101 protein-coding genes, 1 tRNA gene and 1 pseudogene (2 of these 103 running past the window's edge) are annotated in these 114344 nt (G+C 67.7%); 53 read left to right on the top strand and 50 right to left on the bottom strand.

What is annotated here, in order from left to right:
• The 3 genes in view from MRBLWO13_RS11710 to MRBLWO13_RS11700 are tightly spaced (at most 31 nt apart) and all read right to left on the bottom strand, a layout consistent with a single transcriptional unit that may run on beyond the window.
• Positions 1 to 320: the start of an ATP-binding protein gene (locus MRBLWO13_RS11710; RefSeq protein WP_341974173.1), read on the bottom strand. It extends 916 nt beyond the left edge of the window; only the first 320 of its 1236 coding nucleotides appear in the window; it begins with the start codon at positions 318 to 320; its stop codon lies beyond the left edge, outside the window.
• Positions 310 to 972, bottom strand: coding sequence for a response regulator transcription factor (locus MRBLWO13_RS11705; protein WP_341974172.1), 663 nt, complete (start codon positions 970 to 972; stop codon positions 310 to 312). The genes MRBLWO13_RS11710 and MRBLWO13_RS11705 overlap by 11 nt, the downstream gene beginning before the upstream one ends.
• Positions 973 to 1003: 31 nt before the next feature.
• Complete coding sequence (locus tag MRBLWO13_RS11700) at positions 1004 to 2242, bottom strand: TRAM domain-containing protein (RefSeq protein ID WP_341974171.1); 1239 nt, start codon at positions 2240 to 2242, stop codon at positions 1004 to 1006.
• A gap of 23 nt (positions 2243 to 2265) precedes the next feature.
• On the opposite strand from MRBLWO13_RS11700, the gene MRBLWO13_RS11695 reads away from it, so the two are divergent.
• Entirely contained in the window at positions 2266 to 2940 is a 675-nt protein-coding gene (locus MRBLWO13_RS11695; protein WP_341978368.1) for a Maf family protein, read from the top strand.
• Between the two features lie 78 nt (positions 2941 to 3018).
• Complete coding sequence (locus MRBLWO13_RS11690; RefSeq protein WP_341974170.1) at positions 3019 to 4785, top strand: biotin carboxylase N-terminal domain-containing protein; 1767 nt, start codon at positions 3019 to 3021, stop codon at positions 4783 to 4785.
• A 46-nt stretch (positions 4786 to 4831) separates the two neighbouring features.
• Here the strand turns inward: MRBLWO13_RS11690 and MRBLWO13_RS11685 are convergent, their stop codons facing one another.
• Complete coding sequence (locus MRBLWO13_RS11685; RefSeq protein ID WP_341974169.1) at positions 4832 to 6271, bottom strand: NAD(P)H-quinone dehydrogenase; 1440 nt, start codon at positions 6269 to 6271, stop codon at positions 4832 to 4834.
• 57 nt (positions 6272 to 6328) lie between these two features.
• On the opposite strand from MRBLWO13_RS11685, the gene MRBLWO13_RS11680 reads away from it, so the two are divergent.
• From MRBLWO13_RS11680 to MRBLWO13_RS11670, 3 genes are read left to right on the top strand one after another with little or no spacing between them, the layout of a single operon-like run.
• The gene (locus tag MRBLWO13_RS11680; protein ID WP_341974168.1) at positions 6329 to 7162 is read left to right on the top strand and encodes a purine-nucleoside phosphorylase; all 834 of its coding nucleotides are present in this window, start codon (positions 6329 to 6331) and stop codon (positions 7160 to 7162) included.
• Positions 7159 to 8829, top strand: coding sequence for a phospho-sugar mutase (locus tag MRBLWO13_RS11675; RefSeq protein WP_341974167.1), 1671 nt, complete (start codon positions 7159 to 7161; stop codon positions 8827 to 8829). Before MRBLWO13_RS11680 ends, MRBLWO13_RS11675 begins: the two co-directional genes overlap by 4 nt.
• A 4-nt stretch (positions 8830 to 8833) precedes the next feature.
• Complete coding sequence (locus tag MRBLWO13_RS11670) at positions 8834 to 9097, top strand: HPr family phosphocarrier protein (protein WP_341974166.1); 264 nt, start codon at positions 8834 to 8836, stop codon at positions 9095 to 9097.
• Positions 9098 to 9102: 5 nt separating this feature from the next.
• Here the strand turns inward: MRBLWO13_RS11670 and MRBLWO13_RS11665 are convergent, their stop codons facing one another.
• A complete protein-coding gene (locus MRBLWO13_RS11665; RefSeq protein WP_341974165.1) occupies positions 9103 to 11025 on the bottom strand; it encodes a PTS sugar transporter subunit IIA in 1923 nt (640 codons plus the stop codon).
• Positions 11026 to 11075: 50 nt separating this feature from the next.
• Between MRBLWO13_RS11665 and MRBLWO13_RS11660 the strand changes: the two are divergent.
• From MRBLWO13_RS11660 to MRBLWO13_RS11630, 7 genes and pseudogenes are all read left to right on the top strand, one after another.
• Positions 11076 to 11402: pseudogene (locus MRBLWO13_RS11660) on the top strand (hypothetical protein); the annotation flags it as partial.
• 105 nt (positions 11403 to 11507) lie between these two features.
• Positions 11508 to 11789, top strand: a complete 282-nt coding sequence (locus MRBLWO13_RS11655) for an HPr family phosphocarrier protein (RefSeq protein ID WP_341978366.1) — start codon at positions 11508 to 11510, stop codon at positions 11787 to 11789.
• A complete protein-coding gene (ptsP, locus tag MRBLWO13_RS11650; RefSeq protein ID WP_341974164.1) occupies positions 11786 to 13483 on the top strand; it encodes a phosphoenolpyruvate--protein phosphotransferase in 1698 nt (565 codons plus the stop codon). Before MRBLWO13_RS11655 ends, ptsP begins: the two co-directional genes overlap by 4 nt.
• Positions 13480 to 15111 carry a PTS mannitol transporter subunit IICB gene (locus tag MRBLWO13_RS11645; RefSeq protein WP_341974163.1) on the top strand — a complete coding sequence of 544 codons (1632 nt, stop codon included), beginning with the start codon at positions 13480 to 13482 and terminating at the stop codon, positions 15109 to 15111. The genes ptsP and MRBLWO13_RS11645 overlap by 4 nt, the downstream gene beginning before the upstream one ends.
• Positions 15111 to 15542 (top strand): PTS sugar transporter subunit IIA, encoded by a 432-nt coding sequence (locus MRBLWO13_RS11640; RefSeq protein WP_341974162.1) that lies wholly within the window; start codon positions 15111 to 15113, stop codon positions 15540 to 15542. Before MRBLWO13_RS11645 ends, MRBLWO13_RS11640 begins: the two co-directional genes overlap by 1 nt.
• Complete coding sequence (locus MRBLWO13_RS11635) at positions 15542 to 16696, top strand: mannitol-1-phosphate 5-dehydrogenase (RefSeq protein WP_341978364.1); 1155 nt, start codon at positions 15542 to 15544, stop codon at positions 16694 to 16696. The genes MRBLWO13_RS11640 and MRBLWO13_RS11635 overlap by 1 nt, the downstream gene beginning before the upstream one ends.
• A 91-nt stretch (positions 16697 to 16787) precedes the next feature.
• Complete coding sequence (locus tag MRBLWO13_RS11630) at positions 16788 to 18077, top strand: NAD(P)/FAD-dependent oxidoreductase (protein WP_341974161.1); 1290 nt, start codon at positions 16788 to 16790, stop codon at positions 18075 to 18077.
• Positions 18078 to 18079: 2 nt separating this feature from the next.
• Here MRBLWO13_RS11630 and MRBLWO13_RS11625 read toward each other — a convergent pair whose 3' ends face one another.
• The 10 genes from MRBLWO13_RS11625 to MRBLWO13_RS11580 form a co-directional block, all read right to left on the bottom strand.
• Positions 18080 to 18940: a carbohydrate kinase family protein gene (locus MRBLWO13_RS11625; protein ID WP_341974160.1), complete on the bottom strand. Its 861-nt coding sequence runs from the start codon at positions 18938 to 18940 to the stop codon at positions 18080 to 18082.
• 35 nt (positions 18941 to 18975) lie between these two features.
• Entirely contained in the window at positions 18976 to 20097 is a 1122-nt protein-coding gene (locus tag MRBLWO13_RS11620) for a polysaccharide deacetylase family protein (RefSeq protein ID WP_341974159.1), read from the bottom strand.
• Positions 20097 to 21212, bottom strand: a complete 1116-nt coding sequence (locus tag MRBLWO13_RS11615; protein WP_341974158.1) for an adenosine deaminase — start codon at positions 21210 to 21212, stop codon at positions 20097 to 20099. Before MRBLWO13_RS11615 ends, MRBLWO13_RS11620 begins: the two co-directional genes overlap by 1 nt.
• 76 nt (positions 21213 to 21288) lie before the next feature.
• Complete coding sequence (locus tag MRBLWO13_RS11610) at positions 21289 to 22587, bottom strand: thymidine phosphorylase (protein ID WP_341974157.1); 1299 nt, start codon at positions 22585 to 22587, stop codon at positions 21289 to 21291.
• Positions 22584 to 22982 carry a cytidine deaminase gene (locus tag MRBLWO13_RS11605; RefSeq protein WP_341974156.1) on the bottom strand — a complete coding sequence of 133 codons (399 nt, stop codon included), beginning with the start codon at positions 22980 to 22982 and terminating at the stop codon, positions 22584 to 22586. Before MRBLWO13_RS11605 ends, MRBLWO13_RS11610 begins: the two co-directional genes overlap by 4 nt.
• A gap of 2 nt (positions 22983 to 22984) precedes the next feature.
• Positions 22985 to 24271 carry an ABC transporter permease gene (locus MRBLWO13_RS11600; RefSeq protein ID WP_341974155.1) on the bottom strand — a complete coding sequence of 429 codons (1287 nt, stop codon included), beginning with the start codon at positions 24269 to 24271 and terminating at the stop codon, positions 22985 to 22987.
• A complete protein-coding gene (locus tag MRBLWO13_RS11595) occupies positions 24268 to 25509 on the bottom strand; it encodes an ABC transporter permease (protein WP_341974154.1) in 1242 nt (413 codons plus the stop codon). The genes MRBLWO13_RS11600 and MRBLWO13_RS11595 overlap by 4 nt, the downstream gene beginning before the upstream one ends.
• Positions 25506 to 27035 carry an ABC transporter ATP-binding protein gene (locus MRBLWO13_RS11590; RefSeq protein ID WP_341974153.1) on the bottom strand — a complete coding sequence of 510 codons (1530 nt, stop codon included), beginning with the start codon at positions 27033 to 27035 and terminating at the stop codon, positions 25506 to 25508. The genes MRBLWO13_RS11595 and MRBLWO13_RS11590 overlap by 4 nt, the downstream gene beginning before the upstream one ends.
• Before the next feature lie 80 nt (positions 27036 to 27115).
• Positions 27116 to 28222: a BMP family ABC transporter substrate-binding protein gene (locus MRBLWO13_RS11585; RefSeq protein WP_341974152.1), complete on the bottom strand. Its 1107-nt coding sequence runs from the start codon at positions 28220 to 28222 to the stop codon at positions 27116 to 27118.
• A gap of 148 nt (positions 28223 to 28370) precedes the next feature.
• Positions 28371 to 29486 (bottom strand): mannose-1-phosphate guanylyltransferase, encoded by a 1116-nt coding sequence (locus tag MRBLWO13_RS11580; RefSeq protein WP_341974151.1) that lies wholly within the window; start codon positions 29484 to 29486, stop codon positions 28371 to 28373.
• A gap of 181 nt (positions 29487 to 29667) precedes the next feature.
• Here MRBLWO13_RS11580 and sdhC point away from each other — a divergent pair, with 181 nt between their 5' ends.
• Genes sdhC through MRBLWO13_RS11550 form a run of 6 tightly spaced genes read left to right on the top strand, consistent with a single transcriptional unit; the run spans position 29668 to position 35139 of the window.
• Complete coding sequence (gene sdhC / locus MRBLWO13_RS11575; RefSeq protein WP_341974150.1) at positions 29668 to 30102, top strand: succinate dehydrogenase, cytochrome b556 subunit; 435 nt, start codon at positions 29668 to 29670, stop codon at positions 30100 to 30102.
• Positions 30102 to 30545, top strand: coding sequence for a succinate dehydrogenase hydrophobic membrane anchor subunit (locus MRBLWO13_RS11570; protein WP_341974149.1), 444 nt, complete (start codon positions 30102 to 30104; stop codon positions 30543 to 30545). Before sdhC ends, MRBLWO13_RS11570 begins: the two co-directional genes overlap by 1 nt.
• Before the next feature lie 19 nt (positions 30546 to 30564).
• Positions 30565 to 32391, top strand: coding sequence for a succinate dehydrogenase flavoprotein subunit (sdhA, locus tag MRBLWO13_RS11565; RefSeq protein ID WP_341974148.1), 1827 nt, complete (start codon positions 30565 to 30567; stop codon positions 32389 to 32391).
• Between the two features lie 2 nt (positions 32392 to 32393).
• Entirely contained in the window at positions 32394 to 33152 is a 759-nt protein-coding gene (locus MRBLWO13_RS11560; RefSeq protein WP_341974147.1) for a succinate dehydrogenase iron-sulfur subunit, read from the top strand.
• Between the two features lie 10 nt (positions 33153 to 33162).
• Entirely contained in the window at positions 33163 to 34290 is a 1128-nt protein-coding gene (locus MRBLWO13_RS11555) for a YihY/virulence factor BrkB family protein (RefSeq protein WP_341974146.1), read from the top strand.
• A 9-nt stretch (positions 34291 to 34299) separates the two neighbouring features.
• On the top strand, positions 34300 to 35139 hold the full coding sequence (locus tag MRBLWO13_RS11550) for an exodeoxyribonuclease III (protein WP_341974145.1): 840 nt from the start codon (positions 34300 to 34302) through the stop codon (positions 35137 to 35139).
• Here the strand turns inward: MRBLWO13_RS11550 and MRBLWO13_RS11545 are convergent.
• The 4 genes from MRBLWO13_RS11545 to MRBLWO13_RS11530 are packed head-to-tail and all read right to left on the bottom strand — an operon-like array spanning position 35127 to position 37475.
• Positions 35127 to 35774 (bottom strand): DUF4166 domain-containing protein, encoded by a 648-nt coding sequence (locus MRBLWO13_RS11545; RefSeq protein WP_341974144.1) that lies wholly within the window; start codon positions 35772 to 35774, stop codon positions 35127 to 35129. The two genes, MRBLWO13_RS11550 and MRBLWO13_RS11545, sit on opposite strands and share 13 nt — an antisense overlap.
• Positions 35771 to 36457 (bottom strand): DUF4166 domain-containing protein, encoded by a 687-nt coding sequence (locus tag MRBLWO13_RS11540; protein WP_341974143.1) that lies wholly within the window; start codon positions 36455 to 36457, stop codon positions 35771 to 35773. The genes MRBLWO13_RS11545 and MRBLWO13_RS11540 overlap by 4 nt, the downstream gene beginning before the upstream one ends.
• Positions 36454 to 37116 (bottom strand): SRPBCC family protein, encoded by a 663-nt coding sequence (locus tag MRBLWO13_RS11535; protein ID WP_341974142.1) that lies wholly within the window; start codon positions 37114 to 37116, stop codon positions 36454 to 36456. Before MRBLWO13_RS11535 ends, MRBLWO13_RS11540 begins: the two co-directional genes overlap by 4 nt.
• A gap of 44 nt (positions 37117 to 37160) precedes the next feature.
• Entirely contained in the window at positions 37161 to 37475 is a 315-nt protein-coding gene (locus MRBLWO13_RS11530) for a hypothetical protein (protein WP_341974141.1), read from the bottom strand.
• A 55-nt stretch (positions 37476 to 37530) separates the two neighbouring features.
• Between MRBLWO13_RS11530 and trpS the strand changes: the two genes are divergently transcribed.
• Positions 37531 to 38538 (top strand): tryptophan--tRNA ligase, encoded by a 1008-nt coding sequence (gene trpS / locus MRBLWO13_RS11525; protein WP_341978362.1) that lies wholly within the window; start codon positions 37531 to 37533, stop codon positions 38536 to 38538.
• 22 nt (positions 38539 to 38560) lie between these two features.
• Entirely contained in the window at positions 38561 to 39187 is a 627-nt protein-coding gene (locus tag MRBLWO13_RS11520) for a hypothetical protein (protein WP_341974140.1), read from the top strand.
• Positions 39188 to 39202: 15 nt separating this feature from the next.
• Here the strand turns inward: MRBLWO13_RS11520 and pth are convergent, their stop codons facing one another.
• Together pth and MRBLWO13_RS11510 are read right to left on the bottom strand one after the other, a co-directional pair.
• Positions 39203 to 39784, bottom strand: a complete 582-nt coding sequence (pth, locus tag MRBLWO13_RS11515; protein WP_341974139.1) for an aminoacyl-tRNA hydrolase — start codon at positions 39782 to 39784, stop codon at positions 39203 to 39205.
• Between the two features lie 126 nt (positions 39785 to 39910).
• Positions 39911 to 40513: a 50S ribosomal protein L25/general stress protein Ctc gene (locus MRBLWO13_RS11510; RefSeq protein WP_341974138.1), complete on the bottom strand. Its 603-nt coding sequence runs from the start codon at positions 40511 to 40513 to the stop codon at positions 39911 to 39913.
• Positions 40514 to 40740: 227 nt separating this feature from the next.
• Between MRBLWO13_RS11510 and MRBLWO13_RS11505 the strand changes: the two genes are divergently transcribed.
• Positions 40741 to 40866, top strand: coding sequence for a hypothetical protein (locus MRBLWO13_RS11505; RefSeq protein ID WP_341974137.1), 126 nt, complete (start codon positions 40741 to 40743; stop codon positions 40864 to 40866).
• Here the strand turns inward: MRBLWO13_RS11505 and MRBLWO13_RS11500 are convergent.
• The 6 genes from MRBLWO13_RS11500 to MRBLWO13_RS11475 form a co-directional block, all read right to left on the bottom strand.
• Positions 40851 to 41921, bottom strand: a complete 1071-nt coding sequence (locus tag MRBLWO13_RS11500; RefSeq protein WP_341974136.1) for an alcohol dehydrogenase catalytic domain-containing protein — start codon at positions 41919 to 41921, stop codon at positions 40851 to 40853. The two genes, MRBLWO13_RS11505 and MRBLWO13_RS11500, sit on opposite strands and share 16 nt — an antisense overlap.
• 39 nt (positions 41922 to 41960) lie before the next feature.
• Positions 41961 to 42626, bottom strand: coding sequence for a fumarylacetoacetate hydrolase family protein (locus tag MRBLWO13_RS11495; protein ID WP_341974135.1), 666 nt, complete (start codon positions 42624 to 42626; stop codon positions 41961 to 41963).
• A 65-nt stretch (positions 42627 to 42691) separates the two neighbouring features.
• Positions 42692 to 43477: an SDR family NAD(P)-dependent oxidoreductase gene (locus MRBLWO13_RS11490; protein ID WP_341974134.1), complete on the bottom strand. Its 786-nt coding sequence runs from the start codon at positions 43475 to 43477 to the stop codon at positions 42692 to 42694.
• Positions 43474 to 44892: an MFS transporter gene (locus tag MRBLWO13_RS11485; RefSeq protein WP_341974133.1), complete on the bottom strand. Its 1419-nt coding sequence runs from the start codon at positions 44890 to 44892 to the stop codon at positions 43474 to 43476. Before MRBLWO13_RS11485 ends, MRBLWO13_RS11490 begins: the two co-directional genes overlap by 4 nt.
• A gap of 199 nt (positions 44893 to 45091) precedes the next feature.
• Positions 45092 to 45886 carry an IclR family transcriptional regulator gene (locus MRBLWO13_RS11480; RefSeq protein ID WP_341974132.1) on the bottom strand — a complete coding sequence of 265 codons (795 nt, stop codon included), beginning with the start codon at positions 45884 to 45886 and terminating at the stop codon, positions 45092 to 45094.
• A 20-nt stretch (positions 45887 to 45906) separates the two neighbouring features.
• Positions 45907 to 46965, bottom strand: a complete 1059-nt coding sequence (locus MRBLWO13_RS11475) for a D-2-hydroxyacid dehydrogenase (protein ID WP_341974131.1) — start codon at positions 46963 to 46965, stop codon at positions 45907 to 45909.
• 101 nt (positions 46966 to 47066) lie between these two features.
• On the opposite strand from MRBLWO13_RS11475, the gene MRBLWO13_RS11470 reads away from it, so the two are divergent.
• Positions 47067 to 47957: an NAD(P)-dependent oxidoreductase gene (locus tag MRBLWO13_RS11470; RefSeq protein ID WP_341974130.1), complete on the top strand. Its 891-nt coding sequence runs from the start codon at positions 47067 to 47069 to the stop codon at positions 47955 to 47957.
• Between the two features lie 60 nt (positions 47958 to 48017).
• The gene (gene gndA, locus MRBLWO13_RS11465; RefSeq protein WP_341974129.1) at positions 48018 to 49466 is read left to right on the top strand and encodes an NADP-dependent phosphogluconate dehydrogenase; all 1449 of its coding nucleotides are present in this window, start codon (positions 48018 to 48020) and stop codon (positions 49464 to 49466) included.
• Positions 49467 to 49542: 76 nt separating this feature from the next.
• Here the strand turns inward: gndA and MRBLWO13_RS11460 are convergent, their stop codons facing one another.
• Together MRBLWO13_RS11460 and MRBLWO13_RS11455 are read right to left on the bottom strand one after the other, a co-directional pair.
• Entirely contained in the window at positions 49543 to 50187 is a 645-nt protein-coding gene (locus MRBLWO13_RS11460) for a bifunctional 4-hydroxy-2-oxoglutarate aldolase/2-dehydro-3-deoxy-phosphogluconate aldolase (protein ID WP_341974128.1), read from the bottom strand.
• Entirely contained in the window at positions 50184 to 51062 is an 879-nt protein-coding gene (locus MRBLWO13_RS11455; RefSeq protein ID WP_341974127.1) for an SMP-30/gluconolactonase/LRE family protein, read from the bottom strand. The genes MRBLWO13_RS11460 and MRBLWO13_RS11455 overlap by 4 nt, the downstream gene beginning before the upstream one ends.
• 111 nt (positions 51063 to 51173) lie before the next feature.
• Between MRBLWO13_RS11455 and MRBLWO13_RS11450 the strand changes: the two genes are divergently transcribed.
• Together MRBLWO13_RS11450 and MRBLWO13_RS11445 are read left to right on the top strand one after the other, a co-directional pair.
• Entirely contained in the window at positions 51174 to 52091 is a 918-nt protein-coding gene (locus tag MRBLWO13_RS11450) for a dihydrodipicolinate synthase family protein (protein WP_341974126.1), read from the top strand.
• Entirely contained in the window at positions 52088 to 52807 is a 720-nt protein-coding gene (locus MRBLWO13_RS11445; protein ID WP_341974125.1) for an SDR family oxidoreductase, read from the top strand. The genes MRBLWO13_RS11450 and MRBLWO13_RS11445 overlap by 4 nt, the downstream gene beginning before the upstream one ends.
• A 190-nt stretch (positions 52808 to 52997) precedes the next feature.
• Here the strand turns inward: MRBLWO13_RS11445 and MRBLWO13_RS11440 are convergent, their stop codons facing one another.
• Genes MRBLWO13_RS11440 through MRBLWO13_RS11430 form a run of 3 tightly spaced genes read right to left on the bottom strand, consistent with a single transcriptional unit; the run spans position 52998 to position 56160 of the window.
• Positions 52998 to 54317, bottom strand: a complete 1320-nt coding sequence (locus tag MRBLWO13_RS11440) for a hypothetical protein (RefSeq protein ID WP_341974124.1) — start codon at positions 54315 to 54317, stop codon at positions 52998 to 53000.
• A 53-nt stretch (positions 54318 to 54370) separates the two neighbouring features.
• On the bottom strand, positions 54371 to 55228 hold the full coding sequence (locus MRBLWO13_RS11435) for a carbohydrate ABC transporter permease (protein ID WP_341974123.1): 858 nt from the start codon (positions 55226 to 55228) through the stop codon (positions 54371 to 54373).
• Positions 55228 to 56160: a sugar ABC transporter permease gene (locus MRBLWO13_RS11430; protein ID WP_341974122.1), complete on the bottom strand. Its 933-nt coding sequence runs from the start codon at positions 56158 to 56160 to the stop codon at positions 55228 to 55230. Before MRBLWO13_RS11430 ends, MRBLWO13_RS11435 begins: the two co-directional genes overlap by 1 nt.
• 229 nt (positions 56161 to 56389) lie before the next feature.
• On the opposite strand from MRBLWO13_RS11430, the gene MRBLWO13_RS11425 reads away from it, so the two are divergent.
• On the top strand, positions 56390 to 57193 hold the full coding sequence (locus tag MRBLWO13_RS11425) for an IclR family transcriptional regulator (protein ID WP_341974121.1): 804 nt from the start codon (positions 56390 to 56392) through the stop codon (positions 57191 to 57193).
• 94 nt (positions 57194 to 57287) lie between these two features.
• On the top strand, positions 57288 to 58448 hold the full coding sequence (locus MRBLWO13_RS11420; RefSeq protein ID WP_341974120.1) for a mandelate racemase/muconate lactonizing enzyme family protein: 1161 nt from the start codon (positions 57288 to 57290) through the stop codon (positions 58446 to 58448).
• 77 nt (positions 58449 to 58525) lie between these two features.
• Here the strand turns inward: MRBLWO13_RS11420 and MRBLWO13_RS11415 are convergent, their stop codons facing one another.
• Positions 58526 to 62536, bottom strand: coding sequence for a hypothetical protein (locus MRBLWO13_RS11415; protein ID WP_341974119.1), 4011 nt, complete (start codon positions 62534 to 62536; stop codon positions 58526 to 58528).
• A 105-nt stretch (positions 62537 to 62641) separates the two neighbouring features.
• Here MRBLWO13_RS11415 and MRBLWO13_RS11410 point away from each other — a divergent pair, with 105 nt between their 5' ends.
• The gene (locus tag MRBLWO13_RS11410; RefSeq protein ID WP_341974118.1) at positions 62642 to 63607 is read left to right on the top strand and encodes an acetylxylan esterase; all 966 of its coding nucleotides are present in this window, start codon (positions 62642 to 62644) and stop codon (positions 63605 to 63607) included.
• Between the two features lie 10 nt (positions 63608 to 63617).
• Here the strand turns inward: MRBLWO13_RS11410 and MRBLWO13_RS11405 are convergent, their stop codons facing one another.
• The gene (locus tag MRBLWO13_RS11405) at positions 63618 to 64859 is read right to left on the bottom strand and encodes an FAD-binding protein (RefSeq protein ID WP_341974116.1); all 1242 of its coding nucleotides are present in this window, start codon (positions 64857 to 64859) and stop codon (positions 63618 to 63620) included.
• Between the two features lie 112 nt (positions 64860 to 64971).
• Here MRBLWO13_RS11405 and MRBLWO13_RS11400 point away from each other — a divergent pair, with 112 nt between their 5' ends.
• The gene (locus tag MRBLWO13_RS11400) at positions 64972 to 65700 is read left to right on the top strand and encodes a response regulator transcription factor (protein ID WP_341974115.1); all 729 of its coding nucleotides are present in this window, start codon (positions 64972 to 64974) and stop codon (positions 65698 to 65700) included.
• On the top strand, positions 65697 to 67181 hold the full coding sequence (locus MRBLWO13_RS11395) for an ATP-binding protein (protein ID WP_341974113.1): 1485 nt from the start codon (positions 65697 to 65699) through the stop codon (positions 67179 to 67181). The genes MRBLWO13_RS11400 and MRBLWO13_RS11395 overlap by 4 nt, the downstream gene beginning before the upstream one ends.
• Before the next feature lie 138 nt (positions 67182 to 67319).
• On the opposite strand, the gene MRBLWO13_RS11390 is transcribed toward MRBLWO13_RS11395, so the two are convergent.
• The 7 genes from MRBLWO13_RS11390 to MRBLWO13_RS11360 form a co-directional block, all read right to left on the bottom strand.
• Positions 67320 to 68153, bottom strand: coding sequence for a type IV toxin-antitoxin system AbiEi family antitoxin domain-containing protein (locus MRBLWO13_RS11390; protein ID WP_341974112.1), 834 nt, complete (start codon positions 68151 to 68153; stop codon positions 67320 to 67322).
• 213 nt (positions 68154 to 68366) lie between these two features.
• Positions 68367 to 69917, bottom strand: a complete 1551-nt coding sequence (locus tag MRBLWO13_RS11385) for an FAD-dependent oxidoreductase (RefSeq protein WP_341974111.1) — start codon at positions 69915 to 69917, stop codon at positions 68367 to 68369.
• 15 nt (positions 69918 to 69932) lie between these two features.
• Entirely contained in the window at positions 69933 to 70814 is an 882-nt protein-coding gene (locus MRBLWO13_RS11380; protein WP_341974110.1) for an FAD:protein FMN transferase, read from the bottom strand.
• A 5-nt stretch (positions 70815 to 70819) separates the two neighbouring features.
• Positions 70820 to 71296, bottom strand: coding sequence for a hypothetical protein (locus MRBLWO13_RS11375; protein WP_341974109.1), 477 nt, complete (start codon positions 71294 to 71296; stop codon positions 70820 to 70822).
• Positions 71297 to 71388: 92 nt separating this feature from the next.
• Positions 71389 to 72423 (bottom strand): ribose-phosphate diphosphokinase, encoded by a 1035-nt coding sequence (locus tag MRBLWO13_RS11370; protein WP_341974108.1) that lies wholly within the window; start codon positions 72421 to 72423, stop codon positions 71389 to 71391.
• A gap of 7 nt (positions 72424 to 72430) precedes the next feature.
• The gene (gene glmU / locus MRBLWO13_RS11365) at positions 72431 to 73861 is read right to left on the bottom strand and encodes a bifunctional UDP-N-acetylglucosamine diphosphorylase/glucosamine-1-phosphate N-acetyltransferase GlmU (RefSeq protein ID WP_341974107.1); all 1431 of its coding nucleotides are present in this window, start codon (positions 73859 to 73861) and stop codon (positions 72431 to 72433) included.
• 1 nt (position 73862) lies between these two features.
• Positions 73863 to 73934: transfer RNA gene (locus tag MRBLWO13_RS11360), tRNA-Gln, on the bottom strand.
• Positions 73935 to 74057: 123 nt separating this feature from the next.
• Between MRBLWO13_RS11360 and MRBLWO13_RS11355 the strand changes: the two genes are divergently transcribed.
• Together MRBLWO13_RS11355 and MRBLWO13_RS11350 are read left to right on the top strand one after the other, a co-directional pair.
• Positions 74058 to 74558, top strand: a complete 501-nt coding sequence (locus MRBLWO13_RS11355; RefSeq protein WP_341974106.1) for a GNAT family N-acetyltransferase — start codon at positions 74058 to 74060, stop codon at positions 74556 to 74558.
• A gap of 7 nt (positions 74559 to 74565) precedes the next feature.
• Positions 74566 to 75060 carry a MarR family transcriptional regulator gene (locus MRBLWO13_RS11350; protein WP_341974105.1) on the top strand — a complete coding sequence of 165 codons (495 nt, stop codon included), beginning with the start codon at positions 74566 to 74568 and terminating at the stop codon, positions 75058 to 75060.
• Positions 75061 to 75102: 42 nt separating this feature from the next.
• On the opposite strand, the gene MRBLWO13_RS11345 is transcribed toward MRBLWO13_RS11350, so the two are convergent.
• On the bottom strand, positions 75103 to 76044 hold the full coding sequence (locus MRBLWO13_RS11345; protein ID WP_341974104.1) for an NADP-dependent oxidoreductase: 942 nt from the start codon (positions 76042 to 76044) through the stop codon (positions 75103 to 75105).
• A 108-nt stretch (positions 76045 to 76152) separates the two neighbouring features.
• On the opposite strand from MRBLWO13_RS11345, the gene MRBLWO13_RS11340 reads away from it, so the two are divergent.
• A complete protein-coding gene (locus MRBLWO13_RS11340; protein ID WP_341974103.1) occupies positions 76153 to 77088 on the top strand; it encodes a helix-turn-helix domain-containing protein in 936 nt (311 codons plus the stop codon).
• Between the two features lie 16 nt (positions 77089 to 77104).
• Entirely contained in the window at positions 77105 to 78022 is a 918-nt protein-coding gene (locus MRBLWO13_RS11335) for a pseudouridine synthase (protein WP_341978359.1), read from the top strand.
• A gap of 13 nt (positions 78023 to 78035) precedes the next feature.
• Here the strand turns inward: MRBLWO13_RS11335 and MRBLWO13_RS11330 are convergent, their stop codons facing one another.
• The 4 genes from MRBLWO13_RS11330 to MRBLWO13_RS11315 form a co-directional block, all read right to left on the bottom strand.
• Complete coding sequence (locus MRBLWO13_RS11330) at positions 78036 to 78698, bottom strand: methionine ABC transporter permease (RefSeq protein WP_341974102.1); 663 nt, start codon at positions 78696 to 78698, stop codon at positions 78036 to 78038.
• Entirely contained in the window at positions 78698 to 79747 is a 1050-nt protein-coding gene (locus tag MRBLWO13_RS11325; RefSeq protein WP_341974101.1) for a methionine ABC transporter ATP-binding protein, read from the bottom strand. The genes MRBLWO13_RS11330 and MRBLWO13_RS11325 overlap by 1 nt, the downstream gene beginning before the upstream one ends.
• Before the next feature lie 91 nt (positions 79748 to 79838).
• On the bottom strand, positions 79839 to 80753 hold the full coding sequence (locus MRBLWO13_RS11320) for a MetQ/NlpA family ABC transporter substrate-binding protein (RefSeq protein WP_341974100.1): 915 nt from the start codon (positions 80751 to 80753) through the stop codon (positions 79839 to 79841).
• A 99-nt stretch (positions 80754 to 80852) separates the two neighbouring features.
• On the bottom strand, positions 80853 to 82658 hold the full coding sequence (locus tag MRBLWO13_RS11315) for an ABC-F family ATP-binding cassette domain-containing protein (RefSeq protein ID WP_341974099.1): 1806 nt from the start codon (positions 82656 to 82658) through the stop codon (positions 80853 to 80855).
• 135 nt (positions 82659 to 82793) lie between these two features.
• Here MRBLWO13_RS11315 and MRBLWO13_RS11310 point away from each other — a divergent pair, with 135 nt between their 5' ends.
• The 4 genes from MRBLWO13_RS11310 (at position 82794) to MRBLWO13_RS11295 (ending at position 87556) form a co-directional block, all read left to right on the top strand.
• Entirely contained in the window at positions 82794 to 83825 is a 1032-nt protein-coding gene (locus MRBLWO13_RS11310; protein ID WP_341974098.1) for a hypothetical protein, read from the top strand.
• A complete protein-coding gene (locus tag MRBLWO13_RS11305; protein WP_341974097.1) occupies positions 83822 to 84193 on the top strand; it encodes a GntR family transcriptional regulator in 372 nt (123 codons plus the stop codon). The genes MRBLWO13_RS11310 and MRBLWO13_RS11305 overlap by 4 nt, the downstream gene beginning before the upstream one ends.
• 118 nt (positions 84194 to 84311) lie before the next feature.
• Positions 84312 to 85886 carry a serine hydrolase domain-containing protein gene (locus MRBLWO13_RS11300; RefSeq protein WP_341974096.1) on the top strand — a complete coding sequence of 525 codons (1575 nt, stop codon included), beginning with the start codon at positions 84312 to 84314 and terminating at the stop codon, positions 85884 to 85886.
• A gap of 77 nt (positions 85887 to 85963) precedes the next feature.
• The gene (locus tag MRBLWO13_RS11295) at positions 85964 to 87556 is read left to right on the top strand and encodes a helix-turn-helix domain-containing protein (RefSeq protein ID WP_341974095.1); all 1593 of its coding nucleotides are present in this window, start codon (positions 85964 to 85966) and stop codon (positions 87554 to 87556) included.
• A 59-nt stretch (positions 87557 to 87615) separates the two neighbouring features.
• Here MRBLWO13_RS11295 and MRBLWO13_RS11290 read toward each other — a convergent pair whose 3' ends face one another.
• From MRBLWO13_RS11290 to MRBLWO13_RS11275, 4 genes are all read right to left on the bottom strand, one after another.
• The gene (locus MRBLWO13_RS11290; protein WP_341974094.1) at positions 87616 to 88737 is read right to left on the bottom strand and encodes a sugar-binding protein; all 1122 of its coding nucleotides are present in this window, start codon (positions 88735 to 88737) and stop codon (positions 87616 to 87618) included.
• Between the two features lie 62 nt (positions 88738 to 88799).
• Positions 88800 to 90158: a multiple monosaccharide ABC transporter permease gene (gene mmsB / locus MRBLWO13_RS11285; RefSeq protein WP_341974093.1), complete on the bottom strand. Its 1359-nt coding sequence runs from the start codon at positions 90156 to 90158 to the stop codon at positions 88800 to 88802.
• Positions 90155 to 91675 carry a multiple monosaccharide ABC transporter ATP-binding protein gene (gene mmsA, locus MRBLWO13_RS11280; protein WP_341978357.1) on the bottom strand — a complete coding sequence of 507 codons (1521 nt, stop codon included), beginning with the start codon at positions 91673 to 91675 and terminating at the stop codon, positions 90155 to 90157. Before mmsA ends, mmsB begins: the two co-directional genes overlap by 4 nt.
• Before the next feature lie 155 nt (positions 91676 to 91830).
• The gene (locus MRBLWO13_RS11275) at positions 91831 to 92844 is read right to left on the bottom strand and encodes a LacI family DNA-binding transcriptional regulator (RefSeq protein WP_341974092.1); all 1014 of its coding nucleotides are present in this window, start codon (positions 92842 to 92844) and stop codon (positions 91831 to 91833) included.
• Between the two features lie 199 nt (positions 92845 to 93043).
• On the opposite strand from MRBLWO13_RS11275, the gene MRBLWO13_RS11270 reads away from it, so the two are divergent.
• The 15 genes from MRBLWO13_RS11270 to MRBLWO13_RS11200 all read left to right on the top strand — a co-directional run.
• The gene (locus tag MRBLWO13_RS11270) at positions 93044 to 94531 is read left to right on the top strand and encodes an amidohydrolase family protein (protein ID WP_341974091.1); all 1488 of its coding nucleotides are present in this window, start codon (positions 93044 to 93046) and stop codon (positions 94529 to 94531) included.
• The gene (locus MRBLWO13_RS11265; protein ID WP_341978355.1) at positions 94531 to 95859 is read left to right on the top strand and encodes a serine hydrolase domain-containing protein; all 1329 of its coding nucleotides are present in this window, start codon (positions 94531 to 94533) and stop codon (positions 95857 to 95859) included. Before MRBLWO13_RS11270 ends, MRBLWO13_RS11265 begins: the two co-directional genes overlap by 1 nt.
• 145 nt (positions 95860 to 96004) lie before the next feature.
• The gene (locus MRBLWO13_RS11260; RefSeq protein ID WP_341974090.1) at positions 96005 to 97393 is read left to right on the top strand and encodes a serine hydrolase domain-containing protein; all 1389 of its coding nucleotides are present in this window, start codon (positions 96005 to 96007) and stop codon (positions 97391 to 97393) included.
• A 38-nt stretch (positions 97394 to 97431) separates the two neighbouring features.
• A complete protein-coding gene (locus MRBLWO13_RS11255; protein ID WP_341974089.1) occupies positions 97432 to 99036 on the top strand; it encodes an ABC transporter substrate-binding protein in 1605 nt (534 codons plus the stop codon).
• 149 nt (positions 99037 to 99185) lie between these two features.
• Positions 99186 to 100574: a serine hydrolase domain-containing protein gene (locus MRBLWO13_RS11250; protein ID WP_341974088.1), complete on the top strand. Its 1389-nt coding sequence runs from the start codon at positions 99186 to 99188 to the stop codon at positions 100572 to 100574.
• Complete coding sequence (locus tag MRBLWO13_RS11245) at positions 100571 to 101476, top strand: serine hydrolase (RefSeq protein ID WP_341974087.1); 906 nt, start codon at positions 100571 to 100573, stop codon at positions 101474 to 101476. The genes MRBLWO13_RS11250 and MRBLWO13_RS11245 overlap by 4 nt, the downstream gene beginning before the upstream one ends.
• Before the next feature lie 65 nt (positions 101477 to 101541).
• Positions 101542 to 103137 (top strand): ABC transporter substrate-binding protein, encoded by a 1596-nt coding sequence (locus MRBLWO13_RS11240; protein ID WP_341974086.1) that lies wholly within the window; start codon positions 101542 to 101544, stop codon positions 103135 to 103137.
• A 16-nt stretch (positions 103138 to 103153) separates the two neighbouring features.
• Entirely contained in the window at positions 103154 to 104152 is a 999-nt protein-coding gene (locus tag MRBLWO13_RS11235; protein ID WP_341974085.1) for an ABC transporter permease, read from the top strand.
• Positions 104149 to 106101 (top strand): dipeptide/oligopeptide/nickel ABC transporter permease/ATP-binding protein, encoded by a 1953-nt coding sequence (locus MRBLWO13_RS11230; protein ID WP_341974084.1) that lies wholly within the window; start codon positions 104149 to 104151, stop codon positions 106099 to 106101. Before MRBLWO13_RS11235 ends, MRBLWO13_RS11230 begins: the two co-directional genes overlap by 4 nt.
• The gene (locus tag MRBLWO13_RS11225; RefSeq protein ID WP_341974083.1) at positions 106098 to 107141 is read left to right on the top strand and encodes an ABC transporter ATP-binding protein; all 1044 of its coding nucleotides are present in this window, start codon (positions 106098 to 106100) and stop codon (positions 107139 to 107141) included. The genes MRBLWO13_RS11230 and MRBLWO13_RS11225 overlap by 4 nt, the downstream gene beginning before the upstream one ends.
• A 19-nt stretch (positions 107142 to 107160) precedes the next feature.
• The gene (locus MRBLWO13_RS11220) at positions 107161 to 110496 is read left to right on the top strand and encodes a serine hydrolase (RefSeq protein ID WP_341974082.1); all 3336 of its coding nucleotides are present in this window, start codon (positions 107161 to 107163) and stop codon (positions 110494 to 110496) included.
• Complete coding sequence (locus MRBLWO13_RS11215; protein ID WP_341974081.1) at positions 110496 to 111611, top strand: M20 family metallopeptidase; 1116 nt, start codon at positions 110496 to 110498, stop codon at positions 111609 to 111611. The genes MRBLWO13_RS11220 and MRBLWO13_RS11215 overlap by 1 nt, the downstream gene beginning before the upstream one ends.
• Positions 111608 to 112474 (top strand): GNAT family N-acetyltransferase, encoded by an 867-nt coding sequence (locus MRBLWO13_RS11210; RefSeq protein WP_341974080.1) that lies wholly within the window; start codon positions 111608 to 111610, stop codon positions 112472 to 112474. The genes MRBLWO13_RS11215 and MRBLWO13_RS11210 overlap by 4 nt, the downstream gene beginning before the upstream one ends.
• Positions 112471 to 113577, top strand: coding sequence for an o-succinylbenzoate synthase (gene menC / locus MRBLWO13_RS11205; RefSeq protein ID WP_341974079.1), 1107 nt, complete (start codon positions 112471 to 112473; stop codon positions 113575 to 113577). The genes MRBLWO13_RS11210 and menC overlap by 4 nt, the downstream gene beginning before the upstream one ends.
• A gap of 130 nt (positions 113578 to 113707) precedes the next feature.
• Positions 113708 to 114344 carry the 5' portion of a helix-turn-helix domain-containing protein gene (locus MRBLWO13_RS11200; RefSeq protein ID WP_341974078.1) on the top strand. 1010 nt of this gene lie beyond the right edge of the window, so 637 of the gene's 1647 nt are visible here — the first part of the coding sequence; it begins with the start codon at positions 113708 to 113710; the stop codon falls past the right edge of the window.

Raw genomic sequence — 114344 nt, 5'->3', positions numbered from 1 at the left:
GCGAGTGCCGCGACGTAGGCGATCGCGAACGAACCGGACGCGATGCGCACACCCCGCCCGAGCACACAGGCGAGGAGCATCACCGCCAGTGGGACGAAGACCACCAGGAGCATGACGACGCGCGGGGCGTCGACACGCGAGATCGTGCTGATGGCTGAGATCAGCGCCTGCGCCCCGAGCACGGCGGAGCCGATCGCCACCACGATCGCGAGGATGCGCTCCATGCGCTTGCCGGTGAAGCGCTCGAACTCCGCCTCCGCAGCGCCAGGAGACGGAATCTGGTTCCACGCCTCGCGGATGCTCAGCGTGTCAGCTGACATGCGGCGACCTGTCGGCCGGCAGGATCCCGTCCTCCACGGCGCGCCGCACCAGGTCGAGCTTGGTCGGCGCCGGGCGTCCCACCACGACGTACTTCACTCGAATCCGGGAGAGGTTCTCCTTCGCCGTCGAATAGGCGACGCCCAGCCGCTCCGCCACGGCTTTCAGCGGCAGCCCGGTCGCGTAGAGGCGCAGCACGTCGCGCTCCCGACGGGAGAGTTGCGCGTCGGCGAAGTCGCGGTCGCCGTCGACTGCGCTCGCCCACTCGACGTTGTTCAGCGCCTCGCCGTTGGCGACGGTGCGGATCGCATCGAGCACGTCATCCAGCGGGGAGGACTTGCTGACAATGCCGACCGCGCCCGCCGCCAGCGCCTCGCGCACCGCGTCCGGGCGGTCGGCCACACTGTGGATGACGACGCTCGCTCCGTCGGCGACCAGAGCTGTCACGTTCTCGGTGACGGTCGTGCCATCGCCGAGCGTCAGATCGAGGGCGACCACGTCCGCCGGCGCGGAGCCGGTGGCTCCTCGCCAGTCCAGGTACGCGCGCACGGAACTGCCGGAGAAGACCACGGTCTGGCCTCCATCACGTGAGCACGCCGCCTCGAGTCCGAGACGAACGGACTCGTGATCATCGATCAGTGCGACCCTGCTCATGCGTTCAGCCTATTCCAGCGCTGACGCCTCGTCAGCGCTGGAGGAGCGCGACGACCTCGAAATGGTGCGAATGAGGGAAGAGATCGTACGCGCGCATCTCGGTCACCTGCCATCCGTGCCCGCGGAACGTCCCGAGATCGCGTGCGAGCGCGACCGGGTCGCAGGCGACGTAGGCGATGGCCGTCGGGGCGAGGGCGTTCACGGCGTCCACAACAGCTCGGCCAGCGCCGGCCCGCGGCGGATCGAGCACGACGGCACCGGCGGAAGTCCCCTCGGGCAGGGTGTCGAGGTACCGCTCGACTCGTGCGGTCACGGCTGTGACGTCCAGGGGCTCGAGGTTCTCCCGAGCCTGCATGGTCGCACGGCGGCTGGATTCCACGGTCACGATGTCCGTGGCGCCGAGGTCTGCGAGCGTCGCAGCGAAGAGTCCGACGCCGCCGTACAGGTCGAAGTGCGTGGCGGAGGGGTCGACCCGTCCGGCGAGGAGCTCACGCACTGCGCCGTCGAGCACGGGGGCCGCCTGCGAGTGCACCTGCCAGAACCCGCCTGCGTCGACCTGGAAGCTCCGTCCGCCGACGCGCTCGCGCACGATCTCCGGAGCCGCCCGCTTGTCGCTGCCCCGGGGTGGGCGCCGGCCGGTGTCGACCTTGCGGATCACGCGGACTTGGCCGTCCGCCGGCTCCACGAGGTCGATCCGACCGAACTTCGCATCGCGCAGGTCGAGGGCTGCGGCGGCCACGACAGGTCGCGCGAGCGGATACGAGGTCACCGGGATGACCCGGTGACTGCGCGCGGCGTACGGCCCGACGCGTCCCGCATCGTCGACGTGCAACGTCATCCTGGTGCGCCATCCGGTCCCGTCACCGGCGTCGACGGCTTCCACCTCTGGCGCTTCCAGACCGGAACCTGCGAACTTCTCGAGCGCCTCGCTGAGCACCTGACGCTTCAGGATGCGCTGGTGTGCCAGTTCGATGTGCCCCAGGTCCGCGCCACCAGGACGATCGGCGGGGTCCCGAGAGACATCTGCCTCTGCCCAGACGTGCGGGCGTCGGTGCGGGGATGCCTCGAGCACCTCGACCGTCTCCGCACGCCAGAAGCTCCGCTTGTCCTCGCCCCCCTCCTTGGGGTCGAGCAGGCGCGCGCGCACCCGCTCGCCCGGGATCGCGTCGGAGACGAACACCACGCGGCCTTCGTGGCGGGCGATGAACGTGCCGCCGTGTGCGATGCCGGTGATATCGAGGTCGAGCAGGCCGGCTGAGGGAGAAGTCATTATTCGAGGATACGGTGGAGAACATGCGCGTCTGCCTGGCATCCACCTCCCCTGCCCGACTCATGCTGCTGCGTCAGGCCGGGATCGAGCCGCTGACACTCGCCCCGGAGGTCGATGAGGATGCCGTTGCCGCCGCCGCGGCCGCTGAGCGCGGCGCCGAGCTTCCTCCCGGGGAGCTGGTTCTCCTGCTCGCGCGGGCGAAAGCGGCCGATGTCGCGAACCGCATCACGACGCTGGATCCGGCGTTCGACGGCATCGTGATCGGCGGCGACTCGATGTTCGAGCTCGGCGGCCGCGTCTACGGCAAGCCGTACACGCCGGAGGAGGCGACTCGGCGCTGGCAGGAGATGCGCGGCGCGACCGGCGTCCTGCACTCCGGGCACTCCGTGTTCCGCATCTCGCCGGGAGCCGGACACCGTGAAGCGACGGCGGTCGCCGATGCCGCGGTCACCTTCGCCGACGACATCGGCGACGAGGAGATCGCCGCCTACGTCGCCTCCGGCGAGCCGCTGCACGTGGCCGGCGCGTTCACGGTGGACAGCCTCGGCGGAGCGTTCATCACGCGGGTGGACGGGGACCCCTCGACGGTGGTCGGCATGTCGCTGTCGACGGTGCGCCTCCTCGCCGCCGAACTGGGCGTCGTGTGGACCGACCTGTGGTCCGCACGACCGGCTCAAGGACCGGAATCGGACTCGTAGACTCTCCTCCACGTTCTCGCCCCTTTCTTGTGGAGAGTCGTCAAAACGATCGCGTCCGTTCTCGCTAGGCTGGCAACCATGCCTGCTATCGCCAAGGTGCTCGTCGCCAACCGCGGCGAGATCGCCGTACGCATCATCCGCGCAGCCCGTGATTCCGGGATCGCCTCCGTCGCCGTTTACGCCGACCAGGACCGGGATGCACTGCACACCCGACTGGCCGACGAGGCATATGCCCTGGGCGGCGCGACGAGTGCCGAGACCTACCTGCAGATCGACAAGATCCTCTCGATCGCGCGTCGCGCCGGCGCCGATGCCGTGCACCCCGGCTACGGCTTCCTCGCCGAGAACGCCGAATTCGCGCGGGCGGTCATCGCCGCCGGCATGATCTGGATCGGCCCCTCTCCCGACGCGATCGAGTCGCTCGGCGACAAGGTCACCGCACGGCATGTCGCCGAGAAGGTCGGAGCCCCCCTCGCACCGGGCACCCCCGGCCCCGTCGAATCGGCCGACGAGGTCATCGCGTTCGCGAAGGAGTTCGGCCTGCCGATCGCGATCAAGGCTGCCTACGGCGGCGGCGGTCGCGGCCTGAAGGTCGCCCGCGAACTCGACGAGGTGGCTGAGATGTTCGACTCGGCGACGCGTGAGGCGATCACCGCGTTCGGACGCGGCGAGTGCTTCGTGGAGAAGTATCTCGACAAGCCGCGCCACGTCGAGACCCAGTGCCTGGCGGATGCCGAAGGCAACGTCGTCGTCATCTCGACGCGCGACTGCTCGCTGCAGCGCCGCCACCAGAAGCTCGTCGAGGAGGCGCCGGCGCCGTTCCTCACCGAGGAGCAGAACAGCCAGCTGTACGCGGCGTCCAAGGCCATCCTCAAGGAGGTCGGCTACGTCGGCGCCGGCACCTGTGAGTTCCTGATCGGTGCGGACGGCACCGTCTCGTTCCTCGAGGTGAACACCCGACTCCAGGTCGAGCACCCGGTCTCCGAAGAGGTCACCGGCATCGATCTGGTGCGCGAGCAGTTCCGCATCGCGAGCGGCGGCACCATCGATTACGACGACCCGACGCCGGTCGGGCACTCGATCGAGTTCCGTATCAACGGCGAGGACCCCGGTCGCGGCTTCCTCCCCCAGCCCGGACCGATCCACGTCTTCAAGACGTTCGGCGGCCCCGGCATCCGCCTCGACTCCGGCGTCACCGCCGGGGACTCCGTCTCGGGTGCGTTCGACTCGCTGCTCGCCAAGATCATCGTCACCGGAAAGGACCGGGAGGAAGCACTGGAGCGTGCCCGCCGCGCCCTCGACGAGTTCGAGGTCGCGGGCCTTCCCACGGTGCTCCCGTTCCACCGCAAGGTGGTCCGCGATCCCGCCTTCACCGCGGAAGACGGCCGCTTCGGCATCTTCACCCGCTGGATCGAGACCGAGTTCGTGAACGACATCCCCGCGTGGGACGGCGAGCTGGAGGCACCGTCCACCGGCCCCGGTCGCCACACCGTCGTCGTCGAGGTCGCTGGCAAGCGCCTCGAGGTGAGCCTGCCCGATCGGGTCGCCGCGGCCGCGGGCACCGCCGGGCGTCCGGCTGCCGTGCCGCCGTCGCGCCGCAGCCACGCGACGACCGTGAACGCCGGTGCCGCCGGCGATGCGGTCAAGTCGCCGATGCAGGCCACCGTCGTCAAGATCGCCGTCGAAGAGGGCCAGCAGGTCGTCAAGGGCGACCTGGTGGTCGTGCTCGAGGCGATGAAGATGGAGCAGCCGCTGCAGGCGCACAAGGACGGCACCATCGGCACCATCAACGCCGAGGCCGGCACGACGGTCGCCGCGGGGCACCAGCTTCTGACCATCAGCTGACATACGCGAAAGGCGCCCCACTTCGGTGGGGCGCCTTTCGCATGCTTCAACTGATGTTGACCAGGTGCATCGCCCTGGTGGCGTCCGTGATGCTCCCGGACAGCGAAGGGTACGCCGCGAACACGCGCGAGACCTGATCGACGTTGAGACGCCTTTCGACGGCCAACGCGATCGGGTAGATCAGTTCTGAGGCCTTCGGCGCCACGATCACGCCGCCGATCACCGTGCCCGATCCCTTCCGCGCGATGATCTTGACGAAGCCGTCCTTGATACCCATCATCTTCGCCCGCGGGTTCGCCGCCAGCGGCAGCTTGTAGACGATGCCGTCCGCTGCGCCGTCCTCGACGTCCTTCTCGGAGAAGCCGACCGTCGCGATCTCAGGGGCGGTGAAGATGTTCGAGGTGATCTTGCGCAGCTCGAGCGGAATGACGATGTCGCCGAGCGCGTGGAACACTGCTGTGCGCCCCTGCATCGCGGCCACCGAGGCCAGCGGGAAGAAGTTCGTGCAGTCACCGACCGAGTAGACGTTCGGCACCGAGGTGCGCGCGACCCGGTTGACGCGCACGTGGCCGGACTCGTCCAATTCAACGCCCGCCTCCTCGAGACCGATCCCCGCCGTGTTCGGAATCGATCCGACCGCCATCAGGCAGTGGCTGCCCTCAACGGTGCGCCCGTCGGACAGCGTCACAAGCACGCCCGTCGCGGTGGTCTCGACGCTGTCGGCACGGGATTTGGAGAGAACCTGCATCCCGCCGCGCTTGAAGACCTTCTCGAGCACGCGCGCAGCATCCTGGTCCTCACCGGGGAGAACCTGGTCGCGACTGGAGATCAGGGTGACCTTCGCGCCGAGGTTCATGTACGCGGACGCGAACTCGGCGCCGGTGACACCGGAGCCGACCACGATGAGGTGCTCGGGAAGCGCCTTCATGTCGTAGAGCTGCGTCCAGGTGAGGATGCGCTTGCCGTCGGGCTTGGCCGAGTCGAGTTCGCGCGGCGATGCGCCGACGGAGATCACGAGGGTGTCGGCCTCGACGCGATCGAAGTCCGTGCCGCCGGGGCCGGTCGAGACGACGAGCGCGTTCGGACCCTCCAGTCGTCCGTGGCCGGAGAGGATGCGGACGCCCGCCTCGAGCAGCGTGTTGCGCATATCCTCCGACTGCTGTCCGGCCAGAGCCAGGAGACGCTTGTTCACCGCCGCCAGATTGATGGCGATCTCGGGCTTGAGAGGCTTCCCGTTCTCGCCTTTCGCGAAGAACTGCACGCCCAGGTCGGTCGCCTCGGAGATGGCGACGGCCGCATCGGCCGTGGCGATCAGGCTCTTCGACGGCACGACGTCGGTCAGCACCGCGGATCCGCCGACGCCGACACGCTCCACCAGGGTCACCTCGGCTCCGAGCTGCGCGGCTGCAAGAGCCGCCTCGTAACCGCCGGGACCGCCGCCGAGGACGGCGACGCGCTGAGTGCGCTCGAATGTGGTGGAAGACATGATCTCTATTCTTCCGCAATCCTGGCCCGCAAGCCCGCAGGTTCCTAGAGTGGATCCATGCCCGAAACACACAGCAACCCTCTCGACGCCCCGAACGCGAACCCCTTCGAGGTCGCGGCCCTCGCCGCAGCCGACATCGCGCGGCTGAGCGGCGTCGAGAAGCACGACATCGCCCTCACGCTCGGCAGCGGCTGGGGCAAAGCAGCCGACATCATCGGCGAGACCATCGCGACGATCCCGGCGACCGAGGTCACCGGGTTCTCGAAGCCGGCCCTGGAAGGTCATGTCGGCACCCTGCGCAGCATCCGCACCCCCGACGGCAAGAACGTCCTCGTGATCGGCGCGCGCACGCACTACTACGAGAGCCACGGCGTGCGCCGGGTCGTGCACAGTGTGCGCACGGCCGCCGCCACGGGTGCTCGGATCATGGTGCTGACCAACGGCGCCGGCGGCATCCGCGAGACCTGGAAGCCCGGCCAGCCCGTCCTGATCAGCGACCACATCAACCTCACGGCCGATTCGCCGCTCGAGGGCGCCACCTTCATCGACCTCACCGACCTGTATTCGAAGCGCCTGCGCGATATTGCCCACACCGTCGATCCGTCGCTCGATGAGGGCGTGTACTGCCAGTTCCGCGGGCCGCACTACGAGACGCCGGCCGAAGTGCAGATGGCGAAGGCGATCGGCGGCGACATCGTCGGCATGTCGACGGCGCTCGAGGCGATCGCGGCCCGTGAGGCCGGGATGGAGATCCTCGGGTTCTCGCTCATCACGAACCTCGCGGCCGGCATCCAGCAGTCGCCGCTCAGCCATGCCGAGGTGATCGAGGCAGGGCGCGAGGCCGAACCGGTGATCTCGGCCCTCCTGGCCCGCGTCGTGGAGGCCCTGTGAACGAGCAGCGCATCGACGAGGCGCGCGCCTGGCTGCGCCAGGATCCCGACCACGAGACCCGCGACGAACTCGCCGCGCTCATCACGCGGGCGGCCGGCGGCGACGACATCGCCGCCGCCGACCTCGACGACCGCTTCAGCACCCGCCTCGCCTTCGGCACGGCTGGGCTCCGCGGTGAGCTGGGCGCCGGCAGCAACCGGATGAACCGCGTGCTCGTCGCACAGGCCGCCGCCGGATTCGCCGCGTATCTCCGCGCCCGCGCGCACGGCGGCACGCCGACCGTCGTGATCGGATACGACGGCCGGCGCAACTCGCGGATCTTCGCCGCGGACTCCGCCGAACTGTTCGCCGGTGCCGGGCTCCGTGCGATCCTGCTGCCGCGGCTGCTGCCCACCCCCGTGCTCGCGTTCGCCGTGCGCCACCTCGGTGCGGATGCCGGCGTGATGGTCACCGCGAGCCACAACCCGCCGAACGACAACGGGTACAAGGTCTATCTCGGCGGCGCGGACAACGGCTCGCAGATCGTCGCCCCCGCCGATGCCGATATCGCTGCGGCCATCCAGCGAGTCGCGGATGCCGGTGATGTGGGCGCACTCCCCCGTTCGACCGGGTACGAGACGGCCTCGGAGGACATCGTCGACGCGTACATCGCCGCGACCTCCGCCGTGGCCCCGGCACCCGCCGGGGCGGCCGGGATGTCGTGGGTGTACACAGCGCTGCACGGCGTGGGCTGGGAGACCTTCTCGCGGATCCTCGCACAGGCCGGATACCCGCAGCCCGCCATCGTGGACGAACAGCTGTCGCCGGACGCGACCTTCCGCACGGTCTCCTTCCCGAACCCGGAAGAACCCGGGGCTATGGATCTGGCGTTCGCCACGGCGCGTCGGGTGAACGCGGACTTCATTCTCGCGAACGACCCGGATGCGGATCGTCTGGCCGTCGCGATCCCGGACGAGTCCGCAGACGGCGGCTGGCGCCGCCTCACCGGCAATGAGGTCGGCCTGCTGCTCGGCGCCCGCGCCGCGCGGGACGCCGCCGGGACGCCCGGCGCCGCGTTGGCGTGCTCTCTGGTCTCCTCCCCTGGTCTCGCGGCCGTCGCCGCCCACCATGGCCTCGACTTCCACGAGACGCTCACCGGCTTCAAGTGGATCTCCCGCGCACCGGGCCTGGTCTTCGGCTTCGAGGAAGCCCTCGGCTACCTCGTGAACCCGGAGACGGTGCGCGATAAGGACGGCATCTCCGCCGCGATCGCGATCCTCGGACTCGCGGCCGAAGCCCGCGAGCGCGGCGCGACGCTGGCGACCCTGGTCGCCGAACTCGGAGACACCTACGGCCATTTCGCGAGCGGTCAGGTCTCGGTGCGGGTCGACGACCTCTCGGTCATCTCGAACGTCATGCTGTCGCTGCGGACGCTGCCACCGACGCACATCGGCGCGCACGCGATCGCGTCGGCAGAGGATCTGCTGCAAGCGGGCCCCGGCGAGGCGTCCGGTGACGTGCTGCGCTACCGGATGTCCGACGGGTCGCGGGTCATCGTGCGTCCGAGTGGCACCGAACCGAAGCTCAAGGTGTACCTCGACACCCGCGGTGAATCCGCCGAGCAGGCGTCGAGTGCTGTCGCCGACCTCGAGGCCGGCGTTCGCATCCTGCTGGAGGAGCGCTCCTAGCATCATGCTGAGCCGACAGGTGATCATCAGCGCGCACAACGGCGTGCACGCTCGACCCGTGGCCGAGCTCGTGCGCCTCGCGCAGGCTCACGATCGCCCGGTGACGCTGCGCACTGCGACGGGTGCGGTGGTCGATCTGAGCAGCGTGCTCGCCATGATGGACCTCGCGCTCGCTCCCGGCGACGTCGTGACCCTGGAGACCGCGGAGTCGACCGGTGCGGCCACGGTGCTCGACACCCTGGCCGCGGTGCTCGATCCGCGGAAGTAGTCGGCTCAGCCGTCGATCACGGCGACGAGCTCGTCGAGGAACGACTCGAAGCTCGTGCCTCGACGCACGATGCGCTGCACGCTCTCCTGTTCGCTGAAGACCTCGACGAGCTGCTCGAACACGGTCTGGAATGCGGCGCGATCGTCTTCGCTGAACGCGGCGAGCGCGACCACGCGCACGCGTCCCTCTCCCCACGCGACTGAGCCCTCGGCGACTCCGATCGCGATCGCCGTCCTCGTCGCCGTCATCTGCAGGGCGTGCGGCACCGCGAGCGCGTCGGTGAACGCGGTCGATGACATCTGCTCCCGCAGGATCGTGTTCTCGACGTAGTCGTCACCGATCAGTCCGGCCTCGATCAAGAGGCCGCCGAGTCGGCGGATGATCGCCTCCTCGCCGTCATCGGGAAGCGGATAGACGTATGCGTCGGCGTGGAAGTACCGGGCGAGTTCGCCGCGAAGTCTCGTCAGCCGGCGTCCTCTCCGCACGCGGCCGGCCGCCTGCTGGATGCGATCGACGTCCGCGTCGCTCAGGAAGGGCTGGATGCGCACGAAGCGATCGGCGGCGAGTCCCGGCTCGATCGTGCTGAGCACGAGGTCCGTGCCGAGCGCCGACCAGTCCGGGTCCACGTTCGTCACCACGCTCGTGACCTCGATGGCCGACCCCAGCGAGCGGTCGACGCTCGAGCGCAGCAGCTCCTGAAGCTCGTGATACCCGGGGCAGACGATCGTCGCCGTGAGAATCGACTCGCCCTTCCGGCTCCGTTCCAGCCGCCCGCCGACGTGCATGGCGACGTAGGCGATCTCATCGTCGTGAATCGGCGTGCCGAGCCGGTCGTGCAGACCGCTGGCGATCGAGACGGCGACCTCGAAGATCATCGGATACGACGTCTTGAGCGATCGCGTGAGCGGGTTGCGCGTCAACGCGCTCTCCTCCGCGCGTCGCAGCAGGTTCTGCACGTGCAGGGCGAGTCGCAGCACGAAGGCTTCATCGACGAGGTCCACCTGATAGTCCTCTGCCGCCCGCATGATCTCCGCCCGCACAGCGGCCTCCACAGCCGGATCCACTCCGCTGCGGGCGACTTCGCGCGTCGCATCCTCCCCGGGGGCCACGATGCGCGTGAGCACGAGCGAGGCCAGGTGATCGCTGTCGCCCTCCCCCAGCGCGACGCCGAAGTGCTCGCCTGCGAGGCGAGCGATGACCGCGCCGACCCTCGGGATCTCCTGCCTGACGCTGGTGGGGCCTGCTTCGAGCGCGTGCCCGGCGGCGACCCTGTCCGCAGCGATCGCGATGTGCAGCAGCACGTCCGAGATCGCGAGCTCGTTCACGTAGTAGCCGAGTTCGCCCAGTTCACGCACCAACGCGGATTTGAACGGTCCGACCGCATGCGCGGCGACGGCATTCCCTGCCAGAGCCCGGCGGAACGTCTCGGGATGGAATGACGCGGCATCCATCTCATCGTGTGCAAGCCTGCTGAGCAGGCGCCGCTGGGCCGCCTCGTTGCCACGCAGCCGCACGGTCTCCCGATCGCGCTCCAGGGTGAGGTCGGTGCCGTCGAGCAGGCCGCGCACCCTCGCGAGGTCCGCCTCGAGCGTCGCCTCACTGACATGGAGCTCTTCGGCCGTTTCGAAGACGTCGATGCCAGCCGGCAGATCGAGCAGCGTGCGCACCAGTGCATGCATCCGGTCCCGAGGCGCGGATTCCCGTGCCTGACGGCTGCGCAGAGCGTCCAGCGCACCGGGACCTGCGCGATATCCGGCAGGGCCGGATTCGACAGCGTCCGCGTCGCGGGTACGGCCGTTCAGCGCCGAGACGTAAGAGCGGATGCTGCGCGGAGTGACGCCCATCAGATCGGCGAGGCTTCCGGCCGTCGACCAGGTCTCCTGGCGCAGCAGCGAGGTCAGGAGCAGGTCCTGGCGCTGCCGCGACATCGTCCCTCCTCTTCCCTCACGTGCTGACCGCACTGTCCTGACGTGCCTCCATGATGACAGCAAGCCGCAGCCCCCGGGGCGGAGGCGGGGTTCCGCAGGGGCGGAAAGGAACCTGTTGGCGCACCATCGGCCTCGTTTCCCAGACTGTTCTCAGGAAGGTGGCATCGATGAAGATCCTCGTGGTGTGCGGCGCCGGCGCGTCGAGCACGTTCGTCGCTCAGCGACTCCGAAGGGCCGCAGTCGCGGCGGGTCTCGATTGGGACGCGTCCGCGGGCATGGAGCACACCGTTGCCCCCGGCGGCCACGACCTCGTCCTCGTCGGGCCTCACCTCGCCGACCGTCTGTCCGCAGTTCGCAACCGCGCTCAGGCACCGGTCGTCCTCCTTCCCGCCGATGTCTTCGCCGATCGCGACGGCGTGCGCACACTCGCACTCGCCCAGGCGGCCATCGCCGCTGCCAGGCACACCACGAAAGGAACAACCATGACCGCTGTACGCACCGTCAGGATCGGCTCCTCACATGGGCTGCACGCCCGCCCCGCGAAGCTCTTCGCGCAGGCCGCCAAGGACGCGGGGATTCCCGTGACGATCGCGAAGGACTCGGGGAAGGCCGTCAACGCCGCCAGCATCCTCGGCGTGATCTCCCTGGCCGTCGAACACGGCGACTACGTCACCCTGACGGCGGATGGCGACGGCGCGGAAGGCGTGCTGGACATCCTGACCGAGCTTCTCACGACGGACCACGACCAGGCCGCTGCCGAATGAGCGAGCTCCGCGGGGTCGGAATCGGTCTGGGCGTCGCGCAGGGTCCGGTGGTGCGGATGGCGGAGGCCCTGGCCGCACCGGAGAACGTGCCGAGCGGCGTCGGTGCGGAATCGGAGCGTGCGCGAGCGAGGGATGCCGTCGCGATCGTCGCACGAGAACTCAACGAGCGCGGCGAGACGGCAGGCGGCTCCGCCCAGGAGGTGCTCGAGGCTCAGGCGATGATCGCCGAGGACCCCACACTCCAGGACGAGGTCGACAGCCGGATCGATGCGGGGGCGACCGCGGAGTGGGCTGTGCACGACGCCTTTGCCGGCTTCCGAGCCACCCTCGAGGCCGTCGGCGGCTACCTCGGTGAGCGCGCCGCCGACCTCGACGACATCGCACAGCGGGTGCTCGCCCATCTGCGCGGTGTCGCAGCTCCCGGTGTCCCCGATCCCGGACATCCCTTCGTCCTGGTCGCCCGTGACCTGGCGCCCGCCGACACCGCCCTCCTGAAGCTGGATCAGGTTCTCGCTCTGGTGACCTCCGACGGGGGCCCGACCTCGCACACCGCGATCCTGGCGCGGGAGAAGGGCATCGTCGCGATCGTCGGCGCTGCGGACGCCGCGCACCTGCAGACGGGGAGCGTCGTGATCGTGGATGCTGCTGCCGGGGTGGTCACCGTCGATCCGACCGATGCGGAGCGGGCTCGCGCCGCCGAGCGGGCCAGTGAACGAGCATCTGCCGAGACGCTGCCCCCCACTCCCGGCATGCTGGCCGACGGCACGCCGGTCGCCCTGCTCGCGAATCTCGGCAAGCCGGCCGATGCGGCGGACGCCGTCGCCCGCGGGGCCGAGGGCGTCGGACTGTTCCGCACCGAGTTCCTGTTCCTGTCCGCCTCGCAGGCACCGACGATCGAACAGCAGCGGGGGTCCTATCGCGAGCTCCTGGCCGCTTTCCCCGGCAAGAAGGTCGTCGTGCGGATGCTGGATGCCGGCGCCGACAAGCCGCTGGCATTCCTCAACGACGCGCACGAGGAGAACCCCGCCCTCGGCCTGCGCGGACTTCGCGCCCTGCGCGCGAGTGAAGACATCCTGCGCGAACAGCTCACGGCTCTCGCCGAGGCCGACGCGCTGACCGACGCCGATCTGTGGGTGATGGCTCCGATGGTGACCACCGTCGAGGAGACCGAGTACTTCACGACGCTCGCCCGTGAATACGGGCTGAAGACGGCCGGCGTCATGGTCGAGGTCCCCGCGAGCGCTCTGCTCGCCGATCGCGTACTCGCCCATGCGGACTTCGCTTCGATCGGCACCAACGATCTGACGCAGTACACGATGGCCGCCGATCGGATGCTCGGCTCCGTGGCCGGCTTCCAGGACCCCTGGCACCCCGCAGTGCTCCGGCTCGTCCGTGAAGTCGGTGATGCCGGTGCCCGCGCCGGCAAACCGGTCGGCATCTGCGGCGAGGCGGCTGCCGATCCGCTGCTCGCCGTCGTCCTCATCGGGCTCGGCGCCACGAGCCTGTCGATGGCTCCCTCGGCGCTGGCGGACGTCCGCCAGGTGCTTTCCACACGCACCCTCGACGAGGCCAGGAGTCTCGCCGAGATCGCTCTGGCCGCAGATGACGCCGCCGGCGCCCGCAACGCCGTGGCCGCGGCTGCGACTGCCCTCCCTTCCCACCCGAACTCACACGAGAAAGAGACGACATCATGACGACGACGTCAGCAACCGCCACCAGAGCGAGTGGCCTCCGAACGGGAGTGCAGCGCTTCGGCACGTTCCTGTCCGGCATGATCATGCCCAACATCGCGGCGTTCATCGCCTGGGGCTTCATCACCATGCTGTTCATCCCCGCCGGATTCTTCGGTGCGAACAGTCCCTTCGGCTGGCACTGGGCCCCGATCGCCGAGATCATCGGCGGCGGCGGCGACTCCGCCACCATCGGCTGGCAGGGCGCCATGACGGCCGTGGCCGAGGGCGATGGGGGCAACTTCTTCGCGTACGTCGGACTGGTCGGCCCGATGGTCACCTACCTGCTGCCGCTCCTGATCGCCAACACCGCCGGTCGCATGGTCTACGGCGAACGGGGCGGCGTCGTCGCCACCATCGCGACGATGGGTGTGATCGTCGGAACGAACATCCCCATGTTCCTCGGTGCCATGATCATGGGACCGCTCGCGGCATGGATCACGAAGCAGATGGATCGGCTCTGGGACGGACGGATCCGCCCCGGCTTCGAGATGCTCGTGAACAACTTCTCCGCCGGAATCCTCGGTATGATCCTGGCGATCGTCGGCTTCTTCGCCTTCGGCCCGGTGATGCTCGGCATCAGCGCCGTTCTCGGTGCAGCGGTCGATTGGCTGGTCACGCTGCAGCTGCTGCCGCTGGTGTCGATCATCGTCGAACCGGCGAAGGTGCTGTTCCTGAACAACGCCATCAACCACGGCGTCTTCACGCCCCTGGGCATCGAGCAGGCCACGGAGACCGGCAAGTCGATCCTCTTCCTCATCGAGGCGAACCCCGGCCCCGGACTCGGCCTGCTGCTCGCCTTCACGTTCTTCGGAGTGGGCGTGGCCAAGGCCTCGGCACCGGGAGCGGCGATCATCCAGTTCTTCGGCGGCATCCACGAGATCTATTTCCCGTATGCGCTGAGCAAGCCGACCACGATCCTCGCACTGATCGCCGGCGGAGCGTCGGGTGTCACCACGAACATGCTCCTCGGAGGCGGCCTGGCGTTCCCCGCCGCACCGGGAAGCATCATCGCCGTGACGGCGGCCGCCGTCGGTCCCGGCGTCGGCAACCTCGTGGTCGTCTACCTGTCTGTCGCCATCGCCGCCACTGTGACGTTCCTGATCACCGCCGTGATCCTGCGGGGCTCTCGCAGACGCGACCTCGCTGCCGAGGGCGACACCTTCGGCGCCGCGATCGCGCAGACCGAAGCGAACAAGGGCAAGTCGTCGGCGGCGATGGACGCGCTGCGCGGCTCCGCGGCATCCGCTGCTCCCGCAGCAGCCGCGACCGGGGCACCCATCACGACGGCCACCGCTTCGATCTCGCACATCGTGTTCGCCTGCGATGCGGGCATGGGGTCCTCCGCGATGGGCGCGAGCGTGCTGCGCAACAAGTTCAAGAAGGCGGGCGTCGAGGGCGTCACGGTCACGAACCAGGCGATCGCGAATCTGGACGGCACCGCCGATGTGGTGATCACCCAGCAGCAGCTGACCGATCGCGCCAAGGCCCAGTCGCCGAACTCGACCCACGTCTCGGTCGACAACTTCATGAATGCCCCGCAATACGAAGAGGTCGTCGAAATGGTCCGCCGACAGCGAGAGGAAGCATGATGAGCGTTCTCACCATCGATCAGATCCGTATCCACACGGGAGGCGCCACGCAGGAGGCCGCCCTCCAGGAGGCGACCGACATCCTCGTCTCAGCGGGTGCTGTGGCGCCGGCGTATGTCGACGCGATGCGTCAGCGCGAAGACACCGTCTCCACGTATATGGGCAACGGACTCGCCATCCCGCACGGCACCAACGAGACCAAGGAACTGATCCTTGCGTCGGCACTGTCCGTCGTGCGCTACGACGGCGGCGTCGACTGGGCCGGCGATCCGGTGACGTTCGTCATCGGCATCGCCGGGCGCGGCGACGAACATCTGGAGATCCTGTCCCAGATCGCGATCATCTTCTCCGACGATGACGAGGTCGCCAAGCTCGCCGCGGCGCAGACTCCCGAGGAGCTCCATGCTCTGCTCGCGGATGTGAACGGGTGATGAAGGCGGTCCACTTCGGTGCGGGCAACATCGGCCGTGGGTTCGTCGGCCTGCTGCTGCACGAAGGCGGGTACGAGGTCGTCTTCTCCGACGTCGCCGACGCCCTGGTCGACGCGATCAACGACGTCGACAGCTATACCGTGCACGAGGCGGGACCCGGTGGGGTCGATCATGTCGTCACCGGGTTCCGTGCGGTGAACAGCCGGGTGCACCCGGACGCGACAGTCGAGGAGATCGCCACGGCGGACGTCGTCACCACCGCGGTCGGCCCGACCGTGCTGCGCTTCGTGGCACCGGCGATCGTCGCCGGACTCGCGAAGCGCTCCCCCGACTCCGCGCCGCTGCAGGTGATGGCGTGCGAGAACGCGATCGGCGCCACTGACACGCTGCGTGCCGAGATCGAGAAGGCGGCGGGAGCGGAGGCGCCGGCGCTCCTCGCCCGCGCGGTGTTCGCGAACACGGCGGTCGACCGGATCGTGCCGGCGCAGCCGGCCGGTTCCGGCGTGGACGTCACCGTCGAGCCGTACTTCGAATGGGCGATCGAGTCCGCACCGTTCGCCGGAGCGCTGCCGAGCATCCCTGGGGCGCATTTCGTCGATGAGCTCGGACCGTTCATCGAACGCAAGCTGTTCACCGTGAACACCGGGCATGCCGCCACCGCCTATTTCGGCGCTCGAGCCGGAATCGAGCGGATCTCAGATGCTCTCGCCGACCCGCAGATCGCCGCTCAGGTGTCGGCCGCGCTGGAGGAGACCTCGGCGGTGCTCGTCGCCGAACACGGACTGGATCCGGCCGAACTTGCTGGATATCGGACGAAGATCCTCGACCGGTTCCGCAATCCGGCGCTCGTCGACACCGTGCAGCGGGTCGGCCGCCAGCCGCTGCGCAAGCTGTCGCGTCACGAGCGGTTCATCGGTCCCGCATCGATGGCGGCGGAGCGCGAACTCCCGACCGTCGCGCTGGTGGCGGCGGTGGCCGCGGCACTCGACTTCGACGACGCCCAGGATGAGCAGTCCATGGAACTTCAGCAGAAGTTGCGGTCGCTCGATGCGATCGGGTTCGTGACCGATGTCACCGGACTCGATCCGGAGCATCCGCTGTTCCCCTCGATCCGGGACGCCGTCGCCGCGCGCCAGGAGGTTCTCCGCTCCTGAGCGCCCGCGCCCCGGTGCGGCTGCCGCTAGCATCGGTCACAAGCACGATCGAGCATTTCGAGGTCGAGCACAGCGTCGTGCGGGGAGCGGTATGAACAGATACGCCGTCATCGGTGCCGGGCCCTCGGGACTCGCCGCGGCCAGGGCGCTGCAGAAGCAGGGCATCGAGGTCGATGGCTACGAGGCGTCGCATGATGTCGGCGGCCTCTGGGACATCACGAATCCGCGCAGCACGATGTACGAATCCGCGCATCTGATCTCCTCCCGCACGACGACCGAGTTCGCCGAGTACCCGATGACGAGCACGGCGGACTATCCGAGCCATCGGGAGCTGCTCACCTACTTCCAGGACTACGCCTCCCACTTCGGACTCACGCCGCTCTTCCGATTCGACACCCGAGTGACGCGCCTGGAACCGCGGGACGACGGGTGGGATCTGACCGCCGAAGGTCCGGACGGCGCGAAGACCCGGTGGTACGCCGGCGTGATCCTCGCGAACGGCACCCTGGCCGAGCCGAGCGTTCCCGCGTTCCCCGGCCGCTTCTCCGGCGCGCTGATGCACACGAGCAACTACACGTCCGCGCTCCAGCTGACCGGCAAACGCGTACTCGTGGTGGGAGCGGGGAACTCGGGGTGCGACATCGCCGTGGATGCCGTGCACCACGCGACGTCCGTCGACATGAGCGTGCGCCGCGGCTACTACTTCGTGCCGCGCTACCTGTTCGGCCGCCCGAGCGACACACTCAATCGGGGCCGTCCGCTTCCCGCACGGCTCAAGCAGGCAGTCGATTCGCGAGTACTCCGGGCATTCACCGGCGATCCGGTGCGGTTCGGATTCCCGAAGCCGGACTACCGGATCTACGAGTCGCACCCGATCGTGAACACGCTGGTCCTGCATCATCTCGGTCAGGGCGATCTGCGCATCCGCCCGGATATCGACCGTCTCGAGGAGAAGACCGTGCACTTCCGCGACGGGAGCACAGGCGAGTACGATCTGGTGCTTCTGGCCACCGGTTACCGGCTCGATTACCCCTTCGTCGACCGGGAGCATCTGCATTGGCAGGGGGCTGCGCCTCGGCTGTTCCTGAACATGTTCCCCGCGTCATTCAACGGTCTCTACGTCGTGGGCATGATCGAGGCGTCCGGGATCGGTTGGCAGGGCCGCGCCGAACAGGCCGATCTCCTGGCCGGTTATCTCGCGGCGGTGGAGAGGGCGCCGGACCGAGCCCGTCGATTCCGGGAACGGGTCACCGGAGAGCCCTGGCCCGACCTCACCGGAGGCTACCGCTACCTCCGGCTCGATCGGATGGCTCACTACGTGAACAAGGACGCCTACCGTGCCGCGGTCCGACAGGAGAATCGGGGGTTGGACTCGCGCTGAGGTCAGCCCAGGATCGGGTCCAAGAGCGGGTGCAGGTGCCGGCTCCCCAGCACGACCGACGCCGATCGCGCCCCCGCCTCGAGCGACTCCGGCACCGAACACCCGGAAAGCCGCGCGTCCAGGACACCGGCGAAGAATGCGTCACCGGCGCCGTTCGTGTCGATGACCGGCACCGGGACGGCGCTGACGCGATGCACAGTGCCCTCGACATCCACCCCGACCGCGCCCTCAGCGCCGAGCGTGCACACCGCGAGCGTCGCACCGCCGTCGATGCAGGCGCGCAGGAATCCGACGGGATCGGCCAGTCGATCGGCATTGCAGAACACGGCATCCGCCGCATCGAGAAACGGCCGGTGGTACTCGGCCTCGCCGTCGTAGTCGTGCACGTCGACCCAGATCGGTCGCCCGGTCTGGCGCGCAGCGGGCAGCAGACGCAACGGTTCGGCTGCGAGATCGAGCACGATGGCGTCGGAATCCAACATCATCGGCGTCAGCGCCGCGTCGTTCGACCCGGTCTGAGCGGATGGAGTGGACAGGTACAGCGAGACGCGTCCGCCCGTCCTCGTCATCAGGTTGAGGTGGCGTTCGGTGATGTCGCTGTGTCCCCACTCCACCGGCACCCCTGCCGCCTGCAGCGCTTCGCGCACGTGCGTACCGGCAGCGTCGACGCCCGCGAAGGCGTACAGCAGGCTCGACCGACCAAGAGCGGTCAGGCTCAATGCCTTCCCGGCACTCGTGCCGCCGACCGTCTCCCACGTCTCCTCGGCGAACTGCATGTGCGGAACGGGTTCCGGCAGACGATCGAGTACGACGATCGAGTTCCACGAAGCGGGGCCGGCGATGAAGACGGAGGGCGAGGTCACCCCCTCATCTTCGCGCAGTCCCGCGCGCGTCGAGATCAGCCGATGCGGTTGATCAACGAGTCCAGGCCCATCCCGTAGTCGATGCGGACCACGGGCAACGCGAACTTGTCCGTGCCGATCCCTACGGTTCCCGGTTCGATCGTGCGCGCCATCTCGTAACCGGCCTGCGCGACCCCCTGCTTGGAGGTGTCGTTGTAATGGCCGAACGGGTAGGCGATGACCTCACGGACTCCGAGGATGTCGCCGGACGCGTTCAGATCCGCGGCGATCTCGTCGGCCGACCAGTTCACCATCCGCCCCTTGCCGTTGTCTCCGGCCTGATGCATGTCGTGCGTGTGCGAGCGGCGCAGCACATACGTGGACGGCGGCGGATCCTGACGGTACGCGGTGATCATGAACGAGGTGGTCAGCAATTTGTACTTGTCCACCACGGGCACCGCGAGGTCGAACCAGGTCTGATCCGCGTCGTCGTCCGTGATGATCACCGAACGGGCGGGCAGGAACAGTCGTCCGTCGATGAACGCGCTGAGCTCATCCCACGTCGGCAGGTAGAACCCGGTGGTCGCGATGTGGTTCATCTGCGCGTCGAAGTCGCCGATGTACGCGTAGTTGCCCCGGAGCCAGCCTTCCTCCCCTTCCGGATTGGTCGTGAACTGGTGATACATCAGGATCGGGACCTGAGCGTTCTCGGCGACGTTCTCGTCGGGGGTCTTCCACGCGGCGTGCAGCTCGATCTGCTGTTCGACGCAGGCGACGGGGTCGGCGCCGTTGATGCGACCGGCGACCGTGAACGCCGCGGCATCCTCCGGGGTCGCGTACCAGCCGGCGAAGACCCGACCATCCGCATCGGGGATCGGCAGTGCCTGGTACAGGCCGTTCTGCGACTGCAGCGCGGGTTCGAGCGCGATACCGTCTCCGGCGAAGCTGACAGCGCACGCCATCGGATCGTCGGCGTCGGCGAGCAACTGCTCGGCCGGTGACAGCGGCTTCTGGGTCGGCGTGGGCGGGGGCTTTGCGCCTTCGTCGGTCGCGGCCGGCGGCTGGTCCGCCGCACGGTTGAACCAGAGCGCGGCTGCGGTCGCGCCCCCACCGATCAGAACGACGGCCGCGACGATGAGCGTGATGGCTCGGCGTCGACGCTGAAGTCGCGACCTCATCAGACCTCGAACCCCTCCGCGATCATCTCGACGAGCTCTTCGCGCTCCTCGACGGGGAGGAACGTCGCCGCTGCGGCGTTGAACTGGAACGTCTCGAGGTCGTCGAGGTCGTACTCGAACGCCTCGACGAGCAGAGCGAGCTCTCGAGTCAGCGACGTGCCGCTCATGGTGCGGTTGTCGACATTGACCGTGACGGCGAAGCCCAGCTGGTACAGCAGATCGAAGGGGTGGTCGGCGAGCTCGGTACCCCAGGCCGCGATCGCGCCGGTCTGCAGGTTCGAAGACGGCGAGAGCTCCAGTGGGATCTCCCGATCGCGGACCCAGCGGGCGAGGTCGCCGAACTGCACCTGCACCTCGTCGCCCTCCTGCGTGATCACCTGCAGGTCTTCGGCGATGCGGACGCCGTGACCGAGGCGCAAGGCCCGTCCGTCGATCAGCGCGGAACGGATCGAGGCGAGACCGGCAGCCTCACCCGCGTGCACCGTCACCGGGAAGAAGTTCTCGGCGAGATAGTCGAAGGCAGCTCGGTGATTCGACGCCGGGAAGCCGTCTTCGGGGCCGGCGATGTCGAAGCCGACGGCGCCGCGTCCGCGGAAGGCGACCGCGAGCTCGGCGATCTCCCGTGCGCGATCGGTGTGCCGCATCGCGGTGATCAGCTGGCCGACGCGGATGCTGCTGCCGGCGCGGTCTGCGGCATCCTCGCCCTCCTCGATCCCTTGCTGCACCGCCTCGACCGTCTGCTCGAGCGAGAGCCCACCGGACAGGTGCTGCTCGGGGGCCCAGCGGACCTCCCCGTAGATCACGCCATCCGCGGCGAGATCCTGGACGAACTCGCGGGCGACCCGGGTCAGCCCCTCCTGCGTCTGCATGACGGCGGTCGTCAGGTCGAAGGTCTTCAGGTACTCGACGAGCGAGCCGGAATCGCTCTGCTTCGTGAACCACTTCCCCAGCGCCGCCGGCTTCGTCTCGGGGACGTCGATTCCCGCGGCATCCGCCAGCTCGATGATCGTCGCCGGACGCAGGGCGCCGTCGAGGTGGTCGTGCAGCGACACCTTGGGAAGGCTTCGCAGCGAGGTCCCCTGAATGGTGACGTCGCCGTTCGGATCGATCGACATGGAATGTACCCCTTCGTTTCCGGTCTTTGAGCGCACCGCAGGCAGACGGAATGCACCGTCGGACCTGAGATTCAGACTACGCGGTGATCCGCTCCCGAACGAGCGGCCCCGATGCCCTCACCGAGGCCTCGTCACCGATCTCCCAGGCACCCTCGACCGCCTCGAGAGCGCGCGGGAAGCGAGCCTCGTCTGCGGCGGAGAGAGTGAACAGCGGCTGACCTGCCACGACGCGCTCCCCAGGCTTCGCATGCAGGTCGATACCCGCCTCGAAGATCACCGGGTCCTCTGCGCGCGCACGGCCGGCGCCGAGACGCCATGCCGCGATCCCGAAGGGCAGTGCGTCCAGACGCGTCATCACGCCATCGGCCGAGGCTGTGACGACATGGGTCTCGCGCGCGGTCGGCAGCGGAGCATCCGGATCGCCGTCCTGCGCGCGGATCATCGCCTTCCAGCTGTCCATCGCGCGGCCGTCGTCGAGAGCCGCCTCGACGTCGGCATCCGGCTGACCTGCCAGGGCGAGCATCTCCCTGGCCAGCGCGAGCGTCAGCTCGCGGACGTCGGCCGGCCCGCCACCGGCGAGGATCTCCACCGACTCGCGGACCTCGTTCGCGTTGCCGATCGCGAGCCCGAGCGGCACGTTCATGTCTGTGAGGAGCGCCGTGGTGGCGACACCGGAGTCCGTGCCGAGCGCGACCATGGTGCGGGCCAATTCGCGGGCGCGGTCGATGTCCTGCATGAACGCGCCGGATCCGAATTTCACGTCGAGCACGAGAGCATCCGTGCCCTCTGCGATCTTCTTCGACATGATGCTCGACGCGATCAGCGGGATCGCCTCGACCGTGCCGGTCACGTCGCGCAGCGCGTAGAGCTTCTTGTCGGCCGGCGCGAGGCCGGAGCCGGCCGCGCAGATCACGGCGCCGACGTCGCCCTGCATCTGCGCGAACATCTCCTCGTTGGAAAGCGCCGCGCGCCAGCCGGGGATCGACTCCAGCTTGTCGAGCGTGCCACCGGTGTGACCGAGGCCACGACCGCTCAGCTGCGGCACCGCGACGCCGAACACGGCGACGAGCGGCGCGAGCGGCAGGGTGATCTTGTCGCCGACGCCACCGGTGGAGTGCTTGTCGACGGTCTTCTTGCCGAGGGATGCGAAGCTCATCCGCTCCCCCGAAGCGATCATCGCGTCGGTGAGCACCCGGATCTCGTCGCGCTCCATGCCGCGCTGGAAGACGGCCATCGCGAACGATGCCATCTGCGCGTCGGACACGTATCCGCGGGTGTAGGCGTCGACCATCCATCGCAGCGCCGGCTCGGCGACGACGCCGCCGTCGCGCTTGGCACGGATGACGTCCACCGCGTCGTAGGGCTCAACGCTCATCGTGCGTCCTCCAGGTCTCGGGGGCCGAACGCGTCCGGCAGCACCTCGTCGATCGTGCGGATGCCGGAGACGGTCTCCAGCAGCATCCCGGGCATCGCGTGCTCGAACAGCAGCTGACGGCAGCGGCCGCACGGCATGATCGTCTGCCCGTCGTTGTTGACGCACACGAAGGCGACCAGCTGGCCGCCGCCGGACATGTGCAGGTCGCCGACCAAGGCGCATTCCGCGCACAGGGTGACGCCGTAGGAGGCGTTCTCCACGTTGCAGCCGGCGACGATCCGTCCGTCGCCCACGAGCGCGGCGGCACCCACCTTGTAGCGCGAGTATGGCGCGTACGCCTTCTCCATCGCGTCGGTGGCGACCTGACGCAGCTCGTCCCAATCGATGTCTGTCATCACTATCCCTTGATGTACGGCTTGCCGTCGGCGGCGGGTGCGCGGACCTTGCCTGCGAATCCGACAACGGCGAGCACGGTCACCACGTACGGCAGCATCTTCATGAACTCACCGGGGATCGGGGATCCGAGATTGCTCAGCAGCGTCTCCAGGTTCATCGAGAACCCGAAGAGGATCGCCGCGAGCGTCGCCCTGATCGGATCCCAGCCGCCGAAGATCACCGCGGCGAGGGCGATGAAGCCGAGACCGTCCGTCATCTCCTTGTCGAAGGCTCCGACCGATCCGAGCGTGAAGTACGCACCGCCGATACCGGCGATGGAGCCGGCGAGCAGGAGGTTCCAGAAGCGCGTCGGGTTCACCTTGATGCCAACGGTGTCTGCCGCCTGCGGGTGCTCGCCGACCGCGCGGAGGCGGAGACCCCAGCGCGACCGGTAGAGCGCCCAGGCGACCAGCGGCACTGCGATGTACATGAGGTACACGATCAGCGTCTGGTTGAACAGCACCGGGCCGAGCACCGGAATCTCGTGGAGCAGCGGGATCGGGATCCTCGGCAGTCGCGGCGGCGTGTTGAACAGGGCCTCGTTCTGGCGCATCAGCGCACCGTGCAGGAAGCTCGTCAGTCCGGTGATGAGCACGTTGAGCACGACACCGACGATGACCTGATCGACGATGTAACGGATCGCGAAGAGGGCGAGCACGGCAGCCACGAGGGCGCCACCCACCATGGCCGCAATGATTCCGATGACGTAGCTCCCGGTCATCGACGCGACGAGTGCGGAACTGAAAGCCGCCAGCAGGAACTGCGCCTCGATCGCGACGTTCACGACACCGGCGCGCTCACCGATGACGCCGCCGAGGGCTCCGAAGATCAGCGGCACCGACAGCGAGACGGCGCCGAAGAGCAGTCCGGTGACGGGGACGAGACCGTCTGCGGCCGACCAGGTGAGGAACGCGAAGACGGCGACGAACGCGAACACGATCGGCAGCCAGAGGCCGACGCGCCGGTAGCCCATCACACGAACGGTCGCGTAGACGGCGAGGGCGACGAGGATGAGGGAGCTGACGAACACCGTCGGCCACGTCGGGACTCCGATGTCCGGCAATGCCAGCGAAGACGTGCGGTCCGCGAGGCGGAAGACGCTCGTGCCGCTTCGGCCCGCCGGGAGGGCGAGCAGAAGGAGAAGCACTGCGACGATGCCGAGCGAGATCGGCAGCTTGAAGCTGCGCTGGCGCACCGTCTCGCGAAGGATCGTGCCGTCGGCTGCGGTGGTGGCTGCGATGGCGCTCATGCGGCCACCTCCTTCTTCGCGCGACGCACGGGACGGGGCGATGCGCCCTCCTTCGGGAGGAAGAAGATCGCGCGGATCAGCGGGGGTGCCGCGATGAAGAGCACGATCAGCGCCTGCACGACGAGGACGATGTCGACCGGGATGTCCTGCGAGGTCTGCATCGTGAAACTGCCCGCCTTGAGCGCCCCGAACAGGATGCCGGCCCAGAGCACGCCCCACGCCCGGCTGCGGCCGAGGAGCGCGACGGTGATCGCGTCGAAGCCGATACCGGCATCGATTCCGGCCTCGAAACCGCTCGTGATCGTGCCCGACATCTGATTGACGCCGGCGAGTCCGGCCAGAGCGCCGGCGATGCCCATCGCGTAGACGATGGTGCGGCCGACGTTGACGCCGGCGGCCCGGGCGGCGTTGGGGTTCTCCCCCACCGCACGCATCCGGAACCCGAGGCTGGATCGCTCGATGAGCCACCACACGAAGACCACGGCGAGGATCGAGACCAGGAAGCCTGCGTTCACCGAGAGCGGTGCCGTGAACAGCAGCGGGAACTGCGCCGTCTCCGGCGTGGGCGGGGAGATCGGCTGCGATCCCCCTGGGCGCTGCAGCAGACCGGGCGTGGCCAGCAGCCAGGAGATGAAGTAGTACGCGATGAAGTTGAGCATGATCGTCAGGATCACCTCGTGCGCGCCCGTCTTCGCCTTGAGGAACCCGACGAGTCCACCCCAGACCATGCCGCCGAGAAGTCCGGCGATGATGGTCAGCGGGAGGTGGATGAAGATCGGGGCCTGCACGGTGAAAGCGACGACGGATGCCGCAGCGACGCCCATGAGCATCTGGCCCCGGCCACCGATGTTGAACAGGCCGACGCGGAACGCCAGCGCGACACCGAGGCCGGCCGCGATGAGCGGCGTGGCGAAGTTCAGGGTGTCGGTGATCGGCTTGATCGCGCGCAGGAAGTTCGGCGCGTTGTAGTTGTAGATCGCCCCGCGGAACAGTGCGGCGTAGGCGCCGGAGACCGCCTCCCAGATCGCGGCGAACGTGTCGCCCGGCTTCTGGAAGAAATACCCTGTCGCCCTCTGCACGTCCGGATTGGTCGCAGCGATGAGGACGCCGCCGATGAGCATCGCGAGGACGATCGCCAGCACGGCGCGAACGGCGCTTCCTCCGGCGATGTCGCGGATGACGGTGTTCTGCCGAGGCGCGGCCTCGACCTCTGTCTTCTTCTCGGCGACTCCACTCACGAGGCGACCTCCTTCTCCGCGGCGCCGGGCAACTCGCCGGCCATCATGAGTCCGAGCACCTCGCGCGGAGCATTACCCGGCACGATGCCGACGATGCCACCGCGGTACATGACCGCGATCCGGTCGGCGAGTGCCGATACCTCGTCGAGTTCCGTGGAGACCACGATGACCGGAACGCCGGAGTCCCTGGTCTCGACGATGCGCTCGTGCACGAATTCGATGGAACCGACGTCGATGCCCCTGGTCGGCTGCGATGCCACGAAGAGCTTCAGCTCGCGACTCAGTTCACGCGCGAGGACGACCTTCTGCTGGTTGCCGCCGGACAGACGCCCGGCGGCGGCATCCGGCCCCTGGGTGCGGATGTCGAACTCGTCGATCTGCTCTCTCGCGAAGGCGTCGAGAGCTTTGCGCTGGAGCGTGGCGACCCGGAAGAAGGGGGCGCCGTCGGAGGAGCGGTTGAGGATGAGGTTCTCGGCGACGCTGAACTCGCCGACCAGGCCGTCTTCCTTGCGGTCCTCGGGGACGAAGCCGACGCCCGCATCGATGACGCCCTGGACACTGCGGCCGAGCAGTTCTTCGCCGTCGAGGGTGATGCTGCCGGTGGCCTTGTGCTGCAGTCCGATGATCGCCTCGGTGAGCTCGGTCTGGCCGTTGCCCTGCACCCCGGCGATCGCGAGGATCTCGCCCGGTCGCACTTCGAAGCTCACGTCGTTGACGACGATCTGCCCCGCCTCGTCGATCACCCGAAGGCGATCGACCACGAGTCCGCCGCTGCGGAGGTTGGGCTCTCCCTTGCTCACGGTGAGCTCGACCGCGCGACCGACCATGAGCGCTGCCATCTCGGTGTTGGATGCGGTGGGGTCGGCCTCGCCGACGACCTTGCCGAGGCGGATGACCGTGATCTTGTCCGCCACTTCGCGGACCTCACGCAGTTTGTGGGTGATGAAGACGATCGCCGTGCCCTCATCGCGGAGCTGGCGCATGATGCCCATCAGCTCGTCGGTCTCCTGAGGGGTGAGTACCGCGGTCGGTTCGTCGAAGACCAGCACCTTGGCATCACGGGAGAGCGCCTTGATGATCTCGACGCGCTGCTGGACGCCGACCGGGAGGTCGCCGACGATGGCGTCCGGGTCGATCTCGAATCCGAAGCGCTGGCTGACGGCGCGCACGTGCGCGCGAGCAGCGGCCAGATCGAGTCGACCGGCGAAACCGGTCTTCTCGTGGCCGAGCATGACGTTCTCGGCGACGGTGAAGACGGGGATGAGCATGAAGTGCTGGTGCACCATGCCGATGCCCGCTGCCATCGCGTCGCCAGGACCGGCGAAGTGCTGCACCACGTCGTCGAGAAGGATCTCCCCCTCGTCGGCCGTGTACAGCCCGTAGAGGACGTTCATCAGCGTCGACTTCCCCGCGCCGTTCTCGCCGAGCAGGCAGTGGATCTGGCCCGGCTCGACGGTGAGGCTGATGTGGTCGTTCGCGACGAGGGAACCGAAGCGCTTGGTAATCCCACGGAGCTCAAGCTTCATAATCTCAATCTATCGATCAGAGGAGCGGCCGGACAGATGCTGAGCATCTGTCCGGCCGCGTCCTGTACTGCAGATTTCGGTTACGGCGATGCCGGCGACTCGACCTTGATCGAACCGTCGATGATGCCTTCCTGGATCGCCTTGAGCTCGTCGGCGAGTGCCGGGTCGACCTTGCTCTCGAAGTCATGGAACTCAGACAGCGAGACGCCGCCGTTCTCCAGCGTCCCGACGAACGGGGTGGCGTCGAAGTTGCCCTCGGCAGCCTCCATCACCGCGTCGTAGACCGCGACGTCCATACCCTTCATGATCGACACGAGGAGCAGGTCGCCGACGCTCGGGTCAGTGGTGAACACATCGGCGTCGACGCCCATCAGGGCGATGTTGCCGCCGGAGTCACGGATCGCCTGTGCAGCGGACTGGTAGATCGGACCGCCGACCGGCAGCAGCACATCGGCGCCCTGGTCGATGATGCCCTGAGCAACCTGCTTCGCCTTGTCGTTCGCGGCGAACTCGTCGGTGAACTGGCCCTCCTGCGAGGCGATGTCCCAGCCGACGACCTTGACGTCTTCGCTCTTCTCCTTGTTGAAGTGCTCGACGCCGAGCTGGAAGCCGTCCATGAAGATCGTCACCGGCGGGATCTTGGCGCCACCGAAGGTGCCGACCGTGCCGGACTCGGAGTACGACGCCGCGGCGTAACCGCCGAGGAACGCAGCCTGGGCGGTGTCGAAGACCAGGGGCTTGATGTTCGGAGCATCCGTCTCGCCGTCGAAGTCGGCGTCGGCCCAGTCGTCGATGATCGCGTACTGGATGTCGGGGTTCGCGGTCGCCGCCTCGATGGTCGGGGCGCTGAGCTTGAAGCCGACCGAGACGATGAACGTGCAGCCCTCGGACGCGAGCGCGTCGAGGTTGGACACGTAGTCGCTCGCCGACTTCGACTCGGTCTTGCTGACCTCGACACCGAGCTCGTCGGCGGCCTTGGTCAGACCTTCGAATCCGAGCTGGTTGAAGGACTTGTCGTCGAAGCCGCCCTCATCGGAGACCATGCATGGCTTGAAGTTGTCGACGGCGGGACCGGCGTCGCCACCATCGGGGGTTTCAGTGGGCGCCTGGCCGCAGCCTGCGAGTGCGAAGATGACGCCGGCGACTGCCGTCGCGCCAAGCAGCTTCTTGGTGGTGGAGATGGTCAACTCGTGCCTCCCTGAGCGAATCCGCGGCCATCGCGGATCGCTCAAAGTTACCCACTGTTTCAGGATTTGTGCACGCCCGAGGCAGAGCCGCTATCGAATGGTTACAAAGCTGAAACCAAGACAGCCGATGAGCATGTGGACATGCTCATCAGAGCACGTCGCCCCGACCGGTCAGCTTGAGCGACTCGACGACGCCCTTGACGCGCTGCGCGTGCTCCACCGTCGTCACCAGCAGGGCGTCCGGGGTGTCGACCACGACGATGTCCTGCACCCCGATGAGGCTGATCACCCGGGACGTCTGACTGACCAGGATGCCGCTCGCGGCGTCCGACAGCACGCGTGCGTTGGGGCCCAGGACGGCCAGGTCGTTCTTGCGGCCGTGCGTGATGAGCTTGGTGAGCGAGGCGAAGTCGCCGACGTCGTCCCAGTCGAAGTGACCGGGGATCACGGCGAGCCGTCCGAGCTCGGCGGCGGGTTCCGCCACGGCGTAGTCGATCGCGATCTTCTTCAGCCCCGGCCAGATCCGGTCGACCGCCGGCCCGCGGAGTTCGCGGTCGTCCCAGGCGTCGGCGAGCTCCTGCAGTCCGGCGTGCAACTCCGGCTCGTTGCGGGCGAGCTCCTCGAGCAGCACGCTCGCCTTCGCGATGAACATGCCGGCGTTCCAGAGGTAGTTGCGGTCGGCGATGTACTCCTTGGCCGTCTCCAGGTCGGGTTTCTCGACGAACCGCTCCACGAGAGCCGCCTCCGGAGCTCCGGATACGACCAGTTCCCCGGCCTTCTTGATGTATCCGAAACCGACGGACGGTTCCGTCGGCGGAATCCCGATGGTGCAGATGTAGCCCTCCCTGGCGACCTGCACCGCCTGCTGCACCGCCCACTCGAAGACCTGGGTTCCGCGGATCACATGATCGGCACTGAACGAGCCGATGATCACGTCGGGTTCACGACGATGCAGGATGGCGGCGGCGAGCCCGATCGCCGCCGCGGATTCCCTGGGCTCGGACTCGAGGAAGACATTGAGATCTGCGATCCCGGGAAGCTCGCCCTCGACGGCGGCGCGGTGGGCGCGACCGGTGACGACGGCGATCCGGTCGGGGCCGGCCAGCGGTTCGAGTCGATCCCACGTGTCGCGCAGGAGCGAGTGACCCGATCCGGTGAGATCGTGCAGGAACTTCGGCGCATCCGCGCGGGAGAGCGGCCACAGCCTGCTGCCGATGCCTCCGGCCGGAATCACCGCGTAGAAGTCTTCGATGGGCTCGGTCATCGGGCCAGCGTATCCTCCCTCGATACGTCTCGACGTCGAGACACTTAGGTTCCCCTTCGTCGCTCCAGGGCTTCCGGCGGGAATAGGATGGATCCCGATCGGGCGTGCCTGCGACATTACGGGCTCACACTTGGACAAGCGCAGCACGCGACCGAGTCACATCGATCCAGGGAGGACGACCGTGTCCACAAGCGCTCGCTTGACACCGTCGATTTCGGAAACCACTTCCAAGACCCCGCGCGGCACCCTCTACCGGGGCCGCGAAGGCATGTGGTCGTGGGTGCTTCATCGCATCACCGGAGTCGCCATCTTCTTCTTCCTATTGGTGCACGTGCTCGACACGGCGCTGATCAGGGTGTCGCCGGAGGCGTACAACGCCGTCATCGGCACGTACAAGAACCCGATCATGGCGCTCGGCGAGGTCGTCCTCGTCGCCGGCATCGTGTTCCACGCGATGAACGGCCTGCGCATCATCGCGGTCGACTTCTGGTCGAAGGGCGCGAAGTACCAGCGACAGCTGTTCTGGGGCGTGCTTCTCGTGTGGGGCATCATCATGGCCGGCTTCGTGCCGCGCCACCTGATGCTCGCTTTCGCCGCCTTCGGAGGAGGACACTGATGGCCACGCAGACCGTCGCAGCCCCGGCGCGCCGTCAGCGCGGCGTCAACCTGGAGAAGTGGGGCTGGCTCTTCATGCGCGGCTCCGGCGTCATCCTGGTCGTGCTCATCTTCGGGCACCTGTTCGTCAACCTGATGGTCGGCGAAGGCATCCACGCGCTGGACTTCGCCTTCATCGCCGGCAAGTTCGCCACGCCGTTCTGGCAGTGGTGGGACGTGCTGATGCTGTGGCTCGCGCTGCTGCACGGCGCGAACGGCATGCGCACGATCGTCAACGACTACGTGACGACCGAGAAGGTGCGCAAGGTCCTGGTCGGCGCGATCGTCCTCGCCGCCGGACTCCTGATCATCCTCGGCACCCTCGTCGTGTTCACGTTCGACCCGTGCCTGGGTGTGACCGAGGCGAGCTCGCTGTGGGACACCTGCCAGGCACTGGGCAAGTAGAAGAGAAGGCATACGAGAAGTGACTACTGAGACCCAGGATTCCGTCGTCCGCGACGGCGTGCACTACCACCAGTTCGACATCGTCATCGTCGGCGCCGGCGGCGCCGGGATGCGCGCGGCGATCGAGGCCGGCTCCGGCGCGAAGACCGCCGTGATCTCGAAGCTCTATCCGACGCGCTCGCACACGGGTGCCGCGCAGGGCGGCATGGCCGCCGCCCTCGCGAACGTCGAAGAGGACTCCTGGGAGTGGCACACCTTCGACACCGTCAAGGGCGGCGACTACCTGGTCGATCAGGATGCTGCGGAGATCCTCGCGAAGGAAGCCATCGACGCGGTCATCGACCTCGAGAACATGGGTCTTCCCTTCAACCGCACCCCCGAGGGCAAGATCGATCAGCGCCGCTTCGGCGGGCACACCGCAGAGCACGGCAAGACCCCGGTGCGCCGCGCGTGCTACGCCGCCGACCGCACCGGTCACATGATTCTGCAGACGCTGTTCCAGAACTGCGTCAAGCTCGGTATCAACTTCTTCAACGAGTTCTACGTGCTCGATCTGCTGACGGTGAAGGATGCCGACGGCAAGACCGAGATCTCGGGCGTCGTGGCCTACGACCTCTCCACCGGGGAGCTGCACGTGTTCCAGGCGAAGGCCGTGATCTTCGCGACGGGCGGCTTCGGCAAGATCTTCAAGACCACCTCCAACGCCCACACCCTCACCGGTGACGGCGTCGGAATCGTCTGGCGCAAGGGCCTCCCCCTCGAGGACCTCGAGTTCTTCCAGTTCCACCCGACCGGCCTCGCCGGTCTCGGCATCCTTCTCACCGAGGGAGCCCGCGGTGAGGGCGCGATCCTGCGCAACGCCTCCGGTGAGCGCTTCATGGAGCGCTACGCCCCCACCATCAAGGACCTCGCCCCGCGTGACATCGTCGCCCGTTGCATGGTCCAGGAGGTCGCAGAGGGCCGCGGCGCCGGACCGCACAAGGACTACGTGCTGCTGGACTGCACGCACCTGGGAGCCGAGGTCCTCGAGACCAAGCTCCCCGACATCACCGAGTTCGCCCGCACCTACCTGGGCGTCGACCCGGTGGTCGAGCCGGTCCCGGTGATGCCGACAGCGCACTACGCCATGGGCGGCATCCCCACGAACAACAACGCCGAGGTGCTGGCCGACAACACCACCGTCGTGCCGGGTCTGTACGCGGCCGGCGAGTGCGCGTGCGTCTCCGTGCACGGCGCGAACCGTCTCGGCACCAACTCGCTCCTGGACATCAACGTCTTCGGCAAGCGCGCCGGCCGTCAGGCCGTCGAATACGTCAAGACCGCCGAGTTCGTGCCGCTGCCGGAGGACCCGGCCGGTTTCGTCAAGGGCATGCTCGACGGCCTGCGCAACAACCAGGGCACCGAGCGCATCGCAGTGCTCCGCAAGGCGCTGCAGGACGAGATGGACAAGGGCGCGCAGGTGTTCCGCACCCACGACTCGCTCGAGCACGTCCTCGGCGTGATCAAGGAGCTGCGCGACCGCTACCGGAACGTGCACGTCGACGACAAGGGTCAGCGGTTCAACACCGACCTGCTCGAGGCCGTCGAGCTGGGGTTCCTCCTCGACATCGCCGAGGTCGTCGTCTACGCCGCACAGAACCGCCAAGAGAGCCGTGGCGGCCACATGCGCGACGACTTCCCGAACCGCAACGACGAGAAGTACATGCAGCACACGATGGCGTACCTGACCGGCGACGCGCACTCGTCCACGCCGAGCGACCACATCAAGCTGGACTGGAAGCCCGTCGTGTTCACCAAGAACGAGAAGGGCGAGTTGAACTACCCGCCCATGGAGAGGAAGTACTGAGCATGTCGAAAGCCATAGCCGACGCGCCCGCTGCGGATGCCCCCATCCAATCGTTCATCGTCACCTTCAACATCCGCCGATTCGACCCCGAGGTCGACGCGGAACCGCACTGGGTCGACTACGACGTGGAGCTCTACTCCACCGACCGTGTACTCGACGCCCTGCACAAGATCAAGTGGGAAGTCGACGGCTCGCTCACCTTCCGTCGCTCCTGTGCGCACGGCATCTGCGGCTCGGACGCGATGCGCATCAACGGTCGCAACCGTCTCGCCTGCAAGACCCTGATCAAGGACTTGGACATCTCCAAGCCGATCTACGTCGAGGCCATCAAGGGCCTCCCGCTGGAGAAGGACCTCGTCGTCGACATGGAGCCGTTCTTCGCGTCCTACCGCGAAGTTCAGCCGTTCCTCGTCGCCGGCTCCGTCCCCGAGAAGGGCAAGGAGCGCGTCCAGTCGATCGCCGACCGCGAGATCTTCGACGACACCACGAAGTGCATTCTGTGCGCGGCGTGCACGTCGTCGTGCCCGGTGTTCTGGACCGACGGCCAGTACTTCGGCCCGGCCGCGATCGTCAACGCGCACCGCTTCATCTTCGACTCGCGCGACGACAACGCCGCGGTGCGTCTCGACATCCTCAACGACAAAGAGGGCGTCTGGCGCTGCCGCACGACCTTCAACTGCTCCGAGGCATGCCCGCGCGGCATCGAGGTCACCAAGGCCATCGCCGAGGTCAAGCAGGCTGTGCTGCGCGGCGGTCGCTGAGCGTACGGCCGTGCGCGCCAGACACCTGAAGGAGCGCGTGATCGCGTCCTTTCCGGTGCGGGTCTGGCGGCACTTCCTGCGGCAGAACGGCTTCCTCCTCTCGGCGGGGATGAGCTATCAGGGTTTGTTCGCCCTGTTCGCGTTGCTCTACATCGCGTTCGCGGGCGCCGGCCTCTGGCTCGGCGGAAGCCCGCGCGCGATCCGCGCCCTCATCGATGGCGCGAACGCCTACATTCCCGGGCTGATCAGTAAGAACGGCGTCGCGTCCCCTGCCGAGGTCGAAGCGATCGCCCAGTCGACGACGGGCGTGCTCAGCGTGACCGGTGCCATCGCGGCGATCGTCGTGATCTGGTCCGCCACGACCGCCGTGACCTTCACCCGTCGCGCGATCCGCGACATCTTCGGACTCCCCTTCGATGCGCGCAACTTCCTGCTGCTGAAGCTCTGGGATCTCATCGCCGCAGCCGCGTTCGGGCTGTCGCTGCTTCTCGGATCGGCGCTCAGCGTGTTCGGGGTCTGGGCGCTCGCGCAGGCCGTCGAGGCCTTCGGCGGAGACGCGTCCCGGCCGATGTACGAGGTCGGCGTGCGGATATCGTCGATCCTCATCGCGTTCGCGATGGATGCCGCCGCTCTTGCGCTGCTGGTGCGCTACCTCACCGGAACATCGCTGCGCTGGCGGCGCGTCCTGCCCGGCGCACTGATCGGCGGCGGAGCTGTCGTCGTGCTGCAGCTCGGAGCAGGTCTGCTGTTGTCGCACACCCCCACGAACCCGCTCCTGGCGACCTTCGCCGTCGCCGTCGCGATCCTGCTCTGGTGCCGGGCGGTCTCGATCGTCGTCCTCGTCGCGGCGTCCTGGATCGCGGTCGGCGCCGCAGATCATGACCAGCCGCTGATGGCGAAGGCGGAGAGCATCACGCACGAGGACGAAGTGCAGGCGCTCGTGATCGCCGCACGGGTGCGCGTTCAGCGGACTCAGGAAGCTCTCGACGACGCCGCGTGGTGGCGAGCACCCCTCGTCTCCCATCGCCTGCGTCGTGCACGCACCGAATGGCGCAGAGCCCTCGAGGAGGCCGAGGAAGCGGGGGTCGCGGTGGTAGAGCCCCCGAGACGGAACGACGATGTCGGAGACGCTCGTTAGGCTTGAGGCATGCCTCATCTGCGTGTCGCCACAGTCAATGTCAACGGAATTCGGGCCTCGGTCCGCAATGGGATGCACGCCTGGCTGGATTCTGCCGATGTCGATGTGCTCACTCTGCAGGAGGTCCGCGGGCAGGACGAGCATCTCGAGGCCGCCTTCCCCGGCTGGTCGATCGTGCACGACGAGGCCACCGCGAAGGGACGCGCCGGCGTCGCGATCGTGAGCCGCACCCCCGCCCTCGCGACCCGCACCGCATTCGGTGACGACGACTTCGATTCGAAGGGGCGCTGGCTCGAAGGGGACTTCGTCCTCGGCGACCGGCCGATCACCATCGTCAGTGCCTACGTGCACTCCGGCGAAGCCGAGACGCCGCGCCAAGAAGAGAAGTGGCGCTTCCTCGAGGCCTTCGGACCGCGCCTGAGCGAGCTCGCAGCCGACGATGCCCTCGCGGTCGTCACCGGCGACCTCAACGTCGGGCACCGCGAACTCGACATCAAGAACTGGCGGGGCAACCGCAAGAAGTCCGGCTTCCTGCCGCGTGAGCGCGCCTATTTCGATCGCTTCCTCGGTGCGGCCGGAGCCGAGATCACCGGTGTCGACGGATCAGTGGGTCCGGGTCTCGGCTGGGTCGACGTGGGCCGACGCTTCCACGGCGAGGTCGAGGGGCCGTACACGTGGTGGTCGGCACGCGGTCAGGCGTTCGACAACGACACCGGCTGGCGCATCGATTACCACCTCGCCTCCCCCGCCCTCGCGGAGCGCGTCGGCGCCTATCACGTGGCTCGAGCGGCGTCCTACGACCAGCGCTGGAGCGATCACGCGCCGGTGGTCGTCGACTACTCGTACTGAGATTCGGCGTCGCCGAGATCGTTCGGCCGGTACCAGCCGCGATACTCCAGGACGGTACCCAGCAGCGGGTGTCGAGCTTCCATCGCGATGGTCCTCCGCTGATGCTCGGCGTCCCACCCGTCTTCGACGGAGACGACGATCCCGAAGGGCCCTCGGAGCGGGATCCGTCGCCCTCCAAGAACCAGGGCGACGTGGCGGGACTGCATCCGGAGCGATCCGTGATCCGTCACCGTGCAGTCCAGGATGAGCTCGACCCGCCGGCGATCGCCGAGGAGGTTGCGCAGACCACCGGCCTCAGGATCCTCGACGAGACGATCGCTGATCACCTCCGTCGCCCCGGGAAACTCGAATCGGCGTGTCGTCTCCAGCACCGCGCGACCTGCGGCGGTTCTCGATGCACGCGCGGTCAGCACGAAAGGCACGTCTGCGCCGAAGCGGGTGAGGAGCAGCGACGACCCGAGGACGGGACGGGCGAGGAACGCCAGCCGTCCGAACCGGCTGCCCGCCGTCTCGAAGACTCCGTGCACGGAGTCCTCCGGGGCGTGGGGCTGCCTCAGCTGCGCCAGGATCGCCGGATGGAGCTGTTGCGATCGGACACCCAGTGCACGGAGGAAGACGTCGCCCTGTGCGATCACTCGCGACGCTCTTCGCGGTAGGGCTTCGCTGTCTGCGGCGCGTCCGTGCCCTCCGGAAACTCGCAGGCGAACTCCCCGCGGTACCCGAAGAGGAAACCGAGCAGCGCATTTCGCACCTCGAGATCGATGACGAAGCACTGCCGCTCTTCGTCGTAGTGCTCGGTGAGGTGGGCTCGGCCGCTGAACAGCATCGGGAACCGGAACGACACCGGGCCCTCATAGAACCGCTGCGCGCCCGAGGCCAGGCGCAGACCGCCGTCGTCGGTGACGGACAGGTCGAGATCCACCGCGAGATGCTGATGCGTGCCCAGGTAGTCCACGATCCTGCCGCGACGCTCGCTGTAGATCATCGTCGCATCGAAGCGGCGACGGCGCCCCGGTCGGATATCCATCGTCCGCACGAAGGTGACGGTCTCTCGGCCGAGGCTGTCGACGTAGGCGTGGTTGTCGATCTGGAACGGGATGTTCTGCCCCTTCTCGGGGAACATGATGTTGCGCAGGGTCCCGAACGCCAGGAACGGCAGCGTCCACCACGGTCCACGCCGCACCTCCGACATCACACCGCGCCCGATGCAGCCGTAGCCGGCAGCGACACCGACACCGAATCGCCGCTGCAGCTGCGGATGCAGGCGCTCGAAATCGGCACCCAGTGCACGGCGGAACACGCCGTCGGTCGGCATCATGAGGTGATCTCCGCGAGCGAATCGGGGGCGGCTTGCATCACGGAGCGGCCGTCATCGCGCGCGGGACGCGACATGCAGCGTCCGGCGCGAGCCCGCTGTCGTTCTCCAGGGAGCAACGAGCGCCACCAGGTCGTCTTCTCGGGAACGACATCCTCCTCTGCCCAGATCCGGAGCCGATCGAAACTCCACGCGGTGAGCCACCAGACGAACCGCCGTGTGATCAGCGGGTCGAGGATTCGGCCGATCGGACCCCAGCCCGGCTGATAGTCGTATCCGGTGAGGAAACGCACTCCATCATCCGTCGGGATGTAACGCCAATAGCCGCGACCGCTGCCGAGCGGCGAGAGCCGGTCGGCAGAATCGAAGACGAGGGCGGAGGTGCGCTCGCCGTGCCGACCGTGACGGGTGCCGAGAGAAGAACCGGTGCCACGGATCTTGTGCAGTCCGAGGTCGAGCTCGTAATCGAACTCCTGCGCCCCGTTCTCGCGGACTCGCGTGGGCCTGATCGACGTGAAACGGGCATCCCAGCGCACGTGCGAGGTGGGGTCCTGAGTGCGTTCCCACACCGTCTCCAGGGGTGCCCGAATGAGAATCTCGACGTAGAGCGCGCGATCCTGCGTCGCGTGAGCGCGCCTCCTCCGGCCGTGCGGGGTCTTCATGCGCCCAGCCTAGATGTTCGTTCTCGACGCGCCCTGCGTGACCATCACGCCGTGAGCAGCGCCGCGATGAGTCCGACAGCGACGAGCACGTAGACGAGCATGCTCCACGTGTAGGCGGCGCCCCGGAGGCTGAAGCGGAAGATCAGCGGCACCACGACGGCTGTGAGCAGGCCCAGCCCGAGCGCGAGGACCGTGCCGAAGATCATCGCGTATCCGTGCGGATCGCCGGCGCCCCACCCGAAGCGGCTGCTGAGGGCCGTCCCGCCGAGCAGCAGGAAGGGCACTCCGAACCCCGCGGCGAGCACACCTCCGACGATCCGGATGACGCGGTCACCCGACGCCGTCTGCACCTGCACCATCGGCCAAGTCTGCCAGCACCGGATTCTGCGCCACCAGCATCACCATAGGATTGATATCGTGACGAAACCTCGCCTCTACTCAGGAATGCAGCCATCCGCCGATTCTCTTCAGATCGGCAACTACATCGGCGCGCTCCTGCAGTGGCGTGATCTGCAGAGCGCATACGACGCCTACTTCTCGGTGGTCGACCTGCACGCGCTCACCGTCGCGCAGGACCCGGCCGAACTGCGGGAGAAGACCCGTCGCACGGCCGCGCAGTACATCGCGGCGGGCATCGAACCCTCGCAGTCGACGCTGTACGTGCAATCGCACGTCCGCGCGCACACTGAACTCGCCTGGATTCTGGGCACCATCACCGGGTTCGGCGAAGCCGGCAGGATGACCCAGTTCAAGGACAAGTCGGCACGCTACGGGCAGGACGCGGCGAGCGTCGGCCTGTTCACCTACCCGGTCCTGATGGCAGCGGACATCCTGCTGTATCAGACCGACGTGGTGCCGGTCGGCGACGACCAGAAGCAGCATGTCGAACTCACACGCGACCTCGCAGAGCGCTTCAACTCGCGCTTCGGCGAGACTTTCACGGTGCCGAACCCGGTGATCCAGAAGGACACCGCGCGCATCTACGACCTGCAGAACCCGACCTCCAAGATGTCGAAGTCCGCAGAGAGCGACGCGGGCGTCATCTGGATGCTGGACGACCCGGCGAAGTCGGCGAAGAAGATCATGCGCGCTGTCACCGACAACGAGGGATCGGTGCGGTTCGACCGGGAGAACAAGCCGGGCGTCTCCAATCTGCTGACGATCTATGCGGCCCTCACCGGCCGTCAGGTGCCGTCGATCGAAGACGAGTACGCAGGTCGCGGGTACGGCGACTTCAAGAAGGGCCTCGCCGAGGTCGTCGTCAACGAGTTCGAGCCGGTCAGAGCGCGAGCCCTCGAGCTCCTCGACGACCCGGCCGAGCTCGATCGCATCCTCGCCGCGAACGCCGGGCGGGCGGATGCCGTCGCCGACGTCACTCTCCGCACCGTCTACGATCGCGTCGGCCTGCTGCGACGCGTCTGACACTCGCCGTTAGGATGGGGTCGTGACTGATCCGCAGCTGCCCCCGCCCGGCGTGCCTCCCGTTCCGGCGGCACCGTACGGAACGGTACCGGCCCCCGCCTTCCCGCAGCCGCCGGTCGCACCCGGATATCCGCAGCCCGTCGCTCCGGCGCACCCGCAGGCACCGGTCTACCAGGCGCCTCCGGGCGCCTACCACGTGCCGGTGGGCGGCTACGCGGCCCCGGCCGGCGCTTATCCGGTGCCGGCCGCCCCCGAGCGGCGATCGCCGTTCCTCGGCACCCTGGCGCTGATCTTCTCCCTCGTCGCCGCCGTCGCGACCCCGATCATCGTCGGCTTCGCCGCATACGAGATCGGCCGGCGCATCCCCGGCGCAGCCGATTACATGAGCGACGTCGACTCGCTCGCCTTCCTCTCCCCCGCCCGCGACCAGGTGCTGTGGGCGGAGCTCGCATTCTGGGCCGGTACGTTGCTCGGCATCGCAGCGATCGTCGTGGGGATCATCGCGATCCGACGCCGACAGGGCCGAGGACAGGGCATCGCGGCTCTTGTCGTCGCGATCATCGCGCCGCTCATCTTCTTCGTCGTGCTGGTGATCGCCCTGAGCACCGGGACGGCCGCCGGCTTCATCGACTACGACTACTCCAGCTGACGCAAAGGACAGCGCTCAGCGCGGCGCGTGGTGCTTCTGCTGCGCCGCGAGCAGTCCTTCCGCGACAAGCAGTTCGACGGCGTCCGCCGCATCGGAGACGAGGATCGGCACGTTCGCCCGCTCCTCTTTGCCGAAAGGTGCGAGCACCCAGTCCGCCGCATCCTGACGTCCGGGCGGACGTCCGATGCCCACGCGCACACGCGGGAAGTCGGCGGTGCCGATCGCACTCGCGACGTCGCGAACCCCGTTGTGGCCGCCGTGGCCGCCGCCGATCTTCAGTTTCACCGTGTCGAACGGGATGTCCAGTTCATCGTGCACGACGATGACCTGCTCTGCGGGTACCGAGTAGAAGCGGGCGAGAGCGGCGACCGGGGTACCGGAGACGTTCATGAACGTGTTCGGCTTCGCCAGCACCAGCTTGTCGGCGCCCGGCCGCAGCCAGGTCTCGACGACGCGAGCTCCGCCCTTGTGCTCGCGGAAGCTCTCGCTGCGGCGTGCCGCCAGTTCGTCGACGACGAGCTGGCCGATGTTGTGCCGGGTCGCCTCGTACCGGGGTCCCGGGTTCCCGAGTCCCACCACGAGCCAGGTGGATGCCATCAGTGGTCCTTCCGCGCGCGACCTCCCGTGCCCTGCAGCAGCGGGGGTCGCGACCAGTATGACGGCCGGATACGACAGAGGGGACGCGATCGGATCGCGTCCCCTCTGTTCCGAACCGGTCGGAGATTACTCGGCAGCGGCCTCGGTGGTCTCTTCCGCAGCGGCCTCGTCGTCGGTCGCCTCAGCGGCGGCCGGGACGGAGATCGCGACGACGAGCACATCGGGGTCGGAGAGCAGCGTCGAGCCCTTGGGCAGCACGACGTCAGCGGCCGTGATGTGCGCGCCCTCCTCGAGACCCTCGACGGAGACCTCGATGTTCTGCGGGATGTGCGTGGCCTCGGCCTCGATCGACAGGGTGTTCGCGTCCTGGTTCACGATCGTGCCGGAAGCGGACTCGCCGACGACGATGATCGGGATGTCGATCGCGACCTTCTCGCCCTTCTTCACGACGAGCAGGTCGATGTGCTCGATGATCTGGTGCACGGGGTCCTTCTGGACGTCCTTGACGAGGGTGAGCTGGTCGCCCTTGCCGTCGATCTCGAGCTCGAGCACGGCGTTGGCGCGGCGGATGATGAGCGAGACCTGGTGGCCCGGCAGCGCGACGTGCACCGGCTCGGTGCCATGGCCGTAGATGACGGCGGGGATCTTGCCGGCAGCGCGGAGGCGGCGGGCGTAGCCCTTGCCGAAGTTCTCGCGAAGCTCGGCGTGGACCTTGGTGTCTTCAGACATGGGGATTCTCCTTCGGGGCACGCAGCGAAGGGGCCGCGCGGTGGTCTTGGAATTGTGGGCTCGAACGCAAACGCGTGAGGTAAGCCACCGGGCTCGCTCCGCCGCGTCGATAACGGACGTTCGCGCACGCGCGGAAGCGTCCCTCGCCGAGGTACTCCTCAATGGTACCGGATGACGCGGTAGGCTGAGGACACCAGCTTTTTCTGCGCAGAACACGGAGACCCCTCATGCTCGACGGCGCCTTTCTCTCGCACGCACTCCTCTGGCTCATCGGAGCGATGTCGGTGTGCGCCGCGGGCCTGACGTTCGCGGCTCTCTTCTCGCTCGGCCGGTCGGGCTACCGCAAGGACTGATCTCGGGCATCCGCCCCTTCGGCTTCGACACCGAAGTCGAGGAGCACCTTGCATGATCGCGAAGGATCAGCGGCCAACGCGAAGGCATCGAGCGCATCATGCGCCGGCTCCACGTGGCTGATGATTCCCGAGACGTCGAGCGTGCCGTCGGCCAGCGCCGCGATCACCTCGCCGAACTCCGTGCCGAACCGGAACGATCCGATCAGCGAGAGCTCTCGCGTGATCGCCGTCGCCATTGGCACGGCGATCTCTCCTGCCCGCTGCAGCCCGAGCAGCACGACCGTTCCGCCGCGCACAGCAGCGGAGATGGCGGCGGCCAGGCCGGGCACGGTGCCGCTGGACTCGACGACGACGTCGGCGTGCAGCGCGGCGATGGCTTCGGCGTCCCTGGCGTCGATCCCGACCGCCCCGCGGGCCTCCGCGATCGCGCGGGGCTGCGGGTGCAGGTCGGTGACCGTGATGGAGGAGGCTCCGGCGCGCTGCGCCACCGCGGCGACGAGCTGCCCGATGGGTCCTGCTCCGATCACGGCGACGCTGCGACCGCGCACGTGTCCTGCGCGCGCCACCGCGTGCCAGGCGACGGCGGCCGGCTCGGCGAGGGCAGCGATGCGCAGATCGAGGCCATCGGGGACGGCGTGCAGCATCCGGGTGGGAACGGCGACGCGACGCGCGAAAGCCCCCTGGGTATGCGGCACGTGCATCGCCGAGCCGAGGTACGTGGATGCCGGGGCGAGGTTCGGCCGGTCGGCAGGCCACGGCGTGTGACCATCGCCCTGCGGCGTGAGCGGATGCACGGCGACCGGTGTTCCCTCGGCAGGGCCGCTCCCATCGGCAGCCGGCACCGAGACGACGCCGGAGACCTCATGGCCGAGAGTCATCGGTGCGCGGAGCACCGAGGCGCCGGCCGCTCCGTGCATCCAGTAGTGCAGGTCCGATCCGCAGATGCCGCCGAAGGCGATGTCGACGATCGCTTCGTGGGGGGCCGGCATCGGGGCTCCGACGTCCTCGATGCGCAGGTCATTCGCCGCATGCGCGACGACGGCGAGATTCTCCACGTGTGCTCCGTTCCCGTTCATCTTCACAGGTCTCTCCGCTCACACCAGGGGTGTGACCAGGGTGACTCCCGAGACCGTCACCGTGACCGTCTGTCCTGGCAGCACCCGCGCCTGCGAGTGCGGCGCCCCCGTCATCACGATGTCTCCCGGTCCGAGCGGCGACCAGGCGGCGATGTACGCGAGGCAGTCGCGGATCGCCATCGGCAGCTCACGGCTGCCGGTCTCGGCGACGATCGAGCCGTCGATCTCCAGGGTGAGGGCGACATCGTCGATGTCGGCGTCCGTATCGATCCAGGGACCGAGCGGCGTGTAGCCGTCGCCGGACTTCGACTCGAAGTTGCGCGGATCCCATTCGGCGCGGTCCGGGCTCGACAGGTCGTTGACGGCCGTGACACCGAGGACGTACTCATGCGCGTTGTGCGCCGTCAACCCGAGGGTCGCCTTGCCGATGACGACGGCGATCTCACCCTCGGCCACAGCCGCGCCCGCGTCCCGACGCAACGACACTGCCGTTCCGCTCGGTGTCACCGTGCGCGGACTCTTCAGCCAGGCCTGAACGGGCGAGTGGTGCTCCGGCCCGTTCTGCGCGACGCCGATCACGACCACGGGAACGGCAGGTGCGAGCAACTCCCCCGCGACCGCCTCCCCGTCATCGGCCGGGATGCGCCCCGCGGCGTACGCGGCATACGGATCCTCGATTGGCACCAGGCGGTCACCCTCTGCTCTGACGTGACGGGGGCCGTCCGCGGTCAGCACTCGGCCGATGCGCATCAGATCACCGCCGTCATGCCGCCGTCGACGTAGAGCGTCTGGCCATTGACGAAGTCGCCGGCCGAGCTGGACAGGAACACCAGCGCGCCGACGAGATCGCGGGTGTCGCCCCAGCGGCCCGCGGGCGTGCGCCCACGCACCCAGGCTGAGAACTGCTCGTCGGCGACCAGCGCGCTGGTGAGCTCGGTGGCGAAGTAGCCGGGTGCGATCGCATTCGCCTGGATGCCCTGAGGGGCGAGGTCAGCGCACAGCCCCTTCGTGAACATCACGATCGCGCCCTTGGTCGCGGAGTAGGCCGCAATCGAGGGGCGGGCGAGCTGCGACTGCACGCTCCCGATCTGCACGATCTTGCCGGAGCCGCGCGCGATCATTCCGCGTGCGACGCGCCGTGAGAGGTGGAAGACGCCGGACAGGTTGGTCTGCACGAGCGCATCCCAGTCCTCATCCGTGAACTCCGCGATCGGAGCCCGCCGCTGCACGCCGGCGTTGTTGACGAGGATGTCGGGGGTGCCGATCAACTGTTCGACCTCGAGCATCCCGGCGTCCACCGCGGCAGCATCCGTCACATCGAAGACGACACTGCGAGCGTCGATCCCGGTTGCAGCCGAGATCTCGGCAGCGGCCGCTGCCGCCTTCGCGGCGTCACGCCCGTGCACGATCACGCGCGCGCCGGCGGCGGCGAGGCCCTCGGCCAGCGTCCGGCCGATTCCTCGACTGGATCCGGTGATCAGTGCGGTGCGCCCGGTGAGATCGAAGGCGCCGAGGCCGGCCGGCAGGCCGGTCACGGTGCGACAGCCTTGATGGTGACCGTGGTGGCGAACACATCGTCGCCACCCTCGTTGCGCGAGACCTTGATCGCGTCGTCGATGCGGGTGAGGTCACGGCGCAGGGTCTCCGGCACCAGGAACGTGGATGCGGTGGTGATGACGGCGAGGACGAGCATGTAGATCGCGAGCAGCACCCAGTTGCCGCCGCTGACCGCGATCAGGTAGGCGCCGAGGACACCGGCCGTTCCACCGGCGAGCACCGCGGAGATCTCGCGCGCCATCGCGACGCCGAGGTAGCGGTGGCGGTTGCCGAACATCTCGGGGAGCATCGCGCACTGCGGTCCGAGCATGGTGTTGACCGCGACGCCGATGCCGACAGCGATGACGCCGATCGCCAGCGCGTGGTTGCCGAGCGAGAGCATCCACCATGCGGGGAAGGTGTAGATCAGCATGAAGACGGCGCCGAAGCGGTAGACCGTGCGCCGCCCGAAGCGATCGGACAGGTGACCGGCGAACGGCACCGAGAAGATGCCGATGAGCGAACCGAGCGTGACGCCCCAGGTGAGGAGACTCTTGTCTGCGGTGGGGCCGACGACGGCCACGAAGAACGCGAGGCTCAGGTTCTGGAACATGTACGAACCGCCGTTCTCGGCCATCCGCAGCCCGACGCCGACGATGACGCCGGGAAGACCGTGCGTGAAGATCTCCTTGATCGGTCGATCGGCGATCTGCTCGTGCTTCTCGAGTTCGATGAACGTCGGGGTCTCGCGCAACCGCATCCGGATGAACAGTGCGATCAGGATCAGCAGGAAGGACGCGAGGAACGGCACGCGCCACCCCCAGCTGAGCAGCTGGTCCTCGGGGAGGAGCGTGATCAGGCTGAAGACGACGGCGGCGAGCAGGGTTCCGGCCTGGATGCCGACGAACGGCAGCGCCGAGAAGAAGCCGCGGCGCTTGACCGGCGCATACTCGGCCATCAGCACGGTGGCGCCGGCCTGTTCGGCACCGGCTCCGAATCCCTGCAGCAGCCTCAGCAGGACCAGGAGGGCAGGCGCCCAGATCCCGATCGCCTCATAGGTCGGCAGCAGACCGATCGCGGTGGAAGCACCGCCCATCAGCAGGATCGTTGCGACGAGCACCCACTTGCGTCCGAGCCTGTCGCCGAGCACCCCGAAGAAGAGGCCACCGAACGGGCGGGCGAGGAAGCCGACCCCGAACGTCGCGAACGCCAGCACCGTCGCCATCGCGGGATCACCCTGCGGGAAGAACAGGACGTTGAAGATCAACGCCGTCGACAGCCCGTACAGGGCGAAGTCGAAATACTCCAGCGCGCTGCCGATGCTCGACGCAAGTGTGGCTCGGCGAAGATTCGCGGCGTACTCGGGGTCATCGGACGGGGCTTTCGCGGTGGTGCGCAAGTCGGTCATTGCCATCTCCTTCGATCGGCTTCGCCAGCGGCGTTGAGATGACTGTACCAGCGGGTTGGCCCATGTTCAATACTTTGTACAGCCACCGCGGCCCAGGCCCCTCGTCCCCCGGCCTGCCGGCAGGCGCGACGGACATCGGCACCCACCGATCGCGGGCACGACGAACATCGCGACCCGCCGATCGCGATCGCGCGGCGCCTCGGGATCAGCGGCGAGCGGCGGCGCTGAACGGGTTCGTGAGGGCTGCGGCGGCGTCGCGCAGCGCCTGACCGACGCGCTCGATCCGCTCGTAGTCGGCATCCATGGCGCGGATCGCGACGCCGAGGGCCAGCGGCGGATCGGACGGCGCCCAGCCGTCGAGCGGCACCGCGACGCCGACGATGCCGCGGAACGACTCCTCGGCATCCAGCGCCCAGCCGCGACGACGCGCGGTCCCCAGTACCTCGAGAAGACCCTCGATGGTCGTCGTGCTGCGCTCGGTGAGCGCCGGGAACTCGGCATCCGCACCGATCAACGCGACGACTTCCGCATCCGACATCGCCGCGAGCAGCGCCCGCCCCGTCGCAGAAAGCGCCGCGGGCAGCCTCGAGCCGAGCGGGGTACCCAGTCGGAGTGATCTCGAGCCTTCGTAACGCGCGAGGTACAGCGCATCCGCTCCGTCGAGAACGGCTACCTGGACGAGTTCGGCCGACAGCGTCGGCGACTTCTCGCACACGCTGTAGAACTCGCGGATCTGATTGAACTGCGCGGCGTAGGCACCGCCGAGCTCCGCGGTGCGCAGCCCGAGTCGGTAGCCCAGCGCCGTGCGCTCGACCATCCCGCCCGCTTCGAGGGCGAGGCACAGATTCGCTGTCGACGACTTCGCGAGTCCGAGATCGGCCGCGAGCTCCGTCAGCGTACGGGGCCGGTCGGCCTCCGCGAGGATTCCGAGCAGGCGGATGCTCCTGCTGACGGCCGGCGCCGGGTCACGGGCCTCCCGCGGATCGTCTTCGCTCGCCACTCTTCGCCCCCTGCTGGAAATCAGTAGAACTCGACGGTATCGACGACGGCGCGCAACGGTGCGCCATCGAGCAGGCGCGCCGCGTTCTCGGCGAACCTCCGCGCGATCCGCTCCTCCTCCTTGGAGTTCAGCGCTGCCGTATGCGGGCTGACCAGAACCTGCGGGTGCGACCACAGCGGCGATGCGGGATCGAGCGGCTCCTTCTCGAACACGTCCAGGGCGGCGAAACCGATGCGCCCGTCGTCGAGGGCCGAGAGGAGTGCGTCCTCATCGATCACCGTGCCACGTCCGACGCTCGCGAGGATCGTGCCGGGTCGGACCGCGGCGAGCACCCCCGCACCGACGAGGTGATGGGTCTGCTCGGTGCCGGGGAGCGTCACGACGATGGCATCGACTTCTGCTGCCGCGTCGACGAGTTCGTCGAGCGGGATCAACCGGTCCACGCCGTCGACGGGCTCGCCGGAGCGCGTCGTGCCCCAGACTCGGGCGCCGAGCGCATGGAAACGCTGGGCGCATTCGGTGCCGATGCCACCCAGGCCCACGATGAGAACGGTCATCTCATCGACCTGACGCATCTCCCAGCGCTCCGGCCAGGTGCGCGCCCGCTGATCGGCCAGCAGCCGGGGAAGACCTTTCGCTCCGGCGATGACGCCGAACACCGCGAACTCGGCGAGCGGACCGCCGTGCACACCGGCACTGGTCGTGAACGCGATGCGATCGAGCGCTTCGCGGGCGAGTCCGGCCGCCTTGACCTGGCTGCCCCCGCCGGCAGCGGTGGTCATCACCCAGCGCAACTGCGGGTTGGCGGCGACCGTTCTCGCGAGTGCCGCAGGATCGACATCGGGAATGCCGAACAGCGCGTCGGCGGAATCGACCATGTCGTCGAATGCCGACTGCTCCTGTGGAGTGCGTACATGATCGGGGTCACCGGACCAGTCGGCCGGTCCGCGCATGGGATGCATGAGAGAGTGATCGCGGACGAGTTCCACCCGCGGTTCGAGCTCCTCGATCAACCGGCAGTGCTCCTCCGACAGCGGCACCGCCAGGACGACTCGCAGCCTGTTCTTGATCTCCGACATGCTGGTCCCTTCCTCGGGCAGACTCTCGATCCGCTCACTCTAGCGTAAATCCATTCCGCTGAACACTGTTCGATCAGCTGGATGTTCGGTACCATGTCGCCATGTCCTCCTCTCCAGCCACCGTCGGCGTGATCGGCTTGGGCGCTATGGGGCACCCCATGGCCGAGCATCTCCTCGCCGCACGCGGCGCACTCGTCATCCACGCACGGCGCCCGCAGCCGCAGCTCATGGCGGCCGGCGCCTCGTGGGCCGACACGCCCCGCGAACTCGCGTCCCAGGTCGACGTCCTGCTTGCCATGCTCCCCGACCTCCCGCAGCTCGAAGAGCTTCTCGACGGCGAGGACGGTCTCCTCGCCGGAACCGGCGACCTTCTGATCCTGATCGGATCGACGTCGTCCGCACCCGGAATCCGCGCTCTCGCCGACCGGCTGCACACGCAGTCCGACGGGCGCGTGCGCGTCGTCGACTGTCCGGTGTCCGGCGGTGAGGACGGCGCTCAGGCCGGCACCCTGTCGATCATGCTCGGCGGTGCCGAGGAGGATGCCGAACGAGCGGCGGAGATTCTGACCGCCTGCGGTCGCCCCGTTCATCTCGGCCCGCTCGGTGCCGGCCAGGTCGCGAAAGCCTGCAATCAACTCGTCGTCTCGGCCACCATCCTGGCGCTCGGCGAGGCGACCGTCCTTGCCGAGCGCTCCGGGCTCGACCTCGATGCGATGTGGACTCTGCTCTCCGGCGGCTACGCCGGATCCCGCCTGCTGGACAGCCGCCGGGAGAAGCTCGTCACCGGCGACGACTCGCCGAGCGGGATGGCGAAGTACATGCTGAAGGACCTGCGCTTCGCGGCCGACATCGCGGAAGCCACCGAAACGTCTGCTGTGCTTCTGCCGACCCTGCGCCATGCGTTCGATGAGCTCGTGGCCGCCGGGCTCGGCGATCGCGACATCGCCGTCACCCGCCGCTTCGTGGCATCCCGCGACACAGAAACGCATTGACCCGCACACAGCGATACGCTGAAAGTCACCCCCACTTCTTCACGATCGAGGAGCTCCTCAGTGCCCGAAGCATCAGCGAACATCGGAGTCGTCGGACTCGCCGTCATGGGCTCGAATCTCGCCCGCAATCTCGCCAGTCGCGAGGGCAACACCGTCGCGATCTTCAACCGCAGCTATGAGAAGACCCAGGGTGTTCTCGACGCGCACCCCGAGGCCGGATTCATCCCTGCCCACACCTACCAGGAGTTCGCCGACTCGCTGCAGAAGCCGCGCACCGCGATCATCATGGTCAAGGCCGGCGGTCCGACGGACGCCGTGATCAATTCCCTCGTCGAGGTCTTCGAGCCCGGAGACATCATCGTCGACGGCGGCAACGCATACTTCCCGGACACCATCCGCCGCGAGAAGGCGGTCCGCGAGACGGGCATCAACTTCGTCGGCGCCGGCATCTCCGGCGGCGAAGAGGGTGCGCTCACCGGTCCGTCGATCATGCCAGGCGGCTCGGACGAGTCGTGGGTCACGCTCGGCCCGATCCTGACCTCGATCGCCGCGATCGCCGAGGGCGAAGCATGCGTGACGCATGTCGGCCACGACGGCGCCGGGCACTTCGTCAAGATGGTGCACAACGGCATCGAGTACGCCGACATGCAGCTCATCGCCGAGGCCTACGACCTCATCCGCCGCGGCACCGGCAAGTCGCCGGCCGAGATCGCCGACATCTTCGCCGAATGGAACGCGGGCGAGCTCGAGTCGTACCTCATCGAGATCACCGCCGAGGTGCTGCGTCAGGTCGACGCAGCAACGGGCAAGCCGCTCGTCGATGTCATCCTCGACCAGGCCGGCGCCAAGGGCACCGGCGCCTGGACGGTGCAGACGGCCCTGTCACTCGGCGTGCCGGTCTCCGGCATCGCCGAGGCCACGTTCGCCCGCTCGCTCTCCTCGCACCCGGAACAGCGCGCCGTCGCCGGCTCTCTTCCCGGCCCGGACGAAGAGTTCACCGTGACCGACCACGACGCCTTCATCGAGGACGTTCGCCTCGCGCTGTACGCCTCCAAGATCGTCGCCTACTCGCAGGGCTTCGACGAGATCCGCGCCGGCGCCGCCGAGTACGACTGGAACATCGACCTCGGTGCGATCTCCAAGATCTGGCGCGGCGGTTGCATCATCCGTGCCCAGTTCCTCAACCGCATCGCGGACGCCTACGCCGCTGAGCCGGAGCTTCCGGTGCTGATGACCGCCCCGTACTTCGCCGAGGTCTTCGGACGCGCCCAGTCCGCGTGGCGCCGCGTCGTCGTCGCGGCCGCCGAGGCCGGCATCCCCGCGCCCGCGTTCTCGTCGTCGCTGTCGTACTACGACGGCATCCGGGCAGACCGCCTGCCGGCCGCTCTGGTCCAGGGACAGCGCGACTTCTTCGGAGCGCACACCTACAAGCGCATCGACAAGCCGGGCACCTTCCACACGCAGTGGTCGGGCGACCGCACCGAGATCGAGGCGGAAGACACGCACTGACGTCACCGTTTGGAGGGGCCGGGAACCGCAAGGTTCCCGGCCCCTCTCTCTGTGACGACGAAAGGAAGAAGCCCGGTCAGCTGGCCTGGACCGCCTGGACGAACGCCCGCGCCCGCATGGCGAGCGCACTCAGGTCTCCCCCCGGGGTCGCCGCGTCACCGACGAGCGGGCCGCCCACACCGAGAGCGAACGCCCCGGCAGCGAGGTAGCCGCTGATCGTGTCGACGGTGACGCCGCCGACGGGGATGATCCTGGCCTCCGGGAAGGGATCGCGGACGGCGCGGATGAAGCCGGGACCGAGCGCAGACGCCGGAAACAGCTTCACTGCGGCCGCGCCCAGGTCCATCCCCCGCTGGATCTCGGTGGGCGTGTAGACGCCGGGAAGTACACCGATGCCCTGCCCGACCGCGTATTCGACCGAGGCGGTGAGCGTCGGCGTCACCATGAACTGCGCACCGGCAGACACGGCACGGTCGACATCGGCCTCGTCGAGCACGGTACCCGCGCCGATGAGAGCTTCCACCGGTGCGTCCTGCACGACTTGAGCGATCGCCGCTTCGGCGTCATCGAGGGTGAGAGCGATCTCCAGAGTGAGGATGCCGGCATCGATCAGGGTCAGTGCCGTCGCCACTGTGGCATCGACATCCGTTCCTCGGATGATCGCGATGAGTCGGCTCGCCGCGACCCGCTCCCGCAGCCCTGCGTTGTCGACGACGCTCATCGCCCCGACCCGCCCCATGGCAGGGCCGGAGTCCCGCCGATCTCGACCTCGACACCGAGCAACGCGCCATCCGCCTCGCCGGGCTGCGGCAGTCCGATGCTTGCGGTCGTGATCACGAGCAGTCGATCGACGAGAGCGACAGCGGTCGGCCTCTTCGCCGGAAGCTCGATCGTCTGCACCAGCACACCGCTCGGTGAATAGCGACGCACCTCTGCGGCATCCCATACGGCCACCCAGAGCATGCCCTCGAGATCGATCGTCATGCCGTCGGGATTGCCTCCGTCGACGCGGCAGATCGTCCGGCGGCCGGAGAGCTGACCATCCGCCGCGACATCGAACGCTTCGATACTGCGGTTCGGAAGCGTGTCGATGTAATACAGGGTCGAGCCGGTGTGATCGAAGGCGAGTCCGTTCGAGACCGTCACCCCGCTGAGCCTCTCGGTCGCCACGCCATCCGGGCCGAAGCTCCACAGCGCGCAGTGCGGTGCCCGCGGCATCGACTGGCTCCCCACCCAGAAGCGGCCGGACGGATCGGCGCCGCCGTCGTTCATGTAGTGCCCTGGCGCGGCGATATCCGTCGCAAGGGACGACACGACACCCTCGTCGCTGACATGAACGATGTCGCGGTCGACCGCCACCACCCAGCCGGCCCCCGGCTCGGCGAGCGGTGCCGGGGCACCGATCTGACGGCCGACCGATACGGCAGACCCGGGAATGACCATCCCGTTCTCGAGGCGGCCGCGGTGGAACGCACCCGTCGCCATGTCGATCCAGGCGAGGCTGCCGTCACGGCCGTCCCAGCGGGGCGATTCGGCCTGTACGTATCGAACGTCGGAGATGATCTCGACGTTTCTGGAGAGATGTGAGCGCGGCATCCGGGTCAACTTTCAGTGGTGGCTGCAACCGTTATGTGGCAGACTATCTCACAATATGCATACGACTTGCGAAAACAGGAAAATGACAATGCTGAAGCGGGGAAACAGCTGATGGCTCTGAAACTCCACGGCTTGATGCCGATTCTGGCAACCCCGTTCGATGAGACGGGTGCCCTCGACCGCGATGGCCTGCGCCGCCTGGTCGAATTCGAGCTCGCCGCCGGCGTGGACGGCGTCGCCGTCTTCGGAATGGCGAGCGAGGGGTTCGCGCTCACCACCGAGGAGAGGCGCACCATCCTCAGTGATGTCGTCGAGCTCGTCGAGGGCCGTGTCCCGGTCATCGCGGGCGTCAATGGCACCTCGACCGCCACCTCGATCGAGCAGGCGCTCCTCGCAGAAGAGGGCGGCGCCGACGCGCTCATGGTTCTCCCGCCCTTCATGGTGAAGCCGCCGGCGGCGACACTCGTCGACTTCTACGGAGAGGTGGCTGCGGCCACGTCGCTTTCCGTCATGGTGCAGGACGCCCCCGGCGTCACGGGCGTCAGCATGACTCCGTCGCTCATCGCCGAGCTCGCCCGCCTCGACGGGGTCGACTCGGTGAAGGTCGAGGCGCCGCCGACAGCTCCCAAGGTGGGCGCGGTGGTCGACGCGATCAAGGATGCCGATTTCGCTGTGCTCGGCGGCCAGAACGCCCAGTTCTGCCTCGAGGAGTACGCACGCGGCGCCGTGGGGACGATGCCCGCCTGCGAGTTCCCCGACCTGCTCGGTCCTGTGCTGGCAGACTTCATCGCCGGGCGCGTCGACGAGGCACGGGCGGGCTTTCGTCGTATGCTCCCCCTCGTGCTGATAGGGCTGCAGGGCGGCATCGCATGGGCGGTGCACAAAGAGGTGCTCGTCGCGCGTGGCATCATCGAGCACGCCACGGTGCGCTACCCCGCCGCTCGCCTCGACGCCGGTAGTCGCGCGGCCGTCGACCTCGTGGTCGAGGAGCTCGCTCTTCCTCCGCTGCCGGTAAAGGTGCGCGTGTGACTCGCCGCGGCGTGCTGCTGATCGGCGGCAGCTCCGATATCGGCCTCGCGATCGCGCGCGCCTTCGCCGCCGGCGGGGACGCCGTCATCGGCGTCGGCCTCGAAGATTCGGCAGACGCCGTCTTCGAGCGCTACCTCGTGGCCGACTGCAGCAGGTCGGATGCCGCGGAACGTGCCGTCTCCGATGCCGAGCAGGCTCTCGGACGGCTCGACGTCGTGGTTCTCGCCGCCGGGCGCATGCCGATCGGCCGCGCTGACGCGACGAGTGACGATGACTGGCGAGGAGCGCTCGGCGCCACGCTCGACTCCGCGTTCTTCGTCGCCCGTGCGGCGCTGCCACGCCTGGCTCCCGGCTCGTCGATCGTCGCGGTGACCTCCGTGAACTCTTCCCTCGCCGCTCCCGCCCTGCCCGCCTATGCCGCGGCGAAGGCGGGCGTCGACGGACTCGTGCGACAGTTGGCCCTCGACTACGGCCCACGCGGCATCCGCGTCAATGCCGTGCAGCCCGGCAGCATCTCCGCGACCGATACCGGGGAGAGCGAGGGTTACCCACTCGGTCGGATCGGACGCCCGGAGGAGGTGGCATCGGTCGTGGCGTTCCTCGCGTCGGACGCCGCGTCGTTCGTCACCGGCACGTCGATCGCCGTCGACGGCGGACTGTCGATCTCCTCCCCCGCCGCATGGCTGAAGCCGGTACTGCGCGAACGCTGGCTCTGACCGCCTCCGCATCCACCCGCTGGCCCTGAGCCGTCTCTGCGACGACTCAGGGCCAGCGGCGTTTTCGCCTCCGGCCTTCTCCCCTCCGGCCTTCTCCCCCACCACCTTCTGCCCGGGTGCGATGCCCACGACAAAACGCTCGCCGCACCCGGGGAGATCCGAGTGCGGCGAGCGTCAGCAGCAGGCGAGCTCAGGAGTTCGCGTCGAGCAGCCCCTGCACTTCCTTCTTCAGCGCGTTGAGACCGGCCTGCACATCGACCTGACCGGCGAGAATCGTCGCGACGCCGCCGCCGATCGCCGCGTCGATCTGCGCTGTGACCGCGACACGATCCCATGCCGCGCCTCTGGCGTGCTCCGACACCTCGGTGCGGAAGGCGACCTGGAACTTGTCCGCTGCGAGCGACGGGATCTGGTCGGCGACGCTCTTGGCCGCCGGCGCAACCGCGGACTTCTCGTAGAGGGCTGTCGCCGCCTTGACGTTCGTCGCCGCGTACTTGATGAACTCGAGGCTCGTCAGCTCTCCCTCGCCCGCGCTCGCGAACAGGCCGCCACCCCAGGCGCGGTTGTAGGAGTCGTTGCCTCCGGCGGTCGGCCGGGCGATCGCGCCGATGTTGTCGATGATGTTCTGGGCAGCACCGTTCGTCTTGACGAAGGTCGAGGCCAGCGGGGCATCGTCGTAGAGCGCCGCACGGCCGCTCGCGAACAGGATGCGAGCGTCGCTTCGGGCGACATTGGTCTGGGTGAGGCCGGCATCCAGCAGCGACTTGTACCAGGTCATGGCCTCGACGCTCTCCGCGTCACCGATGGTGCACTTGAGGTCGTCAGTGACGACATCGCTTCCGAAGCCCCACATCCAGTGCACGGCATCCTTCAGGTCGGGGTTCTTCGTGACCGCGGCGTACGGGATCAAGGACGAATCCTGCGCCTTGATCTTCTCCAGCGCCGTCGCGAACTTCTCCACCGTCATGCCCGACTTGATGCCGACGCTCTTCGCGATCTCACCATTGGTGATCATGCCGATCCCGGCAGCCGTCAGCGGCAGGACGAGCAGCTTGCCGTCCATGGTGTACGAATCGAGCACACCCTGCGGGATGCCGAGACCTTCCGCCAGTTCGGACAGGTCGGCGAGCACGTTCATCGGCGTGAGCACCTGCCAGCCACCCGACTGCCCTACGCCCATGAGCTTGCCGGAGCGACCGGTGAGAGCCAGCTGCGTGGCGGCCTGATCGTACGGGTAGATGACCGGGGCCACCTTCACGCCGGCATCCTTGGAGAAGCCGTCGAGGATCCCCTGCCAGGCTGCTTTCAGCGCCTCTTCGCCGAGCGAGTTGCCGTAGAAGTTGATCGACTTGGCCTTGGTCGCGGCGTTGGCAGTGGCTCCGGCTCCGGCTCCGGTTCCGGGCGCTGCCGGTGTCGCGCAGCCGGCGAGGGCGAGGACGCCGAAGGCGGCCAGGGCGGTGCTGCCGCCGAGGAAGGCGCGGCGGCTCAACTGCGAGTTCGAGATGTTCATGGAAACTGCTCCTTCGTCGGGGTGATCGGTTCTGACTTTTCGGTGTCGCATGGCTACCCCTTGACCGCGCCGGCGGCGAGGCCGGACACGAAGTAGCGCTGGAGGAGGATGAAGATGATGACGAGCGGCAGCGACGTGATCAGGGAAGCCGCCATGAGTGCCGGCCAATCGGCCGTGCCTTCCCGGATGAACGCCTGGGTGAGCCCGGCCGGCAGAGTCTGCTTGTCGGGGCCGGCGAGCGTGAGCGCGAAGAGGAGGTCGCTCCAACCGCGCATGAACGCGAACATCGCGGCCGTGATGAGACCCGGCACGACGAGCGGGAACACGATGCGGAACATCGTCGCCGTGCGGGAGAGCCCGTCGACCTTCGCGGCTTCGAGGATGTCGTCGGGCAGTCCGTCCATGATGCCCTTCAACAGGAACACCGTGAGCGGCAACGTGAACGTCGTGAACGAGATGATCAGTGCCGCGTAGGTGTACAGCAATCCCGCAGAGCTCAGCATCAGATACAGCGAGATGAGCAGCAGCGCCCCGGGGATGAGCTGTCCGATCAGGAACATGAACATCATGGCGTTACGACCGCGATAGCGGAACTTCGAGAGCGAGTACGCCATCAGCCCACCGACGAGAACAGCGAGAACCGCTGTGCCTGTCGAGACCACGATGCTGTTCACGAGGCTCTTCAACAGGGCGTCGTTCTGGAAGAATCCGATGAAGTTCTCGAAGGTCGGGTCGACCGGGAAGAACGGGCGGTCGAGCGCGAAGACGTCTTCCTTCTTCGTGAACGCCGTCGCAGTCAGCCAGTAGACCGGCAGCAGGCCGAACAGAGCGAGCAGCACCAGCAGGACCCGCCCTGGGATGGACAGATGGGGGCGAATGATCGACTCGCCGATGTCGCGACTACCGCGCATCACTTCTCCAGTCGTCGGTTGAGGAGCAGATAGCCGCTCGAGATGATGGCCAGCAGCACAAGCCACAGCGCACCCATTGCAGAGGCCTTGCCGAGCTCGTAGCTGCCGAAGGCGAGGTGATAGAGGCTGACGGCGAGGGTCGTGGTCGAGTTCCCCGGCCCTCCGCCCGTCATCACGAAGATCGTGTCGAAGTTGCCGAAGTTGTAGATGAACTCCAGAACGGTGACGAGCGCGACCGGCCCCGCGATGTGCGGAAGGGAGATGTGCCGGAAGCGCTGCGCGCGCGTGGCACCGTCGATCGTCGCGGCCTCGATCTGCTCGCTCGGCAGCGTCTGGAGCACGGCGAGCGCGACGACCATGATCCAGGGGAACGAGTGCCAGGTCTTCGCGATGACCACCGCGGCCATCGCACCGGTGGGATTGCCGAGCATGCTGATCTCCGGCAGCCCGAACATCGCGAACACATGGTTCACGACGCCGTAGCTGTCATTGAAGATCCACGCCCAGAGGAACGAGACGACGACGCCGGGCAGCAGCCAGGGCAGCATCAGGGCACCGCGCAGGATATTGCGACCCCTCATGCGCGCGTTCAGCAGAATCGCGAGCGCGAGGCCGAGGATGAGCGGGAAGATCGTGGAGAGCGTCGAGAACACGAGGGTGGTGCCGAGCCTGGCCGCGAACTCGTCCCAGATGGCGACATAGTTGCCGAATCCGACGAAGGTGCGCTCAGGGCGCAGCAGCGACTGGTCGTAGAGACTCGTGCCGATGCTCGAGACAAGGGGGAAGATCGCGATCACGAGGAAGAGCAGAACGGCGGGAAGTGCGATCATGAAACCGAAGGTGCGGTCCTTCGCACCCAGCGTGGACCGTCGCCCGGAGCGTGGCTCGACCCGCTCGCGGCTCGCGGGCCGCTCGAGGATGGCTTGTGGCATTGCATTCACTTTCGGGTAGGGGCGACCCCGTACGGGGCCCTGCACGTCGTCGTCACAGTCGTCGACGTTGACGTGCGGCTAGTCAACCACATTGCGGATTCGAAATCCACAAAATGCATAAGACACCCACATTTGTGTTGCTTGGTGCCATTTGTCTCACTAGGATGACTGGCAGCGGCGTCGAGTCGCAGCGTCGCCCGGGGCGGCGACACTATGGAGGAGGATTCACATGGCATCGGAATCGGTGGGCGGCACCCAGACCGTCGAACGGGCGATGTCGTTGCTCGCATGCTTCACCGAGGAATCGGGCGAGTTGCGAGTCTCCGAGCTCTGCACGCTCACCGGACTCGGGCAGTCGACGGTCTCTCGCATGATGTCTGCGCTGGACCGCATGAAGTTCGTCGTCCAGGACGGCCGTACCGGCCTCTATCGACTCGGTCCTGCCGCGATCTCGCTCGGCACGATCGCGCTCAACGGTTCACCGCTCTTCCGCGCCTCGCGCCAGATCGCCCAGAACCTCGCCCGCCGCATCGAGATCGGCGTGAACGTCGCGGAGCTCAGCGGCTTCACCTTCACTTACCTCTGCAACTTCGAGGGCGCTCTGGCGCCCAAGTCGTTCGCGATGGCTGGTCGCACCGGCCCCCTGCACGCCACCGGCCTCGGCAAGGCTCTGCTCTCCGGAATGCCGAGCAGCAAGGTGGACGAGTACTTCGACCACACACCGCAGCGGTTCACTCCGCACACGATCGTCGATCGCGATGCGATGCAGCTCGCCCTCGAAGAGACGCGGAGCCGCGGCTACGCCACTGAGATCGAGGAGCTCGCCTTCGGGAGAGCGTGCATCGCCGCCCCGATCCACAACAGGGCCGGTGAGATCATCGCCGGTCTCTCCGCGAGCGGGCCGCTGTCGGTGCTCGACCTGCACGCACCCCACCAGGAGCTCGCGCTGCAGCTCATCGAAGCCGCTGACGAGATCTCGGTCGCCCTCGGGTACAGCCCTTCCCGCAGCGCGGCGGCGTTCGCGGCGCTCTGAGTTCCTTGCCGCGACGCCCGTCGCGGCACTTCGTCTTCACCGCCGCGACAGACGTCGACGGCTTCTCTTCCCATCGATGTCTTCGGAGACCCTTGTGAAAATTACGCGCGTCCAGACTTTCCCCCTCTTCCTGTCGAAGGAGGATGCCGACAACTCGTACGCCGGCGACACGGCCATCGAGCACCGCGGGTACATGATCAGGCCGCCGTGGCGGAGCCTGTACTCCCCCGGATACGAGACCCTCCTCGTGAAGATCGAGACCGATGACGGCCTGGTGGGCTGGGGCGAAGCCCTCGCTCCCGTCGCACCCGAAGTCGCCGCGGCCATCGTCGATCACCTGCTCACCCCGCTCATCCTCGGCGAGGATCCGCGATCGGTGCGCACCCTCTGGCACCGCATGTCCGAATCGATGCGCGAACGCGGGCACCTCACCGGCCACCAGGCCGACGCGATGGCCGCCGTGGACATCGCGCTGTGGGACCTCTGGGGTCACGCCACCGGCCTCTCGGTCTCGGAACTCGCCGGTGGCCGATTCACCGAGACGCTGCCGACCTATGTGTCCGGCATCCGCGGAATCGACGATTCCGATCGGGCGGAGCGCGCGGCTGAGCTCGTCGAAGCGGGTGTGCGACGCATCAAACTGCACCTCGGCACCGACCTGCACACCGACCTTGCGACCTTCGACGCGATCCGCGCCGTGCATCCGGACCTCGATGTCGCACTCGACGCGCACTGGACATATCGACTCGGCGAGGCCAAGGCGCTCGGACGGGAGCTGGATGAACGCAAGGCCTGGTTCTTCGAGGCGCCCCTCGCGCCCGAAGATGTCGAGGGCCACCGCGATCTCGCCTCGTCGATCGACACTCCGGTTGCGATCGGCGAGGCGATGCGGAGCCGCTTCGAGTTCACGGACTGGCTCACCCGCCGAGCCGTCGGCCTCACCCAGCCCGACATCGGCCGCACCGGCATCACCGAAGGGCTCGCGATCGCGGCCGTCGCCGACGCGTTCCATGTTCAGGTCGCGCCGCACCATTCCGCAGCCTTCGGTATCGCCATGGCGGCCGGCGTGCACGTCGCGGCGAGCGCCACGTCGCTGCTCGCGTTCGAGTATCAGCCGTTCACCCTGCCCGTCGCCAACCTGATCCTCACGGAGCCGCTCGAAGTGAAGCCCGACGGCGGGTTCGTCGTTCCCACCGGGCCGGGCCTCGGCGTCACGGTCGACGAGAACGTGATCAAGGAGTTCGTGCGGCGCTGAGCGTCGGGAAGCACGACGAAAGAGGCACCGCGGTGAAGACCGCGGTGCCTCTTCTCATCCCCTCCGGGTCCGCCGGATCAGTCGCCGACTCGGACGAACTGCGCGGCGCTGACGCGGTGGATGCTGGTGCTGCGGACTTCGAGACGCACGACGCCGACGGCGCCGGCGTCGTACCGGAACGTGCCGAGCGAACGCCAGGCTGCAGCATCCTCCGTCTGGTTCACGATCACCTCGGTGCTGCCTGCCTGGTGCTCGACGATGTAGGCCGCCGACGTCGTGGTCGTCGGGTTCGTCGGGTACCAGACGGATACGCGGTACAGGCCCGCTTGGAGGAGATTCGCATTCCAGGTGACGGTGCTGCCCACCGAATCCGTGTCGCTGTAGCGCGTGCGCGTGCCGTTCCACCCTGACAGGCCGCTCGGGTACCAGGTTCCGGCCTCGAGGTAGCCCGGCCATGGCGACTGGGTGTGCGCGATCACTCCCTCATCGGCAACGCGCACCAGCACGCCGCGACGGAGAGTCTGGTCCAGCCTCGCCTCGAACCGGATGGTCGAACCCGGCGCGACCCCTGGGCCGGCTGTCACCGTCCAGGTGTGGGTCAGATCGGACCGCGGTGGCACGTCGATGACGGCATCCCGCTGGGTGATGGTCCACCCGGCGGCACCGTAGAGTGCCAGCGCGCCGTGCAGCGGGGTGACCCCGGTGTTGATGACGAGTGCGGTCAACCGCGCTGTCGCCCCCGGCCCGCTGACGATCGCGGTGTCGGTCGTCAGCGACACCAAGCGTCGGCGGTCGATGACCTCGATCGCTGCCGGGCGAAGAGTCACCGGATCGCCCCCCGGGATGGCCAGGGACGCCGCGATCTGCACCTCTCCGAGCGCGGCAGCCGACGCGATGATGGCGGCCGCCTCCACCCGCACGGATCCGTTCGCAGGAGCGACGACCGCAGGAACGGCCGACTCGAGCTGCCAGCCCGTGGGCAAGCTCACCGTCACGGTTCCGGTGACCGGATCGTCTGTGGCGTTGCGCACCTCGATGATCAACGGGACGCGGTCGCCTGCTGTGCCGGTGGCCTGAGCGACGACGTCTCCCACCACACCGGGATTGGCACCGGTGATCCGCTTCGGGAGGCGCAGCGTGACCTCGTCCGTGGTCACCCCGCCGGCCGTGATCGCGTACGTGAAGGTCTTGGCGGGGTTGCCGACGCCGATCGTCCATTCATAGGGGTAGTTCTTGGCTGGCGCCTGCTTCGGGGGTTTCCCACCGACTCGATAGGTCAGAGTGGCCTGCTGTTCGGTGTCGATCTGGACGTAGGCGTCGTAGCCCTTCCGGTCCGGTCGCACCAGGAGCATGCCACGTGCGACTCCGTAGTCGGAGGCCGGATCGGAGTCGACCTCGTGGAAGCTGTCGGTGCCGTGATCGACGATGTCGTCGAAGGGCAGCCCCGGTCGTTCGACCACGACATTCCTCACGATCAGTGCGAGCAGGCCGTGCCCTGGCACCGTGACCGTGACACGACCCTGGTAGGCGTTCTGAGAGGAGCGGGCACCGTCAGCAGTGACGATCTCGACGGCCGTCGCCGAGTTGCGCGGCAACCCCGTCAGCTCCCCCGCCAGATCCACGACGACCTGCTGCGCGCTGGCGGCGGTGTTGGTGAGACTGACGTACAGGGCGTCGTTCCCGATCGCGGTCAGCCAGTTGATCAGCGCGTTGTCGAGCGAGATCATGCCGGCAGGGAAGTACGGCCAGACCGCCGTTTCACCGAAGAAGGTGCCAGGTGCGTGGCCGTAGGCGAAGAACTTGAAGTAGGCGAAGTCAGCCTCGAACACGTGCGGGAAGTCGATGTTGCCCGCGCTGCGGTAGAAGCTCTCGCTGATCAGGTAGTCCATCGCCAGACCGAGCTGAGCGGGGGCGTGATGGAAGTAGTACCCGGTGATCCCGACCGGCCCATTGGTGGCGAAGTCCGGCTTCATCTGTGCGACCTGGAACTGACGACCGTAGTAGCCGGGGTAGGTGGTGAAGCGGCCGATCACCATGTTGTGCGCGACATCGGCGAGCAACGCGTCGCCGGTGTGGTGCGCCAACCGGAGCAGCGCGCCGGACCAGCAGGCGTTGTAGACGTACCCGCCGCCGGGATCGGTCAGCGAACTGGTACCGAGTTTGAACGACGACAGCGCCTCGAAGGTGAGCCCTGAGGGCGACACGTACCAGGCCGGTACGGTCTCGGTGGGGACAACGGTGTTCGGATAGGACGGCAGGGACGTGCGGGACTCCCAGTCGTACTGCTGCGTGATCACGTGCCCGTCAGGTACGGTCACCGTCTGATCCGGCACCGGACGGACTGCGGTCTGGGTGATGAAACGCTGAGCCTCCCGGTACGCGCCGTCGAGGAACTCCTGCTCTCCCGTCACCTCGAACATCTCCAGCAGGTCGACCCAGTACTTGGAGAAGCTGTAGGCGAAGCCTCCTGGCGGCTGCCCGTTGCCCCGGTACGGCGTGAGGATCTGCTCCTGCACATAGCGCTTGGCGATCAAGGTCGCCTCAGCGAGGTAGGCAGGATCCCCCGTGACCCGATAGGTGGCCAGCGCGTTGGCGAACGGCGCCCGGCTCTGCCCGACGACGCCCGCTTTGGTCGCCTGCACCGCGAGTCTCTGGATGCCGGCGTTCCGGCCGTGGGTGAGCTGATAGAGCGACGTCAAATTCACCGCATCCGTGGGGATCCTGCCGATGCGGTACTGCGTCGTGTCGTTGTAGACCGGGCTCCCGATCACCGGGGAATGGCCGATCCCCTTGCGGGACAGCTGGTACTCGATGAGTGGGCGAGCGCGACGCTCGTAGAGGGTGCTGTCCGCGGTCCCGGTCAGGTAGTGCGCGGCGAGCACCACCCCACTGGCCGCCGTGCGCACGGCATTCTCATTCTCGACATCCACGAAGCCCTTGGCGCGATTCCACCAGCCGGAGAACGAGGGGATGTAGTCGACGGAGTCATCTCCGTCCGGCTCGATGGCGATGAGTTCGGTCATGGCGTGGACGGCATCGGTCAGCGAACGCTCGTAGACGTTGTGCCGGTAGGCCGTCAGCCCGTACTCGCCCCGGCACAGTTGAGAGTACGTCCCGTACAGGGTGTCGGCACGGGCTGCCAGGCCGAAGGCGAAGCCGCGCTGCTCGCCGACCGCCATCGCAGTGGTGAGACCGGGCTGCGGGGCGTACATCGACGGCACGATGTCGAGGCTGTCGTTGCGCAGACTCATCCCGTACGGCTGCCGATCCGACATCAGCTGGCGTTCATGCACGAACTCGGCGACCTCGGCCGGCAGGTAGACCCCGGACGTGACCGCCGCATTGCCGACGGCGTACTGCGTCAGCGCCATCGGCGCGAACAGCTCCCATGCTCCGAGCGGCGCTGAACCGTCGACCACGGAGAGCGCGTGCTGGTAGGACCCGCAGAGGACCTCGTCGAGGTCGTCGAGCGAACGAGCATCCTGGCTCTGGTACCCGACGATGTAGTCACCGGCGTTCTTCGCCGTCAGCACGTAATGGGCCTCGGGGTTCTCGCCTTCGAGTCGCCAGCGGACGACGAGGTCCACATCGTCGATGCTGGTGGACAGCTCGATCGCCTGCGAGCCGAGGAGCTGAAAAGACGTGAAGCCCAGCCAACTCGGGCTCAGCGGTCCGTAGAGCTCCGGTGCGCTGCCAGACGGGAGGGTTCCCTTCAGCACGACCCACTGCTCATCGAAACGATGCGCGGGGTCGGTCACCGCCAACCAGCCGCCGTCGTGCGCGACCTCGAGGTCACGCACGATCGTCTCGCCCCCGTCCCAGCTGGCCTGGAAGAACGTCATCCGATGGTTGGGCCCGATCAACTGCGCAACCTGGGCGAACGACAGGTTCGGCATGTCGAGCCTTCGCAGCGCATCCGGGTACGACCCGCTGGCACCGGTGAGCTGCGATGGCGACGCAGCAGCCATTTCGGCCTGGGTGCCGAGCACCGGTGGGAGCACCCCGGCGATCACCAACATGCGCAGCACTGATCGACGACTCCACAGCAGCGGGCCGTCATTGGCTTCTGCGTTCGATATTGAATCCATGATGCACATACTGCAATCTGTATGCGAGGATGTCAATGGATCCGCGTTTCGGATCGCGGCTGCGAAGTAACCTCGAGCAGACACTCATCCGAGAGGACCCCTGCGGTGACCCCGAATCCCCCCGAGGAACTGACCGAATACTCTCTCAGCGCGCTGTTGACCCCCGCTGCGCCCCCCGAGGAACCCGCGGACTTCGACGAGTTCTGGCAGAAGACGTTCGCCGAGTTCGGCACTGGACCGGTCGCGTGGCAGCTCGAGCGCGAGCTCGAACCCACCACGACCCATCGACGGAGTGAGATCCGATTCCACTCGTCAGCGGGCGAGCAGGCCGTGGCCTACCTGATGGTGCCGCACGTCGCCTCGACCATCCGTCGTGGGCTCGTGGTCGGTCACGGCTACGGCGGCCGAACCGCCCCCGACCCCGACCGGGTCCCCCGTGACACCGCGGCGATCTTCCCCTGCGCACCCGGAACTCACGCGGGAACCACCAGCCGTTTTCCGGCCGTCCCCGACGAACACGTGCTGTCGGGAATCGCGCACCGCGACACGTACTCCCATCGTTTCGCCGCGGCGGACATCTGGCGGGCTGCGACCGTCCTCCTGGATGCCGCCCCCGGCGCTGCCGACATCCTCGACTTCAGCGGCGGGAGTTTCGGCGGCGGCATCGGGGCGATGGCCCTCCCCTGGGACACTCGCTTCCGACGGGCCACGCTCGACGTTCCCAGCTTCGGAGACCACACGATCCGCCTCAGCCGGCATTGCACCGGAAGCGGAGAGGCCGTGCGCCTGCATGTTCGCGCACACCCCGAAGTGCGCCCGGTACTCGACTACTTCGACGCGGCCATCGCTGCACGCCGTCTGCGCATCCCGGTGCTTGTGGGTGCGGCAGTCCTCGACCCTGCCGTCGACCCCCGAGGACAGTTCGCCGTCTATCACGCGCTCGGCGGCCCGAAGCGGCTCAGCGTGCGGGCGAACGGGCACCTCGACGGACCGATCGGGGAACTGTCCGATCGGCTGCTCCTGCAGGACTCCAGCGACTTCCTCGCACTCCCCGCCGACCGCATCGGCTGAGCGCGACGCGTCAGACCGCGATGTTGTGGTTGCGTCGGAACAGGTTCTTCGGATCCCACTGCGCCTTCACGTCGCGCAAGCGCGCATACGCGGCCTCCGCGAACATGCCAGGTACCGCATCCGGGCGCTCGGAGTCCGCGAAATTCCCATACTCGGCCAGACGGTTCCGCTCGATCTCCTGCCATTCGGCGCGGATCGAGGCGCGCGCGTCATCGTCGACCAGACCCGGGATGTCGAAGGCCCCGGCCATGACGAACCAGGTCGCGGTGCGCGCCGGGAACGCCGTGGCATCCTGAGCGACGTCTCCGAATGCTCCGCCGAGCGAGCGTAGGAAGATGATCGACGCGGGGTGCGCCGCACGGAACCGGACCAGACGGTCGATCGTCTCGTCGTCCAGTTCTGCGAACAGACCATTGCCGCCGATGAAACCGGGAGGGCCCGCCGCTTCGGCGCCGCCCTCCGGCGCGGGCATCTCCATCAGGATGTCGCGGTACGCGGGAGTCGTGAGCTTCTCGGCGACACCGTCGAGCGCCGCGACCGGCGCCATGACGGCGCGCAGCGCGTCTACGTCGCCACCCGCCCACACGGCGTGCACGCTCGCACCCGCCGGAGCGCTGGGATCCATCGCCGGCACGTCCATGAACGTCACCGTCAGCTCTCGCGGCGCGTTCCGGAGGATCTCCCGCACCGCGCGCAGAACGCTCGTGGAGTCCTCGGAGAAGGTGTACTCCCCGAACACGATTCCGGGCAGTCGGTGGGCCTCGAAATCGAATCTCGTGACGATGCCGAAGTTCCCGCCACCGCCGCGGATCGCCCAGAACAGATCGGGGTACGTGTCGGCATCCACGTCGACGACCTCTCCTGCCGCCGTCACGACCTGCGCGCCGACGAGCTGATCGACGGCGAGGCCCCAGGCCCTGACCATCCAGCCGATGCCACCCCCGAGGGTGAGACCGCCAACCCCCACAGAGGAAGTGTCTCCCGAACTGATCGCCAGCCCCGCTTCGCCGAGCGTGCTGGCGACGGCGCCCCAGGTGGCGCCGCCGCCGACGCTCACCCGCGTGCCGTCGATGCGGATGTCCGCCAGTGCGCCGAGCTCGAGCCGCACGTCTTCTGCGTTGTCGACGTGGGACCAGGGCCCGTGCCCGCCCGAGACCACGGTGATCATGCGTGAATCCTGTTGTGCGCGCCGGACGAGAGCGGCGACTTCCTCCGCGCTCTCCGGTCGCTCGATGAGTCGTTGTTCAGTCATGTAGGACACGGTAGAGGCGACCCCCGACACTGCGACCGTCGGGGCCTTCATTCACAGACGGCACACAGCTGGTTCCATAGAAACCCCATAGAGAACTCCTCAGAATGGTCTCATGACCCACGATCTGCCCGACCTCCACCGTCCCGATGGCTCTCCCCTGCGCATCCTCGCCGTCGACGACGAGCAGATGCTCACCGATCTGCTCGCGATGGCGCTGCGGATGGAGGGCTGGGAGGTTCGTACTGCGTCGTCGGGTCTCGAAGCGCTCCAGGTCGCGCGGGAGTTCGAACCCGACGCGCTCGTGCTCGACATCATGATGCCGGACCTGGACGGGATGTCGGTGCTGAAGCGGCTCCGAGAGTCCGGGAACCTCGTGCCGGTCCTGTTCCTCACCGCGAAGGATGCCGTGGGAGACCGGGTCGCCGGACTCACCGCCGGGGGCGACGACTACGTCACCAAGCCGTTCAGCCTGGAAGAGGTGATCGCCCGGCTTCGCGCCATCATCCGCCGCACCGGTCACGCCACCGCCGACGACGGTCAGTCGATCCTCCGGGTCGCCGACCTCACCCTCAACGAGGACAGCCACGAAGTGGTGCGTGACGGCGCGGAGATCGCGCTCACCGCCACCGAGTTCGAGTTGCTGCGCTACCTGATGCGCAACGAGCGCAGGGTGCTGTCGAAAGCGCAGATCCTCGACCGGGTGTGGAGCTACGACTTCGGCGGCAAGTCATCCGTCGTCGAGCTGTACATCTCCTACCTGCGCAAGAAGATCGACGCCGGGCGCGCCCCGCTGCTGCACACCGTCCGTGGCGTCGGGTACATGATCAAGGCGCCGCAGTGAGCACCCCGGGGATGGCGCGGCCGATGAGCCTGCAGACACGGCTGATGACCGCCGTGATCGGGTTCGTGTCCCTCATCCTCGTGATCGTGGCCGTCATCACCAGCGCGACGCTGGGGAGCACCATGGAGAATCAGCTCGACGAGCGCCTCGGTGGTTACCAGGCGCAGCTCGCGCACTGGGTCGATCAGGAGCCACTCCCCGGCGTGACGGCCCAGAACGTGCTGCTCGGGAAGGGGGCGACCGTGCCCGGTCTTCTCTTCGCGGTCTCCAGCCAGCTGACCGGCACCACCGGAGTCGTTCTCGACAACGGCGGCGGCGATCTCAGCGGAAGCGCCAAGGATCTCACCGCGACGCAGCTGAATCAGATCAACGATGCCCTCGACGGCGGACTCAACGCGACGGTCACGATCGACGACATCGGCTCGTACCGCATCGCCGTCACGCCGACGGATTCCGGCGCGGTGATCGTCACCGGCCTTCCCCGTGACGAGATCCAGAAGCAACTCACGACACTGCTCACCGTCATCGCGCTCGCGACCATCGGCGGTCTCATCCTGCTGGCGCTGACCACGGCGGTCACCATCAGGGTCGGACTGCGCCCCTTGCGCGCCGTCGCGACGACCGCCACCCGGGTGGCGAACCAGCCGCTCGACCGCGGCGAGGTCACCATCACCGAGCGAGTACCGGCATCCGAAGCCGATCCGCGAACCGAGACCGGACTCGTCGGAGCATCCCTCAACAAGCTGCTCGACCATGTGAACACGTCGCTGGCCGCGCGACAGAAGAACGAGGAGCGGATGCGACGATTCGTCGCCGATGCCAGCCATGAGCTGCGCACCCCGCTGGCCTCGATCCGCGGCTACTCCGAGCTGTCGCTGCGCGACTCCACGCTGCCCGAGAACACGCACACCGCGCTCGAGCGCATCCAGGCGCAGTCGCTGCGGATGACGCGCCTCGTCGAAGACCTCCTGCTGCTCGCACGCCTGGACGAGGGGCGCGAGCTCGTCTATGGCACCGTGGACCTCACCCAGCTGGCGCTGGAGGGGCTCGCCGACGCTCGCCCGACGGCGCCGGATCATCGATGGAGCGTCGATGTGCCCGACGAGCCCGTCGTGATCGTCGGCGACGCCGGTCGCATGCACCAGGTCGTGGCGAACCTGCTCGCGAACGCCCGCACGCACACACCCGCGGGCACCGAGATCACGCTCCGCGTCGCCCGCGAAGACGATGCGGCCGTATTGACCGTGCACGACAACGGCCCGGGTATCGACCCCGGCGTGCGCGAGGAGCTGTTCGCCCGGTTCGCCCGCGGTGACAGCTCCCGTGCCCGTCAGACCGGCGGTACCGGGCTCGGGCTCGCGATCGCGAAGGCGATCGTCGAAGGGCACCGCGGCTTCATCTCCGTCGACAGCGAGCCGGGGAGCACGAGCTTCACGGTGCGCATCCCGGTGAACCCGTCGAAGGATGCGCCGAACGACTGACGCCCGCGCGGGCGACTTGCAGGATCAAATCACGCGGGGCCGCCCATCCGGCGGTGTTTCGTCCTGCATCCGTTCGTCGGTCATGCACGTCGCACGCCTGGACTGACGGCGAGCCTCGGCAGACCTATCCCCAGATGATCAGACTCGAGCACGCAGCCGTGAGATCGCGGCGATGATCGCCGCTTCGACAACCAGCCAGTCATGAATGATGAGCGCGTAGTCGAATCGGAGGGTCTCGTACCCGAGTACGGATGCCGCAGCGTCGCGTCGGAGGTCTTTGTGGCGGCGCGATGACCCATCGTGGTTCTCCATCCCATCCGCCTCGAGGATGAGCATCCCGTCGATCACGAAGTCAGCTCTGCCGACCGTCGGGATCTCCACCTGACAATCCAGACGGATGCCCAGCAAGTGAAGGCGCAGGCGCAACAGCGATTCCAGCCCGCTGTCGGCATCGCGCCTCGCGAAGTCGACCAGCCATCGCGCCCCGACCGGAAGGCGTTCGCGCAGTCGCTCACGAATGCCGGCGCCGAACTTTCGCTTCTTCAACGCCGATTCCAACGCGGCGAAGAACGCCTCCTCGCCGGCGCAGTGATAAACGTGCACAAGCGCATCCTCCACAGGCGCGACGCCGAGCAGCGTTCGCCCCTCGAAGTAGTGAGTCACGCAGGCGCACTCGGCGTGATGAACCCGACCGCTGGTGCCGACCCAGACATGAAGATGCTCGTCGTCCGCCAAGGCCCAGACCTCGTGCATCCGCAACGCCGTCGTACAGGTCACGGCTCCCCCGTGCGCCGCGGCACAGATCACGTCAGGGTTCGCGGATGGAACGGCGAAGACGCCCGGCCGCACTCGGAGGACGGAACCGTCGCCAACGGCGCTCGACAGCATCCTTCTGCTCAGTCCGAACTGCTGAAGGCGGGCGCCCCTGGCGACGCCGCCCTGGTGCGCGATCAGTTGTGCGGGTTGCAGCATCCGTCGATCTTGGCCGACGAGCACGCACCGCATGCCGGGATTCTGTCGTTGTGGACGAATCCGGGCCGAATGCCGACCTGTGGAGGAAGAGTGCCGCGATCAACTTGCATGACCGATTCACGGATGCATGTCCGACTTACGGCGTTTCGTCCTGCATCCGTTCGTTGGTCATGCAACTGGTACGGGGCGCCCGGACGACGTGACCGCCGCGCCTCAGTACCCGGCGAAGGCGTCGGTCGTCAGGCTGTGGGCCTTCTGCAGGGCGGGGGCGAGATCGGCGATCAGACGCGGCGGGCCGGAGATGTACGCGTGCCGGCTCCCGATGTCGGGAACGACGCGCTCGAGCCCCTCGGCGTCCAGGCGCACTCCGCGCGCCCACGACCAGTGCGCCGGCAGATCTGCCGGCTGGTCTCTGGTGAAGACGATGACTCGGGCTCCGGTCGCCGCAAGCTCGTCGCGGAAGGCGAGTTCGCTGGCCTCGGACGCCACGTACACGAGCACCACATCACGGGTCAGCCCCGACAACTGCAGCTGTCGAAGTTGCGACACGAACGGCGTGACGCCGATGCCGGCGGCGACCATCAGAACCGGGGCCTCCGATCGCGGCAGGATGAAGTCTCCCCAGGTGCCGGTCACCGCGAGCGTCGCTCCCGGCTCTGCAGCCGCGAGGGCCCGCTTGTAGCTGGACGGATGCTTCTGGCCGCCGTCCTTGTAGGCGATGCGCAGCGTCGGCAGGTCACCGGGCGCCGAGACGATGCTGAACTCACGGCGGGTCCCCCGCGCGTCCGGCCGGCGGTGCGGCACATCCAGCTCGAGGTACTGCCCAGGGAGGAACTTCAGACGGCCTCGTGCACGGAACGTCAGCTCCTGCGCGGTCGGGGTGACGAACTCGCGCTTCTCGAGCGTCAGCCGCACCGAACCGCGCACGGCGAAGGCGAACGCGAGCAGGTTGCCGACGAGCAGCGCACGTTCCTGTCCGAGTGAGAACAGGTCGCCGATCATGATCGGCCAGCCCGCCAGGACTCCGACCAGGGCGGCGACGGAGAACTGCTGCCACCGCCGCGGCGGCATCGTCAGCGGCTCCGACAGCATGAATGCCCCGAGGAACAGGTACGGCGACTGCAGCACGGCCAGCGACAGCGCCTGGAGGGCGTTGAAGTCCAGAGCGTTCTGCTGAGCGAGGATGCTCTGCCGCACGACCGAGACGCCGACGGCGATGAGCAGGAACACCAGGATGACGCGCACCTTCTCGGTGCGCCAGAGCACGACGAGACCGAGCAGCAGCACGGGAACCGCGAGCGCCGGAGTGCCCACCCACCACGCCGAGAACGTCCCGAGCCCGGCGATCGTGACGACGGCTGCGCCGAACGCGGCCGGGTTGAGGATGTGCCGACCGCGCCACGCGATCACGTACTTCGAGATGCTGGCGAGGGCACCGGCGAGCGCGAGTCCGCCGAGGGCAGCCGGCGTCAGCCCCGGCTGGAGCACGAAGAGGAGGATGAGCGCGGTCACCAGCGAGGACTCGATACGCCAGGGCAGGCGGAGCAGTCGCTGGGCTGCCGCATCGACGACCGAGATCACGACGGCCAGAACGCCGAAGGACGCCACCAGCGCCAGGGGATCCGGTGCGACCAGATCGAAGAACGAGAGCACCAGGGCGAGCGCCGCGAGCGTCAGCAGCGAGAACAGCACGAGCCGGTACATCGAGATGCCACCGAGGACGGCGAGAACGCGCTGCCGCGCGGCGGTGAATGAGGTGATCACGACTTCTACTCTTCCCTACTTCGGCGGTGCGGGGCGTGTCCGGTCGGTGGCGATGAACAGCTCGGCTGGGCATCCGGGCGAGCGCTCCACACGACCGTCGGTCGCCATTCGCACCCACTCGACGCCCCAGGACGCGGCGAGCTCCGGCCCTCCGTCGAAGAACAGCGCCGTCGCCACGGCATCCGCCGACATCGCATCGGGAGCGATCGCCCAGGTCGCCGCCCATGTGCGCACCGGAACTCCCGTGCGGGCATCGAGCACATGGTGCAGTCCGTCGCCCCAGGCTCGTCGGTTGACGGCCGACGCGCAGAGCGCCGCGTCCTGCAGTGTCACGACCCCGATGGCCTTGGTCGCGTCGTACGGATGCTCCAGCCCGACGCGCACCGCCGCTCCCCGCACCCGGAGGTCACCTCCGCCGTCGACGACGAGATCTACGTCGACGGAATCGAGAACCTCCATCACCCGATCGACGAGACGCCCCTTGCCGAGAGCGCCGACGTCGATGAGGGCCGGCGCGGAGAGCGTCACCCGGTCCGTGGACCAGTCGAGCCGCTGCAACCAGTCGACAGGGGCTGCGCGTGGCTCTCGCGGCGTCAGCGAGTATTCGGCGTCATAGCCGAGAGCGTTGAGACTCTCTCCGACCAGCGGATTCACGGCACCCGCAGTCGCCTCGGAGAGCTCGCGATAGGCGTCGAGCATCGCCCCGGCATCCGCCGCAGTGAGCGACCCTCCATCGACGCTCAGCCGGGTGACGAGCGAGTCCGCACGGAACCGTGACCACTCACGATCGAAACGATCGATGGTGGCGGTGACGGCGGCGCGGGCATCCGCGGGGAGCTCCGCGCTCGAATCGATCTCCCAGCGCGTGCCGATCGCCTCGAATCGCCAGACGACCATGGGGCCTAGGCCGCGGCCTCTTCCTTGATCGTCTCCAGCGCCTGGTTGAAGCCGCCGCTGGTCAGCGACGAGCCGGCCACTTTGTCGACCTTCAGTTCATCGAGCGGCACACCGGTGACGACGTCGGCGATGCCGTCGATGAACTGTCCCTGGAACTGCTTGGTCTCCGGCGCCTGCGGGTCGCCGGTCACCTCGACGTCGGTCACGACGCCTTCCGCCAGCGTCAGGGTCACGGAGACCTTCTCGACGGTCTCGGGGGTCTGGTACGAGCCTTCGGCGGTGTACGTTCCGTCCTTGTACGCGGAATCGGTCGCCGCATCGTCGGACGGTGCGGAACTGGTCGTGGACTCCGGACTCGTGGCCGTGTCGGTGTTGCCCTCTGCGTCAGCGGGAGCCGAGCAGCCCGCGAGGACGAGAAGTCCTGCGATGCCGGCGAGCGCTGCGCCCTTGCGGACGGAAGTCGGTACGGTCGTGCGGATCATGATGGCCCTCCCGGCTGAGTGTCTTTCGATGGGATGTCGATTTTACGACGATAGAAAGCAGACCTATGCGCGGGCTGTGCCGAGTCCGACTGTTACGCGTCGCCGCCGAACATGCTCGTGACGGAACCGTCCTCGAAGACCTCGTGGATGGCGCGAGCGAGCAGCGGTGCGATCGGCAGGATCGTGAGCTTGTCCCAGCGGCGGGATTCGGTGAGCGGGATCGTATCGGTGACGACCACCTCGTCGATCGACGCGTCCTGCAGCCGTTCGCTGGCCGGATCGCTGAAGATCGCGTGGGTCGCGGCGACGATGACCCGGTGCGCACCTGCGGCCTTGAGCGCTTGTGCAGCCTTGACGATCGTGCCGCCGGTGTCGATCATGTCATCGACGAGCAGGCAGGTGCGGCCTTCGACCGTGCCGACGATCTCATGCACGGAGACCTGATTGGCGACGCGCGGGTCGCGGCGCTTGTGGATGATCGCCAGCGGCGCCCCCAGGCTGTCCGACCAGGTGTCGGCGACGCGCACCCGGCCCATGTCGGGCGAGACGACGGTGAGGATCTCGCGATCTTCAGGGCTCAGCGTGCGCTTGAAGTGCTCGAGCAGCACCGGCTTCGCGAACAGGTGGTCGACGGGGCCGTCGAAGAAGCCCTGGATCTGGGCGGCGTGCAGGTCGACGCTCATGACACGGTCAGCGCCGGCGGTCTTGAGAAGATCGGCGACGAGGCGGGCGCTGATCGGCTCTCGACCGCGGCCCTTCTTGTCCTGACGCGAATACGGGTAGTACGGGGCGACCACGGTGATGCGCTTCGCCGACGCGCGCTTGGCGGCATCGATCATGATCAGCGTCTCCATCAGCCATTCGTTGACCGGTTCGCCGAACGTCTGGATGAGGAACAGGTCGCAGCCGCGGATCGACACCTCGAAGCGGGCGTAGATCTCGCCGGAGGCGAAGGTGCGGTGCTCGGTCGGAGCGAGCTCGGTACCGAGATCCGCAGCGACGGCTGCGGAGAGCGCGGGGTGGGAACGGCCACCGGCGACGACCAGCCGCTTCTTCGTCTTGGCCACGAGTCCCGGCGCGATGCCGTTGTCGCGATCCAGATCGACCGTCTTCTTCTTGCGCGCCATGGTCCGCCTATTCCGCCGTTTGTTCCCGAGCCGCAGCGTCCGCTGCGCCCGTTCCTGCCCTGTTCTTCTCGACCCACCCCTCGATGTTGCGCTGAGGAGCGACGCTCATGGCCAGAGCGCCGGCAGGGACATCCTTGCGGACGACGGCGCCGGCAGCTGTCTTCGCACCAGCCCCAAGCCTAACGGGAGCGACCAGCACTGTGTGCGACCCGGTGTGCACCGCGTCGCCGATCTCGGTGCGGTGCTTGTTCACATCGTCGTAGTTCGCCGTGATCGTGCTCGCGCCGAGGTTCACGCCGCGGCCGATCGTCGCATCGCCCACGTATGACAGGTGCGGCACCTTGCTGCCCTCGCCGATCTCGGCATTCTTGGTCTCGACGTAGGCGCCGATCTTGCCCTTCGCACCGAGGACGGTGCCAGGGCGCAGGAACGAGAACGGCCCGACCGTGGCCTCGGCACCGATCACGGCCAGCGTGGCGTCGGTGCGGCGAACGATCGCGTCCTCCCCGACCTCGCAGTCGACGAGAGTCGTGTCGGGGCCGATGATGGCGCCTTCGGCGATCGTGGTCGCCCGGAGGATCTGCGTGTTCGGCAGGATCGTGACGTCGGGTGCGAGCGTGGCGTCGTCGTCGATCCAGGTGGTGGCCGGATCGATGACGGTGACGCCGGCGACCTGCCAGCGGCGCACGATGCGGGCGTTCAGGAGGCGCCCCACTTCGGCGAGCTGCGCGCGGTCGTTGACGCCATAGGTGACGGTGACATCGGAGACGACGGATGCCGCGACGCGGTCTCCGTCGCGGCGGAGCAGTCCGGGGACATCCGTGAGGTACATCTCCCCTTGCGCGTTGTCGACGCCGACCTGGGGAAGGTACCGGCGCAGCGTCGCGGCGCGGAACACGTACATACCGGCGTTGATCTCGTTCACCGCGGCTTCTTCGGCCGTGGCGTCCTTCTGCTCGACGATCCGGTCGACATCGCCGTCGAGATCGCGGATGACGCGCCCGTAGCCTGCGGGGTCGTCCACCACGGCGGTCATCAGCGTCGCCGGGGCGCCCGCGTCGCGGTGGGCCGCGAGGAACTCCGAGAGAGCGTCGACGTCGGCGAGCGGGCAGTCTCCGGAGAGCACGAGCACATCACCGTCGAACTCGGCAGGCAGGGCATCGACAGCGACCTGCACGGCGCGACCGGTGCCGGGGATGTCGTCCTGGTCGATGAAGACGGCGTCCGGATACGACTCGCTCAGAACCGCCACGACCTGGTCGCGCTCGTGACGCACCACGACCTCGATGTGATCGGCGCCGAGCCGAGCGGCCGTCGTGAGCACGTGCCCGACGAGCGGGCGACCACCGATCGGGTGCAGCACCTTCGGCAGCCGCGATCGCATTCGGGTGCCTTGGCCTGCGGCGAGGACGATGATCGCGAGATTGTTCCCAGTCATGCTCCGCCGCCAGGATTCGAACCTAGACCTAACAGCTCCAAAGGCTGTCGTGCTGCCATTACACCACGGCGGACCACGGCCCTCACGAGAGGTCCGCCTGACAAGTCTGCCATGACCTCGGCGCACTGCCTGCGGGAACGGTGCGAGAAGCGGTCGCGTCATCAGACCGAAATACGGAACTGGGATGCTGGTGATCATGACCATCACCATCGAGCGGGTCGAAACGCCCGTCCCGGCCGTCTCCGAGTTCATCACCGCGCATCACGCGGAACTCGTGGGCACCGCACCGCCGGAGAGCTGCCATGCGCTGCCGTTCGAGCGGCTGCTCGCACCGGGCGTCCGGCTCTTCGCCGCATTCGAGGACGATCGGGCCGTCGCCTCAGGTGCGCTGGCAACCGTGGATGACGATCATGAAGAGTTGAAGTCGATGCGCACCGACCCAGGGATGCGCGGTCGCGGACTCGGCAGGATGATGCTGACGTTCCTGATCGACGACGCGGCGCGACGCGGCATCCGACGGCTCTCGCTCGAAACCGGCAGCGACGACTTCTTCATTCCCGCCCGGACGCTGTACGCGGGCGCCGGGTTCGTCGAGTGTGCGGCGTTCGGACGGTATCTGCCGGACCCGCACAGCACGTTCATGACGCTGTCGCCGGTGCACTCGATGTCCCCGCCGAAACCGGCGCACACGCGATAATGGAGAGATGAGCGCAGCGGACGAAGTCGATCGGATCGTCGGCGCATGGAACACCCAGCGGCCCGATCTCGACTTCTCACCGCTCGAGGTCCTGTCGCGGATGGATCGGCTCTCCCGCCACCTCGACCGCGCCCGTCGTGACGTCTTCCGCCGCAGCGACCTGGAGCCGTGGGAGTGGGACGTGCTCTCCGCGTTGCGCCGAGCCGGTGCTCCTTTCCAGCTGTCTCCGAAGCAGCTGATGCAGCAGACCCTCGTCTCCAGCGGCACCATGACGAACCGCATCGACCGCCTGGTGGGCCGTCGTTTCGTGCACCGCGAGGCCGACCCGGTCGACGGTCGCAGCATCCTGGTGACACTCACCGATGACGGACGCACCAGGGTGGATGCCGCGATCACGCGTCTCGTCGATGTCGAGTCCGACCTTCTCCAGGCGCTGTCCCGCAGTGATCGGGACCGGCTGGCCGGCCTGCTGCGCAAGCTCAGCCTGAGCTTCGACGCCTGAGACCGCCGTCGGGGGCCGACCCGCCCGGCCCCCGAGCTGCGATCACGCGTCGCGATCGATGACGACGACGACCTTTCCGGTCACCCTCCCCGACTCGACGCGCTCCTGCGCCGCGACGAGCTCATCGAGACCGAACTCCGAGTCCAGGTGCACCTCGACCTCTCCGGCATCCGCGAGCGCGGCGATCTCAGCCAGCTGCCCGCCGGACGCTGCGACGAGGATCCGTTCGACCGGCGCAGCGCCCCATTCGGCGAGCAGGGCGCTGTCGTCCGCTGAGAGACCGGTGATGGTGATGACAGCGGTTCCCTCGGTGACCGTGCCGCGCGGGGGCAGCATGCCGTCCACGGTCACGATCACTGCGTCGACGCGGTTCAGCGAGGCGAGACCGTGCTCGTCCCGATAGTCGACGACGTGGTCCGCACCCCAGCTGCGCAGGAGTTCGTGCTTCGCCGCGCTGGCCGTGGCCGTCACCTCGGCTCCCCTGGCCTTCGCCAGCTGGATCGCCAGGTGCCCCACTCCCCCGGCACCGCCGAGCACGAGCACCCGCTGCCCCGCGCCGACGGCGGCGGCCTCCAGCGCCTGCCACGCGGTCAGCGCAGCGAGCGGTGCAGCGCCGGCCTGGGCGATCGTCCACGCGTCCGGGGCGGCAGCGAGGTCGCCCGCTGCGACCACCGCGTACTCGGCCAGCGTGTGCGCGGCGGCCGGGAATGCAGCGAGAGCGAATACCCGATCGCCGGGTGACCACGCGCTCACATCCGGCGCGACCGTCGCGACGACGCCGGCCACGTCCCAACCCGGTCGATCGGAATACGTGATCGGTCCGAAATCGGTGGCCGCCGCGCGGATCTTCACGTCGACCGGATTGAGCCCGGCCGCGCCGACCTTGACGACGACCTCGCCAGGACCGGGGGTCGGGATGGCGATATCGGTGATCGAGATGACCTCCGAAGCGGGTCCCGCACCGGAGTACTTCACTGAACGCACGTGGTCTGCCTTTCATTCGAGCGGCCGATCCGGCCGCAGCATCCAGCCTGTCGTGTCATCCGACGGCCCAACAGTGGCCATAAAGACAATATGTGTCACGATATAGCCATGCATCGAGTCGTGATCGTCGCTCTTCCCGGCGTCTACCCGTACGAGCTGGGCATCCCCTCTCGTTTCTTCCGCGCCGCTCGTCGCGACGGGAAGCCGCTGTACTCGGTCACGACCTGCAGCCTGGATGGCGGACCGGTGCAGACCAACGCCGATTTCTCGATCACTCCGTCGGCGGATCGGAGCGCACTCGCGACCGCCGACACCATCATCGTTCCGCCGTGGAGCGCCGCTGAGACCTCCGGTGACCCGATCGGCCTCTCGGAGTTCGCCGAACGACGCGTGGTCAGCTATTGCACCGGCGCATTCACGGTCGCGGCCTCCGGTCTCCTGGACGGCAAGGAGGCGACCACCCACTGGCACGCCTCCGCCGACTTCGCAAAGCGCTTCCCCCAGGTGCGCCTGCGGCCAGACGAGCTGTTCGTCGACACCGGCACGATACTGACCGCCGCAGGCGCCTCGGCAGCGGTCGACGCGACGATGCATCTGATCGCGCGCGATCACGGCGCCGCGGTCGCTGCGACCGTCTCGCAGATCACCCTCGCAGCTCCCCACCGCGGAGGCGGGCAGCGTCAGTTCATCGCGCGGCCGACCATCGCGCCGCCGAACAGCGGCTCCGCCAGCGACATCCAGAACTGGCTGATGTCCCGGATCGACGAGCCGCTCGTGCTGAATGCCGTCGCCGACCGGTTCGGAATGAGCGTACGAACCCTGACCCGGCGCTTCCGAGCCGAGACCGGCCGCACCGTCGGCGACTGGTTCGCCGACGCCAGGGTCGATCGCGCGCGCGAACTCCTCGAGACCAGCGACCTCCTCGTCGATGATGTCGCCGCCCGCTCGGGCTTCGCAACATCGGCGTCGCTGCGCAAGCACTTCCGCGATCGGATCGGGCTGTCGCCTCACCAGTATCGATCGCGCTTCACCCAAGCCGTCTAGGCTGGTGCGAATGGCCATGCTCTCCCCTCTTCCCGTGCGCAATGGCGTCGGCGCCACGCGTCTGCACGTGCCGCTCGACGGTCCATGGGAGACGGTGTCGGACTACATGGTCGAGCGGTTCTTCCACCTCGATCCCGAGGCTCTGCTGGCTCGTTTCGACGACGGCGAGATCGTCGCCCGCGACGGCAGTGCGGTGCGCCGCGACGCGCCCCTGGGCGCCGAAGAGTTCATCTGGTACTACCGCGAACCGCCCGAGGAGAAGCGCATCCCGTTCGAGGTGGAGGTGCTCCATCAGGACGAGAATCTGGTGGTCGTCGACAAGCCGCACTTCCTGCCGACGACGCCCGGCGGCAGGTATCTGCAGAACTCGGCGCTGGTGCGATTGCGCATCGCCCTCGGCATCCCGGACCTCGCCCCGATGCACCGGCTCGACCGCGCGACGGCCGGACTCCTGATGTTCGCCACGCGGCCCGAGACCCGTGGCGCGTATCAGCTGCTGTTCGAGAACCGTCGCGTGGAGAAGGTCTACGAAGCGGTGTCGGCTCGGCCGCTGGACTGGGACGGATCCCGATTCCCGCTCGTCTATCGGAACCACATCGTCAAGCTCCGGGGACAGGTCTGCGTCGAGGTCGACGACGAGCGCGAACCGAACTCCGAGACGCTCATCGAGCTGCTCGGCGACGATGATCGGGTCGTGCACACGCTGCTCCGACCGCACAGCGGCAAGATGCACCAGCTCCGCGTGCACCTGGCAGCCCTCGGTCTCGGCATCCTGAATGACGGCTTCTATCCGACCCTGCTTCCGGAGACGCCGGACGACTTCGACCGGCCGCTGCAGCTGCTCGCCCGCGAGCTGCGGTTCGTCGATCCGCTGAGCGGTGAGGATCGCGTGTTCACGACGCGGCTGACGCTGCAGGACGCGCCGGCTCGCTGAGTTCTCGAAGAAGTCAGCGCCGCATGATCTTGCGCGCCAGCCTGTTGCCGAGCAGCTGCACGAGGTGCACGAACACGACGATGAGCACGATGGCCGCCCACATCACCACAGGTTCGAACTGTCGGAAGCCGTAGATCTGGGCGAAGGCACCGAGACCGCCGCCGCCGATGAGGCCGGCCATCGCCGTCATGTCGATCAGCGCCACGATGATGAAGGTGTAGCCGAGGATGAGCGGCCCGAGCGCTTCGGGGATCGCGACGGTGAAGAGGATGCGCCAGGGGCCGGCCCCCATCGCGCGCGCCGCCTCGATGACGCCGGGCGACACCGAGACGAGGTGCTGTTCCACGATGCGTGCGATCGCGAAGGATGCGGCCAGCCCGATGGCGAACGCACCGGCGTTGGTGCCGATACCCACCCCGATGACGGCACGCGCGAGCGGCTGGGAGACCGCGGCGATGAAGATGACGAACGGAATCGGTCTGAAGAAGTTGATGATCGTGTTCATCACGATGTTCGCCGGCCGATTCGGGAGGATTCCGCCGCTACGGGTGACGTAGAGCACGACCCCCCAGACGAGACCGAGGATGCCGCCGAAGACGAGGGCGATCGACGTCATGTACAGCGTCTCGAGTGCGGCGACCCAGAACTGGGGCCAGAGTTCGTTCAGGCGATCCATCAGCGGGCCTCCTCTCGCGAGATCTCGGTCACTTCGACGCGCTGACCGATGACCTCCAAGGCCCGGTCGATCGCCGCCGCATCGCCGCGGATGGCCAGCGTCAGGTGCCCGAAGGCCCGACCGCGGATGTCGTTGATGCCGCCGAAGACGAGCTCGAACTCGAGGCCCTCCTGCGCGAGATCCAGGAAGACCCTGGCCTGTGAGGTGCTGCCGTCACGGAAGGAGAACGTCACCAGGCGGCCGGTGTGCCGCTCGCGCAGCACGGACAGCTCGGAGGGCGACGGGATGCCCTTGACGACAGTGCCGACGAAGCGTTGCGATGCCGGGTTCTGCGGGGCGGAGAACACATCGAACACGTCGCCCTGCTCGATGACGCGTCCGGCCTCCATGACGGCGACCTTCGTGGCGATCGTCTGGATGACGTCCATCTCATGCGTGATGATGACGATGGTGACGCCCTGCTCCTGGTTGACGCGCTTGAGGAGGTCGAGGACCTCGTGGGTCGTCTGCGGATCCAGTGCGCTGGTGGCCTCGTCGGCCAGCAGGATGGCCGGTCCCGTCGCGAGCGCCCTGGCGATGCCGACGCGCTGCTTCTGCCCGCCGGAGAGCTGCTCGGGGTAGGCCTTCGCCTTGTCGCTGAGCCCGACGAACGACAGCAGCTCGGCGACGCGGGCCTCGATGTCTGCCTTCGACCAGCCGGCGAGCTTCAGCGGGTAGGCGATGTTCGCCTTCACGCTCTTCGCGGAGAACAGGTTGAACTGCTGGAAGATCATCCCGATCCCGCCGCGGACGCGGCGCAGTTCGCGCTCGTCCAGCGCGGTGATGTCGACGCCGTCCACCGTGATGGTCCCGCCGGTGGCGGGTTCGAGCGCGTTGATCAGCCGCACCAGGGTCGACTTGCCCGCGCCCGAGTAGCCGATGATGCCGTAGACATCGCCCTTGTCGATACTGAGTGTCACATCGTCGACGGCGACGGCGACGACGTCGCCGGCGCCTCTGTCGGACGACGGATACGCCTTCGAGACGTTCGTCAGGCTCACGATCGGCATGGGATCTCCGGTGTTGATCGATGGATACGGCGAATCGGGCGACGCGATGTGCGCCGCCCGATTCTCTCGCATTTCGGCTGAACGAAGGGTCTCAGCCCTTCTGAGCCTCGGTGTCCTTCTCGACCTTCTTCAACGAGGCGACGAGGTCCTTGACCGGAGTCTGCAGCGAGACGTTGGTGTTGCCGGAGGACTCCGCGAGTCCCGCCTGCACAGCCTCGTCGGTCTGGAAGATCTCCACCAGCTTCAGATACGTCTTGTTGTCGGCATCCTCTGCGCGGGCCGCGAAGATGTTCACGTACGGCAGCGCATTGGAGTCTTCCGGGTCATCCTGGGCGATGGCGTCGTCGAAGGTGAGCCCGGCATCGGTCACGAAGTCGTTGTTGATGATCGCCGCGGCGACATCCGGCAGCGAGGTGGGGATGAGCGCCGCTTCGAGCGCGGTCACCTGGACCTTCGACTTCGCGGTGTCGACATCCGCGAGGTCGGAGAAGATCGTTCCGCCGCTCTTGAGCTCGACGAGACCGGCCGACTGAAGGACGAGCAGTGCGCGCGCCTGGTTCGTGGCATCGTCCGGAACGACGACCGTCTCACCCTTGGGGATGCTCTTCACGTCGTCGTACTTCTTCGAGTACAGCCCCAGCGGGAAGATCGCTGTCGAGCCGATGACCGTGAGGTCCTTGCCCGAAGCGACGTTGTAGCCCGCGAGGTACACGATGTGCTGGAACTGGTTCAGGTCGAGCTCACCTTCGGCGAGCGCCGGGTTCGGCTGCTCGTAGGAGCCGAAATCGACGAGCTCGACCGTGATTCCCTCATCGGCGGCCGCGTCGACGAACGCTTCCCACTGCGGCTCACCCTTGCCGACGACACCGATCTTCACGGTCTCGTCAGCCGGAGCGTCTGCGCCGTCTGAACCGGCGCCGGACGTCGCCGTGGCGCAGCCGGACAGCGCGATGAAAAGCGGGACCGCGGCGAGCGCGGCGATGATGGATGTGGAGCGACGGGACATGACTTTCGGGTTCCTCTCGTGGGGGGACTCCGCAACGCTAAGCGGGGTACCTCACGCGCGCGGAATCGAGCTGTCACAGAGCGTCACAGCCTCGAAAGATCAGTCGAGCTGTTCGGTGAGCTCGAACCAGCGCAGCTCCAGCTCCTCGATCTCGGCCTGCTGCGCACTGATGGCCTTCATCTTCGTGCCGAGACCCTCATAGTCGCCCTGGTCGTGCTCGGCGAGGGCCTGCTTCGCCGCATTCACCTGCTGTGTCAGCTTCTGGATGCGCCGCTCGAGGGACGCGATCTCCTTCTGCGCCGTGCGGAGCGCTGCACCGTCGAGGCTTGCGGATGCCGATGCGGTCGCGACCGCAGAGGGCTTGGCATCCCGCTCCAGCGTGCGCAGCCGGAGGTACTCGTCCACGCCACCGGGAAGGTGACGCAGGTGCCCTCCCAGGATCGCGTACTGCTGGTCGGTGACGCGTTCCAGGAAGTATCGGTCGTGGGACACGACGATGAGGGTGCCCGACCACGAATCGAGGAGGTCCTCGATCGCGGCGAGCATGTCGGTGTCGAGGTCGTTGGTCGGCTCGTCGAGGATCAGCACGTTGGGCTGGTCGAGCAGCACCAGGAGCAGCTGCAGGCGGCGCTGCTGGCCACCCGAGAGGTCCTTGACCGGAGTCGACAGCTGCGCCGAGTCGAAGCCGAGCCGTTCCAGGAGCTGCCCTGGCGTGAGGTCCTGCGCCTTCGATCCGGCGCCGAGGGTGTACGAGGTGCGCAGCCGCGAGATGACGACCCTCACCGGCTCCTTCCACACCTCGGTGAGCTCATCGAGGCGCTGCGTGAGGGTCTTCACCTTCACGGTCGTGCCACGCTTGACCCGCCCGGCGGTGGGGGCGACGGTTCCCGAGATCAGGCCGAGCAGCGTGGACTTGCCGGCGCCGTTGACCCCGAGGATTCCGGTGCGCTCCCCCGGCGCGATGCGCCATTCCACGTCGCGGAGCACTTCGCGCGACGGCGCGGATTCCGTCGCCGGGAAGGTCACACTGACGTCGAGGAGGTCGACCACGTCCTTGCCGAGTCGCGAGACGGCGAGAGACTGCAGCGACACCTTGTCGCGGATCTCCGGAACGTCAGCGATGAGCTCGTTGGCCGCGTCGATGCGGAACTTCGGCTTCGCGGTGCGCGCGGGGGCGCCGCGGCGCAGCCAGGCGAGCTCCTTCTTGGCCAGGTTCTGCCGCTTGGCCTCGGTGGCCGCGGACATCCGGTCGCGCTCGACGCGCTGCAGGATGTACGCCGCATACCCGCCCTCGAAGGGCTCGACGATGCGGTCGTGCACCTCCCACGTCTCGGTGCAGATCTCGTCGAGGAACCAGCGATCGTGGGTCACGACCATGAGCGCACCGGAATTCGCGGCCCAGCGCTTCTTGAGGTGCCCGGCGAGCCAGGTGATGGCTTCGACGTCGAGGTGGTTGGTGGGCTCGTCGAGGGCGATGACATCCCAGTCGCCGGTGAGGAGCTTGGCGAGCGAGACACGGCGGCGCTGACCACCACTGAGGGAGAGGACCGGAGCATCCCAGGCGAGATCCTTCAGGAGGCCCTCGATGACATCCCGGGTGCGAGCATCCCCCGCCCATTCGTATTCAGGCGTGTCGCCGACCACCGACTCTGCGACGGTGAGCGAATCGTCGAGAGTGTCGGCCTGATCGAGCACACCGATGGTCGTTCCCTTGCGGACCGTGACGCGTCCCGCGTTCGGCTGCTTGAGACCGGCCAGCATGCCGAGGAGGCTCGATTTTCCGTCGCCGTTGCGACCGACGATGCCGATGCGATCCCCCTCTTCGATTCCAACGGTGACGGAGTCGAAGACGACCCTGGTCGGGTACTCGAGATGGAGGCCTTCGGCCCCGAGAAGATGTGCCATGTTGCTATCCAGGGTAGTTGGCCTGGATGCGAGGATCCTGCGCCGGCCTTTGTATCTCCATCGTGATACAAGTTGTGATAGACATATGACACAACTCATCGATCGGAGACGACAATGCCGCAGAGAAGCACTTTCATGTTCGGCCCGATGGAACTCGTCGGTGCGGCCTTGTCGCTCCCCCTGTTCTCCTTGGTGATCGCCGTGATCATCGCCGGGGGCATCCTCGTCTTCGCGACTCGGCAGAGGCACGGGACTCGTGTCGCTGCACCGACTCCCCACCCCGTAACCCAATCGGTCACGGCGAGATACCTGCCCGAGCAGCGCGCCCTTCGCGTCATCGCGATCGCCGTGGCCCTCGTCTTCGCGGTGGAGAACATCGTTCGCGGATACGTCCTCGCCATGTCCGACCAGATTTCGTGGTGGCGATACGCCACTCCCGTCTTCTCAGCATTCGTCGGCATGGTCGTGATCTTGGGAATGGTCGCGATTCGAGGAACGACGCAGCCTGAGGTCCCCGTCGTGCCCGCATCCCGTCGCACCTGGACGAGTTTCAGCCCGCGACCGGGCCTCATCGGCGTGTGTCTCGCACTGCTCGCCCTGGCGGCGACGACCATCGCCGCGGGGCTGTCTTCATCGGCTGATGATCACGGCCGATACATCTGGCTGGAGATCCCCGTGCCCAACGAAGCCGCGATCGACCCGATCCGCCCGTGGTTCTATGGCTGGGCCTACGGTGTTCCGGTGCTGATCTGCCTCGCCGCTCTCTCTTTCGCGACCTGGGCGGTGCTCCAGCGCAACGCGGAGCGCCCCTACATCCGGCCCGAGACCGTCGCCGCCGAACGGGGCGCCCGTCGCGAGGTCGCCATCGGCGCCGTACGCGTCGCGACCGCCGGCATCCTGCTCGCACTGGCCGGCGCCTGGCGGTTCATCGCAAGCGCCGGATCGGGCTCGACGCTGGTGATCGAGGGCCAGAACGGGGGTGCGCCCTACGACATGACGTGGCGGTATGCGGAACTCGCCATCGCCGCCGGCTGGTTCGCACCGATTCTCGAGGTCACCGCATTCGTGCTGCTCCTGCTCGTCGCTATCCGTCCGCGTCGCGCGCTCGCCGCCCTTTCCTCACCGGACCAGACCGACGTCCAGGCCCACGCAGAGGCCGCGCTGTGACCGAGCGTCCCCTCCTGTCTTCGACAGAGGAGGGAAGCCCGGCCATGGACATCTATCGGCAGCTTCGCGGACTCATCGTCTCCGGTCAGCTGGGCGCGAATGAGCGCCTGCCGACCGTGCGCCAGACGGCGAACGACCTCGGTGTCGCCGCCGGGACCGCAGCGAAGGCCTACAAGATGCTGGAGCAGGACGGCCTCGTCGTCAGTCGCACGGCCGCCGGAACCCGCGTCGCCGAGTCGGCCGCTGTCCTCCCCCTCTCCGTCATCCGGCACATTCGGGATCTGGTGGCCGATGCCGTCTCGACGGGGGTCGAACCCGACGACGTGATCGACGTCCTGCGCGCCGTCTGGCGAACCGACGCCCCCTGAACCGAGCGCTCAACCGACCCGCCCAACCGCCCAGCGCCGTGCAGACGACCAATCTCGACGAGTGCACTTTGCCCGTTCCGACAAGGCCTGAGGAGACCCCCACCGGAAGACTTCGGTCATGGACAACGAGACCCTCGCGCAACTCCTTGCACAGCTCGTCGCACAATCGGCAGACCCCTCCGGCCCCGGTCTCGCCGTGGGGATCTACCACGGCGGGACGTTGACCGCTCACGCCGAGGCCGGACTGGCATCAGTCGAGTTCGGCGTCCCTATCGACGAGGACACCCGTTTCGACATCGCCTCGATGAGCAAGCAGTTCGCGGCGACCGCTGTGCTGCTCCTCGCCCGTGACGGACTCATCGACCTCGAAGACGACATCCGATCGCACCTGCCGGAGCTGCGGCTGACGACGCCCGTGACGATCACGCAGTGTCTGCAACATACCGGCGGGCTGCCGGAATGGCTGCAACTCACCGAACTCACCGGGCGTCCCCTCACTCGGATCACCCAGAACCAGACGCTGGAGTTCGTCGCCGGCCTTGCGACCCTCAACTTCACCCCCGGCTCGTCCTTCAACTACTCCAACACGGGGTATGTCCTCGCCGCCTCGCTGGTGCACCGGGTCACCGGTCGCACCCTCGGCGAGTTCGCCGCTGAACGGATCTTCGCCCCGCTCGGCATGCACCGCACCCTCTTCCGCGAGGACAGTCGCGCAGTGCTCTCGGAGTTCGCGTACGGATACGAGACGGTCGCCGACCACCTGCAGCGGGCGGACTCCGAGGAGTGCGCCGTCGGCGATGGAGGTCTGGTCACGAGCCTGAGCGAACTCGGCGCCTGGTTCCGCTTCCTGAGAGACGGTGACGCTCTCGGAGACGACATCCGCGACACGCTCGTCGACAGCACCCCGACCTTTCCCGATGGAAGCGTCGGGCCTTACGCCTACGGCATCTATCACGCCGATCTCGGAGGCGAGCGTGCGATCGGCCACGCCGGCGCCGTCGCCGGGTACCGCTCGCACCTGTACTACCTTCCCGAGAGCGACCTCGGCGTCGTCGTGCTGGCCAACCACTCCGCCGTGCGCCCTACTGTCATCGCGACGAAGGTCGCGCGCCACGCCGCCGGGGTTCCCGAGCCGGCCGCCCCCACACTCGTCGATGGTCGTGATGCCGCCGCCCCCGCAGGTGGATGGTGGATCATGCGCGGTGCCGATGAGTCGGTGTGCACCCAACCGCAGCCGGATGGCACCCTGACCCTGTCCGGATTCCAGAGCGGACACTTCCGGCTCGCCGACGACGGCTGGTGGTATGGCGATGATCGGGGAGAGGGACTCCAACTGCTGATCGACGCCGACCGGCTTCGCCTCCGCATCGACATGCGCCCTGGCCGAGATCTCACCTTCGAGCGCTGTGCCGCCCCGGATCCCTCCGCCGCTCCGCCGGTCGGAAGCTATCTCAGCCCCGAGCTCGGCACTCTCGTGACCATCGAGCCAGATGGAAGGTTCCGCATCGGCCTCGACCTCGTCGGTCGGATCGAGCCAGGCCCGGATGGCACGTTCAGCGCCGGCCAGGCCTCGGTGCGGCGCGATGGCGACGACGTCCTCCTCGGCGCCTTCGGCGTCGACGGAATGCGGTTCGTGCGACAGCCGGATGGCACCGTGATCGTGGGCGCCCCGCGGGGTCTCGAACGGTTGTGAAGGATTCCGGCTGGCACCCAGGGGCTTTCACGCCCGCGGCGTCGGCGAGCCCCCTCCAGACACGGCATCCTGGAATGATGACCGCCGAGACCTCACCGACCACCCTGGGAACCCTGTTGGACACCCTGGGGACGACCGTGCTCCGGCCTCTGGCACTGCCGGGAGGGCGCGATCGGGGTGCCGGGCATCCGGTGATCCTCGATCCGGACTCGAATGAGCACCACGGAGGCGACTCGATCGTGCTCGCTCCTGGCCGCCCCTCGGTCGAGCTGATGGATTGGGCTGCGGGCGCGGGCGCGGCCGCCATCGTCGTTCGCACCGGAGCGATCGACGCCGCGTCCTGGGGCCAGGCGGCCCGCCGCACGGGAGTGGCCGTGCTCGAATCCGCGCCCGACGTCGCCTGGGGTCGGCTCTACACGCTCATCGACGCGATCAAGACGATGTCCGGCCCGATCTCCGACGCCGACAACCGCCACTCCGCCGATCTTTTCCGGCTCGCGAACGACATCGCCCTGCGCACCGGCGGGGCCGTCTCGATCGAAGACCTGGCCATGCGCGTGCTCGCCTACTCGACGATCCCCGGGCAGGAGGTCGACGGGCTGCGGCGCGATGGCATCCTCGGTCGCCGCGTTCCGGATGACCCGACGAATGCCGAGGAGTACGCCGCAGTGCTCCGGTCGGTCACGGCCGTGCTCAGCCCTCCGACCGCCACAGTCCGCCCGCGCCTGGCGATCGCCGTGCGCGACCGGGGTGAGGCGCTGGGCAGCATCTGGGTCCTCGAGGGATCGACTCCCCTCTCCGAGGATGCCGCTGAGGTGCTCGCCGAGGCAGCACCGAGCGCGGCCGCACAGCTGGCGCGGTTCAACCTCGTCGCCGATGCGGACCGGAGACAGCGCACCGAAAGACTCGGGTGGTTGATCCGCGGTTCCGGCGCGACCGGGAGCATCGCGGAGCATTTCGGCCTGGAGCGATCCGGCGCGACGACGGTGATCGTCATCGATCGGATTCCCGAACAGCGCACCAGCCGCACCGGTGTCTCGATGCACACGGCAGCCGCCTATGTCGGCGATCTGCTGCGAACCGGTCTCTCGGCGTACCGGATCCCCGCGGCCGCCGGCGCGTTCGAGGGACGCGCGATGGCTGTGGCGGGGACCGTGGCTGACGCCACGGTTCTGCAATCCATCGTCGCAACCGTGCTCGCACGGGCGACGGAGAGCATCGGCGATGGCTGGCGCGCAGGTCTGAGCTCCACCCTCGCGGGACTCTCCGACATCCCCACCGGTGCCAAGCAGGCCGCGCACGCATGGCGCGTGGTGGCGAACATGCCAGGACACGGGGAGATCGGTCTGCACGAGAACCTCGGACCGGGGCTGCTCCTGATGGAGATCCATGCCACCGTCGGCCAGAGCGAACTCGTCGGCGGCGAACCACTCAGAACACTCACCGCGCACGACGCCGCCACCGGCACCGACTACGTCAAGAGTCTGAGCCGGTGGATCAGCGCGAACTATGACGTCGCCCGCGCCGCGGAGCTTCTCATGCTGCACCCGAACACGCTGCGGCATCGCCTGCGCCGCATCGCCGAAGTCATCGACATCGATGACCCCGACCTTCGACTCGTACTCGCGCTCCAACTGCGGTTGCGAGACATCGAGGAATCTGCGCGCTGAGTACGGAATGAGCCGCCCGGGCACCAGGCCCGGACGGCTCATCTGTTCCCGCAGAGTCGTTACTGGTACGACTTCACGATCTCCAGGAGGCTCGGAACGTTGGCGTACGCCTCGGCCGCGTTCTCCTTGGTCACGATCAGCGGCTCGAGCAGGTACGAGTCCACGATCTTCTTTCCGTTGTCGTACGACTCGGTGTCGTTGACGTCGACGTCCTCGCCCTTCTGCAGCTGGCCGACCATCTTGATGGCCTGCTCGACGAGGAGCGCGGTGTCCTTGTTGATCGTGGAGTACTGGATGCCCTCCATGATCGACTTCACCGACTCGACCTCGGAGTCCTGGCCGGTGACGACCGGAACGGTCTTGCCGGCCTGCTGCACCGAGGTGATGATGGCGCGAGCGAGCGTGTCATTCGGCGAGAGCACACCGTCGAGAGCCGTGTCGCCGCCGTACGATCCGGTGAGGATCGTGTCCATGCGGTTCTGGGCGTTCTCGGCGAGCCAGCCCTCGGTCGCGGTCTGCGCGATCTCGGACTGACCGGAGACGACCTTGAGCGTGCCGTCTTCGATCTTCGGCTGGAGCACGTCCATCGCGCCGTCGAAGAAGACAGCCGAGTTGGCGTCATCCGGCGAGCCGGAGAACAGCTCGATGTTGTACGGCGCCTCGTGGCCCGCACGCTCGGCGAGACCGTCCAGCAGAGCCTGCCCCTGCAGCTGACCGACCTTGAAGTTGTCGAACGCGACGTAGTAGTCGACGGCCTCGGTGTTCTCGATGAGACGGTCGTAGGCGATCACGTAGGCACCGGCATCCTTCGCCGCCTGCACCTGCGTGGCCAGCTGCTTGCCGTCCTTCGCGCCGATGATGATGACCTTCGCGCCACCGGTCACCATGGCCTGGATCTGGTTCTGCTGTTCCGCCACGGTGTTGCTCGCCGGCGCATACTGCACGTCGGCCTTGAACCCGGCCTCTTCCAGCCCGTCGGTGAACAGCTTGCCGGCGAGAACCCAGTTCTCACTGGTCTTGTCCGGAAGGGCGACGCCGATCGTCGATCCGGCCTCGAAGCCGGTCGTCTCCGCCTCGGTGCCGGTGCCGGTGTCGCCACCGCCGCGCTCACCGGAGCAGCCGGTGAGGGCGAAGGCACTCGCGGCGACGAGCGCTGTCGCCGTGATGATGATCTTCTTCATGTGATCTCTTTCTCTGGTATGCGACGGATGCCTCGCGCGTGTGCGCGACGCGAGGTGTCCGCCTACTTTCCGCTCGTCTTGTCGACGGCGGGGGCTTGATAGGTCTGATTGGGTTTGAAGGTCTCGGTCTCCGCATCCTCCGGCCGTCCACGACGACGGGTGAGGAAACCGATGAGAGACGGGCGGCCCTGCTGCTTGTTCCAGACGTCGATGGCGACGGCGAGCAGGAGCACGAGGCCCTTGATCATCGCGACGACATCGGCTCCCTGGCCGAGCAGTTGAAGGCCGTTGTTGAGGAAGGCCATCACGAGACCGCCGATGATCGACCCGATCACCGTGCCGATGCCGCCGGCGACCGCGGCGCCGCCGATGAACACCGAGGCGATCGCGTCGAGCTCCCAGCCGTTGCCGTCACCGGGGCCCGAGGCCTGCGAGCGGGCGACGAAGATCATGCCGGCCAGCGAGGCGAGCACCGACATGTTCATCATCACGAAGAAGTCGACCCAGCGGTCCTTGACGCCCGAGAGGCGAGCCGCCTGCCGGTTGCCGCCGACGGCGAAGATGTGCCGGCCGAAGACGGTGTTGCGCGTGACGAACGAGTAGATGATCACGAGCGCCAGCAGGATCAGACCCGAGACCGGGAAGCTCGTTCCGGGGCGTCCGGTGGCGAACAGCCAGCCGGCGCCGAGGATGACGACCGAGAGCAGCGTGACCTTGGTCGCGCTCACCCAGACCGGTGCACGATCCGAACCCATCTTCTTCTGGATGCGGCGCGTGCGGATCTCCCAGAAGATCACCCAGGCGACACCGATCAGAGCGAGGATCATCGTGGGCACGTTGAAGTTCAGCGGCAGCGCCACCTCGGGCAGGTAGCCGGCCCCGATGTACACGAACTCCTCGGGCACGGGGATCGACTGCGAGTTGCCGATGAACTGGTTCGCCCCGCGGAAGAACAGCATTCCGGCGAGCGTCACGATGAACGCCGGCACGCCGACGTAGGCGACCCAGAACCCCTGCCACGCACCCACCAGCGCGCCGACGCCGAGTCCGAGCAGGATCGCGAGCGGCCAGGGAAGATCCCAATCGGCCATCGCCTTCGCGACGATGATGCCGCTGAAGGCCGCCACCGAACCGACCGACAGGTCGATGTGGCCCATGATGATCACCATCACCATGCCGATCGCCAGGATCAGGATGAACGAGTACTGATTGATGACGTTGATCAGGTTGTTCGGCGTCAGGGTGGCGCCGTTCGGGTTCTTGATCATCGTGAGCACCTGGAAGAGCAGGATGATCACCAGGAGGCTGCCCAGGATGCCGAACTGGCGCAACGACGAGGTGCCGTTGCCGCCGAACATCTTGCGGATGTCGCCGAAGTGGAAGCCGCGCTTCTCGGTCTCGGTGGTCGTCGTGGTGCTCATGCGGATGCTTTCTGGGTAGCGGAGGTCATGCTGCGCATGACCTCTTCCGGGGTGGCCTGGTCGGAAGGGATGCAGTCGGTGACCCGACCCTCGAAGACGGTGTAGATGCGATCGGTGATGCCGAGCAGCTCGGGCAATTCGCTGGAGATGACGATGACGCCCTTGCCCTGGGAGGCGAGCTCGTTGATGATCGCGTAGATCTCGTACTTGGCGCCGACGTCGATGCCGCGGGTGGGCTCGTCGAGGATGAGCAGGTCGGGGTCGGTGAACATCCACTTCGCGAGCACGACCTTCTGCTGGTTGCCGCCCGAGAGCTTCGCGACGCCCTCCTCGACGGTGGGGGTCTTGATGCGCAGCGCCTTGCGGTAGCGCTCGGCGACGACGAACTCCTCCTGCTCGTTCACCACCCCGCGTTCCGCGATCTTCGACAGCTTCGCCGACACGACCGAACGCTTGATGGTGTCGAGCAGGTTGAGGCCGAGCGACTTGCGATCCTCGCTGACGTAGGCGAGGCCGTGCTTGATCGCCGAGGACACGTCCGACAGCACGATCTCCTGGCCGTCCTTGAACATGCGACCAGAGAGGAATGTGCCGTAGGAACGGCCGAAGATGCTCATCGCGAACTCGGTGCGGCCCGCCCCCATGAGGCCGGCGATGCCGACCACCTCACCACGGCGCACATTGATGCCCGAGCCCTTGACGACCATGCGCTCGGAGACGGTCGGGTGCTGCACCCACCAGTCCTTGACCTCGAAGAACACCTCGCCGATGTCGGGAGTGCGGTCCGGGTACCGGCTCTCTAGAGAACGGCCGACCATGCCGCGGATGATGCGATCCTCGTTGATCTCGCCCCGCGAGATGTCGAGGGTCTCGACCGTGCGGCCGTCGCGGATGATCGTGATCTCATCGGCGATCTGCTCGATCTCGTTGAGCTTGTGGCTGATGATGATCGACGCGATCCCCTTGGCCTTCAGCCCGAGGATGAGGTCGAGAAGATGCTGCGAATCGTTCTCGTTGAGGGCGGCGGTCGGCTCATCGAGGATGAGCAGCTTGACGTCCTTGTTGAGCGCCTTGGCGATCTCGATGAGCTGCTGCTTGCCGACGCCGAGGTGCTTGATCGCGACATCGGGATTCTCGTTGAGGCCCACGCGCGCGAGCAGCTCGAGCGCACGCTGCTTCTGCGCCTGCCAGTCGATCTTGCCGAAGCGCCGGATCTCATTGCCCAGGAAGATGTTCTCGGTGATCGAGAGCTCCGGGATCAGCGCGAGCTCCTGATGGATGATCACGACGCCCGCGTGCTCACTGGCCGCGATGTCCTTGAAGCGCTGCTCCTCGCCGTACAGGAGGATGTCGCCGTCGTAGGTGCCGTAGGGGTACACCCCCGAGAGCACCTTCATCAGGGTGGACTTGCCGGCGCCGTTCTCGCCGCAGATGGCGTGGATCTCGCCAGACCTGACGGTGATCGACACATCGGCGAGCGCCTTCACACCCGGGAACTCCTTGGTGATGCCCTGCATCTCCAAGATGGGGCCTGCTACGACCGGCAACGTTGCTGTTGTGCTCACGGATCTTCCTCGCGACGGGCGGTCACGTTCGATGTGACCGTTCACATTAGATTACATCGTCCGCTTCGGACGGGACTCTGTCAAGTCCTGGCGGAGATTTCGTTTCGCTACCGTGATGTGGTTGATTCACGGACGCGCAGCGTCGGATGCAGCTCGCCGAAGGACGGCGTCTCATCCCCACGGATCTGCGCGAGCAGAATCCGCACGGCACGACGCCCGAGTTCCGGGAACTCCTGGTGCACCGTCGTCAACGTCGGTGAGACGTGGGCGGCGACGGGGATGTCGTCGAACCCGACGACACTGACGTCATCGGGTACGCGGACCGCGGCATCCCGGAAGCCGTGCATCAGACCGATCGCCATCAGGTCATTCGCCGCGAAGACCGCGGTGAAGTCACGCCGACGCGCCAACTCCTGCCCCGCGAAATAGCCGAAATCAGCCGACCAGTCCCCGCGGATCGGCGGGAACGTCGGCAGGTCGGCCGCGCGCAGCGCCTCCAGATATCCGCGCATCCGCGACTCCGCCTCGATCCAGTCCTGCGGTCCGGCGAGGTGCAGGATCTCGCTGTGCCCGAGCGCGATGAGATGCTCGGTCGCGGCTCGCGCACCGGCCACCTGATCAGCAGACAGGCTCACTCCGTCCGAACCGGATGCGGTCTGGAGTGTGACGAACGGCAGGTCGACCGCCATCCCGCGCAGCACGTGGAAGACGCGCACCTGCGGAGCGAGGACGACGATCCCGTCCACCTGCTCACGGGCGAGCTGGCGCACCGCGTTGCCGATGGCCTCCGGCGTCGTGGCTGCGAGATTGAGCGTCGAGACCGAGTAGCCCTCCTCGCGCGCCGCATCCTCAATGCTCGCGATGGACGACGTCGGCCCGAACTCGCCGATCGTCGCGGAGAGGATGCCGAGGGTGTTCGACCGGCTCGTCACGAGGGCTCGAGCGGCCAGGTTCGGCCGGTAGTCGAGCACGGAGATCGCGTCGAGCACTCTCGCCTTCGTCTCCGGGCGGATGCTGGGGTGATCGTTCAAGACGCGGGACACCGTCTGATGCGAGACGCCGGCAAGCCGGGCGACGTCACGGATGCTCGGCAGGCGGGCACGCTCGGAAGCCGTCGACATCACAGCCTCCTCGCGTGTGCACGGTCACATGGGTACATTCATTATGTCGGTAGCGCCCGTTCCGCGCACCCTGTCGAGCCAGGAAGCGATGGGTTTCGCCCACCTCGCACGGAGCGGGTTGTCCGATCACACCGGAATCCGGCGGGGACTTCGTGTCGGAGCACCGGACACGAAGAGGACGGGATGCCACTGTGGCGTCGTGGACATCATTCTTCGCGGCGGGCGCGTCATCGACCCGGGAACCGACACCGATCAGATCGCGGACGTCTTGATCTCTGACGGCCGTGTGGTTGCGATCGGGAACGAGGTCGGGACTCGCACCGACTCGGAGACGATCGACGCCACCGGCATGATCGTGGGGCCCGGCTTCGTGGATCTGCACAGCCATGTGCACTCGATCGCCGGCCAGCGACTGCAGGCGATGGATGGGGTCACGACAGCGCTCGACCTCGAGGCCGGCCTCATGCCCGTCGCGGAGGCGACCGCCCGCGCGGAGCAGGAGGGGCGCCCGCTGAACTACGGCTTCTCAGCCTCCTGGGCTCAGGCTCGTGCATACGCGCACCTCGAGCGCGTTCCGGTCCCCGACATCCACGCCTCCATGGAACTTCTGGGAGATCCCGAGTGGCAGCGCAGCTCCAGCCTGTCAGAGCGCCGCCGCTGGCTCGGTCTGCTGGAGGGCGAACTCGCCGCGGGAGCGCTCGGCATCGGCGTCCTCATGGGCTACGCCCCGCGTACCGACCCCGACGAGTATCTCGATGTCGCCCGCCTCGCAGCGGCGGCTCGCACCCCGACATTCACTCACGTGCGAGAGCTGATCGAAGCCGACCCCGCGACACCGATCGACGGCACCGAAGAGCTTCTTCGCGCTGCCGGCGAGACCGGAGCCGCGATGCATCACTGTCACGTCAACAGCACTTCGCTCCGGCACGTGGATCGCGTTCTCCTGCAGATGGAGCGAACGATCGCCGCCGGATCCCGGGTGACCGTCGAGGCCTATCCCTACGGCGCGGGGAGCACGGCGATCGGCGCATTCTTCCTCGCCCCGGAGAAGCTTCCTGGCCTCGGCATCGCGCCGTCCGCTCTCGTGCTCGTCGAGACGGGAGAACGCATCGCCGATGAAGCGAGACTGCGCGAGATCCGTCGGACGGACCCCGCCGCGGCGTGCATCGTGACTTTCCTCGATGAAGCGGATCCGCTCGACCGCGCGCATCTGCATCGCTCCCTCGCTTTCCCCGACTCGATCGTCGCCAGCGACGCCATGCCCGTGTTCTGGCCTGCGCGCGACGGTGCACCGGCAACGCACGAGACGACGCAGTGGCCGCTGCCTCCTGGCGGTCAGACCCACCCGCGCACGGCGGGCACGTTCACGAAGTCGCTCCGACTGATGGTGCGCGAGTCGGAGACCTGGACCTGGCTCGAGGCGTTCCGACGATGCTCCTACCTTCCCGCTCGGGTGCTCGATGAGACCTCACCCGCCATGCGAGGCAAGGGGCATCTCCGCATCGGAGCCGATGCCGACATCGTGGTGCTCGATCCCGCGACCCTCACCGATCGCGCGACATATCTCGACCCCATCCGCCCCGCTCAAGGTGTCCGCCAGCTGTTCGTGAACGGCACCGCCGTGGTCAGAGACGGCGACATCGTGGCGGACACCTACCCTGGCCGAGCCGTACGAGGAGAACCGTGATGCTGAACGACCTGCAGACCTTCCTGGATCGCAGCGCCAGAGAACTGAACGTTCCCGGCGCCGTGATCGGCATCGTCGACGGCGACCAGGAGCACATCCTGACCACCGGGGTCGCCGCCACCGACACGGGAGCGGCCGTCACCGAGCGCACGCTCTTCCAGATCGGCTCGACGTCGAAGACGTTCACCGGCACGGTCGCGATGCACTTGATCGAGAACGGCCTGCTCACGCTCGACACGCGCGTGATCGACGTGCTGCCCGACCTCCGGCTGGCTGATGAGTCGGCGCTGCAGGAGCTTCGGATCCGGCATCTCCTCACGCACTCCGGAGGTTTCCTCGGCGATGCCGACGAGCTCGACGGCTGGGGCGATGACGCGCTCGCACGCAACATCGCCACCTATGGATCCCTCCCCCAGTTCTTCGCGCCCGGCACGATCGCGTCGTACAGCAACGCCGGGATGCGCCTCCTCGGTCGCGTGATCGAAGTCGTCACCGGCGAGACGTTCGAGAGCGCCGTACGGCGGATCGTGCTCGATCCGCTGGGGATGACCGAGACGTTCTTCTTCCCCTGGGAGGTCATGACCCGGCCGCACGCCGTCGGCCACGTGCCGGGTCGGGAAGGAGAGATGTCGACGCTTCCCCTTCTGGGCCTGACACGCGATATGAATGCCGAGGGCGGGATCGTCTCCTCGGTCGGAGATCAGCTCCGCTACGCCCGGTTCCACATGCGTGGAGAGACCGAGGGGAGCGCCCCGGTCAGCGATTCCACTCGACTGCGGATGCAGCAGCCGCAGGTCACTGCCGGTCCCCCTGTGGAGGCGATCGGATTCCCCTGGTTGCTCACCCGCCGCGGCGACACCAGAGTCGTGATGCACGGCGGAAACATCTACGACATCCAGTTGAGCGAGTTCCTCTTCGCTCCGGACCAGGATCTCGCGATCACCGTCCTCACCAACAGCGGAAGCGGCAAAGCCCTGGGCACACTGCTCATCGACTGGTGCTTCGAGCACCTCCGCGGCATCACCAGGACGCCTCCTCCCGTCACGCTCGGTGACACCGACGCCCTGGACGCCGTCACCGGAATCTACGACGCCGGACAATGGCATTACGACGTCACTCGCGTGGGTGACGCCCTCGAATTCGGCATGGTCCTCGCGCCGCACATCGTTGCGCTCGGCATTCCCGCCCGTCCGCCGATGCGAATCCGCGTGCGCGAAGATGGCGCGCTGATCACCGACGACGATCAGGCGGTCGGGCGCACTCTGACTCCCGCAGAGGGCGGTCCTGACCTGCTGCACGTCGGTCTGCGCGCAGTGCGTCGACGCTGATCCGATTCGCTTTGGCCTCGGCGAACGTCACGGCGAGCAAGTCTGGTCCTCGCGCACAACCAGCGGTGCCCCTCCCCCCGCATAGTCTCGGGCCAGTCGCCGTCGAAACCCCGAACGACGGCGCCTTCGATGAAGAGGAGCGCACATGTCCACGCTGTCCGAGATCGGCGCCTGGGTACAGGAAAACCTCGCCGAACTGATCGCCGCAGAACACGTTCCGGCAGCATCCGTCGGCATCCTCGCCGACGGCGAAGTCTTCACCACTGCGACCGGCATCCTGAATCTGAACACCGGCGTCGAGGCCGATGTCGATTCCGTCTTCCAGGTCGGATCGATCACGAAGACCTGGACGACGACGCTGATCATGCAGCTCGTGGACGAGGGGCTCCTCGACCTCGATGCGCCGGTGCGGGACACGGTCCCCGCGTTCGCTCTCGTCGATGACACGGCCGCGAGCGCGATCACGACGCGACAGCTGCTCAGCCACGTCGGCGGTTTCGAGGGCGACCTGTTCATCGATACCGGCGTCGGCGACGACTGCGTCGAGAAGCTTCTCGCGGTGATCGCCGAGGCACCGCAACTGTTCGCGCCCGGCGAGCGCTTCTCGTACAACAACGCCGCGTTCGTGGTGCTCGGCCGCATCATCGAGGTGCTGCGCGACAAGCCGTTCGACCGCGCACTCCGCGAGCACCTGGCAAACCCGCTGCAGCTCACCCATCTCGCGACAGACGCGTCCGAGGCGATCCGGTTCCGTGCGGCGCTCGGTCACGTCGATTCCGAAGACGGCGGCGAGCCCGTTCCGGCACCGGTATGGGGTCTGGTTCGCTCCAACGTCCCGGCCGGCGCGATGCTGGCGATGACCCCTCGCGATCTTCTGGGATACGCGCGCATGCACATCGACGGGGGTACAGGACCCGACGGTACCCGGATCCTCTCCGCCGAAAGCGTCGCAGCCATGCAGGAGCGCCAAGTGGAGCTTCCCGACTTGGGCCTCATGGGAAACGCGTGGGGTCTCGGCTGGGAGATTTTCGACTGGGACGGCGGGCCCGTCATCGGCCACGATGGCGGCACGATCGGCCAGACCTCCTTCCTGCGCATCGTCCCCGGCGCCGGTGTCGCGGTGGTGATCCTCACCAACGGCGTGGCGCCCGTCTCGCTGTACACCGCGCTGATGACGAAGATCCTGGGCGCTCTCGCCGGCGTCACGGTGCCACCCCTGCCCGCTCCACCCGAGAGCCCGGTGGGGATCGACGTGGATCGGATTCTCGGCACGTACTCCTCGTCGGTCTCCGAATCGACGGTACGACTCGACGACGACGGCCGGATCTGGCTCGAGCGCACCATGAAAGGCGCTTTCGCCGAGTACGACCCCGCCCCGAAGCCGACGGAGCTCGTCGGGTGGAACGGCGACAGCCTGATTCCTCGCGTCCCCGAACACGGCATGCACATCCCGCATGCGTTCGTCGGCGACGACGGCGCTGGTCGTGCCCTCTACCTGCACACCGGTCGCGCCGACCGACGCGTCGACGCCTGAGCGTCACCCGAGATCCACAGACAAGCTGGAGACAACACATGCGTTCACGTACCGCTCGCACCACGCTCGCCGCGCTCGTCGGCGCCACCGCTCTGGTGGCGACCTCGTGCGCCGCGCCCGGCGCGTCGCCATCAGGCGGCAACGGGGAGGGCACACTCGCCGAGGGCAAGACGTTCGTCCACCTCATCTCGACCGATCCGGGCAGCCTCGATCCCCTGGTCACCGTGTTGTCGTATGCCCGTTCGATCGACCGGTTCCTGTACTCCCGACTGATCGAGATGCAGACCGACGGCAGCATCGTCGCCGGACTCGCTTCGAGCTGGGAGTCCGACACCACCACGGCGACGTTCACTCTTCGCGACGGGGTCACGTGTGAAGACGGAAGTCCCCTCACCGCCACCGATATCGCGGCCAACATCGCCTACATCGGTGATGAATCGAATGGGTCGCCGATGGTCGGGCAGCAAGTGCAGGCGGGTACGACCGCGGTCGGCGACGACGCCGCAGGCACCGTCACCGTCACCAGCGGGCGCCCGGATTCGTTCCTGCTCGAGAACGTCGGGAGCATCGCGATCGTCTGCGGGAACGTGTTGAACGATCCCGCAGCACTCGCCAGAGGCGAAGGCGCCACCGGCATGTTCACGATGACCGAGATCATCCCGAACAGCCAGTACACGCTGACCCGACGTGACGAGTTCACATGGGGTCCGGGCGATTGGGACGCGGAACAGGCCGGACTGCCCGAGAAGGTCATCTTCCGCGTGGTGCCGAATGAGACGACCGCGACGAATCTGATGCTCTCCGGAGAGGCGAACGCCGCACTCGTGATGGGACCGGACAAGCAGCGTCTCGACAGCGCCGGCCTGATCAGGACGGACCTGCCTCTGGTCGTCGGGCAGCTGACCTTCAACCAGGCCGATGGACGACCGACGGCGGACCAGGCGGTCCGCGAAGCCCTGGTCCAGGCTCTCGATCTCGAGAAGTTGCGGCTCGTCATCGCCGGAGCTGACGGCACAGCACCCAAGAGTCTCGTCACGATCTCACCGAACCCGTGTCGCGCCGATCTCGCCGACGACTTCGCTCGCGACGTCGATGCGGATGCTGCCGCGCATGCTCTGGACGATGCCGGATGGGAGGTCGGTTCCGACGGAATCCGCGCGAAGGACGGCCAACGGCTGGAGCTGGGTCTGCTGTACGCCTCGGCGCAGGGCGACGCCGGCGGTGCCGCAGCCGAGCTGATCCAGGCGACCTGGAAAGAACTCGGCGTCGACCTCAGCGTGAGGTCCGCCGACGCTCCGACCGTGAGCGAGACGCTCTTCGTGAGCGGCGACTGGGATGTCTCGGCAGTTCCCGTCTCGGTTCCCCTGCCGAACATGCTCATCCCGTTCTACGCCGGTCCCACGCCGCCGAACGGCACCAACTTCGCGTCGATCGACAACGCGGAGTACTCGGCCGCCGCCGCCACCGCATCGGCCAAGGCCGGGACCGAAGGGTGCGCGGACTGGATCGACGCGGAGCGTGCTCTCCTGTCATCGACGACCGTCGTCTCCTACGCCGATCAGCTCACCGGGACATACGCCCAGAAGGCGACGTTCATCGAGAACGACGGCCTCGACCCGACGTCGATTCGTATGTACGAGTAGTCGCCGAGCACCCCGCTTTTCGTCCGCCCGTACGAACAGGCAACGAAGTCTCGTCTACCCGCACAAACGCCCTCCGATGGGGGGCGAATAGTCTCGGGCCAATCGCCGTCACACCCCTCTGACGGCGCACTCGATGAAGAGGAGCGCACATGTCCACGCTGTCCGAAATCGGCACCTGGGTACAGGAGAATCTCGCCGAACTCATCGCCGCAGATCACGTTCCTGCTGCATCTGTCGGCATCCTCGCCGGCGGCGAGGTGTTCACAACCGCCGCCGGTGTCCTGAACAAGAACACCGGCGTCGAGGCCGATGTCGACTCCGTGTTCCAGATCGGGTCCATCACCAAGACCTGGACGACGACGCTCGTCATGCAGCTCGTGGATGAGGGACTCCTCGACCTCGACGCACCGGTTCGCGACACCGTGCCCGCGTTCGCCATTGCAGACGTGGACGCCGCGAGAGCGATCACGACGCGACAGTTGCTCAGTCACGTCGGCGGTTTCGAGGGCGACCTGTTCATCGACACCGGCGTCGGGGACGACTGCGTGGAGAAGTACCTCGCCGTCATCGCGGATGCGCCGCAGCTGTTCGCACCCGGCGAGCGCTTCTCGTACAACAACGCCGCGTTCGTGGTGCTCGGCCGTATCATCGAGGTGCTGCGCGACAAGCCGTTCGACCGCGCACTCCGCGAGCACCTGGCAAACCCGCTGCAGCTCACCCACGTCGCGACAGACGCATCCGAGGCGATCCGGTTCCGCGCGGCTCTCGGCCACATCCCCGCCGAGGGCAGCGACGTCCCCGTGCCGGCACCGGTGTGGAGTCTCGTGCGCTCCAACGCACCTGCGGGTTCCATGCTGGCGATGACGGCTCGTGACCTTCTCGGGTTCGCGCGCATGCACATCGACGGTGGCAAAGGTCCGGACGGCACGCAGGTGCTCTCGGCCGAGAGCGTGAACGCCATGCAGGAGCGCCAGGTGGAGCTTCCCGACCTCGGCGTCCTGGGCAACGCCTGGGGCCTCGGCTGGGAGATCTTCGACTGGGACGGCGGACCGGTCATCGGGCACGACGGCGGAACGATCGGACAGAGTGCGTTCCTGCGCATCGTCCCGGGTGCCGACGTCGCCGTGGTTGTCCTCACCAACGGCGGCTCCCCCATTTCGCTCTACACGACGCTGATGACGAAGATCCTCGGCGAACTCGCCGACGTCACGATGCGTCCTCTCCCCGCGCCTCCCGCGACTCCCGTCGACGTGAACCTGGAGCGCATCCTCGGGACGTACTCGTCGTCGGTCTCGGATTCGACCGTGCGTCTGGACGACGACGGCAAGATCTGGCTCGAGCGCACGATGAAGGGCATCTTCGCCGAACTCGGCCCCGCCCCCGAGCCCGTCGAACTCGTCGGCTGGAACGGCGACAGCCTCGTTCCCGCCCGCCCGGACCGCGGCATGCACATGCCGCACGCCTTCGTCGGAGACGACGGCTCGGGACGCGCCCTCTATCTGCACACCGGGCGCGCAGATCGGCGGGTCAGCGCATGACCGTTCAGACGGCGGAGTTCACGGAGATCGCTGAGATCTTCTCCCAGGTCGGAGCGACCGGATTCCTGCACGCCAGAGAAGTGGGAGTCGACAACGGCCCCGAGGTGACGGTGCGCGCTGATGAACCCGTCGTGCTCGCATCCGTCTTCAAGATCCTGGTGCTCACGGCGTACGTCCGCGCGGTCGAAGCCGGAACGCTCGATGCGACCGGCCGCACCACGGTGACCGCCCGGTATCGGATCGGCGGCGTCGGCACTGCCGGCTTCGCCGATGATGTCGAGGCGAGCTGGCGCGATCTTGCATCGAACATGATGACGATGAGCGACAACGCCGCCACCGACGTCATCTACCACCGGCTCGGCGCAGAGGCCGTGAAGCAGGTCATCACCGACCTCGGCCTTGCCGACACGCATCTGATCGGATGCTGCGAGGACCTGTTCGACTCGGTGGTCGCCGACCTCGGCGGCACCGCGGAGAGCGACCTCGAAGAGTTGCTCGCCGCGGCCACCGAGGACCAGATGTGGGCTCTCAGCGCACTCGATCCGACTCGATCCTCGGGATCGACGCCGCGCGAGATCACCACGCTGCTGAACGCTCTGTGGACCGATGTCGCGGCTTCTCCGGAGGCCGCGGCGAGCGCACGCGAGATCATGGCGCGGCAGATCTGGCCGCACCGACTCTCGTCGGGCTTCCCGTCAGGGGTGCAGATCGCGGCGAAGACGGGCACCTTGCCCGCGTGGCGCAACGAGGCCGGCGTGGTCACCTACCCGGACGGACGCCAATACGCGGTCGCCGTGTTCACCCGCGCGGACTCGCTCGCCGAACGGCTTCCCGCGGTCGATGCATCCATCGGACGTGCCGCGTTCGCTGCCGTCGAGCACCTGCGGTCCATCACCCTCTGAGCCCGCTCCCACCCCGCGGTCCACCCGAAGCACTACTCCTCATATAACCCTCCTGGAGGCAACAGATGCGTTCTCCTACTCCTCTCCTCGCTCTCATCGGCGCTGCGGCGCTCGTGCTCACTTCCTGCGCCGCTCCCGGCACTTCGTCCGGTGGCGGTGGTGACAAGGGATCCCTCGCCGAGGGCAAGACCTTCACCAGCGTCATCTCCACGGACCCGGGGAACCTCGATCCCCTGATCACCGTGATGTCGGTGGCACGCTCCATCGGCCGTTTCCTCTACTCGCGCCTGATCGAGGTGCAGGACGACGGCAGCGTCGTCTCCGGACTCGCATCCGATTGGGAATCCGACACCACCACCGTCAACTTCACCCTCCGCGACGGGATCACCTGTGAGGACGGAACCCCGCTGACCGCGACGGACGTCGCTGCCAACATCAGTCACATCGGCGACCCGGCCAACGGATCGCCTCTGATCGGACTCCAGGTGCAGCCCGGAACCACGGCCGTCGGCGACGATGCCGCCGGCACCGTGACGGTGACGAGCGGACGCCCCGACTCGTTCCTCCTGGAGAACATCGGCAGCATCGCCATCGTCTGCGGGACCGTCCTGGATGACCCAGAAGCCCTCGCCGCGGGCAAGGGCGCAACCGGGATGTTCACGATGACCGAGATCGTACCCAACAGCCAGTACACGCTCACCCGGCGCAAGGACTTCGCCTGGGGCCCTGGCGACTGGGATCCGGAGCAGGCCGGCTTGCCGGACAAGGTGGTGTTCCGCGTCGTCCCGAACGAGACGACGGCGGCGAACCTGCTGCTTTCCGGAGAAGTGAACGCCGCAGGCGTGATCGGTCCGGACACGAAGCGTCTCGACGACGCCGGACTGTTCAAGACGGCGCTCCCTGTCCCGGCCGGTCAGATCATCTTCAACCAGGGCGAGGGCCGCCCGACCGCCGACCAGGAGGTGCGCGAGGCGCTGATCCAGGCACTCGATCTCGCCCAGCTTCGTCAGGTGCTCACCAGCGGTCAAGGGACCGTACCGACCGGCCTCGTCACCGTCTCGCCGAACCCGTGCCGCGCCGACGTCGTGGACGGATTCATCCCGGAAGTCGATGCCAAGGCCGCAGCGAAGGCTCTCGACGATGCCGGCTGGGTCGTCGGCTCTGATGGCATCCGCGAAAAGGACGGAAAGAAGCTCGAGCTCGGAATGATCTACTCCTCTCTCCAGGGTGACTCCGGCAATGCCAGCGCCGAATTGATCCAGGCGACGTGGAAGGACCTCGGAGTCGGACTCACGGTGAAGTCGGTCGATTCTCCGACTCTGAGCGAGACGCTTTTCGTCAGCGGTGACTGGGATGTCTCTGCCGCACCCATCACCGTGTCGATGCCGAGCATGCTCGTGCCGTTCTACTCGGGTCCGAATCCGCCGAACGGCACCAACTTCGCGTCGATCGACAACGCCGAGTACACCGAGGCCGTCACCGCGGCGTCGAACAAGGCGGGCGATGAGGGATGCGACGACTGGGGCAGGGCCGAGCAGGCGCTGTATGCCACGACGAGCGTGGTCCCCTTCGCCAACCAGAATCGGGCGACCTACGCGCACAACGCGGAGTTCATCGAGAACGACGGCATCGACCCCGCGTCGATCCGCATGTACGAGTAAGGACCGGAAGCAGCCGATGGCCAGTACCACCGCCACGCAGGCGATATTGATCAGATCCGCACGGTCCGACAACCCCTGGTTGTCGTTCCTGGTCCGTCGTGGAGGGCAGTTCGTCCTCTCGGTGTGGGTGCTGGTCACGGCTGCTTTCCTCATGATCCACCTGGTGCCGGGTGATCCGGTTCGAGCCGCCCTCGGGATGAACGCCCCCGCCGAGCTCGTCGAAGCACGACGAGCGGCGCTCGGCCTCGATCAACCCCTCGCTCTGCAGTACGTGCGGTATATCGGCGGCCTCTTCACCGGCGACATGGGCACGTCCATGATCACGAGCCAGCCGGTGAGCGAGATCATCTCGACACGGCTGCCGGCAACTCTGCAACTGGCGGTGCTCGCCGTGCTGCTCGTTCTCCTCGTGGCCGTGCCGCTGGGCGTCACGATGGCGGTCGCCACGCGCGGTGGACGCCGACGAGGGGCGGAGCTGACCTTCGCCACCGCCACCGTCGTCCTCGCCGCCATTCCCGAGTTCCTCCTCGCGGTCGGCCTGGTATACGTCTTCGCCGTTTCGCTCGGGTGGTTCCCCGTGGCCGGAAACACCGCGTCGATGTCGCTCGTCCTGCCGGTCCTGGCGCTCGCTGTCGGCCCCATCGCCGTCTTCGCCCGGATCATCCGCGTCGAGGTGCTCGCCGTCCTCAGCCAGGACTTCATCCGTACGGCGCGCGCCAAGCGCCTCGCCCCTCGGCGGATCTATACGCGGCATGCGCTTCCGAACGCCATGACGGCCACGCTCACCCTCACCGGACTCCTGCTCACCGGCATGGTCGCCGGCACTGTCCTCGTCGAGAACGTCTTCGCCTGGCCGGGCCTGGGAACGATGATCGTGCAGTCGATCCTGACCAAGGACTACTCGGTCGTGCAGGGCATCGTCCTCGTCTATGGCGTCGGCGTGCTGCTGGTCAACTTCGTGATCGACGTCGTCCTCGCGCTCCTCGATCCCCGCTCCACAATCCGGGAGGCATGATGTCTGCACGCTCGAAATGGCTCGACGTCGTCCGTTCACCCTTGGGCGCCACGGCGCTCGCCCTCGTCGTCCTCGTCGCGCTCACCGCGATCTTCGCGCCGATCATCTGGGGGCCGCAGGCCGAACAGGTCGATCCGACCGCGATCACGCAGGGCCCCAGCGCCGCTCATCTGCTCGGCACCGATTCCCTCGGGCGCGACGTGCTCGCCCGAGTCCTGGTCGCGACGCGCTTGTCCATCACTCTCGCGGTCGCCGCAGTCCTCATCGGCGTCACGGTGGGCACGCTCCTCGGCACTGCCCCTGCCGTGCTCCCCCGTTGGGCCGGACGCCTGATCGCGGGCGTCGTCAACATCGCTGTGGCATTCCCTGGGCTCCTGCTCGCCCTGTTCTTCGCCGTGATCTTCGGAGTCGGCACCACCGGCGCCGTGCTCGCGATCGGTTTCGCCATGGCCCCCGGCTTCGCCCGCTTGACCCAGACCCTCTCCGCTTCGATCGCCGGCCGCGACTTCATCGCGGCAGCGCGCGTCGCCGGCGTCTCCCGCATCCGGGTGCTGATCCGGCATATCCTGCCGAACATCGGCGAGCCGCTCGTGGTCAACGCGACGGTCGGTGCGGGATCAGCCCTCCTCGCGTTCGCGGGCCTCTCGTTCCTCGGACTCGGCGTGCAGGTGCCTGCATACGACTGGGGACGGATGCTCGGCGAAGGCCTGAACCGCATCTACCTGAATCCAGCGGCGGCGATCGGACCGGCCGTCGCGGTCGTCGTCGCCGGACTCGCCTTCAACCTGCTCGGCGAGACCGCAGCCTCCGTCATCGGCGGACGCAGCGCACGCCATCGCGGCCGGCTCCCCCAGTTCGGTCGCATGAGCGCCCCCGTTCTCGCGCAGGTCGTCGACGAAGACGTGGTACTCCGCGTCGACGATCTGCGCGTGTCCTTCCCCGGCCCCGATGGCTGGCTCACGCCGGTGCGAGGTGTGAGCTTCACCATCTCCCGCGGAGAGGCAGTCGGAGTCGTCGGAGAATCCGGGTCAGGGAAGAGCTTGACCGCACTCGCCGCCGCGCAGCTCATCGAACGGCCTGGTCGGATCTCCGCCGCGCACCTGAGCTTCTGCGGCACACCTCTGCTCGATGCTCCTGAGCACTCGGTTCGCAGTCTCCTCGGCACGTCTCTCGCCATGGTCTTCCAAGATCCGATGACCTCCTTCAACCCGACCAGGCGCATCGGATCCCAGCTCGCCGAAGCCGCATCCGAGCACCAGGGACTCAACCGATCGGCGGCGATGGCGCGCGCGGTCGACCGGCTTCAGGCCGTACGCGTGCCGGCAGCGCACCGGCGCGCTCGGCAGTACCCGCATGAGTTCTCGGGCGGTATGCGCCAGCGAGCGATGATCGCCATGGGACTGATGAATCACCCCCGCCTGATCATCGCCGACGAGCCGACGACGGCGCTCGACGTCACGGTGCAGCGTCAGGTGCTGCAGCTGCTCGCCGGGGTCCGCCGCGACACCGACGCCGCGATGCTCCTGATCAGTCATGACATCGCCGTGATCGCTCAGACGTGCGATCGAGTGCTGGTCATGTACGCGGGTCGCGTCGTGGAGGATCTCCCCGCTGCGCAGTTGCACACACACGCGCAGCATCCGTACACCCGGGCACTCCTCGACGTCGTGCCCGAGATCGACACCGACCGCTCGATCCCCCTCAAGATGATCCCCGGTCGCCCGCCCGCCCCCGGGGCGTTTCCAGCCGGCTGCGCCTTCGCCGACCGCTGTCCGCTTGCTTCCGCGCTCTGCCGCGAACAGGATCCGGAACTCGTCGACGATGCCGCCGGCCACCGCGTCGCCTGCTGGCACCCGGTCGATGGCGACAGCCCGGCGAACGCCGACGCCACCGTTTCGGCGGTCACCTCAGCCCTGCCGATCGTCGAGCACGAGGGAGTCATCCGATGAGTGAGCTGCGTTTCGATCATGTGAGCGTTCGCTACGGCACGCACCGAGCAGGCCTCACCGCCGTCGACGACGTGAGCCTGGTCGTCCCCTCCGGCTCCGTCGTCGGGCTCGTCGGCGAGTCGGGTTCAGGAAAATCGACCCTCGCACGCGCCGCGATCGGGCTCTCCCCGATCAGCGACGGAACCATCACGCTCGGCGGAGTGGATGTGCGCAGCTTCCGCCGCCACCGCCCCATCCAGATGGTGTTCCAGGACCCGTTCTCCTCGCTCGACCCCCGGATGACGATCGGCGAGTCGATCGCCGAAGCCCTTCCGCGCAGCGTCCGCAGCCGTACCGCACGGCGTGCGGAGGTCGCACGGCTGCTCAATCTGGTGAGCCTAGACCCGGAACGCGCGACGTCGCTGCCCGCGGCGCTCTCCGGCGGCCAACGCCAGCGCATCGCCCTGGCTCGGGCTCTCGCGGGCCGTCCCGAGGTCATCATCGCCGATGAGATCACCTCGGCGCTCGATGTCTCCGTGCAGGGCTCCGTGCTGAACCTCGTCCGCGAACTGCGTGCCGAACTCGACCTCACGATGCTCTTCATCTCGCACAACCTCGCCGTGGTGCGGTATCTCAGCGACTACATCGCGGTGATGTACCTGGGGAAGATCGTCGAGGTCGGCCCGACCGATCAGGTCCTGGCCGATCCGCAGCATCCGTACACGAAGGAGCTGCTCGCTTCCGCGCCGACGCGACACGGAAGTCTGCTCGACATCGATCCGCTTGCGCTCATCGACGTCGAACCTGCCGATCCGCACGCTCCGCCCAGCGGATGCCGCTTCCACCCCCGGTGTCCGATAGGGCCGGTCGCACGCCCCGATCGCCAGATCTGCGTCATCTCCGAACCGCTCCAGCCCGTCGGCGGACGCGGTGCGGCATGCCATTTCGCCGGTACCGGCGCGGACGCCCCGTTGGGAACTGTGCCGAAGTCCCAAACGGTCGCCCTCCTTTCGGCCTCCGACACAAAACGGCAGCCGTCCTCGGCCGCCACAGTGAACTGACCTTCCGATTGGAGTTCCCATGAACCGCAGCGTGACCATCGACGACTTCCTCGCGATCACCTCTCCGGAGCAGCCGGCCCTCTCCCCCGACGGCTCGCGCGTCGTCTTCGCACTGCGCACGACAGATCGCGACGGCGACCGGGACACCCGCGCGCTCTGGCAGGTTGCCCGCGACGGCGGGGCTCCGAAGCGCCTCACGCACGGCACGGCCGACTCGACGCCCGTGTGGAGCCCCGACGGCAGCCAGCTCGCCTTCCTGCGCGCCGGAGAGACCGGTGCGCAGGTGTGGGTCCTCCCGACCGACGGCGGCGAGCCGCGCGCTCTCACCTCGCTGCCGTTGGGAGCGGGTTCGCCGCAGTGGAGTCCTGACAGCACCAGGATCGCCTTCGCCGCCCCTGTCGACAGCGCCGCGCTCCCCGGCGACGACCGCGCGACGATCCTCGCCCGCCGCTCCGCCCCCGCGGCCGCCGACCGCCTCGGGTACAAGGCGGACGGCGCCGGACATCTCGGCACACTCGTCCAGCAGGTGCACGTCGTCGCCGTCGAGACGGGCGCGGTCACCGTGATCACCCGTGGCACGGCGCACACCACTGATCCGTTCTGGTCGCCCGATGGCACCCGCCTCGCCTTCTCGTCCGCAGCCGACGACGACGCCGACCTCACGATGCGCATCCAGGTCTTCATCACCTCCGCGACCGACCCGAACGCCGCTCCGGTGCGGCTCGGCTCCGCCGACACACAGGCCGCCGTCACCGGGTGGACCTCAGATGGCGCTCACGTCGTCGCCGCCGGTCGCACGAACACCGCCGTCGGCAACGCCGGTCTGCTGCTCTTCCCTGTGGAGGGCGGTGCGCCGATCGACGTGATCGCAGGACTCGACCGGAACGTCATGCCGGGCGGACCTGGATATCCCGGAGGCATGCCGCAGCAGGACGGCAGCGGGCGGCTGGTCTTCTCGATCCGCGACAACGGCTATTCGCACCTGTACACCGTCGCGACCGACGGAACGGATGCTCGCGCACTCGTCGCAGGGACCACGAACATCTCGGGACTCTCCGTCGCCGGCGCAACCGCGGCGGTCGTCCTCTCCACGCCGACCTCCTTCGGAGACGTGGCGATCGTCGATCTCGCCGACGGCACCGTGCACACCCTCACGGAATACGGATCGGTCGATTTCCCGCTCGTCTCTGCGGAAGAGCGTCGTTTCACCATCGCAGACGGCACCGTCGTCACCGGCTGGCTCCGCCGCGACCCCGAGGCCCATGGACCTCTGCCGCTGCTGCTCGACATCCACGGCGGGCCGCACAACGCCTGGAACGGCGCCGCCGACCTCACCCACCCCTACCATCAGATGCTCGCGCATCGCGGCTGGGCGATCCTCACGATCAACCCCCGCGGCAGCGATGGCTACGGCGACGCATTCTTCAGCGCGGTGTCCGGCGCCTGGGGCGTCAGCGACGCGAACGACTTCCTCGAGCCGATCGATCAGCTCGTCGCGGAGGGCATCGCCGATCCCGCGCGTCTCGGCGTGTCCGGGTACAGCTATGGCGGCTACATGACCTGCTACCTGACCTCGCGCGACAATCGCTTCGCGGCCGCGATCGCCGGTGGCGTCATCAGCGATCTCTCCAGCGGCGGCGGCACGTCGGATGTCGGTCACTACCTCGCGGACAAGGAGAACGGCGGACTCCCCTGGCGCGACAAGGAGAAGTTCGCGGCGCAGTCGCCCTACACCCAGGTCGAGCGCGTCACCGCCCCGACGCTGATCCTGCACGGCGCGGCAGACGACCGCTGCCCGGTGGGCCAGGCCGAGCAATGGTTCGCGGCACTGCGTGAGCGCGACGTTCCGACACGACTCGTGCTGTACCCGGGAGGAGCGCATCTCTTCCCGCTGTCAGGGCCGCCGTCGCACCGAGCCGACTTCTCGCAGCGCATCATCGACTGGGTCGAGCAGTACGCCCCGCCGGCGGGTACGCCGATCCGTCCGCGCCTGAACGCCACCCACTGGCAGCAGCGTCTCAGCGCGCTCGCCGAGGCCCATCACGTGCCGGGCGCGACGCTCGGCATCCTCCGGCTGGGTGAGGAGCCGGTGTTCGCACACCACGGCATCCTCAACATCCGCACCGGGATCGAGACCACCGACGACTCCGTCTTCCAGATCGGCTCGATGAGCAAGGCGTGGACTGCGACGGCCGCGATGAAGCTCGTCGATGACGGCCTGCTCGACCTCGACACCCCCGTCGCGCAGTACCTCCCCGAGTTCCGCGCGTCCGACGCCGAGGTCACGCGCACCGTCACGATGCGTCACCTGCTCACCCACACGAGCGGTATCGACGGCGATGTCTTCACCGACACCGGCCGCGGCGACGACACCCTCGAGAAGTACGTCGAGATCCTCGACGGGGTGGCGCAGAATCACCCACTGGGTGCGACGATGTCGTACTGCAACTCCGGTTTCGTGCTCGCGGGCCGCGTCATCGAGAAGCTCACCGGAACCACCTGGGACCAGGCGATGCGCGACCTCCTGATGTCGCCGCTCGGCCTCACGCACTCGTCGACCCTCCCCGAAGAGGCGATCATGTTCCGCGCGGCCAGCGGCCACACGGAGATCGGCGAGGACGGGCCGAAGCTGGCTCCGGCGTGGGTTCTTCCGCGGTCCATGGGACCGGCGGGGCTCATCAACTCGACCACCGCCGATGTCCTGGCGTTCGCGCGGATGCACCTCACCGGTGGTCTCGCGGCCGACGGCACCCGCGTGCTCTCCGCGGAGAGCGTCGCCCGCATGCAGCAGCACGAGGTCGATGTCCCCAACCCCTATACGATCGGCAACGGCTGGGGCGTGGGCTGGATCCTGTTCGACTGGGACGGCAAGAAGCTGGTCGGCCACGACGGCAACACGATCGGACAGTCCTCGTTCCTGCGCATCCTTCCCGAGGAAGGACTGGCGGTGACGCTTCTCTCCAACGGCGGGAACACGCGTGATCTGTACGACGGTCTCTTCGACGAGATCTTCTCGGAGCTGGCGGGCATCCATCTCCCGGACGACCTCACCCCGCCGGAGGATCCGTACATCGCCGACTTCTCCGAGATCGTGGGCTCCTACGACCGCCAGGGCGTCAGTGCCGAAGTGCTCGAAGTCGAAGGCGGGTTGCGACTGCGCACGACCGTCACCGGCCCGCTGGCCTCGCTGCTGCCCGATCCGATCGAGGAGCACGCGTTGATCCCGGTGCGGGAGAACGAGTTCGTCATCCGCCCCGAGGGCACCCAAGCCTGGCAGGCGCTCGTGTTCTACACGCTCGCCACCGGCGAGCAGTACATGCATTACGGCGTGCGCGCAGCGCCGAAGGTCTCATGATGGCGACGCAGGAGGCGTTCCTCGTCGACACCCTGGTCTCAGACATCGAGACCCTCGTGAACTGCGAGTCCCCGTCGTCAGACCTCGATGCCGTGGCGCGGAGCGCCGACGTCACCGCCGCCCTGGGAGAGCGCCTGCTCGGCGTCGCACCCGAGCGGATCGTGCTCGAAGGGCGAACGCATCTCCGCTGGCGCTTCGGCACACCTCGGGTGCTTCTGCTCGGCCATCACGACACGGTATGGCCGTCCGGTTCCCTGCAGTCCCATCCCTTCGAGGTCCGGGACGGCATCCTCCGGGGCCCCGGATGCTTCGACATGAAGACCGGCGTGGTGATGGCGTTTCATGCCGCGGCTGCGATGCAGGATCGTGACGGCATCTGCATCCTCATCACCGGAGACGAAGAGCTCGGCTCACCCAGCTCGCAGGCTCTCATCGAGGATGTGGCGCGGGACTGCGCCGCGGTCTTCGTGCTGGAGGCCGCGGCCGATGGCGGCGCGCTGAAAGTCGCCCGCAAAGGCGTCTCGCTCTACCGCGTCGTCATCACCGGTCGCGCCGCGCACGCCGGCCTCGAACCGCACCGTGGGGTGAACGCGTCCGTCGAGGCAGCTCATCTCATTCTGGCGATCAGCGGCCTCGGCGACTCCGACGCGGGCACGACGGTGACACCGACGCTTCTTCGCGCCGGGAGCACCACCAACACCGTTCCGGCCGACGCCGAGTTCGCCGTCGATGTCCGAGTGCAGACGCGAGCGGAGCAGGACCGCGTCGATCAGGCCATCCGTGCGCTCACGACGACGGTGCCCGGCGCGGAGGTGCGCATCGACGGCGGTTTCAATCGCCGCCCCATGGAGCGCACGGCCTCCGCCGAGCTGTTCGCGAGGGCGAGTGCCATCGCTGCGCGCCGCGGTCTGACGCCGTTCGACGGCGTGTCCGTGGGTGGTGCGTCCGACGGCAACTTCACCGCAGGGCTCGGCGTCCCGACGCTCGACGGGCTCGGAGCGGTCGGCGGTGGGGCGCATGCCGACGACGAACACGTGATCGTGGCGATGATTCCGGAACGGACAGCGCTGCTGGAGGGCCTGCTCATCGAGGTCCTCACGGGGGAAAGGGAATGAGCATCATGAAGACAGTGCCGCAGAGCGCCGCGCACGAGGCCGCCGGGGCGGCGAAGGCCGCGGCCGACGACGCCGGCGTGGATGTCCGACTGCTGTCCACGGTGGGCGAGTTCACCGAGGTCGCTGATCTGTTCAAGAGGATCTGGGCGTCGGACGGCAGCCAGCTGCCGGTGAACGTGGAGACCCTCCGCGCACTTTCCAAGTCGGGCAGCTATGTCGGCGGAGCCTACGACGGCGACGAGCTGGTCGGCGCCTGCTTCGGGTTCTTCGCCGCACCGGGGCGCCGCGCCCTGCACAGCCACATCGCCGGGGTCTCCGCGCGGATGCGGGGGCGCAGCGTCGGTTTCGCACTGAAGGCGCACCAGCGGTCCTGGGCGATCGACAACGAGCTCGACGAGATCTCCTGGACCTTCGACCCGCTCATCAGTCGCAACGCCTACTTCAACCTCGTGAAACTCTCCGCGACGCCCGTCGCCTATCACCAGAACTTCTACGGCCAGATGAGCGACGCTCTTAACGGCGGCGACGACACCGACCGGATGCTCGTGACCTGGTACGTGCGGGATCCGCGCGTCGCCGCCGCCTGCCGCGGCGAGGTCGCCACCGGCGAAGTGCCGGTCGGAGAGGACCTGCTCACCGTCGACGACCATCTCGGTCCGCTGCGCCACGAGACCTCGGCACAGCTCGTGCGGGTGTCGTTGCCGCGCGACATCGAACAACTTCGGAACACCGACCCGGACCGTGCCACGCAGTGGCGACTCGCGCTCCGCGACACTCTCGGCGCGCTGCTCGATCAGGGCGCGTCGGTCGTGGGATTCGACCGCACAGGCACCTACACCCTAGACAGAGGAGAACACCAATGAAGCTCACCGGAATCGAACTCCGCGTCATCGAGATGCCCCTGGTGGCACCGTTTCGCACGTCGTTCGGAGTGGAGACCGTGCGCGAGGCCATCATCGTGCGCGCCGTCACCGACGAGGCCGAGGGCTGGGGCGAGTGCGTCGCGATGAGCGACCCGCTCTACTCCTCCGAGTACGTCGAGGCGAGCCTCGACGTGATCAAGCGCTTCCTGCTTCCGGCACTGGCGCAGGTTCCCGATCTCGATGCGTCGAAGGTCGCACCGGCGCTCGCCAAGTTCAAGGGTCACCGGATGTCGAAGGCCGGCCTGGAGCTCGCGATCCTCGACGCCGAGCTGCGCGCCAGCGGAGTTCCGCTGTCACGCGAGCTGGGCGCCGTCCGCGACACGGTCGAGTGCGGTGTCTCGGTGGGCATCATGGAGTCGATCCCAGAGCTGCTCGACGCCGTCGACGGCTACCTCGACGAGGGATACGTCCGCATCAAGCTCAAGATCGAACCGGGTTGGGACATCGATCCCGTGCGGGCCGTGCGCGAGCGCTTCGGTGACGACATCCTGCTCCAGGTCGACGCCAACACGGCGTATCGGCGAGGCGACGGGCAGCACCTCGCGAAGCTCGACCCCTTCGACCTTCTCCTCATCGAGCAGCCCCTCGACGAGGAAGACCTCCTGGGTCACGCGCAACTCGCGAAGGTCGTGAAGACGCCGATCTGTCTCGACGAGTCCATCGTCTCCGCTCGCGCGGCGGCCGATGCGATCGCGATCGGCGCCTGCTCGATCGTGAACATCAAGCCGGGGCGCGTCGGCGGCTATCTCGAAGCGCGGCGTATCCACGACGTCTGCCAGGCCAACGAGATCCCCGTCTGGGCCGGCGGGATGCTCGAGACGGGTATCGGCAGGGCTGCCAACGTCGCCCTCGCTGCACTCCCCGGCTTCACCCTCCCTGGCGACACCTCCGGCTCGAACCGCTACTACTCGAGCGACATCACCGAGCCGTTCGTGATCGAGAACGGCACGCTCACCGTGCCGACCGGTCCCGGCATCGGAATCACTCCGCACCAGGATGCGCTGGACGACGTCACGACGCGTACAGAATGGATCACGTTCTGATCCGGAGGAACCGCATCGCCTTCGCGGATTGATTTCTGTGGAGCACGACGAGATTCGGGTACGATTTCGTCGTGCTCCACAGATTCAACCCCCGCAATCACCCCGTAGCGTGGGCGTCGTGCTCATGTCAGTGACGACACGACCCCGCGCCAGCCTCGGCCGTGTGATCGAAGATCTCGGAGCGACGCTTCTCGACGTCGTCTGCGGCAGTACCGACCGCGACATCGAGATCGAGGCCGTCGTGATCCACGACATCCTCGACGACGCGATGCCGATGCGCGGCGCCCTGGTGCTGGGCGTCGGGCTCAGCGATCCCGTGGAGATCGCAGCGCTTCTGCACGCCCTTGCCGCGCAGGAGGCGACTGCTCTGGTGCTGCGTGCGCCGGTGCGAGCCGACGACGCCCTGCTGGAGGCATCGGAGCAGACAGGCATCCCGGTTCTCGCTCTCACCCGCGGAGCGTCCTGGGCTCAGCTCACCGCGATGCTCCGCTCCCTGATCGGAGAGGGCGACGTCGGCGATCGCGGAGCGCAGACACTGGGCGGCATGCCGGCGGGTGACCTCTTCGCGCTGGCGAACGCGATCGCCACGCTGCTGAACGCTCCGGTGACGATCGAAGACCGCAACTCCCGCGTCGTCGCGTTCTCCGGCCGACAGGACGAAGCCGACCCCGCCAGAGTCGAGACGGTGCTGGGCCGTCAGGTGCCGGAGCGATTCACCCGGCAGCTCGAAGAGCGCGGGGTCTTTCAGGAGCTGTACCGCAGTACGA

Source organism: Microbacterium sp. LWO13-1.2, assembly GCF_038397725.1.
In the GTDB taxonomy this organism is placed as follows: Bacteria; Actinomycetota; Actinomycetes; order Actinomycetales; family Microbacteriaceae; genus Microbacterium.
This window is presented reverse-complemented; position numbering and strand designations above follow the sequence as displayed.

Excerpts from the sequence above, each read along its gene's own strand:
- MRBLWO13_RS11340 (WP_341974103.1), top strand. The coding sequence starts at position 76,153 with ATGCATCGAGTCGTGATCGTCGCTCTTCCCGGCGTCTACCCGTACGAG.
- MRBLWO13_RS11350 (WP_341974105.1), top strand. The coding sequence starts at position 74,566 with ATGAGCGCAGCGGACGAAGTCGATCGGATCGTCGGCGCATGGAACACC.
- MRBLWO13_RS11265 (WP_341978355.1), top strand. The coding sequence starts at position 94,531 with ATGCTGAACGACCTGCAGACCTTCCTGGATCGCAGCGCCAGAGAACTG.
- MRBLWO13_RS11460 (WP_341974128.1), bottom strand. The coding sequence starts at position 50,187 with ATGAGCGTCGTCGACAACGCAGGGCTGCGGGAGCGGGTCGCGGCGAGC.
- MRBLWO13_RS11540 (WP_341974143.1), bottom strand. The coding sequence starts at position 36,457 with ATGATGCCGACCGACGGCGTGTTCCGCCGTGCACTGGGTGCCGATTTC.
- MRBLWO13_RS11300 (WP_341974096.1), top strand. The coding sequence starts at position 84,312 with ATGGACAACGAGACCCTCGCGCAACTCCTTGCACAGCTCGTCGCACAA.
- MRBLWO13_RS11335 (WP_341978359.1), top strand. The coding sequence starts at position 77,105 with ATGCTCTCCCCTCTTCCCGTGCGCAATGGCGTCGGCGCCACGCGTCTG.
- MRBLWO13_RS11425 (WP_341974121.1), top strand. The coding sequence starts at position 56,390 with ATGGCATCGGAATCGGTGGGCGGCACCCAGACCGTCGAACGGGCGATG.
- MRBLWO13_RS11600 (WP_341974155.1), bottom strand. The coding sequence starts at position 24,271 with ATGAGCGCCATCGCAGCCACCACCGCAGCCGACGGCACGATCCTTCGC.
- MRBLWO13_RS11390 (WP_341974112.1), bottom strand. The coding sequence starts at position 68,153 with ATGCTGCAACCCGCACAACTGATCGCGCACCAGGGCGGCGTCGCCAGG.
- MRBLWO13_RS11630 (WP_341974161.1), top strand. The coding sequence starts at position 16,788 with ATGAACAGATACGCCGTCATCGGTGCCGGGCCCTCGGGACTCGCCGCG.
- MRBLWO13_RS11330 (WP_341974102.1), bottom strand. The coding sequence starts at position 78,698 with ATGGATCGCCTGAACGAACTCTGGCCCCAGTTCTGGGTCGCCGCACTC.
- MRBLWO13_RS11245 (WP_341974087.1), top strand. The coding sequence starts at position 100,571 with ATGACCGTTCAGACGGCGGAGTTCACGGAGATCGCTGAGATCTTCTCC.
- MRBLWO13_RS11260 (WP_341974090.1), top strand. The coding sequence starts at position 96,005 with ATGTCCACGCTGTCCGAGATCGGCGCCTGGGTACAGGAAAACCTCGCC.
- MRBLWO13_RS11310 (WP_341974098.1), top strand. The coding sequence starts at position 82,794 with ATGTTCGGCCCGATGGAACTCGTCGGTGCGGCCTTGTCGCTCCCCCTG.
- MRBLWO13_RS11230 (WP_341974084.1), top strand. The coding sequence starts at position 104,149 with ATGATGTCTGCACGCTCGAAATGGCTCGACGTCGTCCGTTCACCCTTG.
- pth (WP_341974139.1), bottom strand. The coding sequence starts at position 39,784 with ATGGCATCCACCTGGCTCGTGGTGGGACTCGGGAACCCGGGACCCCGG.
- MRBLWO13_RS11535 (WP_341974142.1), bottom strand. The coding sequence starts at position 37,116 with ATGAAGACCCCGCACGGCCGGAGGAGGCGCGCTCACGCGACGCAGGAT.
- MRBLWO13_RS11470 (WP_341974130.1), top strand. The coding sequence starts at position 47,067 with ATGTCCTCCTCTCCAGCCACCGTCGGCGTGATCGGCTTGGGCGCTATG.
- MRBLWO13_RS11610 (WP_341974157.1), bottom strand. The coding sequence starts at position 22,587 with ATGAGCGTTGAGCCCTACGACGCGGTGGACGTCATCCGTGCCAAGCGC.
- MRBLWO13_RS11670 (WP_341974166.1), top strand. The coding sequence starts at position 8,834 with ATGCTGAGCCGACAGGTGATCATCAGCGCGCACAACGGCGTGCACGCT.
- MRBLWO13_RS11680 (WP_341974168.1), top strand. The coding sequence starts at position 6,329 with ATGCCCGAAACACACAGCAACCCTCTCGACGCCCCGAACGCGAACCCC.
- MRBLWO13_RS11370 (WP_341974108.1), bottom strand. The coding sequence starts at position 72,423 with ATGGCGCGCAAGAAGAAGACGGTCGATCTGGATCGCGACAACGGCATC.
- MRBLWO13_RS11355 (WP_341974106.1), top strand. The coding sequence starts at position 74,058 with ATGACCATCACCATCGAGCGGGTCGAAACGCCCGTCCCGGCCGTCTCC.
- MRBLWO13_RS11615 (WP_341974158.1), bottom strand. The coding sequence starts at position 21,212 with ATGTCGATCGATCCGAACGGCGACGTCACCATTCAGGGGACCTCGCTG.
- MRBLWO13_RS11505 (WP_341974137.1), top strand. The coding sequence starts at position 40,741 with ATGCTCGACGGCGCCTTTCTCTCGCACGCACTCCTCTGGCTCATCGGA.
- MRBLWO13_RS11295 (WP_341974095.1), top strand. The coding sequence starts at position 85,964 with ATGACCGCCGAGACCTCACCGACCACCCTGGGAACCCTGTTGGACACC.
- MRBLWO13_RS11440 (WP_341974124.1), bottom strand. The coding sequence starts at position 54,317 with ATGAACATCTCGAACTCGCAGTTGAGCCGCCGCGCCTTCCTCGGCGGC.
- MRBLWO13_RS11645 (WP_341974163.1), top strand. The coding sequence starts at position 13,480 with ATGACGACGACGTCAGCAACCGCCACCAGAGCGAGTGGCCTCCGAACG.
- MRBLWO13_RS11635 (WP_341978364.1), top strand. The coding sequence starts at position 15,542 with ATGAAGGCGGTCCACTTCGGTGCGGGCAACATCGGCCGTGGGTTCGTC.
- MRBLWO13_RS11315 (WP_341974099.1), bottom strand. The coding sequence starts at position 82,658 with ATGGCACATCTTCTCGGGGCCGAAGGCCTCCATCTCGAGTACCCGACC.
- MRBLWO13_RS11580 (WP_341974151.1), bottom strand. The coding sequence starts at position 29,486 with ATGACCGAGCCCATCGAAGACTTCTACGCGGTGATTCCGGCCGGAGGC.
- MRBLWO13_RS11220 (WP_341974082.1), top strand. The coding sequence starts at position 107,161 with ATGAACCGCAGCGTGACCATCGACGACTTCCTCGCGATCACCTCTCCG.
- menC (WP_341974079.1), top strand. The coding sequence starts at position 112,471 with ATGAAGCTCACCGGAATCGAACTCCGCGTCATCGAGATGCCCCTGGTG.
- MRBLWO13_RS11605 (WP_341974156.1), bottom strand. The coding sequence starts at position 22,982 with ATGACAGACATCGATTGGGACGAGCTGCGTCAGGTCGCCACCGACGCG.
- MRBLWO13_RS11375 (WP_341974109.1), bottom strand. The coding sequence starts at position 71,296 with ATGATCCGCACGACCGTACCGACTTCCGTCCGCAAGGGCGCAGCGCTC.
- MRBLWO13_RS11325 (WP_341974101.1), bottom strand. The coding sequence starts at position 79,747 with ATGCCGATCGTGAGCCTGACGAACGTCTCGAAGGCGTATCCGTCGTCC.
- MRBLWO13_RS11590 (WP_341974153.1), bottom strand. The coding sequence starts at position 27,035 with ATGAAGCTTGAGCTCCGTGGGATTACCAAGCGCTTCGGTTCCCTCGTC.
- MRBLWO13_RS11705 (WP_341974172.1), bottom strand. The coding sequence starts at position 972 with ATGAGCAGGGTCGCACTGATCGATGATCACGAGTCCGTTCGTCTCGGA.
- mmsA (WP_341978357.1), bottom strand. The coding sequence starts at position 91,675 with ATGCAGGGCATCACCAAGGAGTTCCCGGGTGTGAAGGCGCTCGCCGAT.
- MRBLWO13_RS11510 (WP_341974138.1), bottom strand. The coding sequence starts at position 40,513 with ATGTCTGAAGACACCAAGGTCCACGCCGAGCTTCGCGAGAACTTCGGC.
- MRBLWO13_RS11485 (WP_341974133.1), bottom strand. The coding sequence starts at position 44,892 with ATGGCAATGACCGACTTGCGCACCACCGCGAAAGCCCCGTCCGATGAC.
- MRBLWO13_RS11550 (WP_341974145.1), top strand. The coding sequence starts at position 34,300 with ATGCCTCATCTGCGTGTCGCCACAGTCAATGTCAACGGAATTCGGGCC.
- MRBLWO13_RS11210 (WP_341974080.1), top strand. The coding sequence starts at position 111,608 with ATGAGCATCATGAAGACAGTGCCGCAGAGCGCCGCGCACGAGGCCGCC.
- MRBLWO13_RS11640 (WP_341974162.1), top strand. The coding sequence starts at position 15,111 with ATGAGCGTTCTCACCATCGATCAGATCCGTATCCACACGGGAGGCGCC.
- MRBLWO13_RS11275 (WP_341974092.1), bottom strand. The coding sequence starts at position 92,844 with ATGTCGACGGCTTCCGAGCGTGCCCGCCTGCCGAGCATCCGTGACGTC.
- MRBLWO13_RS11250 (WP_341974088.1), top strand. The coding sequence starts at position 99,186 with ATGTCCACGCTGTCCGAAATCGGCACCTGGGTACAGGAGAATCTCGCC.
- MRBLWO13_RS11430 (WP_341974122.1), bottom strand. The coding sequence starts at position 56,160 with ATGCCACAAGCCATCCTCGAGCGGCCCGCGAGCCGCGAGCGGGTCGAG.
- MRBLWO13_RS11435 (WP_341974123.1), bottom strand. The coding sequence starts at position 55,228 with ATGCGCGGTAGTCGCGACATCGGCGAGTCGATCATTCGCCCCCATCTG.
- MRBLWO13_RS11700 (WP_341974171.1), bottom strand. The coding sequence starts at position 2,242 with ATGACTTCTCCCTCAGCCGGCCTGCTCGACCTCGATATCACCGGCATC.
- MRBLWO13_RS11690 (WP_341974170.1), top strand. The coding sequence starts at position 3,019 with ATGCCTGCTATCGCCAAGGTGCTCGTCGCCAACCGCGGCGAGATCGCC.
- MRBLWO13_RS11255 (WP_341974089.1), top strand. The coding sequence starts at position 97,432 with ATGCGTTCACGTACCGCTCGCACCACGCTCGCCGCGCTCGTCGGCGCC.
- MRBLWO13_RS11290 (WP_341974094.1), bottom strand. The coding sequence starts at position 88,737 with ATGAAGAAGATCATCATCACGGCGACAGCGCTCGTCGCCGCGAGTGCC.
- MRBLWO13_RS11225 (WP_341974083.1), top strand. The coding sequence starts at position 106,098 with ATGAGTGAGCTGCGTTTCGATCATGTGAGCGTTCGCTACGGCACGCAC.
- MRBLWO13_RS11570 (WP_341974149.1), top strand. The coding sequence starts at position 30,102 with ATGGCCACGCAGACCGTCGCAGCCCCGGCGCGCCGTCAGCGCGGCGTC.
- ptsP (WP_341974164.1), top strand. The coding sequence starts at position 11,786 with ATGAGCGAGCTCCGCGGGGTCGGAATCGGTCTGGGCGTCGCGCAGGGT.
- MRBLWO13_RS11685 (WP_341974169.1), bottom strand. The coding sequence starts at position 6,271 with ATGTCTTCCACCACATTCGAGCGCACTCAGCGCGTCGCCGTCCTCGGC.
- glmU (WP_341974107.1), bottom strand. The coding sequence starts at position 73,861 with ATGACTGGGAACAATCTCGCGATCATCGTCCTCGCCGCAGGCCAAGGC.
- MRBLWO13_RS11475 (WP_341974131.1), bottom strand. The coding sequence starts at position 46,965 with ATGTCGGAGATCAAGAACAGGCTGCGAGTCGTCCTGGCGGTGCCGCTG.
- MRBLWO13_RS11400 (WP_341974115.1), top strand. The coding sequence starts at position 64,972 with ATGACCCACGATCTGCCCGACCTCCACCGTCCCGATGGCTCTCCCCTG.
- MRBLWO13_RS11655 (WP_341978366.1), top strand. The coding sequence starts at position 11,508 with ATGACCGCTGTACGCACCGTCAGGATCGGCTCCTCACATGGGCTGCAC.
- MRBLWO13_RS11320 (WP_341974100.1), bottom strand. The coding sequence starts at position 80,753 with ATGTCCCGTCGCTCCACATCCATCATCGCCGCGCTCGCCGCGGTCCCG.
- MRBLWO13_RS11215 (WP_341974081.1), top strand. The coding sequence starts at position 110,496 with ATGGCGACGCAGGAGGCGTTCCTCGTCGACACCCTGGTCTCAGACATC.
- MRBLWO13_RS11620 (WP_341974159.1), bottom strand. The coding sequence starts at position 20,097 with ATGAGGTCGCGACTTCAGCGTCGACGCCGAGCCATCACGCTCATCGTC.
- MRBLWO13_RS11665 (WP_341974165.1), bottom strand. The coding sequence starts at position 11,025 with ATGTCGCGGCAGCGCCAGGACCTGCTCCTGACCTCGCTGCTGCGCCAG.
- MRBLWO13_RS11415 (WP_341974119.1), bottom strand. The coding sequence starts at position 62,536 with ATGGATTCAATATCGAACGCAGAAGCCAATGACGGCCCGCTGCTGTGG.
- MRBLWO13_RS11695 (WP_341978368.1), top strand. The coding sequence starts at position 2,266 with ATGCGCGTCTGCCTGGCATCCACCTCCCCTGCCCGACTCATGCTGCTG.
- MRBLWO13_RS11405 (WP_341974116.1), bottom strand. The coding sequence starts at position 64,859 with ATGACTGAACAACGACTCATCGAGCGACCGGAGAGCGCGGAGGAAGTC.
- MRBLWO13_RS11380 (WP_341974110.1), bottom strand. The coding sequence starts at position 70,814 with ATGGTCGTCTGGCGATTCGAGGCGATCGGCACGCGCTGGGAGATCGAT.
- MRBLWO13_RS11560 (WP_341974147.1), top strand. The coding sequence starts at position 32,394 with ATGTCGAAAGCCATAGCCGACGCGCCCGCTGCGGATGCCCCCATCCAA.
- MRBLWO13_RS11240 (WP_341974086.1), top strand. The coding sequence starts at position 101,542 with ATGCGTTCTCCTACTCCTCTCCTCGCTCTCATCGGCGCTGCGGCGCTC.
- MRBLWO13_RS11450 (WP_341974126.1), top strand. The coding sequence starts at position 51,174 with ATGGCTCTGAAACTCCACGGCTTGATGCCGATTCTGGCAACCCCGTTC.
- MRBLWO13_RS11235 (WP_341974085.1), top strand. The coding sequence starts at position 103,154 with ATGGCCAGTACCACCGCCACGCAGGCGATATTGATCAGATCCGCACGG.
- MRBLWO13_RS11455 (WP_341974127.1), bottom strand. The coding sequence starts at position 51,062 with ATGCCGCGCTCACATCTCTCCAGAAACGTCGAGATCATCTCCGACGTT.
- MRBLWO13_RS11530 (WP_341974141.1), bottom strand. The coding sequence starts at position 37,475 with ATGGTGCAGGTGCAGACGGCGTCGGGTGACCGCGTCATCCGGATCGTC.
- mmsB (WP_341974093.1), bottom strand. The coding sequence starts at position 90,158 with ATGAGCACCACGACGACCACCGAGACCGAGAAGCGCGGCTTCCACTTC.